The sequence below is a fragment of the Biostraticola tofi genome (assembly GCF_004343195.1).
Taxonomy (GTDB): Bacteria; Pseudomonadota; Gammaproteobacteria; order Enterobacterales; family Enterobacteriaceae; genus Biostraticola; species Biostraticola tofi.
On sequence record NZ_SMCR01000006.1, the window covers coordinates 173015 to 265234 of the forward strand.

64 protein-coding genes, 1 tRNA gene and 5 pseudogenes (1 of these 70 running past the window's edge) are annotated in these 92220 nt (G+C 51.3%); 39 read left to right on the forward strand and 31 right to left on the reverse strand.

The genetic code is table 11. The annotated features are described in order from the left end of the window. The 3 genes from EDC52_RS13685 to EDC52_RS13695 form a co-directional block, all read right to left on the reverse strand. A protein-coding gene (locus tag EDC52_RS13685; protein ID WP_131865898.1) for a glycoside hydrolase family 88 protein crosses the window boundary here: on the reverse strand, positions 1-34 show its start. The gene continues 1130 nt to the left of window position 1, outside the view; 34 of the gene's 1164 nt are visible here — the first part of the coding sequence; its start codon is at positions 32-34; its stop codon lies beyond the left edge, outside the window. Positions 35-277: 243 nt separating this feature from the next. Beyond that, the gene (locus EDC52_RS13690) at positions 278-1519 is read right to left on the reverse strand and encodes an oligosaccharide MFS transporter (protein ID WP_131865899.1); all 1242 of its coding nucleotides are present in this window, start codon (positions 1517-1519) and stop codon (positions 278-280) included. Positions 1520-1541: 22 nt separating this feature from the next. Continuing rightward, entirely contained in the window at positions 1542-3455 is a 1914-nt protein-coding gene (locus EDC52_RS13695) for a DUF2264 domain-containing protein (protein WP_131865900.1), read from the reverse strand. Positions 3456-3577: 122 nt separating this feature from the next. On the opposite strand from EDC52_RS13695, the gene EDC52_RS13700 reads away from it, so the two are divergent. From EDC52_RS13700 to EDC52_RS13730, 7 genes are all read left to right on the forward strand, one after another. Next, complete coding sequence (locus EDC52_RS13700) at positions 3578-4432, forward strand: AraC family transcriptional regulator (RefSeq protein WP_131865901.1); 855 nt, start codon at positions 3578-3580, stop codon at positions 4430-4432. A gap of 528 nt (positions 4433-4960) precedes the next feature. Further along, positions 4961-5614 carry a glycoside hydrolase family 25 protein gene (locus tag EDC52_RS13705; protein ID WP_131865902.1) on the forward strand — a complete coding sequence of 218 codons (654 nt, stop codon included), beginning with the start codon at positions 4961-4963 and terminating at the stop codon, positions 5612-5614. Between the two features lie 401 nt (positions 5615-6015). Continuing rightward, the gene (locus EDC52_RS13710) at positions 6016-8214 is read left to right on the forward strand and encodes an ATP-dependent helicase (RefSeq protein ID WP_165911719.1); all 2199 of its coding nucleotides are present in this window, start codon (positions 6016-6018) and stop codon (positions 8212-8214) included. Positions 8215-8497: 283 nt separating this feature from the next. Next, positions 8498-9880 carry a D-arabinono-1,4-lactone oxidase gene (locus EDC52_RS13715; RefSeq protein WP_131865904.1) on the forward strand — a complete coding sequence of 461 codons (1383 nt, stop codon included), beginning with the start codon at positions 8498-8500 and terminating at the stop codon, positions 9878-9880. Positions 9881-9942: 62 nt separating this feature from the next. Next, complete coding sequence (locus tag EDC52_RS13720) at positions 9943-10770, forward strand: glycosyltransferase family 8 protein (RefSeq protein WP_131865905.1); 828 nt, start codon at positions 9943-9945, stop codon at positions 10768-10770. Between the two features lie 486 nt (positions 10771-11256). Then, the gene (locus EDC52_RS13725) at positions 11257-13374 is read left to right on the forward strand and encodes a TonB-dependent siderophore receptor (RefSeq protein ID WP_131865906.1); all 2118 of its coding nucleotides are present in this window, start codon (positions 11257-11259) and stop codon (positions 13372-13374) included. Positions 13375-13750: 376 nt separating this feature from the next. Then, the gene (locus EDC52_RS13730; protein ID WP_131865907.1) at positions 13751-14959 is read left to right on the forward strand and encodes a sugar transporter; all 1209 of its coding nucleotides are present in this window, start codon (positions 13751-13753) and stop codon (positions 14957-14959) included. A gap of 117 nt (positions 14960-15076) precedes the next feature. On the opposite strand, the gene EDC52_RS13735 is transcribed toward EDC52_RS13730, so the two are convergent. Together EDC52_RS13735 and EDC52_RS13740 are read right to left on the reverse strand one after the other, a co-directional pair. After that, the gene (locus tag EDC52_RS13735; RefSeq protein WP_131865908.1) at positions 15077-16921 is read right to left on the reverse strand and encodes a hybrid sensor histidine kinase/response regulator; all 1845 of its coding nucleotides are present in this window, start codon (positions 16919-16921) and stop codon (positions 15077-15079) included. Then, positions 16921-17631, reverse strand: a complete 711-nt coding sequence (locus EDC52_RS13740) for a response regulator (RefSeq protein WP_230468050.1) — start codon at positions 17629-17631, stop codon at positions 16921-16923. Before EDC52_RS13740 ends, EDC52_RS13735 begins: the two co-directional genes overlap by 1 nt. A gap of 383 nt (positions 17632-18014) precedes the next feature. Here EDC52_RS13740 and EDC52_RS13745 point away from each other — a divergent pair, with 383 nt between their 5' ends. Beyond that, entirely contained in the window at positions 18015-21206 is a 3192-nt protein-coding gene (locus EDC52_RS13745; RefSeq protein WP_131865909.1) for an autotransporter domain-containing protein, read from the forward strand. 60 nt (positions 21207-21266) lie between these two features. Here EDC52_RS13745 and norR read toward each other — a convergent pair whose 3' ends face one another. Continuing rightward, positions 21267-22796 carry a nitric oxide reductase transcriptional regulator NorR gene (gene norR, locus EDC52_RS13750; RefSeq protein ID WP_131865910.1) on the reverse strand — a complete coding sequence of 510 codons (1530 nt, stop codon included), beginning with the start codon at positions 22794-22796 and terminating at the stop codon, positions 21267-21269. Positions 22797-22978: 182 nt separating this feature from the next. Between norR and hcp the strand changes: the two genes are divergently transcribed. Next, positions 22979-24628, forward strand: a complete 1650-nt coding sequence (gene hcp / locus EDC52_RS13755) for a hydroxylamine reductase (protein WP_131865911.1) — start codon at positions 22979-22981, stop codon at positions 24626-24628. 120 nt (positions 24629-24748) lie between these two features. After that, the gene (gene hcr / locus EDC52_RS13760; protein WP_131865912.1) at positions 24749-25765 is read left to right on the forward strand and encodes an NADH oxidoreductase; all 1017 of its coding nucleotides are present in this window, start codon (positions 24749-24751) and stop codon (positions 25763-25765) included. Between the two features lie 60 nt (positions 25766-25825). On the opposite strand, the gene tehB is transcribed toward hcr, so the two are convergent. Both tehB and uxuA read right to left on the reverse strand, forming a co-directional pair. Next, the gene (gene tehB, locus EDC52_RS13765; RefSeq protein WP_131865913.1) at positions 25826-26689 is read right to left on the reverse strand and encodes an SAM-dependent methyltransferase TehB; all 864 of its coding nucleotides are present in this window, start codon (positions 26687-26689) and stop codon (positions 25826-25828) included. A 242-nt stretch (positions 26690-26931) separates the two neighbouring features. After that, positions 26932-28113: a mannonate dehydratase gene (gene uxuA / locus EDC52_RS13770; RefSeq protein ID WP_131865914.1), complete on the reverse strand. Its 1182-nt coding sequence runs from the start codon at positions 28111-28113 to the stop codon at positions 26932-26934. A gap of 295 nt (positions 28114-28408) precedes the next feature. Between uxuA and EDC52_RS13775 the strand changes: the two genes are divergently transcribed. Next, positions 28409-29908: a mannitol dehydrogenase family protein gene (locus EDC52_RS13775; protein ID WP_131865915.1), complete on the forward strand. Its 1500-nt coding sequence runs from the start codon at positions 28409-28411 to the stop codon at positions 29906-29908. Positions 29909-29914: 6 nt separating this feature from the next. Here EDC52_RS13775 and EDC52_RS13780 read toward each other — a convergent pair whose 3' ends face one another. The 8 genes and pseudogenes from EDC52_RS13780 to EDC52_RS20455 form a co-directional block, all read right to left on the reverse strand. Then, positions 29915-30649 (reverse strand): FCD domain-containing protein, encoded by a 735-nt coding sequence (locus tag EDC52_RS13780; RefSeq protein ID WP_131865916.1) that lies wholly within the window; start codon positions 30647-30649, stop codon positions 29915-29917. Between the two features lie 167 nt (positions 30650-30816). Next, complete coding sequence (locus tag EDC52_RS13785) at positions 30817-32361, reverse strand: methyl-accepting chemotaxis protein (RefSeq protein WP_131865917.1); 1545 nt, start codon at positions 32359-32361, stop codon at positions 30817-30819. Positions 32362-32730: 369 nt separating this feature from the next. Then, positions 32731-34389 carry a kdo(2)-lipid A phosphoethanolamine 7''-transferase gene (gene eptB, locus EDC52_RS13790; protein WP_131865962.1) on the reverse strand — a complete coding sequence of 553 codons (1659 nt, stop codon included), beginning with the start codon at positions 34387-34389 and terminating at the stop codon, positions 32731-32733. Positions 34390-34730: 341 nt separating this feature from the next. After that, positions 34731-36065 (reverse strand): uracil-xanthine permease family protein, encoded by a 1335-nt coding sequence (locus EDC52_RS13795; RefSeq protein ID WP_131865918.1) that lies wholly within the window; start codon positions 36063-36065, stop codon positions 34731-34733. Between the two features lie 32 nt (positions 36066-36097). Then, positions 36098-37474, reverse strand: coding sequence for a guanine deaminase (guaD, locus tag EDC52_RS13800; RefSeq protein ID WP_131865919.1), 1377 nt, complete (start codon positions 37472-37474; stop codon positions 36098-36100). A gap of 156 nt (positions 37475-37630) precedes the next feature. Next, positions 37631-37765, reverse strand: a pseudogene (locus EDC52_RS20450) (iron-siderophore ABC transporter substrate-binding protein); the annotation flags it as partial. Positions 37766-38183: 418 nt separating this feature from the next. Further along, positions 38184-40259 (reverse strand): TonB-dependent copper receptor, encoded by a 2076-nt coding sequence (locus EDC52_RS13805; protein WP_230468051.1) that lies wholly within the window; start codon positions 40257-40259, stop codon positions 38184-38186. Between the two features lie 129 nt (positions 40260-40388). Continuing rightward, positions 40389-40967 carry a DUF2946 family protein gene (locus EDC52_RS20455; protein ID WP_131865920.1) on the reverse strand — a complete coding sequence of 193 codons (579 nt, stop codon included), beginning with the start codon at positions 40965-40967 and terminating at the stop codon, positions 40389-40391. 685 nt (positions 40968-41652) lie between these two features. Here EDC52_RS20455 and EDC52_RS13815 point away from each other — a divergent pair. From EDC52_RS13815 to EDC52_RS13825, 3 genes are all read left to right on the forward strand, one after another. Then, the gene (locus EDC52_RS13815; RefSeq protein WP_165911720.1) at positions 41653-42465 is read left to right on the forward strand and encodes a winged helix-turn-helix domain-containing protein; all 813 of its coding nucleotides are present in this window, start codon (positions 41653-41655) and stop codon (positions 42463-42465) included. Further along, the gene (locus EDC52_RS13820; RefSeq protein WP_131865922.1) at positions 42465-42932 is read left to right on the forward strand and encodes a FidL-like protein; all 468 of its coding nucleotides are present in this window, start codon (positions 42465-42467) and stop codon (positions 42930-42932) included. The genes EDC52_RS13815 and EDC52_RS13820 overlap by 1 nt, the downstream gene beginning before the upstream one ends. Positions 42933-43074: 142 nt before the next feature. Next, on the forward strand, positions 43075-44646 hold the full coding sequence (locus EDC52_RS13825; protein WP_131865923.1) for a sensor domain-containing diguanylate cyclase: 1572 nt from the start codon (positions 43075-43077) through the stop codon (positions 44644-44646). 84 nt (positions 44647-44730) lie between these two features. On the opposite strand, the gene acuI (EDC52_RS13830) is transcribed toward EDC52_RS13825, so the two are convergent. The 8 genes from acuI (EDC52_RS13830) to EDC52_RS13870 form a co-directional block, all read right to left on the reverse strand. After that, entirely contained in the window at positions 44731-45717 is a 987-nt protein-coding gene (gene acuI / locus EDC52_RS13830) for an acrylyl-CoA reductase (NADPH) (RefSeq protein ID WP_131865924.1), read from the reverse strand. Positions 45718-46145: 428 nt separating this feature from the next. Continuing rightward, complete coding sequence (locus tag EDC52_RS13835; protein ID WP_131865925.1) at positions 46146-50531, reverse strand: hypothetical protein; 4386 nt, start codon at positions 50529-50531, stop codon at positions 46146-46148. A 298-nt stretch (positions 50532-50829) separates the two neighbouring features. After that, complete coding sequence (locus EDC52_RS13845; RefSeq protein WP_131865926.1) at positions 50830-55176, reverse strand: hypothetical protein; 4347 nt, start codon at positions 55174-55176, stop codon at positions 50830-50832. Between the two features lie 236 nt (positions 55177-55412). Beyond that, entirely contained in the window at positions 55413-59738 is a 4326-nt protein-coding gene (locus EDC52_RS13850) for a hypothetical protein (RefSeq protein ID WP_131865927.1), read from the reverse strand. Positions 59739-59948: 210 nt separating this feature from the next. After that, positions 59949-60737: a heme ABC transporter ATP-binding protein gene (locus tag EDC52_RS13855; protein ID WP_131865928.1), complete on the reverse strand. Its 789-nt coding sequence runs from the start codon at positions 60735-60737 to the stop codon at positions 59949-59951. Next, a complete protein-coding gene (locus EDC52_RS13860) occupies positions 60730-61737 on the reverse strand; it encodes a FecCD family ABC transporter permease (protein WP_230468052.1) in 1008 nt (335 codons plus the stop codon). The genes EDC52_RS13855 and EDC52_RS13860 overlap by 8 nt, the downstream gene beginning before the upstream one ends. Next, complete coding sequence (locus EDC52_RS13865; protein WP_131865929.1) at positions 61734-62561, reverse strand: heme/hemin ABC transporter substrate-binding protein; 828 nt, start codon at positions 62559-62561, stop codon at positions 61734-61736. The genes EDC52_RS13860 and EDC52_RS13865 overlap by 4 nt, the downstream gene beginning before the upstream one ends. After that, the gene (locus EDC52_RS13870) at positions 62558-63607 is read right to left on the reverse strand and encodes a hemin-degrading factor (RefSeq protein WP_131865930.1); all 1050 of its coding nucleotides are present in this window, start codon (positions 63605-63607) and stop codon (positions 62558-62560) included. The genes EDC52_RS13865 and EDC52_RS13870 overlap by 4 nt, the downstream gene beginning before the upstream one ends. Positions 63608-64119: 512 nt before the next feature. On the opposite strand from EDC52_RS13870, the gene EDC52_RS13875 reads away from it, so the two are divergent. The 4 genes from EDC52_RS13875 (at position 64120) to EDC52_RS13890 (ending at position 69136) form a co-directional block, all read left to right on the forward strand. Then, entirely contained in the window at positions 64120-65838 is a 1719-nt protein-coding gene (locus EDC52_RS13875) for an ABC transporter ATP-binding protein (RefSeq protein WP_131865931.1), read from the forward strand. A 289-nt stretch (positions 65839-66127) separates the two neighbouring features. After that, complete coding sequence (locus EDC52_RS13880; RefSeq protein ID WP_131865932.1) at positions 66128-67468, forward strand: anaerobic C4-dicarboxylate transporter; 1341 nt, start codon at positions 66128-66130, stop codon at positions 67466-67468. Between the two features lie 159 nt (positions 67469-67627). Beyond that, positions 67628-67703, forward strand: a tRNA-Asn gene (locus EDC52_RS13885). A 161-nt stretch (positions 67704-67864) separates the two neighbouring features. After that, a complete protein-coding gene (locus EDC52_RS13890) occupies positions 67865-69136 on the forward strand; it encodes a tyrosine-type recombinase/integrase (protein ID WP_131865933.1) in 1272 nt (423 codons plus the stop codon). A 302-nt stretch (positions 69137-69438) separates the two neighbouring features. Here the strand turns inward: EDC52_RS13890 and EDC52_RS13895 are convergent, their stop codons facing one another. Together EDC52_RS13895 and EDC52_RS13900 are read right to left on the reverse strand one after the other, a co-directional pair. Next, complete coding sequence (locus EDC52_RS13895) at positions 69439-70701, reverse strand: MFS transporter (RefSeq protein WP_131865934.1); 1263 nt, start codon at positions 70699-70701, stop codon at positions 69439-69441. A 151-nt stretch (positions 70702-70852) separates the two neighbouring features. After that, a complete protein-coding gene (locus EDC52_RS13900) occupies positions 70853-71899 on the reverse strand; it encodes an aldo/keto reductase (protein ID WP_230468053.1) in 1047 nt (348 codons plus the stop codon). A 201-nt stretch (positions 71900-72100) separates the two neighbouring features. On the opposite strand from EDC52_RS13900, the gene EDC52_RS13905 reads away from it, so the two are divergent. The 5 genes and pseudogenes from EDC52_RS13905 to EDC52_RS20285 all read left to right on the forward strand — a co-directional run bounded on the left by EDC52_RS13905 (position 72101) and on the right by EDC52_RS20285 (position 75383). Next, positions 72101-72547, forward strand: coding sequence for a MarR family winged helix-turn-helix transcriptional regulator (locus EDC52_RS13905; RefSeq protein ID WP_131865935.1), 447 nt, complete (start codon positions 72101-72103; stop codon positions 72545-72547). A 152-nt stretch (positions 72548-72699) separates the two neighbouring features. Beyond that, positions 72700-73830 (forward strand): annotated as a pseudogene (locus EDC52_RS13910) (alkene reductase). A 311-nt stretch (positions 73831-74141) separates the two neighbouring features. Next, positions 74142-74321 (forward strand): aldehyde dehydrogenase family protein, encoded by a 180-nt coding sequence (locus EDC52_RS20275; protein WP_260509418.1) that lies wholly within the window; start codon positions 74142-74144, stop codon positions 74319-74321. Further along, on the forward strand, positions 74281-74571 hold the full coding sequence (locus tag EDC52_RS20280; protein WP_260509419.1) for an aldehyde dehydrogenase family protein: 291 nt from the start codon (positions 74281-74283) through the stop codon (positions 74569-74571). Before EDC52_RS20275 ends, EDC52_RS20280 begins: the two co-directional genes overlap by 41 nt. A 32-nt stretch (positions 74572-74603) precedes the next feature. Continuing rightward, complete coding sequence (locus tag EDC52_RS20285; RefSeq protein WP_268990363.1) at positions 74604-75383, forward strand: aldehyde dehydrogenase family protein; 780 nt, start codon at positions 74604-74606, stop codon at positions 75381-75383. A 213-nt stretch (positions 75384-75596) separates the two neighbouring features. Here EDC52_RS20285 and EDC52_RS13920 read toward each other — a convergent pair whose 3' ends face one another. Continuing rightward, the gene (locus tag EDC52_RS13920) at positions 75597-76199 is read right to left on the reverse strand and encodes a LysE family translocator (RefSeq protein ID WP_131865936.1); all 603 of its coding nucleotides are present in this window, start codon (positions 76197-76199) and stop codon (positions 75597-75599) included. 212 nt (positions 76200-76411) lie between these two features. Then, positions 76412-76996 carry a TetR/AcrR family transcriptional regulator gene (locus EDC52_RS13925; protein WP_131865966.1) on the reverse strand — a complete coding sequence of 195 codons (585 nt, stop codon included), beginning with the start codon at positions 76994-76996 and terminating at the stop codon, positions 76412-76414. Positions 76997-77402: 406 nt separating this feature from the next. Between EDC52_RS13925 and EDC52_RS13930 the strand changes: the two genes are divergently transcribed. The 14 genes and pseudogenes from EDC52_RS13930 (at position 77403) to EDC52_RS20095 (ending at position 87899) form a co-directional block, all read left to right on the forward strand. Then, positions 77403-78500: an alkene reductase gene (locus tag EDC52_RS13930; RefSeq protein WP_131865937.1), complete on the forward strand. Its 1098-nt coding sequence runs from the start codon at positions 77403-77405 to the stop codon at positions 78498-78500. Positions 78501-78570: 70 nt separating this feature from the next. After that, positions 78571-79359 carry an SDR family NAD(P)-dependent oxidoreductase gene (locus EDC52_RS13935; protein WP_131865938.1) on the forward strand — a complete coding sequence of 263 codons (789 nt, stop codon included), beginning with the start codon at positions 78571-78573 and terminating at the stop codon, positions 79357-79359. 46 nt (positions 79360-79405) lie between these two features. Further along, entirely contained in the window at positions 79406-80392 is a 987-nt protein-coding gene (acuI, locus tag EDC52_RS13940; RefSeq protein ID WP_131865939.1) for an acrylyl-CoA reductase (NADPH), read from the forward strand. Between the two features lie 42 nt (positions 80393-80434). Next, positions 80435-80728: a putative quinol monooxygenase gene (locus EDC52_RS13945; protein WP_165911721.1), complete on the forward strand. Its 294-nt coding sequence runs from the start codon at positions 80435-80437 to the stop codon at positions 80726-80728. 96 nt (positions 80729-80824) lie between these two features. Beyond that, entirely contained in the window at positions 80825-81289 is a 465-nt protein-coding gene (locus EDC52_RS13950; protein WP_230468054.1) for a DUF2000 domain-containing protein, read from the forward strand. Between the two features lie 115 nt (positions 81290-81404). Then, on the forward strand, positions 81405-82295 hold the full coding sequence (locus EDC52_RS13955) for an alpha/beta hydrolase (RefSeq protein WP_131865941.1): 891 nt from the start codon (positions 81405-81407) through the stop codon (positions 82293-82295). A 137-nt stretch (positions 82296-82432) separates the two neighbouring features. Next, positions 82433-83014 carry a TetR/AcrR family transcriptional regulator gene (locus EDC52_RS13960; RefSeq protein WP_131865942.1) on the forward strand — a complete coding sequence of 194 codons (582 nt, stop codon included), beginning with the start codon at positions 82433-82435 and terminating at the stop codon, positions 83012-83014. Positions 83015-83149: 135 nt separating this feature from the next. Further along, a complete protein-coding gene (locus EDC52_RS13965; protein WP_131865943.1) occupies positions 83150-83965 on the forward strand; it encodes an oxidoreductase in 816 nt (271 codons plus the stop codon). Between the two features lie 128 nt (positions 83966-84093). Beyond that, positions 84094-84492, forward strand: a complete 399-nt coding sequence (locus EDC52_RS13970; RefSeq protein WP_131865944.1) for a hypothetical protein — start codon at positions 84094-84096, stop codon at positions 84490-84492. Between the two features lie 205 nt (positions 84493-84697). After that, positions 84698-85709: pseudogene (locus tag EDC52_RS13975) on the forward strand (NADP-dependent oxidoreductase). A gap of 239 nt (positions 85710-85948) precedes the next feature. Beyond that, positions 85949-86874 (forward strand): annotated as a pseudogene (locus EDC52_RS13980) (hypothetical protein). A 139-nt stretch (positions 86875-87013) separates the two neighbouring features. Beyond that, positions 87014-87184, forward strand: coding sequence for an AlpA family phage regulatory protein (locus tag EDC52_RS13985; RefSeq protein WP_131865945.1), 171 nt, complete (start codon positions 87014-87016; stop codon positions 87182-87184). A gap of 93 nt (positions 87185-87277) precedes the next feature. After that, positions 87278-87526, forward strand: a pseudogene (locus tag EDC52_RS20460) (AraC family transcriptional regulator N-terminal domain-containing protein); the annotation flags it as partial. Between the two features lie 106 nt (positions 87527-87632). Continuing rightward, complete coding sequence (locus EDC52_RS20095; protein WP_268990366.1) at positions 87633-87899, forward strand: helix-turn-helix domain-containing protein; 267 nt, start codon at positions 87633-87635, stop codon at positions 87897-87899. Positions 87900-88000: 101 nt separating this feature from the next. Here EDC52_RS20095 and EDC52_RS13995 read toward each other — a convergent pair whose 3' ends face one another. Continuing rightward, positions 88001-88747: a sulfite exporter TauE/SafE family protein gene (locus tag EDC52_RS13995; protein WP_230468056.1), complete on the reverse strand. Its 747-nt coding sequence runs from the start codon at positions 88745-88747 to the stop codon at positions 88001-88003. Beyond that, positions 88734-89630, reverse strand: a complete 897-nt coding sequence (locus EDC52_RS14000; RefSeq protein WP_131865947.1) for an oxidoreductase — start codon at positions 89628-89630, stop codon at positions 88734-88736. The genes EDC52_RS13995 and EDC52_RS14000 overlap by 14 nt, the downstream gene beginning before the upstream one ends. Positions 89631-89706: 76 nt before the next feature. Between EDC52_RS14000 and EDC52_RS14005 the strand changes: the two genes are divergently transcribed. Together EDC52_RS14005 and EDC52_RS14010 are read left to right on the forward strand one after the other, a co-directional pair. Then, positions 89707-90591, forward strand: a complete 885-nt coding sequence (locus EDC52_RS14005) for a MurR/RpiR family transcriptional regulator (RefSeq protein ID WP_131865948.1) — start codon at positions 89707-89709, stop codon at positions 90589-90591. Continuing rightward, positions 90591-91448 (forward strand): DMT family transporter, encoded by an 858-nt coding sequence (locus EDC52_RS14010; RefSeq protein ID WP_131865949.1) that lies wholly within the window; start codon positions 90591-90593, stop codon positions 91446-91448. Before EDC52_RS14005 ends, EDC52_RS14010 begins: the two co-directional genes overlap by 1 nt. Positions 91449-91587: 139 nt before the next feature. Here the strand turns inward: EDC52_RS14010 and EDC52_RS14015 are convergent, their stop codons facing one another. Further along, positions 91588-92220: an IS3 family transposase gene (locus tag EDC52_RS14015; protein WP_268990365.1), complete on the reverse strand. Its 633-nt coding sequence runs from the start codon at positions 92218-92220 to the stop codon at positions 91588-91590.

The window sequence follows — 92220 nt, forward strand, 5'->3', positions numbered from 1 at the left end:
ACGACTTGTCGTTTGATCTAATATCAAATGTCATATATCTTTCTCTTTTATTGACAGCAGTTACTTGAAATTAATTTTAAATACCTCTAGCACATATACCTGCTTAAAATATATATGTTTCAATCTGGTGCTTAAGTTTAATAAGATACATCCAAGTACATGATTAGCATGCGTTCATTAACTGTTACGGTATTTAACTGAAGTGAAATCCTTCAATTAACCCTCTTGAAATATGAATCTATTTGCATGCCAACTGGATCGAGTTGATATTTCCGCCCTAGCTGTGCACCTGGACGGTATCCAGTTTAACTTCCACCTTTTCTTTGGAAAGGACGAATATCGACAGTAATGAGAAAAATATTATCACTCCGCCCATAATAAAATATGCATCGCCGAAACCGATTTTGTCATACAGCGCCCCAATCGGTGCAGACATAAAAATAGTCCCCACATAAATAAAGCACTGATAGCCAATCAGATACATGGTCGAGTTCACCTTTTTATCAAAGTGATTAGCAATATATTTGAACACTGCAATCAGCAGCAATGAGTTTTCCAGACCATACAGTGGTTTGATAAAGGCAATCATCAGCGGGCCGGTGGCAAAGCCAGACACGACCAGCCTGGCGCCAATCAGCAAGCCGGCAAATATAAGCGTCTTGCGTGCGCCAATCTTGTTTACCAGCAAAGGAACAGTCAGCATTGAGATAAACTCGACGATCGCCTGCACCGTACTTAGATAACCATACCAGGTGTTACCTATCGAACTGCCTTTGAAGAATGAGACAAAATAGCGCGGAAACTGTTGTTCGGCGATATGCATAATCCAGACTATCCCAGCCACATAAAAAACAAAGCGCCAGAATGTACCCTGCCTGAGCAGGTTGCCGACATCCGGAAGGCTGATTTTTTTAGCCGGCACCACTTCATTTTCTTTGTTATCTGCCGCTGGAATTTTGATGCTGATAAGCAATGCCAGCATGATGAGAGAGGTTATGCTGCTGATGGTAAAGTTAATCACCGGCGACATGTTGAACAGAATACCGGCAAATGAGGCGGTGACGGCAGCGCCACAGGAACCCCACATTCTGATGCGTCCGAATTCGAAGCCCTTGAGACGCCCGAACCTGTCGCAGTACGACTCGGAAACACCGATACCGGCATACCACGCCAGGCTGAGATATAACGCCCCCACCACCACGCCGATGGAAAAATGACTGATAAGCAGCGGATGATAAACGTAGACGAAAAAAGGCATCAGTAACGAGGACATTATTGCGACAAAATAAAGCAAATATTTCTTCATACCGAGTTTATCGGTGATGTAGCCATAGAATGGTTTTAGCACTACGGCAAACGCGCCATTCACCGCAAACACCGCACCTATTTCAGCACTGGTCAGGGTGGCATGTTGTCCCAGCCAAATTGCGTACAGGCTGAAACTCATGGTCCAGACGACAAAGTATAAAAACATGAAGGCACTGATTTTGATATAATCAATGCGATTATCAACGGCCATAATTAACTCCACTCATGGTAGATTAAATAAAGAGGTTAAATGTTTTATTTTCTACATTGATGCTTATTTTTTCTTTCTCCAATACGATTTCTGGTTTTAGGTTATGACGTTTAAATTCACCCTGCCCCGCATTGACCAGGCTTGCCAGAAGGGTTCTTCCGGGTAATAGATTTTTTCTCAATACCGGAACACCGCTGCTACAGGGAAAAATAATATTACTGCCCGGCGGTGACAGGACAAGGTCGCTATGCCGCGTCACATCGGGTGAGATATCCTTGATGCTGGAATAAAGCTGGAACTTATCGCTTATAACGCACCCTTCGGCCGGATCGAATCGGTGTTCGTTTGGCATTGAAACCGGCAGCGGAAAGCCTCCTTCGACCGACTCCAGCGCGCGGCCAGACTGGATAATATGGATACGCAGATGCCCTGCATCCAGAGGCATCAGCCAGGAGTTGACCTCAACATCCGGCCAGGGAAACCACTGCGTAAAGATGCGATCCGACGCCGTTTTGGTTCTCTGACTGTTTAGCCGTCCTCGGTAATAACCATCAAACTCCGAAAACAACAGCGAAGAATCACATGCGTTCAACTCAATGCCATATCGGCTGCGTTCCAGATTAAAACCCAGTAAAGAGGAGTAGGCAAATTTGCCGTATTTACTTTCGCTGTTATTGTAATTTTTGGCGGGGAATTGGCCGGCATTGAGCAAATAATGATGATGATTAATTTTATCATCATGCACAATATGGCCGGCGTGCGGCATAGACCGGGTTGTCTCCCGTTGCGGGAGCGGCTGCTCCTGACATAGCCAAAAAGGATGTTCCTCGCCTAACGCCAGGATCAAAAAAGCTTTACAAGCCCAATAAGGAGATCCGGGCGCATTATAATCTTCGGCAATCAGTGGATTGCTGTAGCTGTAGCCCACGGTCATAACACCGCGGCTATCGCACATATCCTGTTGCAGCCACCAACGCAGGTTTCTAAGGATTATTCCTTTGATAATCCCTAACGGCACACTATCCAGCCCGGCAAAGGCAGCGGCACTCCAGAATGCCGCTTGGGCAAACCGATAGGTCAGGCTGCGCCCAAAAGGAATGGCTGAACCACTCTGGTCAAACATATAGATAAAATCATGGGCAAATACCGTCGCCCGCTGGCGCAAAATGGCGCATCGTTCAGGATCTTTATCCCTCATGACGGTTGAATAAATCAGGCCGTAATAATGCAAGGCCATGGCGTTGTAATAATCACGGGGACGGTTTTCACCATCGCTGTACCAGCCATCGCCCAGATAATAACTGTCTAACAGAGTGAAATGCTGTTCAATAGTTTCTTTTGAATAGTTATCTCCAGCCAGACATAATCCGGTTTCGATCATAATGGGGAAAAATGACCAATTATTTTTTGGCAATTTGACTTCACGGATCTGGTTCAGCCAGGCAATCAATCGCTGCCGTTCAAGCGCCGATAAATGTTGCTTAAATTGTTGCGCCGACAGCATTAGCCCACAACCAAATACCGCCATTTCGACACTACGCTGGTCAAAATCAGTCACATCTCCCCAGTAAGCCGGGCTTGCCGGGTCTGTGCCTTGGGCAATTATTCTAAATATCGCCTTCACGTCTATCGGGTGATCTTCCCCCGATGAAATCACTGGAAATACTCCCCAAAGCAACCGGCAGAATGTTTCCATCGCGGCGATTTTTTCGCCATATAACGGAACCATGCCACCCAGCGTAATCCCGGCAGCATTCTCTTCCCGCTGGTTCCATACCGATTCGAACAAAGATTCAAACCAGTTTATAACCGCACCTCGTGATGATAAATCGCTAAAATTATTTGACTTTACATTCATAATCTTGGCACCGGTTTTTTTTGTGAAACATTGTTTTAGAGATTCATTTTCTGCAGCTAAAATATTGCCTAATACCAACTCATAGCGTTATGGTGATCACAAATTTCAGTCAAGAAATTGGCAGACATAAGAAATTATCTTTTTTTAGGATTTAATTTCACTATCATGAAGAAAAATTATACTTTAATGACATCTTAACTATGACCAACACCTCATTGCTTGATTTGATACAGTACGACGACTTTTACACCGAGTTCAGGCGGGTTAGCGGCAAAAGCGTCGACTATTACCATTGGCATCAGTGTCTCGAAGTTCTCTATATTGAAAGCGGCGTGGGGTTAGTGGTAGTCGATAATCAAAAATTTACCCTGAGGCCAGGGCGGTTATTTGTATTTCCCCAAGGAAAACTGCATAAAGTTAAAGTGGATAATTCAACTAACAATATTTACATCCGATCCATAGTCCATATGGACTCAGCGGTGGTTTCTTCCTACCTCAGGCCATTTAGCACGTCGCATAAAATATTTCTAGAAATTTCCTCGCCTGAAGAGAAAGTGTCAATTTATGATCTCAACGAGTACAAAGACTATATGAAAGGCATATTGGATCTATTTTCTCAAAGGTACAGCAACAGCACTAAAAAGTGTGACGCTATCGCTTTACTGTTGCTCAACATAATTGAAATTTTACCCAATGGGGTGCATATCAGTGCTGGCAAGTCAGGCACACTTTCATCCAAGATCATGAACTATATCGAGGAAAAATACTTATCTAAAATCAGCCTGGAAGACATTGCTGCTCATCTGAATGTTTCAGGCAGTTATGCATCAAGAACCTTCAAAAAAGAAACCGGCGGTACGATTCAGGAATATATCATCATTCGCCGTATTAGACACTCGTGCTTTTTACTTGAAGAAAGCGATGATTCCATTGCTGTCATTGCTGAGAAATCTGGTTTTAAGTACGTAACTTATTTTATAAAATGTTTCAGTGAAGTTACCGGCTTGACGCCACTGCGCTATAAAAACAGTATCACAAGGAAATTAACCCAATGAGATAATCATTTAATGACTGGCCCTCATGGTGCTATTTTTAGTCAAGGGTGCTACTGTTTAAATGCACTTTTAAAATGAGCCGGACGACGATCACAAGTATCTAACAAGCTTTTCCTTTTGCAGGATTCATTTGGATTATTCATTTGGATTATTCATTTGGATACTACAGTGGGAATGTCCTTGTAATGCGTCCCTGCGCGTTACAACCTTAAGTAATTTATTTCTGATATCGGCTAGAATGAATTTCATCAGTATGTTGAGCAGAATAAATTGCATCAGTATGTTGAGCAGAATGAATTTCATCAGTTTGTTGAACAAAGTGGCTTGTAGCCATCTGTTCTGCTGATCTCACGACCCAGCAAAAAATTATCAAGTAGCTGCTGAAGGGTGAAGGGCATGTTTTTTATGACGATAGAAATTTAAATAACCGCACAACAACTGTAAAAGTTTACTTCTACTCTCGATAAAACAATGACAATCTACTATCGCTAAAACCTCTCAGCCAAATATCGCCTTAAAGGGATTCATATGAACAATTCAATTATAGCTATATCCAGCCATCAGGGAAGTATCGAATGGAATACCGTATTTAACAAAGGTGGGGTCAGCCATGCTTTTTCAAGATTAGGCGAAGGTGCTGATTTTCTTGATCATAGCTTTGATGGAAATTTCAAATCATCAAAGGATGCTGGCCTCAAAGCCGGGGCCTGGCATATTTTCCGCGCCCGCTCAAGCACGCCGAATCAGCAGGCTAAAACGATTATTGAGAAATTGAAAGGTGTAGGCTTTACCAGTGAAGATAGTTTTGTATTTGAGGTTTATAATAAGAGAGGAGATAATAAGGATGCAAGTCGCGAAGAAATGGCTAATAATTTACATGCGTTAATAACGATAATTAATAGTTCGGAATTACCTATCAGCAATAGGCAACTTTATATTAAAACCAATATCGACACCTGGAAAAACAGCCTTGCCTGGGATAAGCACCCAGACACTTTCAGGCGCTGCAACCTGTGGGTCGAGCAGTGGCAAGATAGTTCCGGAAAACCAGACCAACCCCAACCTCTCCAGCCTTGGAGTGAGGGTAAGTGGACATTCTGGGAATATTCTCAAAAAGGCCGCGTCGACGGCATTAAAACCGACGTGCTTATCAGCAAAGCTAATGAGCATAGTTCCAGCTAATGCAGAAAGTTCGACCACCCGCGTTAAACTTCCGGGCAACCCAATGAAAAGCAAGGGTATCCGCATGAAAAGCACGGGCAACCCAATGACAAGTACGGGCAATTCCATGAAAAGTACGGGCAATCCCGAAAAGTACGGGTGCATGCACGAAAAGCATGGGCACGCGACTCTTTTAAACTAACCCACCCTTCACAAGGTTTACAGTGCAGATAGTGGCAAAGAGAGAAGTCTTCAGCAAGAGAGAGTCCTGAGAAAAAGAGCAGTCACCCGGTGGTGAGTAATGGGTACTAGCAATGGCTGTCTGCGCTAGAAAGCCCACGGTACAACGGTAAGTGGGCTCCGGCTGAATGCGGGTAGGCTTATCCAGCAATGCACGCAATTTCAGCGCTATACTAGACCCTATGAAAAATACACATTTACCGGATCATTCCGGCGGGCCGGCAGCAGCGACGCATGAGCACGATGGGCCTAATAGCGCACAGCAGGATGCCATAACCTCCACCGAAGGGGCGATACGCATCATTGCCGGAGCCGGTACCGGCAAAACCCGCACCCTGACCGATCGTTACTGCTATCTGGTCTCTATGCTGGGCGTTGCGCCAAGAAATATCATGTGCGTCACTTTTACCAATCGGGCGGCCAATGAAATGAAGCGGCGGGTGCGGCGCACGCTCGGCGATCTTGATTTGGGGATGATCTGTACCTTTCACGCCTTCTGTGTACAGTTGCTGAAAGAAGATATCCACCTACTCAATTTCCCACGCAACTTTATTATCCTGGATATGGAAGACCTTAAGCAGATGCTGCTGAAGATATTCAGTGATATGGGGCTGACCCTGCGCGACACCACGATCAAACGCACCTTGGATGAGGTGCTGGAAGCCCGTAAGCTCCAGGCTACCGGCTATATTGACGATATTTACCAGTTGAATAATGAGCAGCTTAAAGCCCGTTTTGTCACCGCCCGCGATCGAGACGAGGAGATATTTCTGCGCTATATCTATGAGCAGAAAAAATGCTTTGGCTGCGACTTCAATGACCTGATTAATTTTGCCACCTGGATCCTGGAGAAATTTCCTGACGTCAGGCACAAGTGGCAGGACCGCATGCAGTATGTGATGGTGGACGAATTTCAGGACGTCAGTAAGCGGCAGTACCAGCTGGCGAGGTTGCTGGCGGGCAAACACGGCAATCTGTTCATCGTGGGCGATCCGGATCAGACCATTTACTCCTGGCGCGGCGCCCATCTACGTCTGTTTCTCGATTTTGACAAGGTGTATCCGGCAGCGAAAACCATTGCGCTGACGATGAATTATCGCTCCAGCCCGCAGATTCTGGCAGCGTCCAACCACCTTATCGAACAAAACCAGGTGCGCGTTGAAAAAACGCTGCAGGCGCAGCAGACTGAGGGTCCAAAGCCCAGCTATTACCATGCCAAAAGCGAACGGCTCGAGGCCGAATGGATAGCGGAACGTGTCGCAGAGCTGCAGGCAAAAGGCATCAACAGCAATGATATCGCCGTCCTCTACCGCGCCCATTTTCTGACGCGGGCGCTGGAAGAATGTTTTATCAGCCGCGGGCTGCCCTATACCATCTTCAGCGGCGTGGCATTTTATGGTCGGCGTGAAATCAAAGACGTTATCTGCTACCTGCGAATGGTCACCGGTGCAGATGACCTGGCTTTGCTGCGTACCATTAACCTGCCATCCCGGCGAATAGGTAAAAAGAGGTTGGCAGCTCTCGCGGTACTGGCCGAAGAACGCGCGCTTTCTCTTTATCAGGCGCTGAAGGAAAATCTGGACCAACCCATGTTCAAAGGTACCGATGCCCGGCAATATGTGGCCGCCATCGAACAGGTCCGTCAGCAGCGCGCTGTCCTGACGTTGGGTAATCAGTTGCAGATGTTGCTGGATCTCAGCGGTTACGAAGGTCTGTTAAGGCTTTCCGGTGATCAGGAGCGGCTCGATAATTTGGCTGAACTCAAGCGCAGCGTGCAGCAGGCCGGCGATGAGGATGAGGAAGCTACGCTGGAAGAATTCCTTGAACGGGTCGCGCTGTTTACTTCCCTGGACCAGGAATCCGAGCATGCCACTCTCAAATTGATGACCATTCACAGCGCCAAAGGAATGGAATTTCGGTATGTTTTTATCTGCGGAATGAATGAAGGGGTGTTTCCCGGTCGTCGTATCAGCTCGATCGAAGAGATGGAGGAAGAGCGCCGGCTGGCCTATGTCGCGATGACCCGCGCCAGGGAGGGCCTTTATCTGAGCGATGCACAAGGGGTAGCCAACGACGGCCTGTTCAAATACCCGTCCAGGTTCATTTTTGATGCCGGTGCCCAGCATATTGATTTCCTGGTGCCCCTAGAGCCAGCCATGCATCCTGAGGGGCGATCCAATGATGCGACCAATGGCTTCATCTCCGCAGTCCAGGACCCGATGGACCGTTTTCGCCCCGGCGATCGGGTGATGCATCCCGTGTTCGGCAGCGGTACGGTAAATGCATCCCATCCGGATGAATTCGCTTATGCGGTAAAATTCGATGGACTGCCAACCGAACGCAGCATGCAGTTCAATGCCCCATTACAAAAAATCACCTAAGCCCGCCAACCCTTTATCCAGCGCCGTTAAACAGTTAAGGCGCACGATGGGTAATAAAAATCGCCTCATGATGATGTAACGTTTTACCTTATCAATGCACGATCATTCAGCACTCAGGCGAGTGAGTCAGCGCTGGAGTCGTGTCTTACGGCAGTTTAAGCTAGGCTATACGATGGCGTGCGCGTTACCCCCTACCATTAACGACGCGCCGATCGCTTTAGGCGGATAACAAGACCGATAACGGCCAGCAGGGTTTATTATTTTATACACAAGGAGATCATCGGTGAATAAAGACGACGACGTTTTCCCAACACGCCATCCCGACACAGACCAGGCGGACTCCCGGCTCTGGAATTGGGCCCAGAACAGCAGCCTGGGCCAACGTGAGGCGGTACGTCAGCCTGAAAACCAGTCCCAGCTGCAGGAAATCATTGCCGGCAGCCGGGGCCATATCAACATCCTGGGCAGCCGCTACTCCCCTGGACGCATGCTAAGAGTGCAGGACCCGGATGATATCCTGCTGGACGCCGGCCTACTGCGCGGTCTTATCGGTACTGCCGATGATACCGCCACTTTCGCCGGCGCCACACCGCTGCAGGATGTCTACGATACCTTGACCGGTCTCGGGCGCATGCTGCCCTCCTCCCCCGGCGTCATTGCCGCGCAGACTCTGGCGGGCGCCATGGCCACCGGCACCCATGGTCAAGGGCTGTATCAAAGTTCTATTGCCGACGAAGCCGTGAACATCCGTATCATGCTGGCGGATGGCAGCATTGAAGAATTTGCCGCTGATCACCCGTATTTCGGCGCTGTGCAGGTTTCGCTGGGCGCTCTTGGGGTCATTCTCGAAGTGACGCTGCGTACCGTACCGCTCGGTATTTACACCTGCTACAAAAATGCCTGCAGCGCTGACGATCTCTCCTCATCGCTGACCCAGTGGAACCAGGACTTTGCCCTCAGCAAAGCCTGGTGGTTTCCGGAAGATAATCAAGTACATGTCTGGAATGCCCGCCAGGCAACCCAGGAAGAAGTACAGCTGTGGCAAGATAATGGCCGCCAAATCGTCAATTACTCGGCAGGCAATGACACGCTCAATACCACCATCGACCAGACGCTGCAGCACATGCAGAACGACACCCGCATCAAAGATGAACACGGCAAGCCGTTCAAAACCGTCACGCGGTTCAAAGATTTTTCAGATGTGATAGGCGATGTATACCAGGTATTCTGCCGCGGCATCGCTACGCCGCAGATCAATATTGAAATCGGTATTCCCTTGAGCCGGGCGCCTGAGGTTATCGAGAAAATCAGGCAGTGGCATGCCCTGACACACCCCCATATGCATTACCCGATCATCCTGCGCTGCACCGGCGCCTCATCAGCCTGGCTCAGTCCGGCTTATGGCGAAGCGACCTGCTTTTTTGGCTTTGTGGTGTATTACGCTGAAGACGGCACGCTGTCGCCGGACGGCATGCATTTTCTCAGTGAAGTGGAAAAACTGCTAGCCAAAGAAGGGGGTCGACCGCACTGGGGTAAATACTATCGTCGCGGGCTTTACCAGTGGTCTGACATTTATCCCAAATGGGATTCCTTTCTTCAGGTCAGACATCATCTGGATCCGGAAGGAAAATTCAGCAATCGGTTTGTTGGCGATATCCTGAGCTGATAGCTGAGCCACAGACGCGTTGACTCGTGCCATAATAACCCGTCATTTCACAGGAGCCCCCGTTGGCCTGGATCACACTGCTTACCAAGCCCGCCTATCTGGCGGGCGTCAGAACCTTGCGTCGTTCACTGCAGGATAGCGGCAGCCGCTATCCGCTGGTGGTGATGGTCACCGACAATATAGCGCCCGACATCTGCCGCCAACTGGAAAACGAAGGCTGCCTAATCCGCCCGGTGCAGCCACTGCAGCCCAATAGCCAGGCCGGGCAACAATACGCCAATCCGCGTTTTGCCGAAGTCTGGACCAAGCTCTGTGCCTGGTCGCTGACCGAATTTCGCCGGCTGGTGTTTCTGGATGCCGATATGCTAGTGCTGCGAAACATGGATGAACTGTTCACCCAGGCCCTGCCGCTGGACAGCATTGCGGCTTGCCACGCCTGCCGCTGTAATCCGTATCGCATCCCTTCCTACCCGGCCAGTTGGGTACCGGAAAATTGCTTCTACACCCATTGCGCCACCGCCACGCAAACCCAGGTAGACGCGCCCATCAGCCGCTACTTCAACTCGGGCTTTATGGTCCTCACCCCGGACACGTCTCTCTATGACGCCCTGATTCAGCAATTGGCCGGCATCACCGACCTGTCTGAATATCTGTTCCCGGAACAGGACCTGCTTAACCAGTTCTTTGCCGACCGCTGGGTGACGCTCCCCTACACCTACAACGCGCTCAAAACCCTCTCGGTCCACCACACCGGCATCTGGCACATTGACCAGGTCAAGAATCTCCATTTTATCCTGGAAAAGCCCTGGGACATTGACATCACCGCCGCCGAATACCAGCATGACCCCTACCTTGGCCTCTACCGCCGCTGGTGGAATGCTCGCGCCTAAAGGCAAACCCACGCATTTGCCAATAGGGCCACCGGTTAAAGGGAAACCCTGCCCAACCGCCATCGCCGGTTACTGTTGGTAACCGCCGATGGCGGTTGATCCGCTATTCATTACCCCCCTGCTGATTGACTTCCCGCCAGCCATAACTGCTGCTGCAAAGGAACGTGTAAAACTGCAAATGCTGGCAAAATTGACCCGCCGTCAGTTCTCGCAGCGGTCTGGGGATCACTGCTACAGCTGTGTTCTGTTGTTAACCTTAATAATCATCATGTTATTCAGCCCACCGGTCGACTCTTTTCTCAGCCCATTTCGTCTGGCGAGGCATAATTTATGCTTGAATCAACAAACGAGAAAGATAATAATTATCATTAATAGTGTGATCATCGATTAATGACCGCACTTTTTTATGTGCTGATTAACCGCTTTCACCGGCGATGTTGTCGCCAGCACGTTGCTCAATCACTCCATAGACAAAGGGAATTAACCATGGGATTGCCTTTCACCCTAAAGCGCTCAGTTTTGCTGTGCTCACTCGCGCTCACCGCGCCGGCGCTAAGCTATGCCGAAGATACGCTGACCGTGACCGCTGCGCCGACTGAATCCTCCGAATCAGAAACATTTGGCTATGGGGTGAAAACCAGTACCGGCGCCACTAAAACCGATAAGCCGCTTATCGAAACCGGCCAGGCCATCAGCGTTGTCACCCGCCAGCAAATGGAAGATCAAGGGGTACTGAACGTTAACCAGGCGCTGAATTATACGCCCGGCGTTTTTACCAATTTTGCCGGCGGCGCCAGCCGCTATGAAACGATTTCCCTGCGTGGATTTCACGGCGGAGACGTAGATAATACCTTTCTGGATGGCCTCAGGGTAATGAGCGACGGCGGTAGCTATAACAGCCTGCAGGTGGACCCCTGGTTCCTGGAACGCCTGGACGTCATCAAAGGCCCTTCATCAGCGCTGTATGGACAAACGGTGCCGGGTGGCCTGGTCAATATGACGTCTAAACGTCCGCAGTTTATCGAACAAGGCCATTTCCGGCTGATGGGCGGCACCAATGACACCACCGGTGCGGCATTTGATTATGGCAATGCCATCAATGATCAATGGGCCTTCCGCCTGACCGGTATCACCCGCAACAGCGATACCCAGTATGATCACACCCGTGAAGAGCGCTATGCCGTTTCCCCTTCACTGCTGTGGCAACCGGATGAAGATACTTCATTGTTGATTAAAGCCTACCTGCAAAAGGATCCTTCCGGCGGCTATCACAGTTCAGTGCCCGGCGACGGCAGCTTGAACCCGCACAATGGCGACAAGCTGAGCCGTGGCTTCTATGATGGCGAAACGTCGCTCGACCAGTTCAAACGCAATGAGCAGATCTACAGCCTGGCGTTCTCACACCGGTTCGACGACACCTGGTCATTCCGTTCCAACGCCGGTTATACCCATTCCAATGTCAATCAGGATCAGGTTTATCAACTAGGCTGGGACAGCAGCAATCCGAATGTCATGAATCGCTATTATTCCGGTGAGCGCTCCTCACTGGACGCCTATTCGATCGATAACCAACTGCAGGCTGATTTCGCCACCGGCAACATTCAGCATCGGGTGGTACTCGGCGCCGAATATCACCGCTATAAAAACGAATTGCTGGATGCAGGCGGTATGGCCACTTCGCTTAATGCGCTGACCGGCCAGTCTATCGGCGCCCTGCCTGACTACAGCTGGGCCGGCTCTCAACGGCGTTATTACCAGACCGGCGTCTATTTACAGGACGAGTTGAAACTGGACCGGTGGCGCGTCGATTTATCCGGCCGTTATGATCGTATCGTTGCCCAAAAAAGCGATACCGATGGCACCAGCGGTTACCGCCGCCAGGATGACCACATCAGCGGCCGCGGCTCGGTGCTGTATGCGTTTGACAATGGCATTTCCCCTTATGTCAGCTACAGTACCGCCATCACCCCGGCCTCGATCGCCGGCCCGGACGGCGTGCTGCTCAAACCAACCACCGCCGAGCAATATGAGGCCGGTATCAAATACCAGCCGCCCGGCAGCGCCGACTTCTACTCGATTGCGGTCTATGACCTGACGCAAAAAGATGTAGCCAACCGGATTGTTACCCCACCTTCCTATGTCCCCGCCGGCAAAGTGCATTCCCGCGGCCTGGAGCTGGAAGCACGTAACCAGATAACGCCGCGTCTGAGCACCATCGCCGGCTATACGCTGAACCGGGTGCGCTACAAGGATTCTGTCGATGGTAATGAGGGCCACACGCCGGTAGTAACGCCTAACCAGATGGCGACACTGTGGGCACATTACCAGTTTGACTATGGCATCAGCGTCGGCACCGGTGTGCGCTATCTGGGCAAGCAATGGGCGGATAATGAGAACACCACCCGCATTCCTTCGGCGACCCTGTTTGACGCCTCCATACGGGCGGATATGGCGGCCTGGAACAGCAGCCTGAAAGGGGCGTTCGTTCAGGTAAACGCCAACAACCTGACCGATCGCAATTACGTGGCGGCCTGCTATACCACGGGTAACTGCTACTGGGGCGCCGAGCGGACCATTATCGCCACCGTTGGTTACGATTTTTAACCGGCAAACGCGGCTGCTGGATAAAGACGGCAACCTCAAAGCCAGTCGGTGCAAGCTGACTGGCTTGATTAATGGCCAATGTTCAGCTTACCCGCGAATAATGTTCAGCTTACCCGCGAATAATGAGAAAATGCGGGTTATCACCCGGTAGTCAGACACAATTGGGGTACTCAATACGCCTAAAGGCGGCATCATCTCACTGAGATTAACCACCGGCAACGGTACTCTTTGCCAGCGGGCGCAGGCGTGATACATAGCCGGATACCGTGACAGAACCCCCTGTTCAATTGCATCAATTTTGTGAATCAGATCGCATTTTTAGACTTTATTCACTAAAATAGCTTTTTGAAAGATTCACTATTCTGCAGAACCCCCTATGGAAACTACTTCAGTATCGCGCTCAACATCCTGGATGCGGGTCGTCTTTCTGGCTTTTGCCGCCTTTATCTTTAATACCACCGAATTTGCTCCGGTGGGGTTGCTCAGCGACATTGCCGCCAGTTTTGATATGGAAAATGCCCAGGTTGGCCTGATGATCACCATCTATGCCTGGTGTGTGGCGCTGGCCTCGCTGCCGTTGATGTCCCTGACCACCAATGTGGAACGGCGTCGATTGCTGATGGGGATTTTCGCGCTGTTTATCGTGTTCCATTTCCTGTCGGCGGTGGCCTGGAATTTCTGGATACTGATGGTATCGCGCATCGGCATTGCGCTGGCCCATGCCATTTTCTGGTCAATCACCGCCTCGATTGCCATCCGGCTGGCACCGCCCGGTAAAAAGTCTCAGGCGCTGAGCCTGCTGGCGACCGGTACTGCCCTGGCGATGGTGCTGGGCCTGCCTCTTGGCCGGATAGTCGGCCAGTATATGGGCTGGCGTACCACCTTTATGGGGATCGGCGTGCTGGCCATCGTCATCATGTTTTACCTGATGAAACTGCTGCCCCGGCTACCCAGCGAACACTCCGGCTCGCTCCGAGACGTGCCCAAGCTGATGCGGCGACCTACCTTGGTCTGCCTGTATCTGCTGACGGTCGCGGTGGTTACCGCCCACTTTACCGCCTATAGCTACATTGAGCCGTTTGTGCAGGGTATCGCCGGTTTTGCCGACGAATTTACCACCTTGCTGCTGTTGCTGTTCGGCGGCGCCGGTATTCTCGGCAGCCTGCTGTTCAGCCGTTATGGCAATAATTATGCTGATCGGGCATTGGTGCTGGCTATCGGTGCGCTGGTCATTTGCCTGCTGCTGCTGCTGCCCGCTGCTGCGTCTGAAGGGTATCTGGTCTGGCTGAGCCTGTTCTGGGGAACGGCCATGATGGTTATCGGTCTGGCGATGCAGGCGAAGGTACTGACGCTTGCCCCGGATGCGACCGATATCGCCATGGCGCTCTATTCAGGTATCTTTAACCTGGGTATTGGTGCCGGCGCACTGCTCGGCAACCAGGTCAGTATTCATGGCGGTATGTCAAACATCGGTTATGCCGGTGCGGCAATGGGCACATTGGCGCTGGCCTGGTGCGTCTATTCCCTGCGCCGCTACAGCCAACGCCTCTGCGATCTGCCGAGCCACCATCAGAGCCCGCTATAAATTATTCCCCCTTAGGTAAATCTTAAGCACGCTCAGGCATGCTGTATTCAGTCACAACGACTGAGAGCTCAACCTTTAGGGGAATCATGATGAAAAAGATACTGCTCGCCTCATTATTCACACTGGCTGCCGCTTCCGCCCTCGCTCAACCGACTCCTCGCCCGGCTGTAGCCATTGAGCCAGCAAGGCATGCAATTGCGCCGGCGGCAGCGGTTTTCTCAGCACCAGATAGCCGTTTTCCTCAGCTTCGTGCAGAATTTCCGATTTGAAATCGCCGCTGACCATCGCGCCGCTGGCATCAGGAAAACGGCTGAGCAGTTCTACCAGAATATCGAAGCCGCTTTCGCCGGAGCGCAGTCGCTGATCGCACAAGATCGCCTCGGGCACAAAACCACTGTCCAGCACCGCAAAGGTCTCCCTGGCCGAGGCGGCGCATCGCACGTCCACTCCCCATGAAGCAATCAGGCTTTCCCAAGCTTTGATCACCAGGGGGTCATCGTCAACCACCAGACAACTGCCGCTGAGCAGGCTAAAATGAACGCTGGCGTAATCATTGGAAGACGGTTCCAGCGTGACGTCCAGATCATTGTCTAGCGGTTCGGTACGCGGCAGACGCAGCCAGAACCGGGATCCCCGTCCTGCAATCGAGTTCATCCCATGGGTCACCGCCATCAGCGTGGCGCAGCGCGCCACTACCGCCAGGCCCAGGCCATGGCCGGCATTATCGATTCCCCAGGCGTATTCGTTGCGGTAAAAAGCGGAATAGATTTTTGTTCGTTCTCCATCGGCAATCCCTACGCCGGTGTCCCAGACATCCAGCTGCCAGTCGAAGCCACGTTTGCGGGCGCCGACCAGCACGCCACCGGTTTCGGTATAGCGCAGGCCATTATGAATCAGATTGACGATAGCCCGGCGAATCAGCGTTTCATCCCCCAGGGCATAGGCGTCTGACGGCGGACGGCGAATGCGCAGCGTCAGTCCGCGGTTATGGGTTTCTTCGCGAAACATCCGTTCTAAATCATCGAACAGCGGCAATAACCGGACCGGCATGCGTCGGGTCGCCACCACGCCGTTTTCAATGCGCGATAGGTCCATCAGCGAATCAAACATCGCCGTCGCCGATTGCACGCATTGCCGAAGATCGCGCATCAGACGCGTCAAATGCGCATCGCGAGAGCGACCGACAATCGCCTCGATAAGGAACCCCATGGCATGGATCGGCTGGCGAAGATCATGGCTGGCGGCGGCAAGAAAATGGTTTTTATCGCGCAAGGCTTTTTCCGCCTGCTCTTTGGCCAGCCGGAAGCTTTCGGCCAGGCGCTTTTCACGCTCTTCGAATTTGACCTGATTGATAAAAAAGCGATTAGACGACAGGCCGAAGCGGTACATCGCCACCCCATAGAGCAGAATAAGCGGCAGCACATAGCCCCATATGGGTCCAAATAGCCAGGGCGTTGCCAGTATCATGCTGCCCCAGCAACTAAAAAGGAAACGCTTGAAGGTGCCCAGGTTGGGTGTCAGATGGGTCGCGTTGGCCGCCAGTATCGCCGCAATACTGATGACCAGCAGCAGCACATATTCCTGCGGTGCCTTGCCGGCGGTTATCCAGACGCTGGAGGAAAGGGCCAATCCGTTAAGTAAAGCGATAAGGTGAACCCGCCCCCGCCACTTGCTCAGCATCAGGTGATCAGGCATGCTTTGCAAATCTTCACGCCAGCGACGAAATAGCAGGCGAAACAGCAGCGCCGCCACGGCGTAGAACACAAACCAGACCAGAAATGGTCTGATATCGCCGCCCAGGTGATACAGCCAAATAATAAAGGTAATGCCAACAAACGGAATGGCGGTAACGCTGAACAACGCCCGTTCCAGGGACATGCCCAGCAGCAATACCTGATTATGTTGGCTGATACCATCAGCCTGACGGTCATCATCTAATAAAAAACCGGTTGTTGTGCTCATCAGTTACCTAATTTGCGTCCGCGCAGCAGGGTAATGGCTTCAATACGATTGGATACACCCAGTCGGTTAAGAATACCGGTTACATGCTCCTTGACCGTGTATTCAGACACGCCGATATCCCGGGCAATACGCTTATTGGGGAAACCCCGCAGCATCATACCCAGAATCTCTCCCTGACGGACGGTAAGCCCCAGATCGCTGGCGCTCAGCGGCACATCGCGACGATGAGGCAAATCAAGCAGCCTGGCCGGCAACGGGGGAAAGTGCGGCTCGCCGCGTCTGACTGCCGCCACCACCTCAGAAAAAATGTCAGCCGCAGCCTGCTTATGGACAAAGCCATCAGCACCGGCTTCGCGGGCCTTCAGCATCACAGCGGCATCTTCATCGCCGCTGGTTGCCAGCAACCTGATCTGTGGGTTGATAGCGGCCAGTTGGCTTACCAGTTCGGCGGCGGTGCCGTCCGGCAACCAGAAATCGATAATAATCAATTCAGGTACTGTGCCTTCGGCAATCAGCGCCAGGCAATCCTGGGCCGAATGTGCAGTGCGAACCTGGCTCATCCCGCAGTGAGTCATCAGGAACTCAGCGATACCGCTGGCGACCAGGGGATGATCGTCCACCACTATCGCCATTGCTGAACCTGTACCGGCCGGAACCGGATCCGTAGAAACCACACCGGCTGCGTCCACAGCCGGTTTTATAATCGCCATCTTGCCACCTGTCGGACAGATACTCCCTAAGGCGCATCGGTAGTCGTCTGTTATCAAGCTCTGTTTGAGCCATCGCTTAAAAGCCCAAGCATAATAGCAAATTCAGTGATCAACCTTAATCAATATCACAACTAATAATATCTCAAATTTATTAAATTTAGGCCCCCCGCCCCCCCTTGAGTGGGGTGTTGACCCGTGTCGGGATGACATAGAGTAGGTTGCGCCATTGTAAAGAAATTGATAAAGCCCACGCGTGCCGCCGTTTTTAGCCTGATACCTTGTCTCGTTTGAACGGTGTGCCGGGTATTCGTGGGATTTTTGCGGCCGGAACATTTCACTGAAATGTGTCCACGCCCGGTAAACTTTTCTTATGAGTACACAAAATGACAATGACTCAGGATCGATCCTCTCGGGCAGATAATAACCGCCGCTCTGCGGCTGATTCTTTTCAACCCAGGCTGTCGCTGCTTTATCGCAGCCTGTTTATCCCCTCAATTGCACTTGGCCTGTCGGCAGGAATGAGCGTTCCGCTGCAGGCCGCGGTGTTCGATGAGGACAAGACCATCACTGAAAGTCTGGCTTACGATGAGGACCTGTACATCGGCTATGAAGGCACCGGCAACCTGTCCATCCAGCAGGGCGGGAAAGTCACCGCCGGCAATATCTACATAGGCAGACGTCCGGGTTCCATCGGTAATGTGACCGTCACCGGCCCGGGTTCACAGCTCAATACCCTGATCAACAACAGCGTTCTCCAGGGTGATGTAAGCATTGGCACCCACGGTGCCGGGAGACTGGACATTCTGGCTGGCGGCAGCGTTACCGCCAAACGGGTGCTGGTCGGCGATGGCCAAAGTATGGGGTCTGGTGTCCTGTCGATTAAGGGGGCAGGATCCGCACTCAACACCGGCATTCTGGATCTTTCCAGCCTGTCGGGCGGTTCTTTTCTGGAAGTGCGCGATGGGGCAACCCTGACCACGACCAATACCCGGGTTAACCGCGGATTCTGGAACTTCAGCACCGCAGAACTCTCCGGCAACGGCACTCGCTGGACTAATGCCGAATTACTGGAAATCGAAGGCGATGTCAGTATTACCGATGGGGCGGTGGTCACCACCAATGGATTGAAAGTGGCTGAAGATTTTTCCAGCCATGACACCAGTCTGGAAAATGCCTCCGATACCACCCAATTATATATTAGCGGCGCCGGATCTTCTCTTATCAGTGCCGGTAACATTGAACTGGCTCAGTTTAGTGGTCATGGCAATATTTCCCTGGCCAACGGCGGCTATCTGTCGGCCGGTAACAATACCCTGCTGATCGCCGACTCAAGGCTCGCCAGCCGGGGTTATGGTTCATTGACCATCGGCGGTAAAATCCACTATGACGGTGACGGCATTCCAACGCCTCAGCCGTTGGCAGCCGAGGCCGCTGGCCTGCTGGATCCTGAAACCGTCGTCAGCTTCGGTACCCGGACCGGCCAGGTCAACTTCAACCATACTGAAGACGACTATGTATTTACCAACCGCATCATCGGTGCACAAGGCGTTATCGCCAGTTATGCCGGCCAAACTACCCTGACCGGTGATCTGACTGACTTTCATGGCGGAGTCAATGTGGCCGGAGGCAAATTGATTCTCACAACCGATCTGAATACGGTTGATCCGGTTCGCGCGCTCTATACCGTCAGCAATGGCGGTACCCTTATCGTCAACAGTACCGTTGCCCATGGCGTAGTGCCATTTGACGGCAATAGTAACTCTATCACGGTATCTGACGGCGGTACGCTGGGTGGTTCCGGTACCGTCGGCGATGTTATTGCCAATGACGGCGCACGCCTGTCACCCGGTGATAACGGCATCGGCACCCTGAAAATCGATGGCAATCTGGTGTTCACCGATCACAGTGTCACCCAAGGTGGGGTATTTTACGATGCCGACATCAAGGGCGACGGCCAGAGCGATCTGCTGCAGGTTACCGGCAGCGCCCAACTCGCCGGCAATGGCCACGTGGTGGTCAATACCCTTGATCCCCAAGCCAGCTATCAGAATGGCCAGACTTATACCATCCTGACCGCCGATGGCGGCGTGAACGGCCAGTTTGCCGATGCAGTATCCAAATCGGCCTTTTTGGATCTTGCCCTCAACCAGACCGATAAACAGGTCGATCTGACCATCAGCCAGAAGGACAATGGCGGCGGCGGTGAGAACGGCGGCGGCGGCGAAAACGGCGGCGGCGGCGAAAACGGCGGCGGCGGCGAAAACGGCGGCGGCGGTGAAAATGGCGGCGGCGGTGAAAATGGCGGCGGCGGCGAAAATGGCGGCGGCGGCGAAAACGGCGGCGGCGGCGAAAACGGCGGCGGCGGCGAAAACGGCGGCGGCGGTGAAAACGGCGGCGGCGGTGAAAACGGCGGCGGCGGTGAAAATGCCGGCGGCGGCAATGAAACCGGTATTTTCCAGACGGTGGCGACCAGCGCCAACCAGTGGAATACTGCCGGGGCGCTCAGCACGCTGGCTCAGAGCGGTCCTTCGCTGGGGCTCTATAACTCCCTGCTGCTGCTCAGCGCCGAGGAAGCGCGTCATGCCTTTAATCAGCTGTCTGGCGAACAGCATGCCGCGGCTAAAACGGCGCTGGTCGGCAGCGGTCAACAGGTAACCGATACGGTAAACGGCCGCATGCTCAGCATGTTTGACAACCGTTCCCTGCCGATCCCGGCCGGAGCGATGAGCTTCCTGCCGGCTGGCAGCGCCGAGCAAAGCGGTGCCTGGGGTCAATTCTTTGGCTCTCGCAGCCGTATCGATGGCGATAACAACACCGGCAAGCTGGACAACCATACCGGTGGTTTCCTGGTTGGCGCGGATACCGAGGTTGCGCCTGATACCCGCATCGGCGCCTATGCCGGCTACAGCCGTTCAAGCTTTGATGTAGACAGCCGATTCTCTGAGGGTGACAGCGATAATTATCACCTGGGAATCTATGCCGGCAGCCAGTTGGATGCCTTCACCTTGCGCGGTGGATTGGGCTATAGCTGGTATAAGATCGAAACCGAACGCAATGTGGCTTTTGGCGGTTATTCCGACAAACTGAAAGGCGATTATGATGCAGGCGCTTTCCAGGCATTTACTGAGCTGGATTACCGTATCCAGGCCGGTGCTGCGGCTATCAGCCCATTTGTCAATCTGACCTACCAGCGTCTCAGCACCGATGGCTTCACTGAAAAAGGCGATGCTGCCCGGCTGAAGGTGAAATCCGATGAAATGGATTCGGTATTCTCGACCCTGGGCGTGCGCGGATCAGTCGACCTGCCCTGGTCGGCGGTAGATACCTCCCTGCGCGGCAGCCTGGGATGGCGTCATGCTTACGGTGACAAGACGCCGGTGAGCCATAACGCCTTTGCCACCGGTGACAGTTTCACCACCACCGGGACGTCGATCACCAAGGATGCAGCGGTCATTGAGGCCGGCGTTGATTTTCGCGTTACCAAATCCACCACTATCGGCCTGTCTTATCAAGGCCAGCATGGGTCGGATCTTAATGCCAACGCCCTTAATGCCAGTCTGAATATCAGCTTCTGATACTCCATCAACCGTTAAACGGCATAAAAGCATTGCGCTTTTATGCCGTTTTTTTTGAGCTTATTTAAGCCCCAGTCGTTTGGCCAGTCGATGCAGGTTGGCGGTATCGAGCCCCAGAGTGCGGGCGCTGGCCGACCAGTTTCCCTGATGGGCGGCAAGAGTTGCGCTGATGACGCGCCGCTGGAAGCCCCGGGTGGCGGCCTGCAAGTCGCCCTGCAGCTCCTCATGTCCAGCATCACGCGGTGCAGACGCCTGCGGCGGCCCGGGCGGTTCTTCAGGTAAATTGATAAATGACGGGGTAATAAACAGCGCCGACTGGGGATAAGCCGCTCTGACCATCACCGCCGCCCGATACAAGGTATGCTCGAGCTCGCGGATGTTTCCCGGCCATGAGTAGCCTTCAAGCTTGGCAATGGCGTCTGCGTTGAGCGCCAACTGTTTAATGCCCAGCCTGACGCGTGCCTGTTCAATGAAAAAGCCGGCCAGCAGCACTATGTCATCCACCCGCTGGCGCAGAGGCGGTACATGCATTGGAAACACGCTCAGTCGATGAAACAGATCGGCCCGAAAACCCCCCTGCTCAACCGCCTGTTTCAGGCAACGATTGGTGGCCGCCAGCACGCGGACATTGACCCGGCGGCTGCTGTCATCGCCGACCCGCTGTAGGTCGCCATACTGCAGTACTCTGAGTAATTTGGCCTGCAGACTGAGCGACAGCTCGCCGATTTCATCCAGGAACAGAGTGCCATTATCGGCCATTTCGAATTTACCGACCCGGTGATGAATTGCCCCGGTAAAAGCCCCTTTAACGTGGCCGAACAGCTCGCTTTCGGCCACATTTTCCGGCAACGCCGCACAGTTGAGATAGACCAGCGCCTTGTTCGCCTGCGGCGATAACCGGTGAATGCCCTGGGCGACCAATTCCTTGCCAACGCCGGTTTCGCCGGTAATCAATACGTTCAGCCCCGACCCGGCGACGATGGCAATCTCTTTTTTCAGCTGCTGCATGGCCGCAGAACGGCCGATCATTTCACTGGTCACGGGTGAAGCGGCCTGCCGCGCATTTTCCGGCAACGTCAGGGACTGGCGTTCGAGGCGGCTCAGCAGCAGCGCATTAGACAGCGCTGCTGACGCCAGCGCACTGATCAGCCGGAGTTCCTCGTCGCTGAAACCGTCAAATTTACCGGGCACCAAATCGTCAAAGGTCAGGGCGCCGATAAGTTCGTGCTGCGCAAACAGCGGCAGGCCGATACAGGCATGAACCTTGAGTTTGTCATGATGGGGAATAAGGCAGTCAAAAGGATCGGGCAGCTCGCTGTCAGCCGGAAATCTCACCACATCGCCGGCCCGGGCTATCGCTTCCAGCCGGGGGTGATCGGCCAGCTTGAACCGTCGGCCGGCGACATCCGATGCCAGTCCGGAGGTGGCCAGTGGATGAAAATGGCTGGCTTCATAGCGTAACAAGGCGGAGGCATCGCAACGCAGCAACTGGCGCAAACTGTTTACCAGGCGTTGAAACCGATCGTGCTGAGAAAGGCTGTTCTGCAGTTCTAAAGCGATGGTGGCGAGCAAATCAACGGACAATGTCATACCGGTCATTTTGATAGTGGGGTGTCAAAAAGACTTTACCTGCCCTTTGTCATTTTGACAAATATAAAATAAATATTTAGTTTTTTCAGCTAATTATATATTGGCACACTCTATGCAATGTTTTGTGAAAGCATTCTTTAATGCCTACCCTCCGCACTAACTTCAAGGACAAGGGGCTGATTATGTATTGCGTTCAATGTGAACAAACCGTTCGTACACCCACCGGTAATGGCTGCTCATGGGCACAGGGCATGTGCGGCAAAACCGCTGAAACGTCAGATTTGCAGGATTTGCTGGTTACCGCTCTGCAAGGCCTGTCGGCCTGGGCGGTCAAGGGCCGCGAATACGGCATCATTGAGCCGGGTATCGACAGTTTCGTACCACGGGCCTTTTTCTCCACCCTGACCAACGTGAATTTTGATTCAGACAGGATTATCGGCTATGCCCGCGAGGCTGTAGCCCTTCGAGAAGCGTTGATTGCCCGTATCCAGACGCAGCATAGCGGCGCTTCAGTGATCCATCCCGCCGGCCGCCTGCAGCTTGAAGATGATATGCCCTCGCTGCTGCGTCAGGCCGGTGAATATGCCCTGAATGATGATAAACACCTGACCGGCGATGATGTCCACGGCCTGCGGATGCTCAATCTGTATGGTCTAAAGGGCGCTGCGGCCTATATGGAGCATGCGTTGGTGCTGGGACAATCCAGTCCGGTAATCTATGCCCAGTTCCATGGATTTATGGCCTGGCTTGGCACCCACCCAACCGACATCGCCGCGCTGCTTGAAAATGCCATGGGCATCGGGCAAATGAACTTTGCGGTGATGGCGCTGCTTGATAGCGGCGAAACGTCCCTGTACGGCAATCCGGTGCCTACCCAGGTGAATACCCGGCCGATTGCCGGTAAATCGATACTCATCTCCGGCCATGATCTGAAAGATCTGCAACTGCTGCTGGCCCAGACCGAAGGCACCGGCATCAATATCTATACTCATGGCGAAATGCTGCCTGCCCATGGCTATCCGGAACTGAAAAAATACCCGCATCTGGCGGGCAATTATGGCAGCGGCTGGCAGAATCAACAGACCGAATTTGCCCGTTTCCCGGGACCGGTGGTGATGACCTCGAACTGCATTATCGATCCTGGTGCCGGAAATTATACCGATCGTATCTGGACCCGCAGCATTGTCGGCTGGCCCGGCGCCAAGCATCTGACCGGCGAGGACTTCGCCCCGGTGATTGCTCAGGCATTGGCGATGGAAGGATTTCGCTATAGCGAAATCGCCCATCCGATAACCGTCGGTTTCGGTCGTCAAACGCTGCTTGACGCCACTGATACGCTGATCGACATGGTGGCGGCAAAACAATTGCGCCATATTTTTCTTATCGGCGGCTGCGACGGCAGCCGCGACGAGCGCAGCTATTTCACCGATATGGCCCGGGAAGTGCCTGACGATTGCATGATACTGACGCTTGCCTGTGGCAAATATCGCTTCAATAAACTTGAATTCGGCACCCTGGCCGGCTTACCACGGCTGATGGATGTAGGTCAGTGCAACGATGCCTATGGCGCTATCATGCTGGCGGTCAAGCTCGCTGAAAAACTGGGCTGCGGAGTCAATGACCTGCCGCTGACACTGGTGCTTTCCTGGTTTGAGCAGAAAGCGATAGTGATCTTGCTGACCCTGTTATCGCTAGGGGTGAACAACATTTACACCGGTCCCACCGCGCCGGCATTTCTGACTGATAACCTGCTGCAAATCCTGAATGATAAATTCGGCATGCGCGGCATCAGCACGGTAGGCGCTGATATGGCCGCAATCCTCAGCCACTGAGCATGTTGTTCTATAAGGCGGCATCCACCCATGCCGCCTGTTGGGCTATCTCACCGTCGGCGCTGCAGCGATAAAGCACTGTCCACGCCGCCTTTACATAATTACCGGAGGATTCAGGTTATGACGATGCCCACACCGGCTTGTCCTCACCGGATGCAGGTGCATTCCCTGATACAGGAAACGCCTGAGGTTTACACTCTGAGACTGATTTGCCACGACGTCTATCATTACCAGCCGGGCATGTATGCCTTGGTGAGTATCGGTGGCAGCGACACCGTCTTGCGCGCCTACACCCTGTCTTCTTCGCCGGGTCACAGCCGTTTTATCTGCCTGACTGTGCGACGGCTCCCGGCCGGGAAAGGATCACCATGGCTGACCGGCAGCCTGAAACCGGGCAATGCGCTCTGGCTTTCCCCGGCAATGGGTGATTTTACCTGTATCCGCCATGCTGCCGATCGCTATCTGATGCTGGCCGCTGGCTGCGGCATTACGCCGATCATGTCGATGACGCGCTGGCTGCTGTCTGAACGTCGCCAATCGACTATCCAGGTAATTTACAGCGTCAGAACACCTGAAGAGATAATTTTTGCCCGCGAATGGCAGCAGTTGGCGCGGGATTATTCGCAGTTGCAATTGACGATAATTGCCGAAAAAAGAGCCGGTGAAGGCCAGTATTCCGGCCGGCTTTCTTTGAGTCGACTGCAGCAGTGGGCACCTGATATCAGGCAACGGATGGTGATGATCTGCGGTCCCCTGCCCTATATGGAGCAGGCCCGCCAGTTCGCACTGGCCCTGGATGTGCCCGCCTCACACCTGCAACAGGAAAGCTTCGGTTGGCCGGCAGAATTGGCTACTGCGGGATCGGCCCCGGTTGCCGGCAGCCTGCGCCTGTCCACCCGCCGACCCCTGGCGGATTATCACAGCCCCGTCGGCACCCGTCTGCTTTTTGCCATGGAACAGCACGGTATTCCGGTCAATGCTGCCTGTCGGGCCGGTGTCTGCGGCAGTTGCAAAACCCGAATTCACCGCGGCGATTACAGTGTCAGCAGCCGTATGACCCTTAGCGATGAAGAGGTTGCCGCTGGCTATGTCCTGGCCTGCAGCTGCAGGCTGGAAGGCGATGTGATACTGGCCTGATCGATAACCGGCCGCGCGTGCACCGCCCTATATTCAGGTGCGGTGTATGGCGCGAGTTTGCTAAACCGCTTTGCGGGCAATCAGTGTGGCAAAGCGCAGAGAAATCCTGTTTCCCTCGGCATCGGTCTTGTGCAACTGGCCCAGGTCCTCATTATATTTAATGATATCCCAGCCGCGGTAATATTCCCGCAGCTGACCGCTGGTCAGCAGGAAGGGGAACGGCAGCGGGCAAGGGTAATCCTGGCTATCCATCGCGCTGACGATCAGATTCAAGCCACCCGGTCGGGTGCAGTCCTGCATATTGCGGATAATACGCGGCACCTGCTGTGGATCGAGGAACATCATCACGACCGTGGAGAAAACCACATCATATTCCCCGCTGAAAGGTTCCAGATTCAAGTCTTTCACCGCAGTTTGAATCTGGTTCAGTTGCTCCTTATCAATAATGTCGTTCAGCGAGGCGACGCTTTGGGGATTTTTATCCCAGGCAGTGACATCATGCCCCGCCAATTGCAGATAAAGGGCATTGCGGCCGCCGCCACAGCCGACATCCAGCGCCTGACCGGGCGTGGTCAGCCGGTTGACGCCCACCACGTCGGAATGGGGTCGGGTCAGGCCATATTTCTGGTGATAATAATCTTCCGGACTGCAGTAAAACGCCAGTTGGCAGCGCATATCCGCTGAACAGGACACGATCCGGTGCCAGCGCTGGGGTTCAATCAGCGGCGGCGGATCGATCGGGGTAAAGTGATGGGTGGTGACGGTTTCACCTTCGGCGGTCAGGAAAGCAAAATCCACGCTCCCGGACAGCAGCGTCAGTTTCGCCCAACTGCCTGGTTGGGTATTGTGCTGCCTGGTGAAGGCTTCAGGCAGGGTCGCGGCATGCCATTCCGGCATCGTTTTATAACAAAGTAGCTCGGCCATAGGGGTCTCTTAAAGGATGTTAGTTGAATGATAAAGTGTAATAAGAGAATGAGATGCACCATCCGTGCCAACGATTACCGCTCTGTTTTGACTGATATTAAAATTTATCCGGGTTAAATTAACCTGGCCGATCAGTGTCATATTGACCCAACACTATCAAAATGACTATCCGTTTATGCCTGGCCTGAGCCCGGCAAACACAGCCGGCCTTGAACCGGCTTGAAGGCCAGGCATGCTTCAGCTCAGGCAAACAGAGTCTGCTTCAGCGCCAACTCGACCCCGCGCAATTCAGCCAGCCCTTTCAGCCGACCGATAGCCGAGTAACCTGGATTGGTTTTCTTATGCAGGTCATCCAGCATCTGATGGCCGTGGTCCGGGCGCATAGGGATAGGACGCGGATTGCCGGCCCGTCGGCGTTTTTGCTCCTCGGCCAGCAAAGCCCGAATGACGGCGACCATATCGACGTCACCGTGCAGATGGGTTGCTTCATGAAAACTCAATGGGTTTGCTTCCCTGACCGTCGAGCGCAGATGGATAAAATGAATACGATCGCCGAACGTCTCAATCATCTTGACCAAATCATTGTCAGCCCGCACGCCGTAAGAACCGGTACACAGGGTGAAGCCGCAGTTTTTGCTGGCGATACGGTGTTCAAGCCATTGCATATCGTCAAAAGTCGACATCACCCGTGGCAGGCCCAGAATCGGCCGGGGCGGATCATCCGGATGGATCGCCAGGCAAAGGCCCTCTTCTTCGGCCACTGGCGTTATCTCTTGCAAAAACGCCGCCAGGTTTTCACGCAGCTGGGCGTGATCGATACCCTGATATTCCGCTAACCGTGCTCGGAATTTTTCCAGGGTATAGCCCTCCTCTGCCCCCGGCAGGCCGGCGATGATATTGGCCGTCAGTTGCTGCTGCTGCGCCTGGCTCATGCGGTTGAAATACGCCAGCGCCTGACGCTGCTCGTCCTCGGTATAGCTCTGCTCTGCGCCCGCCCGCTTGAGTATATGCAGCTCAAAGGCAGCGAACGCGATATGGTCGAAACGCAGCGCTTTAGCGCCTTCCGGCAGCAGGTACTCAAGATCGGTACGGGTCCAGTCCAGCACCGGCATAAAGTTGTAGCAGACGATATCGACACCGGCCCGGGCCAGATTACGCAGGCTTTGCTGATAGTTGGCGATATATCGCTGATACTGGCCGGTACGGGTTTTTATTGCTTCATGTACCGGTACGCTCTCTACCACCGACCAGACCAGTCCTTTGGCCGCCAGTTCAGCCTTGCGCCGTTCAATTTCCTCTGGCGGCCATACCTCGCCATTGGCAATATGATGTAAAGCAGTCACCACGCCGGTCGCTCCGGCCTGTCGAACGTCATCGAGGGATACCGGATCCGCGGGACCATACCAACGCCAGGTTTGTTCCATAGTTATTACCTTCGCTATAGTAAAAAAGGGGAATGGAATGCGTAAAACCGCCAGCATGCCCAGGGAAGCTTTGACCCATATTCAATATTGGCCTGACCAATATCAGCAATATTAGCAAAGCCATCCGCTCAGTCCAGTATCGAGTCTGTTTTTCATGACCTGGATCGGGAAATCGAGACAAATATACCGCATTACACAGACTCAGGGGTTATATTGGTCTGGTCAATTTAAAAAGCTATATGATAGCTTTGCCGCCACCCCACGCCGCCGGTAACATCTTTAGGGAGTATGTAATATGCATGATTCGTTAGACGCCGCCCGTGCCTCAGCCACCATCGCCAACCAGGCTTTGCCCGCGGGAGTAAGCATGCCGTGCTATCCACGTGAGATCTTGCAAAGCCGCATCGTCCACCTGGGCTTCGGCGCCTTCCATCGCGCTCATCAGGCGTTGCTGACCGATAGGGTACTGAATGCCTGCGGCGGTGACTGGGGCATCTGCGAGACCAGTATGTTCAGCGGTGAAGCACTGATGGCAGCCCTGCGCCGGCAGGACCATCTGTACACCGTGATGGAGAAAAGTGCGCAAGGCAATAGCCTGACGGTGGTAGGTTCGGTTAGCGAATCCCTGCACGCACGCCTGGACGGCATGGAAGCGATCATTGAAAAACTGGCCGAACCCCAGGTGGCGATCGTCTCCCTGACTATCACTGAAAAGGGCTATTGTCTCGATCGCAGCACCGGTGCGCCGGATCTGCAGCACCCGCTGATTGCCGGCGATTTGGCCACGCCAGCACAGCCGCAGTCGGCTCCCGGCGTGCTGGTTGAGGCGCTGCGCCGCCGCCGGGACCGTGGCTTGTCGCCGTTTACCGTGCTTTCCTGCGACAACATGCCGGAAAACGGCGAAAAGATCCAGGCGGCGGTGCTGGGGATAGCCGGCCTGCTATCGACCGATTTAGCGGCATGGATTGCCGACCAGGTCGGTTTTCCCAATACCATGGTGGACCGAATCGTACCCGCGGCGACCGAACAGAGCCTGGACGAAATCGCTGCTGCCCTCGGGGTGGCCGATCCCTGCGCTATCTCGTGCGAACCGTTTATCCAGTGGGTGGTTGAAGACCGCTTTGTCGCCGGTCGACCGGCATGGGAACAGGCCGGGGTACAGTTTGTCAACGATGTTCGCCCCTATGAGGAAATGAAGCTGCGGATGCTGAACGGCAGCCACTCGTTTCTGGCCTGGCTCGGCTATCTGGCGGGTTTTGCCCATATCAGTGACTGCATGCAGGACAGCGATTTCCAGGCGGCGGCATTTCGGCTGATGATGTCGGAACAAGCGCCGACGTTGCGGGTACAGGAGGTCAATCTCGACGATTATGCCGCTGAACTGCTGCATCGGTTTGCCAATCCGGCGCTGTTGCATCGTACCTGGCAGATAGCGATGGACGGCACGCAAAAACTGCCCCAGCGCCTGCTGGATTCGGTGCGCTGGCACATCGCCCGCGACAGCGACTATCCCTGCCTAACGCTGGGTATTGCCGGCTGGATGCGCTATGTCAGCGCCGTTGATGACGCTGGCGCCCCCATTGAGATTAAGGATCCGCTGGTCGACACCTTACGGAATATCGTGCAAAACAGCGCCGACGGTGAGCCCAGGGTCAAAGCCCTGCTGGCCGTCAAAAGTGTATTCGGTGAGGATCTGCCGGCCAATGAACAGTTTGTCGACCGGGTAACGGCCGCTTATCTACTGATAAAGCAGCGAGGGGCAAAAGCGGCGGTGGGCAAACTGCACAGGCCGTAGCCTGCTTTAGTCACCGACCGCCGGAAAAGGGATCGACTCAAACAGATAACCGTCAAACTCCGGATCGTCCATATTGGAGATCTCGAGCAGCTTTTGCTTGACGTTTTCCAGATGCTGCCACATTTCCCGCCTGGCGGTGGGCGCATCGCGGCGCATCACCGCCCGCAGAATGCTTTCATGGTCCGATAACCATTCCCGGTGATAGCTGAAATCATCGGTATGGGCATGGATAGCCCGCCACATCGGGCTCTGTTTACGTATCTGCCAGAGATCCTGGACCATATTGGCCAGCATGCTGTTCTGGGTAGACTGCGCCAGCAGACAGTGGAACTGCTCATCGGCCGACTCATCGCTATTGCCGTTAGCCAGCGAAATACGCTGCTGCTCAATTGCCTGACGCATCTTGACGATATCGCTTTTGGTGGCCTGTATCGCGGCAAAGGCGGCTATCTCACTTTCCAGCAATTGACGCGCCTGCAGCAGCTCAAACGGACCATAGCCGCTGTCGACAACCGGTTGGGTCGATTCCGCCGGCAGCGCAACCACATAGACGCCGGCCCCTTTGCGCACTTCCACCAGCCGTTCCAGCTCAAGCATGATCAGCGCCTCCCGGACTACGCTGCGGCTGACGCCGAACAGCAGTGCAATATCCCGCTCTGGCGGCAGCCGCTCGCCGACACGGTATTTACCGGTCTGCATATCACTACGTAATTTCCCACCGATTTGCTGATATAAGCGCATCTACCGCTGTCCTTACCGCATTGATTGGAACACCCTGGATATTGGCCTGACCAGGAATCAAAATTGGCCGCCAGATGCAGTATATCACGTGTCGCAAAAAGCGCTGCAAAAGCATCGACCCAGCCCTCCAGGCGGGTCGCTATGTGGATTTTCGTCTGGCGGATGCCTCACATCTTGAAGGTTTCTACCATGCTTTTCAGCGCGCGCACCTGTTGGGAAAGAGCGAGCGACGCCGAAGAAGATTCCTGAACCATAGCCGCATTATTCTGTGTGACACTGTCCATTTGGTTCACCGCGACACTGACCTGAGAAATGCCCATCATCTGTTCAGCAGAAGCGATGGAGATGCCATCCATGGCCTGGGCCAACTCGCCGACCAGACTGGCAATTTTGATGATGCTTTGCCCGGTTCCATCGGCCACCACTACCCCATTGCCGACCTGCTCTACAGCCTGCTCGATCAGGGCCTTGATTTCTTTGGCCGCCGTGTCGCTGCGCTGTGCAAGCGTTCGGACTTCAGCGGCGACCACCGCAAAACCCCGGCCGCGTTCGCCGGCGCCCGCTGCTTCTATTGCGGCATTCAGCGCCAGAATATTGGTTTGGAACGCAATCCCCTCGATAACCCCGATGATGTCGCGTATTTCCCCAGCACTGACCGATATCTCATTCATACTGGTGGACATGCGGCGAACGTTTTCCTCGCCGCCGCGTGCCAGCGCAGCGGCTTCCCGCGCCGCGCCGGCCGTATGTTGCGCACCGGCAGCGTTACTCGTCACCGTGGCGCTTATCTGCTCGATACTGGCTGCCGTTTGCTGCAATGATGCAGCCTGCTGTTCAGTACGGGACGATAGCTCGGTATTGCCCTGAGCGATCTCCTCAGCGGCTTGCGCCACACAGACGGCCGAGTCCTTTATCTTTGCCACTAGGCTGCGCAAGTTCGTTTGCATACCGTCCAGCGACACCAGCAGGCTGCTGTCATCGTTTTGTCGCAATATCACCGGTGAGCTCAAATCACCGCTGGCAATGGCCGTTGCCAGCGCCTGAGCCACCCCGGGCTCACCGCCCAGTTGTCGCATCAGCTGGCGAATGTTAAAAAAGCAGACTATGACGCCCAACACGATAAAAATCAGGCTTAGTAGAGCGGATAGGGTCATTATCCGCAGCCCTGACGCATTGTTTTTGGCTGCGCTTATGTTGGCTTGGGTGGCCTGGATGGCCGTCAGTTCATTCAGGCTGCCAATCAGGATCTGCTGGGGCGGCCGGACAATCATGGTCAAATAATCAGCAAGTCCATCCAATTGCCTGTGCCTGCCCTTATTGGCGGCATTCTCTATTAACGACAGCGCCGTATTCTCATGTTCCTTAACGATGGTCAGCAGTTTTGTCTCATCCTCATTGTTCTGGGCATCGATCATCACGCCAAGCGCTTCTCGATGTTGAAAATACACGGCCTTGCTCTGCTGAAAACGTTGCCACTCATTTTCGATTGCCTTCTCATCAGAAAAAAGAGCCATATTTCTGATCTGAACCAGCATGTTCCGCAAGGCAGTGCCAGACTCATTTGCCAGTTCGACTTTTTTCAGTCTCAGGCTGACGATTTCATTCATGTCATGGCGTGAACGGTTCAAACTCGTAAAGTTAACGGCTGAACTGATGATAAAAAGTAAAATAAAAAAAAGATAACCAGCGGTGAGACGGGTAGAAATTTTCACAAGCGCATCCGATAGAAGTAGGAGGACTTAACCTATATCGGCATCGCTTTATTGCGTCTTAACGTCAGTAGTCGACAAGTTGCTTAGGCAAGTACCCGATCATGGCTGTCCGCCAAGGATGACTTACCTGGCGGCACCGGGTCGCAAGATGACCGACAGAGAGGATAATAAGTCGTACTCAACCGAATCAATGTGATGCCACGCCGCACCGGCGCGGCATGCTGATGAAGTTTGCGGTGAATAACGCGCGTAACATTCGTTTGTAAAGTTAGGTTAAGGGCAGCAATGGCAGCGTGTGGCTGCTTCCCCGCCCTGAGAATGATACATCACGGTCCTCCAATAATACCTGTCAGTAGCGTACACCGCCGTTCAGAAAGGTTTCACCCGGCACCAGTTATGTTCCTGCACGATACCGCCATCCGGAGATTGATAACCGATGCAGCCTAATAGGCTGTCGAACAGTTTTTCATGGTATACCGGCGTTTTGTCGGCCGCTAAACGGCGCAATTGATCAAAGGCCTGGGCATGTTCCGGTCTGGCGAGAAAACGGTCAGATGCCCAGACCATGATCGGGATGCTGCGCTGTTCAATGGGTGCATGATCTCTGGGCGTACCATGAAAATGCATATTATCGGCAATAGACTCGCCATGATCCGAGGCATAGAACACAATGGCATTGCGACCGCGCAACTGATTGAATACGTGCTCCAGCATACTATCGGTGTAGAACAGGCTGTTATCGTAAGAGTTGATCATTTCGGTAGTTGAACAGCTATCGTCAATACCCTGGCACTCAGGTTGATAGCGGGCAAAACTTCTGGGGTAGCGCTCGGTATACATATAGTGCGAGCCTTTGGTATGCAGCACCACTAAATGCTTACCGCCTGGATGCCGTGCCAGCGAATCCCGCAATTCATTAATCAGCGTCATATCATCAACCGGCTTACCGGCGTTGCGCTTCTCAGCCTGGATACCTTCGCGCAGGGCGTAGTCATCAGCCATGACCTTGTTGTAGAACCAGGCCTCACTCTGCATGGCAAACAGTTCAGAACTGAAGCCCTGCTTTTTAAGCACTGAAAACACATTCATCTCTTTGAGGGTTCGCTGGGGTGACTCAGCAGCCCCCCCTTCACGCACAAACATGCAGCGTAATGAGAGCTTGGTTGACGTATCGCAGGAATAACCTTGCAACGCAACCAGGTTGGCTTCTTTAGCCAGATTAGGCGTATTATCACGATAATAGCCATAGAGGCCCATATGATCACGGCGGGCGCTTTCACCGATAACAAACACCACCACCATATCATTGATATCCGCTGGCGGCAGGTAGGTGAAATGCAGCGCCGGATCATAAAGCTTACGGCTATCTTCAGCCTGGCTCCAGGCGCTGTAAGTCACCAGTCCGAGCGCCGACAGCCAGTTGGAGGGCGAGTAACTTCCGGCAACCACGCCGCCATAGCTGGCCATCATGCGGTTACTTTCTTTATCATGCTGATGCTGTACCTGGCCCATCAGATTAAGCGGCAACCAGCAAAGCAGCCCGGTGGTCAGCAACAGGCCGGTCTTTTTCAACCAGGCATGGCCATTACCCCTGGCGAGCGCGGCGTCGGGCATCGGCGTCAGCCACAGCGCCAGCAGCGGCGGCGCACTGACCAATATCATCCAGACCAGAAAGGTCCAGCCGATTGACTCGCGCGAAAGATCGATATCGGTGGTCATCACGGCGGCCAGGATGCCGTAGCCAATGTCCACATTAAACATGATCATATAATAGCTGGCGGCAACCGAACACAGTACCAGCAGGCTGGACAGCAGTCGGAACACACTGCGACCGGCCAACGACAGCAGCAGCATGATAAAACTGACCAGACAGAAGGCGGCAAAAATCTCAGCGCCGATGAAGGGGATATTGTCATACTGCAAGTGGAGAAATCGTCGATAGAACACCGGGATATTCAGGACAATACCGACGTAAAAAGCGATTAAAAAGCAGATTCTCAGTTGAGGACTGAGCCAATGGGGATGAATTTTCACTTGTATCTCTTACGGACTGCGCCTGGGTAACCTTCAGACCGGGCTGGGGGGCAACAGTTTCATGCCCGATCTGGTCAGGAGTCGTTATATTGTAACAAAATAAGGACTTTTCTGCCGACCGGCTACCACCATCAGCCGGCAATCGCTGCGAATAACGCGATAATGGCGGTGATTCGAGGACGCAAAAAAACCCGGTCAAACCTGTTCCCCCTCACATGGAGAAACATGCTCAACCGGGTTCCAGCGAAATGACACTGTATTTCTGCCCAGCAGCTTATTTTCTAACCTATATAACCTCGTAGCTCAACTACGCTGCTTCCACTTTGTGACCATGATCACTTTGATGTGTTGGGAATCAGTTGGTTAAGTACAATGGCTGCCATCGCCCCCACGGCCACTGACGAGCCCAGTACATACTGCACCATGACCGGCAAAGTCTGGATATATTCAGGCGGCGCCAGATTGGCGAAAAAGGCGAAAATGATCGGTAAACCGGCTATCAGCATGTTTCGTTCGGTAAACGGGGAATGACGGATCACCCGGATACCGTTCATGGCGATTGAAGTACAAAGAATGGCGAACACGCCGCCTATCACCGCTGCCGGTATGGAAGCGATAATCGCCGACAGTTTACCTATAAGCCCGAACAGCACCAGAATCAGACCTGCGGCGATAAATGCCGACCGGCTGGCGATACCGGTGATGGCGATGACGCCGGCGTTGGATGAGTAGCCGGTCACCGGCGTACTGCCCACCAGGGCGCTGACCACACAGCCCAAACCTTCGCCGACCGTGCCCCGGTCCAGTTGCCGATCGGTGATCGGTTGGTCAATCACCGCCCCTACCGCAAACCAGGTGCCGGTGGTTTCAGCCATCAGCACGATATAAATCACGACAAAAGTGAGCATTGCCTGCCATGAAAAGGTCAGCGAATAGTCCAGCAGCGCGATACGGGGCAACGTCAGCCACGAGGCCTGGGCCACAGCGTCAAGAGAAAACAGCCCTAAGATTGAAGCCACCGCGCAGCCGCCGGCCAGCGCGATCAATACCGAACACAAACGCAGCCAGACGCCCCGCCCGGCAAGCCTGACCCCCAGCATCATGCTGGTCACCAGCAGCACCGCCGATACCGAAGCCAGCAGCACATTGGTATTGATTGAACCGGTGCCGTATACGGTGAACACATTGGACTTCAGCGCGATTGGCAGCAAGGCGATACCCACCACTAATATAATAGTACCCCCCACCAGCGGCGGAACCAACTGCCTGATAATACGATGAAACACGCCCAGCGAGCCAAGCAACACCATCAGCACCGCACCCGGCAGCAGCGCGCCGAACAACGTAGATAGTCCGCTGATGCCGCCGCCGGCGGTGAAGGCGATTGCCAGCACTGCACCCAGCGGGATATACGACGGCCCCTGGGCTATCGGCAGCTTCATGCAAAAGCGGGTCTGGATAAGCGTGGCGATGCCGCTGGCGATAAATGCCGACTGGATAAGCGAGGCCGAATCCGCCACCGACAGCGTTAATACTGAAGCAATAATAAACGGCACAACATAGACATCCATAGCCAATACATGCTGCAACCCGAGCACGGCGGCCTTGCCTGTAGTCAGCCGATCATCCGGCCGGGCAATCAGTGTGCCTTCAAACGATGATTTTTCCATTCCAGTTTCCCTGACGCAAATGACACCAAACATTAGCGACTGAACACCAACTCACCCTGAACCCACGTGCGGATGATATTGCTGCGTGCCGCGTTATAAATGATTTTTTGTAGAATGTCCGGACTGCTGTCCAGCTCAGGCCAGATAACCACATTTCCTTCTGTTGCGCGGCAATCAAGCATCAACGCATCGAACGCATAGCCGGTTTTTATCTGGCCGATCGGCAAATCCAGCGCTTCGCCGCCACCGCCGGTCGCCAGCCAAAATGCCTGGCGAAAGTCTATTTTCGCCGATCCATTACCTCGGCTAGCCGCCTGAATGGCAGGATCTACGCCGTCATGAAGCGCATTGGAAGCGGTAATGGCATGGCGACAGCTGTCAAACATCGAAGGCGAATGGCCGCCGGAAAGATCGCTGCCCAGTCCAACATGCAGATGGCGTTCCAATGCCTTGCGCAACGGGAATACCGCATTGGAAAAATAGAAATTAGACAGTGGACAATGGGCTACTCCGGCCCCCGCCGCTTTCAGGGTATCCATATCCTCATCGTTGAGGAAATTGGCATGGGCCAGGACAGTTTTACGGGTAATCAAGCCAAAGTCGTTCAGCGCCTGGGTATCGTTTTTATGATGCCGCTGCTGGACATACTGATGCTCCCAGTCGCTTTCCGAACAATGAGTCTGGACATGGCAACCGCTGCGTCGTGCCAGCGCGCCCAAGCCAGTGAGCAGTTCATCTGTACAACTGGGAATAAAGCGCGGCGTGATAACCGGTCTGACCCGGCGCAGGGTGTTGCCTGGCAATTGATAGACGTCATCGATAAAACGCGCGGTCGCCTCAATAGCCGCCGTCGCGGACTCATCCCGATAATAGTCCGGACATTGATCGGGATTATCCATTGCCACACGCCCGACCAGCGCACGCTGGCCTTTCTCCAGGCAAATACGCGCCAGTTCCAGGCTGGATCGGTCGTGCAGGGTTGCAAAATACATGGCGGTAGTGGTGCCGTTAGCCAACAGGGTGTCCACCAGGGACAGATAAACCTGGCGGGCAAAATCGATATCAGCATAACGGGCTTCCAGGGGAAAAGTATTGTCCTGCAGCCACTCATTTAACGGCAGATCCAGCGCTTTACCGGTCTGCGGCCACTGAGGAGCATGCACGTGCAGATCGACAAAACCCGGCAGCACATATTGTCCCGGTTCCAGCACTGTCAGTTGACCTTGCAGCTGATAGTGCTGGCAGGCCTGACTGTAGCCGGTATCATCCTGATGGAGTACGGCAGTGATAACGCCATTCTCATCGACGCAGACCAGTGCATTTTCAATACAGTGCAACTGATGGGCGTTACTGGCGGTAAAAACGGTTCCCCGAAGGGCAAATGGCGAGATAGCGCGCTTTGGTGACATCGCGAAAAACACATCCTGAAAGGGTAAAGAAATTTATCATAGGTTATCGTTTTGTAAATGCAATCGTTTACCTTGTTTTAATACCGGCTTTCTTTCCCGGTCGCTGCAGCGGACAGGTTGAACATTATTCTGCCGGTTCGCTGGCCTGATGGTTAGTTTTTCGCTCCAGGAATCCACTACCCCGATCGGGGTAATGCCCAGCGCAACGGCCGTGTCGGTCGCGCCCTGAAACAAGGTCACCACCCGCAACGGCGTTCCGCTAACCCGGGTGCTGCCCAGAGCATGGGGCACGTCGCTGCACGCTGAGGTAATGGTTTTCTCCTTTAATTTGATAACGGTTTACGCTCAGCTGAATACGCTGGTGTCGATCTCAGCAGGCGATGCGGCAGATACGCAGGGCGAAATAAGCCATGACGCAAGACAGCACGCCGCTTGGGTCTTGTAGAACACGGTCATCTCCATTCCCGGGAACAAAAAGCGCAGATAAGTCGCTCAGCAAATCTGCTATGTCCGGTAGTGAATGCTAACCGTGGGACATTATTCAACTTCTTATAGTTAATTAGAATTAATATTATTCGCACTACGTATTCACCCGTATTTTCTTTTCTTACTGTTTATCAACTCAAAAAAAAGGCATCTTTTCAGATGCCTTTATAAATGCCTACACGCTCACCGGTTTTTAGTGTTCAGTGATACCCTGTCGCTATGCTTAGAACGCGACGCTGACTCTTCCCCACCAGGTTCGGCCGGGCTCATTAACCGGCATTCCGGCGGAATAGCCAAAACTGCTGTTGCCAGCCAGGTTGAGGTGCTCGTGATATTCTTTGTTGAAGATATTGTCGATACCCCCACTGAATTTGACATCCGGCGTTGCCTTCCAGGTAAGATTGGCCGATAGGATGCCAAACCCGGTAGAGCTGTCGAAATCCTTGCCGACCACATTGCCCTCATGCAGCGCAATCCGTTGCTGCTGGCTTACCAGGCGCCAAAGCGCAGTGCTGCTCCAATCGCCTTTTTCCCACGTCAGTCCCAGGCGGGCTTCCAGCGGCGGCATTTGCGGCAGAGGACGCCCATCGCGGCGATTTTTTCCCCAGCTATAGGCCAGGCTGCTTTCAGCAGTCCACTGTTCGCTCAGTGACCATGCCAGGCCAGCTTCGCCACCGAGGGTAACGGCATTGACGTTATCTGCACGGCTGCCGCGAGATCCATCGGCCGCATATTGGAATACTATGAAGTCATCCACCTGAGCCACCCAGCCGGATACCCAGCCCTTGATCCCGCCCTGCACATAGTTGGCGCCGATATCCAGCTGATGGGTCTTTTCGCTTTTAAGCCCATCAAAGGCGCTGGCATTGCCGGGCCCCATGGTTGGGGAGAACAGTTCCCAATAGTCGGGAAAGCGTTCGGTATACCCCAGCCCGGCATACAGCATTACCGGCATCGACTCGAGGGTATGTTCATAACGGATGAATCCGGCCGGCAAAACTGCGGATCGCCGTTGTGATTGAGTGGCGCGAAAGTTATCCACTGACTGATAGTCGGCGCGCACGCCGCCGACCACTTTGTGATAATCATCCTCAGACCAGGTAAGTTCACTGAATAAACCGGTCTGGCCAAAGGCGGCATCTTTTTGATAGGCTTTTTGCACCATTTTACGATGCACGCTGACCTGGGTGTCTATCCCGCTTTGCAACTGATAGTTATCCCAATGCCAGCTGGCCACTGCCCTGCCGCCGACCGTTCGTCGGTCAACGTTCATGACCATCGGCATCATCCCATGGCGGGATATAACGCAATGAGTGCATCCACTCATCATCGGCGACGCCGCACCTGAGCGATCAATATTGTCCATCTGATGATCGGCATAACGATAGAACAGCTGGGCTTCGACGCTTTCAAACAGCGTACCGATGTTATTTTTTTCATAGCGCAGTCCGATACTGTCACGCTTGAAATGGGCGCCATCCATGCCACGCCCGGCATAGCGAGCGTCGCCATCCCCTTTGCCCATCGACAGTTCCAGCAGCGTATCACTGTCCGGCGTCAGTCCCAGCGCCAGATCGCCGTTCCATTTATTCCACTTTGATGGAACCCGCCTGCCGCCGCCATCCTGATAGTCTGCTGCGGTTGATTTAGTGCCCGACAATCTGAGAAAACCCGTTTCGCTGCCCATCACCGTGTCGATGTTTTGATCAAAGCGGCGATTGGAACCCACCTGGGCACTGGCATTGAGGTGAATATCCGGTTGGTCAAAGTGAGGGCGCTCTCTCTCAAAGCGAACCACCCCAGCCGATGCCCCCGGCCCCCATAGCACGGTTTGCGGTCCCTTGATGACGGTGAGCAAATCATAGCTCTCCGGTGAAATATAGGAGGTCGGCGCATCCATCCTGGAAGGACAGGCGCCCGGCATTTCTGCGCCGTCGGTCAGAATGCGTAATCGTGATCCAAACATTCCTCGCAGCACCGGATCGCCATTGGTGCCGCCGTTACGTATCTGACTGAAACCCGGAATGGTCTTCAGGTAATCGGCCCCATCGCTGGCCGGCACCGGCTGGCGAGGGATTTTGGGCGAAGTGACGGTCACTAGCGGGGAATCCCCTGGCGCCGTGACAATCATGACATCAGCCTTGGACAGCGCAGCAGCATCCCCTTGTCCTGTGTTATCCGTTATCTGACCTGACGGGTAATCCTGCGCATGACTTGATGTTGAAACCATGAGGGAAAGCAGCGTGACAATGGAAAATCCCGCCCGCAGCGGTAGCCTCACCAATGTATGAAACAACATTTAATTTCCTTATAACAAACCTGCTGGGTAAATAGACACAGCGTATTTTGAATAACCTTCAGGCGTCATCCATCCTTGCCTGAGGCTTGCAGAATAAAAAGAGCACCGTTATTTATTGTTGATAGCAATTTACGGGCTTATCAGTGGCGGGGCTCTCGGCAACGGCTCAGGGAAAATATGACGTGGGAAAAGCCAGCGAGAGTAATAATATGCTGTCCGTAAAGAGATTCGATGGGTGGCAATTAGGGTTTCCCCATGATCGAATATCAGAGGCAGATGAAGCAGCAGAGAACAATATTCGCAGGCGCCACCATGCCAGGAGGCAGGCTCTGGAGCACAGGTTCCCGCCTGGCCGCGATAGACAACCCGGGAGGCATCAAAGCCTGAGGTCTCCGTATTGCCAGTCGGAGGCCGCTGGCCGGCAGTAGCAGTAGCAGTAGCAGTAGCAGTATGGTAGAAAACCGTTTTGTTAAATGTGTGGGGGGCGGGGTCAGTTTCGAGTAGCGGCTTGGCAGATCCAACATTTCCTGTTGCACGTTCACTCTCCGTTCGGTCCTGACTGTATATGCCTTCATAAGTCAATGACGCCGCACGCGTATGATGCGCAACCAGAGAGGTGGATATCACCGGTGCGATATACAATAGGAGTAATGAAAATACTGCTAACCATGCAGGCCAGGAGTATTTATTGCTGATATAAATAAGCAATGCCTTTTCACTATCAGGAAACTAAAACACAATTGTACGTGATAGAAACAGCCGAGCGTTAGAGAAAAATTAAGAAAATACACCATAGAAGGGAACCATTAAACTGCAGTGTGATTCATTCGGTTCAACAAAGGGATAATATGCCCGATATCATATTTCACACCACTTACATCATTTATTAAATAATTTATTCTTTGTTTATAATCGGCAATTAGATAGCTACCTACCAAACGATATCGCTCGATATTTTCCCTGAGGGACAAAAGTGAAGCAGATTGGCCTGTGCACACAAACAGCATAAAATATCGTACACAATAGTAAGCACGAAAACATCACTAGAAATAATACAGTAAATACAACAACAAAGACCTGATGGCAAGAAAACTGAAAAGTTGATTTCGCCAGTATCACAGTATAAAAAACTCTTTTTTAGTTAAAATTATGCTTTAAAATCTTTTTTATCAGTTCTATTCACAAAGCATCGATTTTATTTGGGCAACAGCTATATAATGATAACTAATGAGATATAGCTTCACTGGTCACCCCGTATCAAACAGGTTGATTATTTTTAATGTCGACTGACGACTTTTTTGTTGACGGATATATTCATTGCACTTACCCATTATAACCATTAAGAAAAGGTGATTTATATTGGCCTGAGCTGCGGGTTGATATGGAGAAGAAGATGAAATATTTAGTCAATGAAACCGTGGTGTTCGATACTGCAGAATTCACGCTTTGTTCTGAAGACAGTGAACCCAACTGCATAAAGTTATCCAACTCAGCCGGCAAAGTGCTGGAACAGCTGATCCTTCATCATGGCAACGGGCAGGTTGTCACCCGCGATCATTTTTTCGAACAGGTATGGACGATTAATGGACTTCAGCCCTCCAATGGCAACCTTAACCAGCAGGTCAGCCTGATAAGAAAAGCCTTATCCAATGTAGGCCTTGGCTCAAGCGTCATTATTACCGTCCCGAAACGCGGACTTAAACTCAGCGACAAACTGCGTATTACCGCACTTGAAGCGGAACTGTCACGCCCGGTGGATAAGGTTCATTTGACTGACAGCTTCACCGGTCCGTCCGGGTCAGCATCTGGTTCACTCAGCCTGCAGCAGAGTACTCGTCTTATACCCTATATTGTCATGCTGCTGCTGGCTATTTTTGCAGCGATAATAATTTATATCTATAGCTACCAAAATAATAATCAACCAACCTATTACTTCGGCAAAATTGACAGCTGTGAAGTGTATACCCTCCGTCCGGTAGATGATGACGAACGGGACGATTTGACAAATGATGTACGCGCGGTGATGAAAGATAACATTGATCGATGCCAGCCCAACTCGGCGTTGCTGTTTTCAAAAACGCAGGCAGCTGATAAATGGGTTCAGGATAATATTAACATTCGCATCTTCATGGCTAAATGCCAGAAAGATCGGAATGGTGATCTTACTCGGTGTCTAAATTATTTCCTTTATAACTGGACGGTCTGATGATCAAAGCGATGATAATCCTGTTTCTTTGTCTGGTTTCCGGGACTTTTTTTTTCCTTAACTATGAAAAAACCAGTCTCAACGGACGTCACTGCTCTGGTATCATGGTGTTAAAAGCCCATGTACCCAAAGGGTCAATCAATTATTTTGCCGAAGTTAAAATGCTTTTTACCAGCCAGAACGAAGGTTTTTATGCCCTCAGCGGCACATTGACGCTGGATGATAAATACTATGAGTTGCGGCGAAATAAGTATTTCACCTACTCTCGTATAGATAACTACGGCCTCTATGAAATGGAAATTACTCGGGAGACCCGTTCAGAAGAAGATACCGTGCCTGATGACATCGCTAAAATGGTGTTTCTACCAATGGGGACGACCTACATGCCAAGCTTCAGAGTGCTTGACGACCGCGCCTTACTGATAAGCTTTCTTTACTCGCCGTTTTTTGTCTGTACCGCTGATTGATGCATCATCACCTCATTTGGCACCGCTTTAGGGTGTAACGTTGACTAACCCGGGTAATGACACAATACTTAACCTTAAGTTGGGTCTTATTATACACCGCCCTCAGGGATCAAGGGGTCAACGCCACTATGCCGCTTAGCTGATGAACACCTCACGGTCCCGCCAGCACCCAATTTCTGCCGCCAACGGCCCTGGCCGGGGACAGCGGCGCCAATTAAACCTGCTGTTTCAGATGGGAGCCTCAGCACTGGTTATCGCATTTACCCTGATAACACTGACCGGCTGGTATTTGTGGCACTCCTATAACCTTGCCGTGACCCGCTCTCAGATAAATACCCAGAACCTGACTCAGGCGCTGAGCCAGCATGCCAATGATACCTTTGTACAATCAGAGGCGATATTGACTGAACTTGTCGCATTGGTTGAAACATCACCCACCGATCCTGCCGGACTGGCTGTGCTGCAACAGGTATTCAGACAAAAAACCAGCGAACAGCCCCAGATACACAGCCTATCTTTGTACGACGCCGCGGGCAAAATGATCGTCACTGCCAATCAAAATCTGCCGGCCAACACCGATTATGCTGACCGGGAGTATTACCTGTATCATCGAGACAATACCAGCACGGCTATTCATATCGGTAAAGTGATCCGCAGCAGGATTACCGGCGAATTAATACTGCCGATATCGCTACGCGTAGAGCACCCTGACGGTCGTTTTGCCGGGGTTTTGCTTGAAAGCGTGGTTATCGATTACTTTAAAAATTTTTATACCCGGTTTGTTATCAGTGATGACTCAACATTGATGATGATGCTTAACAACGGAACTGTCCTCTATCACCAGCCCTATAATGAAAAACTGATAGGCACCAACATTTCCAATACGCCCTTGTATAAAAACAATATCCGGTCCCGGTCCTCAGGCATAGTGACCACCAGCATGAGCAGCGAAAAAGAAGAAAAAGTATACAGCTACGTCCACCTGCCTTCATTTCCTGTCGTCGTGACGGCGGGATTATCGTTGGATCAGGCATTTATCGACTGGAAGCGGGATGCGCTGAGCCATATTGCCATGGTGCTGATTATTCTGACGGTAATCGGCCTGTTGGGGGTCGTGCTCACCCGCCAGGTGCGCGCCCGTATGCAGGTAGAGGAAACGCTGCGATTAACCCAGAGTGAATTACGCAAAACCAATGCAACCCTTGAGCAGATGGCCAGGCGAGACAGCCTGACCGGACTGTATAATCGCAGGCACTTTGATCTGCAGCTGTTGAGCGAATTTACGCGCGGCGCACAGGAATCCTGCCCATTAGGACTCATTTTGATAGATATCGACTTCTTTAAGCAGTTTAACGATATCTATGGCCATGTCGCCGGCGATGAATGCCTGCGACGAGTTGGCAAAGCCCTGGGCAGCGTTCCCTTACGGCTGCGTGACGTGGTGGCCCGCTATGGTGGTGAGGAATTCATCATCCTGCTGCCCAATACCGATGCTGAAGGCGCGATGGTCGTTGCCGAGCGGGCAATGGCGGAGGTCGCTCAGTTGGCCATCCCCCATCAAGCCAGCCCTGGAGGAAGACTTACAATGAGCATTGGGGTGTTCGTCGGCTTGCCGGGGACACAATGGGAGACGCCGTCCAAAATGATTACCCGGGCCGATATGGCCTTATATCAGGCCAAGCATGCGGGACGAGATCGGATCTGCGTGGCCTGAGATAATGAGTCTTGAAGAGGATGATCATTAATACCGTAGAATCAGACCTGCATCAGGTAGAGCCGACGGTTATCTTTTCATCCATTACGTCCGGTTGACATCGACAATGATGCGGCCGCGTATGTGACCTTTTATCAGCGCCTCGGCGGTGACTATCACCTCCCCCAAGCCAATTTCCCGACTGATGCTGTCCAGCAGCGGGTCATCGATAAGGGGCTCGATACGGCGCCAGGCTTCAACGCGGTCGACAATGGGACGCATCACGCTGTCAATGCCTGCCAGCGTAATACCGCGCAGGATAAAGGGGGCGACACTTGCTGGAAAATCCATGCCCTGAGCCAATCCGCAGGCGGCAACGGTGCCGCCGTACTGAATACCGGCGCAGACATTGGCCAGGGTATGGCTGCCGATGGTATCGACGGCGGCGGCCCACTGTTCCTTGCCAAGCGGCCGTCCGGGTTCAGACAGGCTGTGGCGGTCAATCACCTCTGCCGCCCCCAGCTGGCGCAGATGAGAGGCTTCTTCCAGCCGGCCGGTAGAGGCGACCACCTGATAGCCGAGGCGCGACAGAAAAGCGATGGCGAAATGACCCACCCCACCATTGGCGCCGGTGACCAGTATCGGACCTTGCCCCGGCGTAACGCCATTTTTTTCCAGTGCAATAACCGACAACATGGCGGTGTAGCCGGCAGTACCGATAGCCATAGCCTGGCGTGCAGTAAGCTCATCAGGCAGTTTAATCAGCCAGTCGCCATTAAGTCGGGTTTTCTGTGCCAACCCTCCCCAGTGTTTTTCCCCTACTCCCCAGCCATTAAGAATCACGCGATCGCCGGTCCTGAAGGCGGGATGATCGCTGTGCTCCACCGTTCCGGCCAGGTCGATACCCGGGATCATGGGAAAGGTGCGTACCACCGGCCCTTTACCGGTAATGGCCAACCCGTCTTTGTAATTAAGCGTCGAATAGTCCACCTTCACGGTGACATTTCCGTCAGGAAGCTCGGCTTCATTTATTTGACGAAGGCCTGACCGGTAACCCTCAGCGTCTTTTTCGATAACGATTGCATTAAACATGATAATTCCTTGGTAAGAGTAAACAGTCCCCTTATGCCAAAGGGAGAAAATCGAGAGAGACACTTGGCGGCAGCTATCAGCAAACCTCCAGGCAATGCCGGGGCCAGCAAAAGTGTCGATGCATGGATTTTGCCACAGCCAGCAGCCTGAGTGAAGTTGCAGAGGACATTGAGTGTCCAGTTGCCAACAAGCTGAAACTGACATTAATATTGACATCTACCGCGCTGATATTGCTAGGCCCACATAATGCATATTGCCCCGCCTCACATTGATAATACATATTGCCCCGCCTCACCTTGATAATGCATATTGCCCCACTTGCTTTGCCTTGCCCATAGGAATTTTGCCTTTACTGAAAAACTGGCCCAATAGCATAAAGGGCTTTAGTCCGAAGCTATACGGAACTTCAGTGTATGCAAGCAGGAATATCAGCGCGAGATCTCAATATTTATCATTTGCCGGGTGAACGCTAATTTGTAGAGATCTCTGGTTATTTGAGCTATCCCATCCGCTGTATTAAGGAGCAGATGAGCCAGATATCCCGGGTCATTCTCAGCAATATAGGCAAGCTGCGCGTTTTCAAAAACACTTTTCTTTAACGATCTGTATACCGATATGCTGGTAAAATAATCTTGGTTTAGTTTATTGAAATCCTGCTTGTTGATAATTCGCCCCTCTGCGATTTTTTGAACCATATCATCGATTGAACTTAGAACAGGAATTATCTCTCCGTTTTCTCTTGGGAAGTAGACGATATCTGTGGTTATTCCACCAATGTGGGATGCCTCATGCAATAAAGTCGTTATCACATCGGTGGCGGTCTTTTTACGCAGCGTGACATCCGGATGGGTGGGATCGACATAGTAAAGTTTATCGAGATTGATAAATATTCTTTTGCTGCGATCGGTAAGCGCAATCGCCACATTCCCGCGGCCCCTCTGTTCTGGAGTGAGTATCGGTTCATAGTAGAGTACCTCTTTATGCGCTGGAGAATGATATCCCGCTATAGGATTTTTGATCAAATCAGTGAGATAGATGGAATCGGCATTAAGATTGTTAGTGATTGTGATTAACCGCTTACGTAACGCCGAAGCGAACTGAACCAGAAAATCAATATTATTGGTTTTCAGGATACTAGAAAGGTAAGTTTCGTAATCGGCATTGATGTTTTCGAGGTTATAGATAGTCTCAGGTATGATATTATCTTTGATGAAATTAATATACTCATCAATCTCCTGAGATCCCTTCCTTAAATAGAGGGGGTGATGTTCGTTTATCATATTCAGTTTAAAGAATACCACCCTGTTAGAAGCGGCATTGATCACGCTATTTGGATAAAGTTTATTCACCACTAATGAATGAATTTGGGATTCTGAAATTTCGGGTGAATAAAATCGCGTCATTTTACTTAAATAAAACTTCTTTGAAAGAATAACTTCATTTACGGCACTAGAAATTGTCTTAAAATCAGAAACATGCTTATATTTTAGCATAAATATAAGCTTCTTGGAAAATTCATTTTTGATGTGCAGTTTTTCTGAAAGATAATCCCTAACTGTTTTTATCTCGAACTTTAGTTGATTTTTTTCAGAGACGATCAGCGCGATTTCTTTTTTAAGCCTGAAAGCAAAGTTTTTTATGAATAGCCGAAGCACCGGGATGCCCAGTGGGTTATTTCTATCTCCTTCAGATACCCACTCAGCATTGAAATAGTGACCATCATGAAGAAAATACAGATTCCCAGTTTCTGTAGAAATATACAATTGAGGAAACTTATTATCATCATAAGATATAACGGATTTATTCAAAATATTTTTCCTGCTGATAACATTCCTTGCAATATTTTTTTTGAACAGCGAGTCTAACTCTTTTGTCATAAATATGGGGATACAGCCTGTGCTTGATGATTCAACCGCACGGCGATTGTGGCAATTCACTATTTCACTGTAGTTTTCCGGACTGTATTCATAATTATCACGAACTCTATAAAAGACGTCATTGAGCAAATATAGACTGATTGCCGGCTGATTTGCCTCAAACTGGTCACATTCAATATCAAGGCCGTTGCCGTCGTAGTGAGAAACTTCAAAAAATAGCCCATTGGCCGAAAATATTTTTCTATGCACAGCATCTATATATATTCCCGGGCCAATTTGCGCCACGGGGATAGTGTCGATGCGCTTACCTTGTGATGTCAGATACTGATAGGCTTCACTCTCTATTGCCAAGTGGGATACAGATTCGAGAGATTCAACCCCCACCGAAACCGTTTGCTGGCTGAATATAACGTCATAGGCACTTACTAAGGTGAATGAGTTATCCTTTTGTTCAATAAAGGTATCAACACTGCTATCTAACACATATTTGTCATTGGCAATCCAATGAATGGCATGATACCTATCTTTAAATTTTAAATAACTATGGCCCTGTGCATCATAGCATAACCCATCATCCTGGATAACGGATAACACTTTATCGGCAGAATATGTTATTTCATCTCTTTTTATATTCAATATTATCGCTAGGTTATCATCTACCTTGGCAGACTCTTCTTCAAACATCCAGCCAGATTCTCTCAGTAATAACACTTTCCTTCTGGCAGAATCTTTGGCCGCCGTTAGAGTAAGCTTCTTATTACCATTAGGGCCGGCCTTAATTTGCTCAACCGGAACGATGAAACCCTCCATCATAACCGCTTTGAATGACTCTCCAGACGCTTTTGAAAATATAAGAATTTGACTATCAGATTCATCTATAATAAGATCATATTTACTATTTTCAAGAAATTCCCCCAACGGCTTGCCATATATTTTTTTTATTTCTTGTTCAGTAATACTTCGACTATCTTTTACCTTGGGGCCGGCAAAATCCCAGACCCCAGATCTGGTATTAAAAAAAACTATCTGTTCAGTTCCACCTTGCAAGACGAAGGGATTGCCATTGATATCTTTTTGTAAGGGATATTCGTTCCCTTTGACGTTGATGCCAATTCTTTTGTCTTTATAGCTGAATTTTCTATTATTAAATGACCGGGATAGGGGTCCAGTTATGTCTTTATCGGCTTTACTCTTATCATATAATATTGAAATTTCATCGGCTGAATAGGTCTTTATTATCTGCTTGGTCATAAACATTATCTGCTGGTCAATGCCTTCGATCTTCTGCAAATCCAACGGCTTACCCTCTAGCCCATCTGAAAAGACTTCCAGTGCCGGACCGACGATCAACTGAAGGACCGCCAGGGGCTGAGAGTGAGGAAGTAAAGTCAAAACCTGAACCAGAATTGAACCGGCCTTGTCTAACATATCGGCCAGATTCTGACTCTGTCGATGGGGCGGGCAACCCCTGCCCTGAATATTATGATGATGGATTATCTGTGATTCTGTTCCTAACTGTTTGAGTGGATTGCTCAGCGTTCGCCCTATCTGCCTGACGATATCAATTGAGGACATATCACTTCGCTCATCTATGCATGAAAAGTCGTACATTTTCTCAATTTTGACATCATCAGTAGGCGAAATATTGCGTGCAATAGAGAGCCTTGGCTGATAGCCAACATCAAAGCGGGGGGAAAAAATGAGTTTTTTCCTTACCCCCGGCCAAATATTTTCTGCCGGGGTCTTTCCCGCTGCCATGCCGGTGATCGGCATTAACGGCTGCGCCGTTGCGTCATGAGTTCCTGGGGCAGCGGTTATGACAGAGGCAAATAGATGGCGTGTCGAAGGTTTTGTGTGTGTTTTATCCAGTGAGGGCTGTAGGGGGTGAGGTGGAACAATGGTTACCCTGGCCCCTTCAGGGGGGGGGCACAGGCAGGTAAAGCTGTCAATCTTCAGTACCATTTGTGTCGCTATTGTATCTTTATGACTTTTTTTAACGTCTGCATGGGCTATTTTGCAACGTTCTTTAATACGGTCCGTTAAGCATTTCTCCGGTTGAACGCCGGTATAGCTATAGCGCCACGGAACCCGTAAAGACTGCCTGCTCACTTTTTGGTGATATTCCTCTGGCTGTGCGCAGGGGATTTCCCGTTGATAACCTCCCCGCCCCTTACCAAAATAGGTATAGCATTTTTTCAGCGATCTTTTCGTTACGCCAGCGGACCGCTTTTTGGGGATGGATGTCGCTTTTGGAAAATCAATGTGCCGGCTGTACCGACGTTGATGAAAAGCATGACTGCGGCGAGGCACTTGAGGACTTTGGTAAACCTGAGTTTGTTCTTGGTTGTCTTGCGCCTGATGCCATAGTAAATCAGCACCGTTGTCAACCAGTGAACATGGGCACATATCACGACCTGCAAGACAATATCTTGCCCAATGCGCGACCACACTAAAGACCATGACGACACACCAGCCAAGTCCTCGCGAATACAGCTGTTTCTGGACCATAGGCAGCGCTTCTTGCCGCTGAACGCGGCAGCGCACCCGCTGCGCAGCCTGATATAACTGCTTGCCTGCCGCTAATATCTCATTCAGCTGACGGTCTTCTGTAGACGAATGATTAACCTGCCATGGCAAAACGGCTAACCGTTCAGCATACTGGGGTTTAGCCGGTCGCGTGCCATGGGTGCCGGTCGCGCCATAACCGCTGTGCGTCAGTTTCAGATCATTATTTTTCACCGACACAGGCAGCGTGGGCTGCCCAGCCGATAGCATATGGCGATGGGAAAAACCAGAGCAATTGGCACCCCTATCATCAGAGCGGTGTCTTTGAGCCGGGAATAGCGGAATTTGCGTTTGCACAGTGCTGTATCTCACATCATTACCTGTTGAGATGTCAGTATAATTAGCACCAGTCTTAAAGAGATAATATCCCATATGCTTTGCTCATGGAGACATCGTCATGGTGTCAAAACGAGCAAGCAGCTGTCATTCGCCAGTAAGGGTTAACCTCGGGTGTGCGCATTGATTCACTGGTGCCAGCCAGTTCATCGCCCACGCAGTGGTTGTATACGTAGTAGTGACAGCGGCAGTATCAGTATCAGTATCAGTATCAGTATCAGTATCAGTATCAGTATCAGTATCAGTATCAGTATCAGTATCAGTATCAATACTACAATCACTTCCGATACCTGATGCCAGACTGGATTATCCCGATAGCGTCATCAATGGCCTGTTATCCGCCCGTCTCCATGACAGCTGTTTTTATCTTTGCGCCCATATTATTATAAAGATCTCTGGTCAATACTGCCAAGCCATCTGCCGTATTCAGCAACAGGTGAGCCAGATAGCCGGGGTCGTGCGAGGCAATATATTCGAATTGATCATTGTCTTTAATCATATGTTTTAAATCACGATAGACCGATAGGCTGCTGAAATAGTCCTCGTTGAGTCGGGTGAAATCATGTTTATTGATAATTCTACCACTGCCAATTTTTTCCAGCATATCTTCGATAGAACTCAGCACCGGCACGATATCACCAAACTTTCTGGGAAAATAGACAATATCGGTTGTCATACCACCAATATGGGATGCCTCATGAATCAGGGTTGTAATAATATCTGTAGCGGGTACTTGTCGTAAGGTGACATCAGGATGAGTGGGGTCGGCAAAATATAACTTATCAAGATTGATAAAAATCTTTTTACTGCGATCGGTAAGGGCCAGCGCCACGTTACCGGTGCTTCTTTCTTGAGGAGTGAGAACCGGTTGATAATAAAGGACTTCCCGCTGGTCTGCCGATATATGGTCTGTCAGCGGCAGTTTAAACACATCCGTAAAATAGATATATTCGGGATTCAGGTTGTCGCTGATTTTTTTCAAACGCTTACATAATGCCGCTGAGAACTGGGCAAGAAATTGGATATTGCCGGTTTCAAGTACAGTGGACAAATAGAGTAGGTAATCAGGATTAATTTTATTTAGCCCGTTAATCGTTTCGGGTATAATATTCTCTCTTAGCAATTTTATATTGTCATAAATCTGTTCAGCGCCTTTACGAATATAAAATGGGTGATAATCGTTAATCATATTTAGCTTGAATATTCGCACCTCTTTGGCGGGACTTTGGGTAATTGTTTCTGGATAAAGGTGATTAACGACCAATGAGTATAGGCTATCTTCAGGTATTACAGGGGTAAAGTCTACCACCAATTTTTTCGAGTAAAAAATATTGGATAAAGTCGCCTGACTGACTGCGCTGGATAAAGCTCTAAAGTTGGAAATATAACGGTATTTGATCATGGTGATCAGTTTTTTACTGAACTCATTTTTGACATGCAGTTTCTCAGACAGAAAATCATCTACTGTTTTTATTTCTAATCTTAATTGTTTTTTTTCACAAACCACTAACGCTATTTCTTCTTTAATTCGTAAAATATAACTTTTACTGAATATGCGCAGTACCGGCATACTCAGAGGATTTCGTTTATCGTTTATGCCCAGCCACTCCGCATGCAAGTAATGGCCATCATGAAGAAAATACAACTTCCCCGTATCTGAAGAAATATACAAGTGTGGAAACAAATCATCATTATAGTAAGTTATGGACTTATCTAATATGGTTTTATTACTGACCAAACCCCTTTCGATGTTTTTCTTGAAAAGAAAATCCAGCGTTTTGGTCATCAAGATCGGCCGACAACGTGAGGCCGGAGGATCAACCGATCGTCTTGATTCGCAGCCTGTAATCTTGCAGTAATTCTCAGGATCGTATTGATAATCATCTCTCACTTTGTAATAAACATCTTTATTCAGAAATAATTTCATTTCCGGTTGATGACACTTGAGAGGATCCCCCCTTACTGTCAACGTTTCTTGCGTATCATCGGCAATCTCATAGGTTTTGCCCTGCACGGAAATGACCTTCTTATGCGACGCAGTACTAAAAACAGCTGGGCCAATTCGGTTTAACAATGCGGTGTCGGAACATGTAGCTTGAGATATCAGATACTGATATGCTTCGCTTTCTAAAAAAAGGGTTGATGAGCCATCAATCGACAGTTCCATCGTATCAATAACATCATGGATGAACACGACTTCCGAAGACATACGCAATGAAAAATAATCACTATTTTTCTCAATGTAGATATCCGAAAAATTATCCAGCACATATTTATTATTTACGATCCAGTGCAGTCGATGATAACTGTTTCTAAATTTGAGATAAGCCTTTCCCTGGGCATCATAACATAATCCATCCTCATTGATGGCTGACAAAACCTCTTCCACAGAAGAGATAATTTCATCAATGCTGGCATTTAGAAATATATCTAAATGTGTATCCGTTTTTGCCGATTCAGGCTCAAATATCCAACCTGTTTCGGTAGGCAATAGCAATTTCTTTTTTAGTCCCTTACCAGAAGCCGTCAGAATGAGCAACTGATTTTTATAAGGACCCGAATGAAATTGCATGACAGGAATAATATACCCATCCATGTTTACTGCCTTAAATGACTCACCACTGTCTTTCTCAAAATAGAGAAGTCGACTATCTGAATCATCTTTTCGGATATCGTATCGATTACTCTTAAAAAGGACCAAGAGCGGCGTGCCATACTGGTGTTTTAATATCTGTTCCGCTTTCCCTCGATTTGCTATGACGTCGGGACCGGCAAACATCCATCCATAGTTGACATTATTATAAGCAACCATTTTATCTAACCCGTCATCTATAACATAAGGATTTTCATTTACATCATTATGTAATCTATATTCCTTTCCTTGCAGATCGAGGAAAAGGTTTTTTGCTTTAATGATAAACTTTCTTCTGGAGAATATTGCACTGTCGACATGTTCAGGCTGTGTTAAAACATCTTCTTTTTTAGCTGTATTATATAATAAGTCGAATTCTTCAGCAGTAAACGTGGGAATCATCTGCTTGGCCATAAACATCAATTGCTGATCAATGTTTTCTACCTGCTGCCAATCGATAGATTTTCCGTCCAGTCCATCAGACAGCAGCTCTAATGCCGGGCCAACAATCAGCTGCAGCGCAGCCAGAGGCTGAGAGTTTGGCAGCACACCCAGCACCTGGACCAGTATGCCATCGGCTTTCCCCAGTATTTCCGACAAATGCTGCCTTACGAGGCCGACTGGGCAGCCCTTTTGCAGTGTCTGATGATGGTGGATTATCTGTGATTCTATTCCCACTTGCTTTACCGGGTTGCTGAGCGTCCGGCCTACCTGACGAATGATATCGGCCAATGTCATATTATTTCGCTGATCAAGGCATGAAAAATCATACAGTTGCTCTATTTTCACTTCTTCAGCAACCGAGTGCATTGGGTTATTTTTCAATGGCCCGGCGAGCACACCGTCAGCCTTGGGAGCCAAATGAAACCGTTTATTGATAAGCCAGCCACCATGGGCAATAGCCTTCTCAGGTAACTGCCCGGTCAGCGATTTTACCGGCTGAACACTGCTGTCGCTGCCGGGAGGCAGAGCGGTTGGCGTGGCAAGCGTTATGCTCCTGCTGTTTAATGGGGTGCCTGTGGGATTTATCTGTTGCTGGCTATGACGGATATACGGTGGTGGTATAATCATGACCCGCGCCCCATCAGGGGGCGGACACAGACACGAGCTTTTACCTATTTTCAATATCATTTTGGTCGATGTCTGGTGGGTATTTTTTTTTCTGAATGCGTTATGGGCAATCTGACACCGATTGGTCACGCTTTGGGTTAGGCAATGGGCCGGTTGTCGCTGTGTGTAGTAGTATTCAACCGCGGCAGCCTGCGTTTTTTCCCCTTGCCCACGCAGGCTGTTCTGGTCCACCGGGCAAATCACTTCTTTTCGATAGCTCGCGCGGCCCCTGCCGGCATACTGGTAGCACCTCCTGTGCGTCTGGCTTGCTGACTTAGCAGACAGGTTGTCAGGCATTGGGGTTGACTGCGGGCCTGACACTTGCCGCTTGGGCCGCGGCTGCTGCTTGAAATCCCTGGCACCGGAGGGATCATGAATCAGCGATAACGCATCCGGTCCCCAGACAGCCAGCTTCTGGTCATTGCCACTATAGCGTCCGGCATGGCGCTGTGCGTAGCCGTTAACGCCATAATTTGGCCCGAAGCTGCCGAGAAAACCACCCAGTCCTACCCCGACACTGGCGAGCACCGCTGCTACTGCTGATAAATGTCCGGTGCCGGATATGGGAGACAGGGAAGGTATTAGCGGCGCCTCATGCTGATGAAGCAAGAAGGCCCTCCTCGCACCCTGTTGATATAAAATCTTACCGCGAGCCAGCAGATGGGTGAGTTCAACGTCTTGTTGCACGCGTGCGGGCGACAACCAGGACAGCCAATAGCGCCAATGACCGGCTTGGTTATCCGCGCTGTTATCAGCTTGGCCAGCAACGGGCCGGCTAAAAATGACGGCATTTGCTTCAAGCCGGTTATGTGCGGCTCTCAGCTCAGTGGCCAGTACGGGCGGCTTATGAGCGTCGGCATGCAACGCAGGAACCGCCCTTAAATCAGCAGCTTGAGAAGCGGTATTTCCAGTAGAAATGTTAAAAGGAGTTATCGGCACGAAGGGGGTATCCCTCATTTCAGATAGGCAACGCCTGACTCTTTTTGGCGCGGCTATAACGCATTAAGGCTTATGGAGCTGAGCCAACATCGGCGACCAGATCGACTGCAAGTCTTGTGCTGCACGGTAAAGCAGGCAACCATCAGGGTCAGGGTAAGAGGCTACCGATCGCCGTAGGCACATGACGGCAGGTGCCGTCTTAAGCACCGGTTTGCCACTTTCCAGTGGCCTTTGGTTTACACTACCGGAACCTGCGCCCCTGCTTGGTCAATAGTTCCCGCCAGCGGATTATCTTTGACGCCTTTATTATAAAAAAGATCTCTTGCTAAGACCGCCAAGCCATCTGCGGTATTGAGCAGCAAGTGAGCCAGATAGCCGGGATCGCAGGATGCAACATAATCGTACTGATTATTTTCAGAGAGGGCGATTTTGTAATTTCGGTATATCGGTATTCCGCCAAAGTATTCTTCATTCAGTTTAGTAAAGTCATGTTTATTAACAATCTGACCGTGACTTATTTTTTCAATCATATCATCTATTGAGCTTAATACTGGAATAATCTCGCCCTCCTTTCGCGGAAAATAGACAATATCGGTCGTCATGGTGCCGATGTGAGAGGCCTCATGAATTAAGGTGGTAATGATATCTGTCGCGGGCTTTTGGCGCATAGAGATATCTGGATGGGTCGGATCCACATCGTAAAGCTTATCAAGATTAATATAGATCCTCTTGCTTCGATCGGTCAAGGCCAAAGCTACATGGCCGCTACTCCTTTCTTCAGGTGTCAATACCGCTTGATGATAACGCACTTCTTTTGGCTCCGGCGCCTCATAACCTTCAAGCGGCTGTTTAACCAAATCTGTTATATAAATATATTCAAGATTGAGGTTTTGGCTTATCTTATCCAGACGCTTACTTAGCTCTACAGAAAATTGTGACAAAAACTGTATATTATTTGTCTCCAACACCAATGACAGATAATTTTCATAGTCGGCATTATAATCAGCAAGCCCACTGATCACTTCTGGTAACATGACTTCTCTGATAAATCGTATGCAAGCAGATATGTGTTGACTGCCTTTCCTTAGATATAACGGGTGTTGATCGTTGATTAATCTGAGCTTATGAAACTTTATAGTGTTAGATGGGTTAGTGATAATGTCATCCGGATACAGATATTTCAACACAATCGAGCGCAGCCACTCATCGGGCACGCCTGGCGTAAAATACAATGTTAATTTCTTCGAAAATAAATTGTGGGATAAAGCCACCTGGTTCACCGCATTGGATAAATCTTTAAAATTGGCAATATAGCGATATTTTATCATAGTGCCAATTTTTTCCGCAATATGTGGCTTAACCTGCAACTTTTCGGCTATATGGTCATTTACGGTTTTTATTTCAAACTTAGATTCACTTTTATCACACACCACCAACGCTATGTCTTGTTTCAAACGAAACGCAAATCTTTTGTGAAATAGTCGTAGCACTGGCTTTTCCAGGGGGTTGTTTTTATCCCCTTTAGACACCCATTCTGCGTCGATATAATTCCCATCATGAAGGAAATAGTAATTACCGGTCTCGGGTGAATAGTACAATTGTGGAAATTCATCATTGTCATAACTAAATATGGATTTGTCGAATATATTTTTCTTGCTTACCTGATGACGGGCAATATGCTTTTTTAACACATCATCCAGCGTTTTTGTCATGTATATTGGCAAGCATCCGGGATCTGCAAAATCCGCCGCTCGCCTCACTTTACAATAACCAATGCGGTAATACCGATCCGGGTCATAGTGGTAATTATCTCTGACCTTGTAATATACATTATCATTCAAGTACAATTTGATTTCCGGCTGATTACCTTTGATCGGGTCAGCTACCAGAGTAACAACATCATTTTCATAGGCGGAAGCCAAAAAAGTTTCTCCGTTGACGAAAAATACCTTCCGGTGCATGTTGTCTATATAAACTGCGGAACCCAGTTTTGACAGCGATGTTGTATCGATACCCTGTGCCTCAGATTGCAAGAGCGTATAAGCTTCGCGCTCAAGATAGATATCAGATTTACCGTCAAGGGATTTTTCTGCAGTGTCAACGGCGTCAGGTATAAAGGTCACTTCAGAAGCACTGCGTAAAGTAAAGACATCTTCGACTTTCTCAACGAACACTTCATCGGCCTCGTCCAGAACGTACATATTGTTGGCAATCCAATCAACATGATAATATCGGTGATTATATTTTATGTAAGATTTTCCTGCCGGATCATAGCACAGTCCATTATTCCTGATTGTCGACATTATTTTTTCAGCCGGGTACGAATTTTCTTCGCTGCTTGACCTGAGGAATATCTCAAGTTCTGTATTGAAGTTACTTGATTTTGTTTCAAACACCCAGCCCGATTTTGTCGGCAAAATAACTTTGCTACCAACAACGCCATCACCATAAGTTAATATGACTCTTCTATTTTTAAACGGGCCTGAGATGAACTGGTGTACCGGGATAATAAATCCATCCATATTCACCGCATGGAATGACTGTCCATTTTCATTTTCTAAGAACAGTAATTTTTGGTCGACGCTATCGCTAGCCACTCTGTATCGGCTTTTGCCAAAAAACTCTGAAAGAGGCATGCCACAGGCTTCCTTGGTGATTTGTTCGTCTTTACCTCTGTTTGCAACGATGTCCGTTCCAGCAAGTTCCCATTCTTGCTGATGGTTGTTGTAAGCAATCATTCTTGCAACACCCTCATTCATAATATAGGGGTTTTCGTAGGAATCATTGTGCAGTTGATGTTCTTTATCGTTAACGGCGACGAATAATTTTTTATTTTTTATAATAAACTTGCGTTTCTCGAATACCTCTTTGGCTGGACTGCCGTTGTCGGAGGGGGGCCTGTTTTTATTATAGAGCATCGACAATTCTTCTGCGGTATAGGTGAAAATTACCTGTCTGGCCATAAATAATATTTGCTGGTCAATATTTTCCATCAGCTGAAGGTTTGCCGATTTGCCGTCCAGTCCGTCTGAAAATATTTCCAGTGCCGGCCCCACAATCATTTGCAGTACCGCAAGCGGCTGAGCGTGCGGCAGCAAGGCCATAACCTGAGCCAGTATGGCGTCGGTTTTCCCCAAAACCTCGGCCAGATTCTGGCTTTCAGGTCCTATAGGGCACCCTTTCTCCAAGGTCTTATGGTGATGTATTATCTGGGATTCGATGCCCACCTGTTTAAGGGGATTACTGAGCGTACGTCCTACCTGGCGGATAATATCCGCCGGCGACAGTTTTTTCCTCTCATCAATACAGGAGAAGTCGAACAGCTTTTCTATTTTGACCTGATCAGCACTGTCGGGGTCTTCCTTACCGTCTGCTGCCCCTGCTGAGACCTCATCGGTCCGAGGAGCCAGATTGAGTCTCTTCGTCAGTTGCCGGCCCTCTTGAGCGGTCTGACTTGCCGTTAACAGCGCAGTAACCGGCACTATCGGTGACGTCATGGCGGCAGCCATTGTCGGGTTGGTGATCGGCTGGGCGATAATCGGCGGGATTGCGGTCACTGTTTTATTATGCCGCGGTTGATGCAGGTAGCCGGGGGGCACAATGGTTATCCTTGCTCCGGCCGGTGGGGGACACAGGCATGAGGTATTGCCGATCTTTAACACCAGCTGCTTTGCTCTTCTGCGCTGCTTGGTTCTCAAATCGTGGTGTGCAGTCTGGCAACGTTGCTTGAAACGCTTCGTTTTACACTCAGCCGGTTGCCTGTCGGTATAGCTATAGAGCCGCGAAGCGGATGCCGGCCGTTGTTCGGCTAACGGCTGCTTTTTATCCACCGCCCCAGACAGCCCTTCAGCGCGATAGTCAGTTTGTCCTTGACCCGGGAGCTCACTGGCTGCCTTTCGCGTTTGGCGATCTGCGCCAGCCATGAGGCTGTCCCGTGTTAAAGCAGGCTGGAGAAAATCACTGTGACGCTTGGCGTGCCGATGATGCTTGATATCGCAAGGGTAATGGTGTGCGTAACTTGAGGAAAAAGCCTCCGCTCCACGCGCCGTTTGCCGATTGAATGACCCAGCATAATGAACAGCAGCGGGCTGAGAGGCGCTCTCGGACTGCTGAGGCTGGAAAAAACCTTTTGCATACCTTCCCGCTCCGGTACCGGCCAACAGTCCCACGACTCCCATAAAGAGTCCAGCCTTGGCTGTTATCGCCGATGGCGGCGAGTGCGGTCTGCTCTGCTGATATACCTGAGTGCGGATCATTTCTCCTCTTTGGTATAATACCTTGCCTTGAGCCAGTATTTTTTTCAGTTCACGCTCTTCAGGGGTCCGGCAGGCGTTAAACCAGGGCAACCATGGCGGGTACTTATCCGCCAGACTATCGGCATGGCGCGCCACCGGGCCGTTAAACGTAGAGGGGATGTGAGCGGGGGTGTTCATGGTGCAGTTAAGTTGAGCTTGCAGATAAGGCGACGTCTCAGCGCCCGGGGATCGATTATTGGCAGCAGTGGCCTGTGAACACGGCAGCGGCGGGGATTGAGCAGGGACTTTGAGATTTTTTATCGGCACGATACTGTTCCTCCCATCATTGGCTATGCAGGGCATCAGTATAATTTGCCCATGTCAGAAAGAGATAATTCTGGTTAGTACCGAACGGTTGCCGCACCGTTGCTACCCGCGCCCACGCGCTCAGCAAAGCGCCGACAGCGGGTGACAAAAACACTCAGCCCCTGGATGAGCGCGGCAGGCGCAGTCTGGTGGTCATCAGCGCTTACCTTTTCACTGCCGAAGAAATATCTGCGGCAGCGGCAGCTCGGGATGAATGCCTACGCCCATATCAGCCTGATACCAGCGCCTCAGCACCGATGCCTCCAGCACCCGGGCCGGCGTACCGGCGGCCACCAGCCGGCCTTGGTGCAGCAGCAGGATCCGGTCGGCATACAGGGCTGCCAGATTGAGATCGTGTAGAATACAGCAAACCCCCAGCGGCTCCTGGCGCGTCAACTTACGCAACAGACGCAGCATATGCTGCTGGTGATAGAGATCCAGCGCCGAGGTCGGCTCATCCAGCAGCAACCAGCGTGGAGTGGGATCGGGTTGCCAGAGCTGGGCCAGCGCTCTGGCCAATTGAACTCGCTGCTGTTCCCCACCGGACAAGCGCCGATAGTCTCTGGTCGCCAACGGCAGGCAATCGGTCTGGGCCATCACCTGCTCTACCGCTTCCCGGCGGTGACTATTGCCATGGGGTGCTCGCCCCATGCTGACCACCTCGGCTACGCTGAAATCAAAGGCCAGGCTGCTTTGCTGACGCATGACGGCGCGGGTACGGGCAAGGGACTCTGGCGACCAGGCCGTCAGGGGCTTGCCCATCAGTCGGCATTCTCCTTTATGTGGCGGCAGAAAACCGCTCAGCAGGCGCATCAAGGTCGATTTACCGGCACCATTGGGGCCGATAACCGCCACCAGTTCGCCGGTGGTTATCCGCAGCGAAATATCGTCAATCAGCCGCCGGTTGCCGGCGCGCCACTGCAGCCCTCTGGCCTCAAGATGCCGGGAGAAATCAGACATCAGCCCGCTCCCGCCGGCGCATCACCAGCCAGAGAAAATAGGGTCCGCCCATCAGCGAGGTCAATAGTCCCACCGGCATTTCCGCCGGCACCACCAGGGTCCTTGCCAGCGTATCGGCTGCCAGCAGCAGGCAAGCGCCGCCCAATGCGGCGCCCGGCAATAGCCATCGATGATCCCCTCCCAGCCTCATCCGCACCAGATGGGGGATAACCAGACCAATAAAGCCGATCACCCCGCTGACGGCGACCGCGGCCCCGGTCAGCAGCGCACAGAGCACCAGTAATATCAGTTTTACCCGCGGCACGTTTACCCCCAGGTAATGGGCTTCTTCATCGCCCAGCTGCAGCAGATTAAGCGCGGAGGCGCGGTACAACACCAACAACGCCGCCGGAATAATCAGCGAGGCGCACACCGCCAGCGTCGGCCATTGTGCCTGTCCCAGGCTGCCCATCATCCAGAGAGAAAACTGCCTGAGCTGCTGGTCGTTACTGACCCAGGACAGCACCCCTATCGCCGCCATGCAAAGGGCGTTGATCGCGATACCGGCCAACAGCAGCCTGGACAGATTGCCCTGACCGCCGCGGCTGATGCTGAAAATAAGCAGTGAAATGAACAGGCTGCCGACAAAGGCGGCCATCATATGACCGTAAAGCACCATGACCGGTGGCAGGCTGAACGGCAGCACGATAAGCATCGCCACCATCAGCGCCCCGCCGCTGCTGATACCCAGCAAGCCCGGGTCAGCGAGCGGATTGCGAAACAGTCCCTGCATCACTGCCCCGGCGGTCGCCAGGCCACCGCCGACCACTACCGCCAGCACTACTCTGGGCAGGCGGATATTGAGCCAGATATTCCATTGGATATCCTCAAACGGGGTATGCCAAAGGATACGATAAGAAAGCGGCAGCGCGCCCATATTGGCTGCAATCAGTATCAGTGCTGCCAGCAGCACGGTTAACCCGCCGACTGTCAGCCGCACCGACCGCTTGCTGACCGTCACCGGGCGCCTGCTGCCTGGCGGATTTTTTCGAGTACCGCAGGCGTTTGCAGGCCAAAACCGAGCAGCGCCATATCATCCAGCACCAGCAGTCGCCGCTGCTTGCCTGCCGGTGTCTGGGCCAGTCCGGGCAGCGACCAGATTTTATCCATGCCCCCCAGCGAGCTGACGCCATCGGCCGTCACCAACAACAAATCCGGTGCGGCGGCAATCACCCCTTCTTGGGATAAAGGGCGATAATGACGGGATCCCTGCATGGCGTTTTTCAGTCCGGCCGCGCCGATCATACTGTCGGCGGCGGTCTGCTGACCCGCCGCCATCGGGGTCATACCGCCATGACTCATGATAAACAGTACGGCAACCGGCAGCGGTGTTTTGGGCACCGCCGCCAGCTGCCGCTGATATTGGCCGGCTAGCCTGTCGCCATTGGCGCTCAGATTGAGTGCGTTGGCGATGGTGCTGATTTTTTCCGGTATTGCCTCAACAGTCGTATCACCCGGCACCGTTAAGACCTTGACGCCACTGTCGGTCAGTTGCTTAAACACCAGCGAGGGCTGGGCCAGTGCGCTTGCCAGCACCATTGAAGGCTTTAACGACAGGATGCCTTCGGCATTTAACTGCCGCATATAACCCACATCGGGCAGCCGCTGGGCAGCCTCTGGCCGCAGGCTGGTACTGTCCCTGGCGACCAAACGGTCGCCGGCTCCCAGAGCGTAAACGATTTCGGTGACATCGCCGCCGATAGCTACAATCCTTTCTGCCGCCAGCGTCAGGCCAGGCAACAGCGCCAGCCATAACGCCACGGCTCGGGTAACAGTCACTTTCATGCTGGCTGCATCCTTAACGTCGGCAGGTGAGCAATCTGCTCACGCCATTGGGTCTGCTCAGGCTGCCCTTCGCTACGCTTGCCGAACAGCTGTGCTATCTGCGTACCATCAGCAGCAAACAGCTCCAGGCTGGTGACAAAGCCGTCTTTGGTCGGTTTACGCGTCACCCAGCTTTCAGCAATGGCATCTTCAACCAGGTGAAGAGTAAACTCAGGGTTAAATACATTTAGCCATTGCTTCATCGGCACCACTTTTTCGATAATGCCGGTAAAGATCTGCACGCAACCGCGGTTACCGACAAAAATCATGATTTCGTTACCGGCCGCGTTGGCCTGCTTCAATATCATCCGCAATGCACTGTTTGCTACTTTAACCGCCAAATCATCCGCCACCCGTGCAAATGCCTGTTGGCGGGTAAGCTGGTGCCGACTGAGCAGGTGAAAAAACTGATGGACATCGGTCATGGCGCGCCATTCAGCTTCAACAACCCGATCATTTGTGACCACGTCGCTAACCCGGGTTTTGGCCTTGGACTCCACAGGTTGAATGATGAGGTCTGGATTCTCCGGGGACAGGAAGTCTTCGACCAGCCCCTGCCAGGCCTGCATATCGGTGTCCGTTGTGGCATAAACCTTATGCAGCGCATCGCCCTGGCCATCAAAAAACTGAATACTGTGGCGTTCACTGTGTGGGGTATTTTCCGTCAGGGTAAACGCCGTGGTCCACTGTCCAAGAAACAGACGTAAGTCCAGCGCGCCGGGATTCAAAATCAGCCCGGCATGGCCGGTAAGCTGCTGATTGAGATATTGGCCCATTTGCTCATGCACCGCGTAACGATTGCGGGTTATCGACTTGGTCACTCCCACCTGCGAAAGCCCGGCCAGCAGACCGCGCGCATCCCCGCGCAGTCGCCTGGCATCGTGACCCACTCGGCAGTGCACCAGCTCCGCTTCGCTGATGCCAATGATCTGGGCCAGGTCGCGGGCACACTTATCTGGGAAATCTATTTTGGACTGCTGATAGCGCTGAAAAAGCGTAATCGTCATGGTTTATCCTTATTACCGTTAATCTCTGCCCGGCATTCCGGCATTCCACCCATCCTGCAGGGCTCCCTGAGGCAGGCTGTGTTGCTGAATGCAGTGTGCCAAACGCCTGACATTTAGCAAACCCCTGCAATGGGTTGTTGCTCCGACGATGGGGAAAGGGAGCATCCTGGTCTTCGCTGAGCGAGCCTTTTCATCAAATGATAATTATTATCATGTGTATTTCTTTGCACAGCAAGCAAAATTGTGCGGCACTGCTTATAACTTTCAATACCTTACGGTGTGTAATGTTAATAATGTTTAATTTGTGTTATGAAAATAAATTGGTGATCCTGATCATATTTGGACATTATGTCCTCCTCGCCTCCGGTCATGGGAATACGGTATTCTCCAGGCCCGGTGGGAGACGGGGGCCTGGCATGAACGTCTCACTGTAAGCCTGTAAGCCTGTAAGCCTGCCATCCTGCGATTGGCCCGTATCACTTAATCTACCCTTTTTCATGAAGGAAGCCCGGATGCTCCGCCGTTTTTTTGATTATTATGCTCCTTATAAATCTCTGTTTTTACTTGATTTCGGTTGCGCCATCGTCGGTGGGTTGCTGGAACTGGGTTTTCCGATGGCGGTTAAACTGTTTATTGACCGATTGCTGCCGGCCCAGGACTGGCTGCTTATTATCGCCGCAGCCGGCGGGTTGCTGGCGGTCTATCTGCTCAATACCCTGCTGATGGCTATCGTCAACTACTGGGGACATGCGCTCGGTGTAGGCATAGAAACCGATATGCGTCGGCAAGCGTTCAATCATCTTCAGAAGCTGTCCTTCCGTTATTACGACAATACTAAAACCGGCCACATCATTACCCATGTGACCAAGGATTTGGAGGAAGTCGGTGAAATCGCCCATCACGGCCCCGAAGACCTTTTTATTGCGGTTATGACGTTCATCGGCGCTTTTATACTGATGGCGACCGTTCATCTGCCGCTGGCCTTACTGACGATTGTCATCGTGCCGACCATGACCCTGCTGGTCAGCCGTCAGGGATCGCAGATGACCGAAACCTGGCGCAGATTATTTGGCCAGGTCGGCAACTTCAACGCCCGCATAGAAGAAAGTATCGGCGGAATCCGGGTGGTCAAAGCCTTTGCCAACGAACAGCGCGAAGAAACGCTGTTTGCCAAAGACAATGACAATTACCGTTCCACCAAACTGCGCGCCTATCGCATCATGACCACCAGCCTGACGTTAAGCTATCTCAGCACCCGCCTGGTGCAGTTGGTGATCATGGTGGCCGGGACCTGGTACGTGATCAAAGGCGAACTGAGCTATGGCGGTTTTATCGGCTTTCTGCTGCTGGTAGAGGTCTTCTTCCGGCCGGTGGCCAAGATTTCTGCGGTGATGGAAAGCTATCCCAAAGGCATTGCCGGCTTCAAGCGCTTTGCCCAGCTGATAGATACCGCGCCGGATATCGTTGACAGCCCCACGGCTACCGACGTCAGCCACCTGCAGGGAGATATCGTTTTCAAGGACGTCACCTTTGGCTATACCGCGGATAAGCCGATTTTGGATAAACTGAACCTCAGTATCCGTGCCGGGGAAACGGTGGCGTTTGTCGGCCCTTCCGGGGCCGGTAAAACCACCCTCTGCTCGCTGCTGCCGCGCTTTTATGAAGTGGACAGCGGCAGCATTACTGTCGATGGCCTTGATATCCGCGCGATGACTCAGTCATCACTGCGCCATAATATCGGCATCGTCCAGCAGGATGTGTTCCTGTTTGGCGGCACCATCCGTGAAAATATCGCCTATGGCAAGCTGAACGCCAGTGATGAAGACATTCTTATCGCCGCCCGGCAAGCCCGGCTTGATGAGATGATTGCCGCCCTGCCTGAAGGGCTGGACACGGTGGTCGGTGAACGCGGCGTCAAACTGTCCGGTGGCCAGAAGCAGCGATTGTCGATTGCCCGGATCTTTTTGAAAAATCCGCCGATCCTGATACTGGACGAGGCGACCTCGGCACTGGATACCGCCACCGAGCAGGCCATCCAGCAGTCCCTGTCCGAACTTGCCGATGGACGCACTACGCTCGTTATCGCCCATCGGCTGGCAACCATCAAAAATGCGGACCGGATTATCGTGGTCGACAACGAAGGCATCCTGGAACAGGGCAGCCATCAGCAGCTGATGACCCGCCAGGGGACCTATGCCAGACTGCATCAGGCACAGTTCGGCAACCCCTGATGGCCGGCGTTCGGGCATCGCCGGCCCGAACGCAACCCGCTGGTGCAGGTTATGAAATTATTTCCGTTCCGTTACTATCTATCTTGCTCTTTGTAAGCATCCAGAGTTAAAAAGGCTGCGCATTAAGCACAGCCTTTCTGGGTAATGTGAGCCGCCTCAATTATTCAACAACTTTCCGTTAAATCGCTGCACTCATGGATTCAGCGCAATGAAATGGCCATTTATCAGGCAGAGGGTAGACGCCAGAGCAACGTCGTAAACCTTTTATTGCGCTTTGAGCGAGGGAACTATGGAATTTATGATTCAGTTGGCGGTGATTCTGGCGTGTCTGTTATACGGAGCACGCAAAGGGGGCATTGCGCTGGGGCTGCTCGGCGGCATCGGGCTGGTGATCCTGGTATTTGTCTTTCATTTGGAACCAGGAAAACCCCCCATCGATGTGATGCTGGTGATAATCTCGGTGGTGGCCGCCTCCGCCACGCTGCAAGCATCAGGCGGTCTGGATGTCATGCTGCAAATCGCCGAACGACTGCTGCGCCGCAATCCTAAATACGTATCGATAGTCGCGCCGTTTGTCACCTGTATCTTGACCATCCTGTGCGGCACCGGGCATGTGGTCTACACCATCCTGCCGATCATTTATGACGTGGCGATCAAGAACAATATCCGTCCTGAACGGCCGATGGCGGCCAGCTCAATCGGTGCACAAATGGGCATCATCGCCAGCCCGGTCTCGGTGGCGGTGGTCTCGTTGGTGGCGATGCTGGGCAACTATACCTTCAACGGTCGCCATCTGGAATTTCTCGACCTGCTCGCCATTACCATCCCCTCAACCCTGCTGGGGATATTGGCTATCGGCATATTCAGCTGGTTTCGCGGTAAGGACCTGGACAAGGATCCGGTCTTTCAACAATTTATTTCCGTCCCTGAGAATTATCATTATGTCTATGGCGACACCGCCACGTTGCTGGATAAAAAACTGCCCAAAAGCAACTGGCTGGCGATGTGGATCTTCCTGGCGACTATCGCCGCGGTAGCGATCCTCGGTGCGGTCAGCGCCCTGAGACCGGTTTTCGACGGTAAACCGCTCTCCATGGTGCTGGTGATTCAGATGTTTATGCTGGTGTCCGGGGCATTGATTATCATCGCCACCAAAACCAACCCGGCATCGATTTCAAAAAATGAAGTCTTCCGCTCCGGCATGATTGCCATTGTTGCGGTATACGGCATTGCCTGGATGGCGGAAACCATGTTCGGCGCCCATCTGGAGGAAATCAAAGCCACCTTGGGCCAGTTGGTCAGCCAATATCCGTGGGCCTATGCGCTGGTGCTGCTGATAGTGTCCAAATTCGTCAATTCCCAGGCGGCAGCCTTGGCAGCATTGGTGCCGCTGGCGCTGGCCATCGGTGTCGACCCGGCGTATATCATCGCCTCCGCGCCGGCCTGTTACGGCTACTATATCCTGCCGACCTATCCCAGCGACCTGGCGGCAATTCAGTTCGACCGCTCAGGCACCACCCATATCGGCCGGTTTGTCATCAACCACAGCTTTATCGCCGTCGGCCTGATTGGCGTCAGCGTTTCCTGCCTGTTCGGTTGGATATTGGCGGCGGCGTACGGCTTTCTGTGATCGTGAAAGGGTAGTTAACCGGTGAAACCGGCCTGGAAACCGGCTTCACGGGCAGTTTTTCGCCAAGCCGCATAAAGTATGAGCAATCAGCGGGATTTAATGGATTCCCCCTTTGACATGGGCCGACACCCCCGCTATCATCCACACCGTTCTCGCGATTCCTCTGTAGTTCAGTCGGTAGAACGGCGGACTGTTAATCCGTATGTCACTGGTTCGAGTCCAGTCAGAGGAGCCAAATTCTTGTTTTCATGCCGCTTTGCGAATCCTTATGTGATTCGGATTCAATGGGTTAGCGTGAAAAGTCTTCCCGATGCATTTTCAGTTTTCCCTCCGCATCGGGAGAATTTGGTGGTCAGATTTGGGGTCAAGTTGGTTCGATGACGGAGTGACCCCCAAATGTCTCTTAACGACTCAAAAATCCGCAACTTAAAACCATCCGCTAAACCCTTCAAAGTTTCCGATTCTCATGGTCTGTATCTGCTGGTTAATCCAGGCGGTTCACGTCTCTGGTATCTCAAATATCGTATCAATAGAAAAGAATCCCGCCTTGGCTTAGGTGCTTATCCTGAAGTCTCTCTGGCTGATGCTCGTCAACAGCGTGACGGTATCCGTAAGTTGCTGGCGCAGAATATTAATCCAGCACAACAGCGCTCTGCTGAAAGAACCACTTCCTTACCCGAAAAAACCTTCAAAACCGTGGCATTGAGCTGGCATAAAAGCAACCGAACATGGTCAGAGAACCATGCTGTCCGTCTGCTCGCTAGCATGAACAATCATATCTTCCCGATAATTGGACACTTACCAGTCACAGAACTGAAGACTCGCCACTTCATCGATCTGCTGAAAGGGATTGAGAAAAAAGGTCTGTTGGAAGTGGCGGCCCGTACCCGGCAGCATATGTGCAACATCATGCGTCATGCCGTGCATCAGGAATTAATAGAGCACAATCCGGCGGCAAATTTGGATGACATTATCGCCCCTCCTGTTAAACGCCACTACCCTGCCCTTCCACTGGAGCGGCTGCCGGAGCTTTTGAATCGCATTGAGGACTACCGGCAAGGACGAGAATTAACCCGCCTGGCAGTCTCACTCACTCTGCACCTGTTCATCCGTTCCAGCGAACTGCGCTTTGCCCGTTGGTCTGAGGTCGATTTCAAAAACAAAATCTGGACTATTCCTGCCAATCGCGAGGCTATCCCCGGTGTTCGCTATTCCGGGCGTGGCGCTAAAATGCGCATACCGCATATCGTTCCCCTTTCCAGTCAATCCATCGCTATTCTGAAACAGATACGGGAAATATCCGGGCATAAGGAATTGGTATTTCCGGGTGACCATAATCCGTATAAGCCGATGTGCGAAAATACGGTCAACAAGGCGTTGCGTCTGATGGGCTATGACACGAAAGATGAAATCTGCGGCCACGGATTCCGGGCAATGGCTTGTAGTGCCCTGATGGAGTCTGGCCTGTGGTCACAGGATGCCGTTGAGCGTCAAATGAGCCATCAGGAGCGCAATAGCGTGAGAGCCGCTTATATCCATAAAGCAGAATATCTCGATGCTCGCAAAGCGATGATGCAATGGTGGTCGGATTATCTGGATACCAACCGAGAAGGATATGTTGCACCATACATTTATGTGCAACAACATAAGGTGGCTGGAGCTGCCTAATTGGTAATTCTCTTAAAAGCAGATCTTGGTAAAAAGGATCTGCTTTCTTTGGTCGTATACACAGGCTGGATAAACTGTTATTACAATGTTTTTCGGACCCATACAAACACTGGTGGCGTATCCCCATGCTTGTATGAAGAACGGCAGAAACAGGCTTTCCCAGTATGCTGATTCTGTGATCCACTACAACTTGCCATATAAGGTTACCAAGAAGACAAAATGCATCTAATGGGAATTCAATAGTAGTAGAACCCTCTCGAAAAAATACGTTATTCAATCGAGAATATTTAATATGTACAAACTCATTTCCCTGCCATTTTCATATGAGGCGTTAACCGTAGCTCGTGAACAGGCAGGTTGATCAATGCAGCGGCGACGGCCAGCGCAATATCTAAATACCACATCCAATTGTAGCTGCCGGTTAACTGGACCACCCGCCCGCCCAGGTAGGCTCCGAAAAATCCCCCTATCTGATGGATCATCATCAACACACCAAACAACATTGCCAAGTTTTTTGGACCGAACATTTTTGCGACCAGGCCTATTGTTGGGGGCACTGTCGACAGGAAGGTCACTCCCATGGTGGCAGAAAAAATAAGAACCACTGTGGGAGTCATGGGTGACAGCACAAATACCAGAACAGCCAATCCGCGGATGCTGTAAAGCAGCACGAGTAACGACTTCATTCTCCAGCGCCCCACTGCCCACCCCATAAATAAGCTTCCAACAATGTTGAACAAGCCGATGAGTGCCAGAGACCAGCCACCAATGGACGGCGACATGCCGCACATTGCAATAATGCCGGGCATATGTGTAACCAGAAAAGAAACGTGGAAACCACACACCATAAAACCTGCGGCCACAAAACAATAACCTGGCGTCTTAAACGCCACAATCAGGGCCTGAATTGTCGTCAACTCATCTCTGGTTGAGTCCATTTCCGTCGTTACAGTCAGATCCCGCGCATTTCCTTTTAGTACCCACGCTGCAGGTAGCGCAAGCAGAACAAGCACGCCCAGCCACTGCATTGAGGTTACCCAGCCGTACGTCATCGTCATCCAGATAGCCAGAGGGGCCATAACAACCTGACCGGTGGAACCACCGGCATTAACGATACCCGTCGCCATGCCACGTTTACTGGCAGGTAGCAACCGCGCACTGCATGCCATCATCACTGAAGGGCCGGCCATTCCACAACCGCCTGCCGCCATCACAGCCATGGTAAATATCAGGCCAGAGGTCGATGTCATGTAAGGGGTAAGTACTGTACCGGTAACCACTAAGATAACAGCGGCGAAAATCACGCGTCCTGCCCCGATGCGGTCGGCAACTGCGCCCGCAAAAGGCTGCGTCAGCCCCCAACAAAGTTGCGCAAAAGCAAAAGCTAGGCTGATATCTGCAATACTCAGGCGTGTGGCAGTACTTAATGATGAAAGATACACCCCCATCGATAAACGTATGCCATTCGTGAATGCCAGTCCGCCTGCACCCGCCATCAGCACCAGCCAAATCACAGGACCTGAAAGGCTAAAACGCCTCCGGGCTGACCGTTTGCTATTGTTCATTAATAGAGTCCAGCCGAACCCGCCGCACGGCTGGCCAGCAATGTATCATCGTCATATATCGACCACTTGTACTCTGAAAAAGCCATCAATTTCGTGATGGCTCCATACGCTACCTGTTAATGCGAAAAGTCATTGAGCGGGTATCAGACACTCAGGCAACAATACGAGGGGTATTACCGCTTGCCCAGTCAATGACTTTTCTCTCAGGAGCCTTGAGGTTTAGGGTGCTGACAGTGTCCAGTCGGTTTATTTGCTCAGTAGACAGTTCCACAGAGAGAGCACCAAGGTTATCGTTAAGTTGATCAAGTGTACGCGGACCAATGATAGGGACCGCCCCGTGAGTGCCAGCCCAGGCGATGGCCACCTGACCTGCGCTGACACCGATCTCAGCGGCTATATCAAGTACAGTGTCAAGGATCTGTGTACGGTTGATCGAGTCTTCTGGCTGGAATACCCTTCCACCAAATCCTTCAGCGCGGCCTTGCTCGCCTTGCCGGTATTTTCCCGTCAACATCCCCCCGCCCAGTGGAGACCATGTCACGATGCCAAGTCCCAGCGCGTGCGACGCAGGAAATAGATCACCCTCAGGTTCACGGTGCACCAGGCTATGCTCAAACTGGACAGCAGCGAGTAGAACCGCGCGAGTTAGCTCCGCGAGAGTCACCGCCCGGGCGAGTCGCCAGGCGGAGAAATTCGACAGGCCCGCATAAAGAATCTTACCCGCGCGCGCGAGATCCTCAAAACCACGGATGATTTCCTCCATAGGGGTGACACCATCAGGATGATGCGCCCAGTAGATATCGATCCTGTCCGTTTTAAGTCGTTTGAGGCTGGCCTCAACCGATGCCACCATGGCTTTCCGACTGTTACCTGTGACCAGCCGGTCTGGACTGGGAACTGCACCATTCGTGAACTTAGTTGCCAGGACGAAATCCTCGCGACGTCCTTGCAGTAAATTTCCCACTTGCTCTTCCGACTGCCCAAACTGATAGACATCCGCAGTATCAATGAAGTTGCCACCCGCTTCAGCATAAGCCTCAAAGACAGCTTTACTGCCATCTGCATCAGACCCATATCCCCAGCCGGTACCAAAGTTGCCGGTGCCAAGCGCCACCTGTGATACGCGAAGACCCGTGTTACCAAATACGGCGTATTTCATCATTTGCTCCATACATTGAGTTAAAGCAGAAGTGGACATCCTCTCCTGTCATACAACAATCCAGAAGCAGATTCAGGTTGACGCACAAAGCATTAACTTTGTCGTCATACCGAACCTACGCCCTGACCCCAGTTTTCATCGCACTAACTGACATTCGCTGATGAAAACACCCGATAATTGCTATCTGACAGGCATTACTATAGAGTTGCATATACAACAGTTGCAGGTACAATATATTATATGAAGCAGTTCATCAAGCCAGAGGGATGCACCAACCTGAAGCTTCGCCAGCTTAATCGTATGGTGACGCGGCATTACGATCATTTTGTCGCTCAGGTTGGCTTAAAAAACACACAGTATGCGTTGCTGTCACACGTGGTCAGATTAGGGCCGATAAGACCAGCCGACCTGGCAAAGCATATGCAGTTAGATGCCTCAACGTTGACACGCAACCTGCAATCCCTCACCGCTCAGGGGTGGGTGACAATAAACGCGGGGGAAAATGCTCGCAGCCGGTTAGTGAAAGCAACAGAGTCTGGACATGAAAAACGCATCGAGGGGCAGCGCGCCTGGCTGGCTGCGCAGGAAGCACTGAATGAACGACTGGGTATTGAGCGGGTCGCCGCGTTACATACCCTACTGGATTCTTGCATTCAGGGCCTTGATGACGAACCCTGTCTGACCTGAAGTTTTGAGTTAACTTAAATTCTGATTGTGCCATAACACAGTACGCATGCGATCACATACGCTCTGACTGACGGGGTTTAAGGTGAGTTGCAGATGCTGTTTCTACTGATGCCTGTCGATATCCATCAGCGTGGCCGAACTTTGCTAAACGGATGTGGAGTGTTCGAATGACCCAACGCCTTTTTTCCCCTCTAAATATCGGAGCCCTCAAATTGTCCCATCGCGTAGTGATGGCTCCGTTGACACGTATGCGTGCTGCTCAGCCGGGCAATATCCCCCATTCACTCAATACAGAGTATTACCGGCAACGTGCTTCCCGGGGCGGGCTCATCATTACCGAAGGCACCCAAATTTCGCCTACCGCTCAGGGTATGCCAGCAACGCCGGGCATCCATAGCGCAGAGCAAATACAAGGGTGGAAGGCAATAACTCAAGCAGTCCACGCCAAAGGCGCTCTTATTGTACTGCAATTGTGGCACGTTGGTCGCATTTCTCACTCCAGTTTACTGGGTGGGCAACGGCCAGTGGCTCCGTCGGCTATTCCTGCTCCGGGCGACGCCTTTACTGCCACATTTTCCCGGGCGCCTTTCGAGACGCCGAATGCTTTGAGCACAACAGATATCCCCTTAATTATCGAGGATTACGCTCAGGCCGCACGCAATGCATTGCTGGCGGGCTTTGATGGGGTGGAAATTCACGCAGCAAACGGCTATCTCCTGGAGCAGTTCTTGCAAAGCCGTAGCAACCATCGCACCGATAATTATGGTGGGTCGATAGACAATCGCTGCCGTCTTGTGCTGGAAGTGGCCGCCGCAGTGTCACGCGTGTTTGGGCCCGATCGGACGGGTATCCGATTGTCACCTTTTGGTATCGCCAACGGCAGTGGAGAAGATAACCCCTTTCCGCTTTACTCTTACCTCATTGAACAACTGGCCACGTTAGATCTGGCGTTTCTGCATCTGATCGAACCACGCGCCAGCGGTGCCGGACAGGCGGAAGTGGACCACCAAAATGTACCCTTTGCTTCTGAACTTTTCCGCCCACTCTGGCCCAATGCATTGATTGCAGCTGGCAATTATTCGCCTGAGACAGCATAAGCCGCAATTGGAGCCGGCCGAACCGATGCAGTGGCATTTGGTCGGCTTTTCATTGCCAATCCCGATCTCCCCGAGCGTATAAAAATCGGAGGAAGTCTTAACTCTTATGATCGGACAACATTTTATGGTGGTGGAGCAAGTGGGTATACCGACTATCCTGAACTTGGTACATGTGACGCCGGTTAACCAACCCGATAACACTTAATGCTTTCATAGCGTGTCCATTAATACCCAACTCATGCTGAATAACGCTTTCTGGCAAAGTAATTAGTATTTTGTCTGAATCGCTCCCTGACAGATTCAACGTTCACAAGTCAGAGGCGCATTCATTTAACCGAGGAATAAAAATGGCTTACGCAACGACCAATCCCTATACGGGTGAAACGCTGAAGACTTTTCCCAACGCGACAGATGAAGGTGTTTCTCTTGCACTCAACTAGGCAGATACTGCTTTTCATCAGTGGAAACTCACGTCAATATCCGATCTTGTCAAAGTCCTGAAAAAAACGGCTGACTTGCTCCGCGCCAGACATACGGAATATGCAAAATTTCTTACACTGGAAATGGGTAAGCTCCTTAGTGAAGCCGAGGCTGAAGTGGAATTGTCTGCCGCAATATTCGAGTATTATGTCGAACATGCCGAACAACAGCTTGCCCCCAGAAAAACTCCCTTCTAAAGACCCGGCCGTAACCAAGGCGTGGCTGGTGCATGAACCTTTAGGGATCATTCTTGCAATTGAACCCTGGAATTTTCCGTACTTCCAGATCGCCCGTATCATCGCACCACAACTGGCTGCCGGTAACGTGTTGGTACTAAAGCATGCATCCAATGTACCGCAATCCGCTGACCCTTTTGAGAAGCTCATGCTGGAGGCGGGATTACCTGTGGGGGGTTCAGAAATATTTACGCGACCCGCAAGCAAATAGAGGCAATTATTAACGATCCCCGTATACATGGTGTGGCACTGACGGGGTCGGAAGGTGCGGGTGTCGTGGTAGCTTCACAGGCAGGAAAGGCATTGAAGAAGTCCACGATGGAACTGGGGGGAGCCGATGCTTTTCTGGTGCTGGAAGATGCTGATCTGGATAAAGCTGCCAGGTGGGCCGTATTTGGTCGTCACTGGAATGCCGGCCAGTTATGCTGCTCGTCCAAACGTCTCATCGTCACCGAAGCAATCTATGACGCTTTTATTGAACGCTATATTGCCGGCGTCGCAGCACTCAAGGCAGGCGATCCACTAGATCCCGAAACGTCGCTGGCTCCACTGTCTTCACCGGGGGCCGCTGATGATGTTCGCAGACAAGTAGAAGAAGCTGTAGCGCATGGCGCGTCCGCTACCGTCATTGCTTCTGAAGTACCTGCTCGCGGTGCCTTCGAACGTCCGGTTATGCTCACGAATCTGACTAAAGAAAATCCGGCTTACTACCAGGAATTTTTTGGCCCGATATCACTTGTCTTTAAAGCTCAAGACGAAGCAGAAGCTATCCAGATAGCCAACGATTCTCCTTTCGGACTTGGTGGCTCTGTATTCACTCAGGATATAGAACGAGGTAAGAAAGTTGCCAGACAAATATCGACAGGAATGGCCTATATCAATCACCCCACTGCGGTGAAAGCCGACCTGCCATTTGGAGGCATTCGTCGCTCAGGTTATGGTCGCGAATTAATCGGTCTTGGCCTGAAAGAATTTTTCAATTACAAGCTGATCGGCGTAACTGATATTGATGGCAATTTTTAAGATGTGAAATACCGGCCCGGGAGATGTTCTCCGGGTCGGTAAATCATCTCATTTACTGTTTCACCTCAGGCGACCAAAATTAATTATGAAAAACCTGGTACTAATACCCTGCCGGGGACAATCAAAGTTTGATATTACTAAGTCCAACAGTCGACAGGAAAATGCTCATTAAAAAATTTATTGAATCACTGACTTAGCATCAATGCTGAAAATTCATTGTAATACCAGATAAACATGTTCATAGAGGATCATTATCCCACTATAAAGTAGCATCACTCCCATAATACCGTTAACAATGGATTGCGATTTTCGGTCAGAGAATCTTCTGGAAAAATATCTGCCCGCAATATTATAAACTATTGATGAGCCACCGCAAATCAGGGCTAAAACTGTTGAAATAAATAAAAGATACCATCCTGTTATATCATTCTGTGGATAGTAGATAAATACCAGCGGAAAGGCTGCCAGCCATGCTTTCGGATTGAACAGGTGAATAACGAAGCCACTAATGAAACCGACATCCTGAGACTGACCTGATAATGGTTTATTGACAAAAGAAGTGAGGATAACTTTTATACCCAGATAAATAATGTAAATCCCGCCAATAATGCTTATCCACGGTAGCCAGCGATTGTTCAACAGTCCCTGCCCGGAATAACCCAGGACAAGTAATAATATATACATTGCAACTGCGACCCCAACCGCAAAAGCCGTGCGAAACGGTGCTTTTGGGTCCATCCCGGCGCTAAATGCTATCGTTGTCACAGGACCGGGGGTGTACATGATGCTGAAAACATAAATGAACAGTGCAATCATTTTTGACTCTGCCTGATAGTAATTTTATTAATCAAAGAATTGCCAGTACCCAAAGCATCCGCGCATTGCAACCCAACAATCCGAATACCTCAGGTCATTAAAAGTCGCACCGACCATAGCCGCCAGTGAATAAAGAGAGTCGCTTACTCAACATGCCTCCTCTCTTCATAAACTGGAAATTGCCGTTTTACCCTTAACAGGGATGCCTTCTGTCAGCAATCGGTTGGATCAGAATGATGTGATTTGAGTAGTTCGGCACGGCAGATATTGAGGATTTCATCAGCCAGAGGTGAGTCATCCGGGCAGGCACGTGAAAGCACAACAGCGCCAACCATATGAGCAAGCATATCGAGAGTGACAAGGCGAGCCTCCTGACGCTGGGGATCAACAGCCTTGCTGGTACCCTGCCCCAACCCTACGAGTAATTGTTCAATCCCCTCAGCAAACGTGACCTTAACCTCTTCCGGCTGGCGTGCCACATCTCCGCACAAAGCAGCAAAGGTGCAACCGTCACCGCGTTGATCACGATGTTTTCGGGAAAGATAATGGTTAATAAATGCCGGCATATCCGTTTCGGCACTCAATTCCGATGATCGAGCCAGAGAACATGCCGCTGACTCTGCCATTAGATCTACCTTCGAGCGGAAGTGTTTGTAAAAACCGCCATGGGTAAAACCTGCCGCAGCCATCAAATCGGCCACCCCCACACCGTCATAACCACGCTCACGAAACAGAACCGAAGCTGTTTCGACTATGTGCGCCCGATTGGCCTGTGCCTGAGCTTTGGTGACCCTCATTTCAAATGCCCCTATCCGTTTATGACAATACTCGCTAACAATATACATTGATGTTAATCGTCATCAAAGCCCTTGACGACAAAGATTATGATCATCATCATAATGATTCGCACTTTTAAGAAGGGCTTTACGTTATGAGCGATTACCACCAGACCGCCACCACACGTTTCGCTTGCCACCGTTGGGTTAACACTTCCAGTACTGAAGCGCCCCTGCTCCCGGCCCCATCAATGATCGCCTGGCATCGGGCGCAAAAAATATCTGACACTCAGCTTTTATTTTCCCCGATGCCGTGCATGGTGCGCAATTTCAGTTTCCGGAACGATTTCTCCGGCATGCCATCCAGTTCTTTGCTGAGTAAACCGCGTTCCCCTCTTTCCTCAATGTATTAAACGGAGATATAAACATGGCCGACAAAACGTTATTTGAACCCTATACCCTTGGCTCACTGCTGCTCTCTAACCGCATCGTCATGGCTCCGCTTACCCGTAACCGCGCTGGTGCCGGGCTAGTCCCTGGTGAACTGGCTGCAACTTACTACAGCCAACGTGCGACAGCAGGTCTGATTATCACAGAAGCAACCCAAATTTCTGCCGGGGCCCAGGGTTATCAGGACACTCCCGGGATCTACTCATTTGAGCAGATCACCGGTTGGCGCAAGGTAACAGAAGCTGTGCATTTGAGAGGAGGCAGAATATTTCTGCAAATCTGGCATGTCGGCCGCATCTCCCATGTTGATTTACGCCCGGATGGCTCCGCACCCGTCGCACCTTCAGCCATTCGCGCCGACGCTAAAACATTTGTCAACAATGGATTCGCTGATGTTTCCGAGCCTCGGGCGCTTGAACCCGATGAAATCACGGGGATCGTTGAAGACTTTCGAAATGCAGCTGCCAACGCCATCGCAGCGGGTTTTGATGGCGTGGAGATTCATGCGGCCAACGGTTACCTGCTTGATCAGTTCCTGAAAGAAACCGCTAACGCACGCACAGATGCTTATGGTGGTTCGGTAGAGAATCGAGCACGCCTGGTCCTGGAGGTTGCGGCGGCTGTCTCAGATGAAATTGGCGCTGAACGCACCGCTATCCGCATTTCGCCAGTAGGCCCTCTGAATGGCATCGTGGTGAATACCTCACAGCAGGCACAGTACAATTATCTCGTCGAAAAACTGGACGCGCTGGGCCTGGTTTATCTGCACGTCGTTGAAGGTGCGCCTGGCGGTCCCCGCGACATCGCCCCTTTCGATTATGACGCGCTGCGTGAACGCTTCAGTAATACCTATATCGGTAACAACGGCTACAACCTGGAACTGGCTACTTCACGTCTCAGTGCAAACCAGACCGATCTAGTCGCTTTTGGCCATACCTTCATCGCCAATCCCGACCTGGTTGAGCGCCTGAGGACGGGTGCTGAGCTGGCTCAACTGGATCCAACCACGCTTTATGGTGGCGGAGCGAAAGGCTATATCGATTATCCAGCACTGTCTGAGACCCCAGCGAATTAATCCCACAAGGGCATATCAGGTGCTCCATACACCCTCGCCGGTCATCCCGGTGAGTCTTAGAGGTAACAACATGGCTATCCTTCCTGCCGTCCTTATCACCGGTGCATCCACGGGTATTGGAGCCACCTATGCCGATCGTTTCGCACACCGTGGGCACGACCTCATTTTGGTCGCCAGAGACAAAAATCGCATGGAAGATCTCGCTGCCCTTCTGCGATCTGAAACAGGCGTCACCATTGATATTCTCCCGGCCGACCTGACACAACCAGATGACCTGGCAGTAGTTGAAGCGGCGTTACACAGCAACGAGAAAGTGGGGATCCTAATTAATAACGCAGGCATCGCGCAGTCCGGTGGCTTTATCGGGCAAACTGTCAACAGTATTGAACGGCTGATCACGCTCAACACCACAGCGCTGACCCGACTTGCCAGCGCCATTGCCCCACGGCTTGCACAGACCGGCGAGGGTGCAATCGTCAATATCGGTTCGGTTGTCGGGCTGGCACCTGAGTTTGGTATGTCGATATATGGCGCGACCAAAGCCTTTGTACTGGCACTCTCACAGGGACTTAGCCTCGAACTCACACCTAAGGGCGTCTACGTTCAGGTCGTGCTACCGGCAGGAACCCGTACCGAAATTTGGGAACGTGCCGGCATTGATGTCAATGCATTGCCTGACCTGATGGATGTCGGCGAACTGGTGGACGCCGCTATGGTGGGTTTTGACCGCCGAGAAACCGTCACCATTCCGCCACTGCATGTTGCCGAACGCTGGGAAACTCTGGAGTCCGCACGCCAGGGACTCTTGTCCGATTTGCGTCAGGCACACGCCGCAGACCGTTATCGCTCAGGCAGTTAACAGATAATAATCCTTGTATCACTGCCCCTCGAATGAGGCCTCAAACATGACATTTAAAGCACTGCTGGCAACCAAAGAAAACGGAAAATTTTCGGTGGATTCGGTCGATATTAATGAGCAGGACCTGATGCCCGGAGACGTGACTATTGCGGTTGATTATTCCACCGTAAACTATAAGGATGGCCTGGCGATTAACAATCGTTTTGACATCATCGAACGATTCCCGCTGATCCCCGGTGCCGATCTCGCCGGTACGGTAGAAACATCATCCTGGCCAGGCATCAAGCCTGGTGACAAGGTGGTCGTCAACTGCTGGGGGCTTGGACAGACCCATCATGGTGGTTTTGCGCAGAAGGCACGCGTGCCGGGTGCATGGGTAGTCAAGTTACCCGATACGTTTACAACAAAAGACGCCATGGCCCTCGGTACTGCCGGCTACACAGCTATGCTCAGTGTGCTTGCTCTGGAGCATGGCGGACTTAACCCTGACAGCGGCGACATTCTGGTGACCGGAGCCAGCGGTGGAGCCGGATCAATCGCCATCATGTTGCTGTCATCCCTTGGTTACCGGGTCGTCGCATCAACCGGGCGTCCCGAAGAGGCCAACTATCTACGCAGCTTGGGTGCGGCGGAAATTATAGATCGTCGCACCCTGTCCGAACCAGGCCAGCCGATTGCCGTGGAGCGCTGGGCAGGGGCTATTGATACCGTCGGAAGCCATACGCTGGCCAACGTTCTGACTCAGATCCGCTATCGCGGCGTGGTGGCCGCATTTGGTATGGTCCAGGGGATAGATCTGCCCGCCTCGGTACTGCCTTTCATTCTGCGCAATGTAACCCTGGCAGGTATTGATGCGGTTAACGCCCCCTATGACATCCGTGTTCAGGCATGGGCACGTCTGGCACGTGACCTGGATTTAAACAAGCTGGCAAAAACAATTCAGGTCATTGGGTTGAATGACGTGGTGGCGGCCGCCAGTGATATTCTCGAAGGCAAAGTCCGGGGACGGACGATAGTCGACGTCAATGCCTGAATGCCAGTCCAAGCCTGTTAATCTGCATCAATGGAGGAAGTCATGTCTGATCCCTATGCACTGTGTGTGATCCTGAAGGTAAAACCTGAGCATGTTGCTGAGTTTTCTGCTCTGGTTGAAGAAAACGTAACCGGTACTCGTAAAGATAAAGGTGTGATTACTTTTAATTACCATCAAGTCGTGGGAGAGCCCACCTGGGTGCTTTATGAAATCTGGGAAAGCAAAGCTGACTCTGATGCCCATCAGCAAAAACCCGATGTTCAGGCATTCTTCGCTAAAGCTCCCTCGTTACTGGCGGGCGAGCCGACGATCCTACAACTCGGGGCCGTGATTTAGCCCATCATCAAGACCCGTATCACAGAGCGCATGTAAGTTCACTGACCACTGCGCTCTATTCCATTTTATTTCGAGCCCATCGACCTGGAGGAGCTAATGACAACCGAAGCAGAAACCCAGCAGGCCGTCATGACGGAGAGTGAATCTCAGCCTGCCCTGCCGCGCATGAGAATTACGGTCGTACTGAGGGAAGATCTCGAACCGTGGCAACGGTTGAATGTCACCGCGTTCACCATCAGTGGCGTCGCTATTAATGAAGAGGCTCTCGGCGAGACTTACCATGATGCTTCAGGGAAACAATATCTCCCGATGTTCAGAGATCCTGTGCTGGTCTTTGGTGCCAGTGCTGAGACCATCAAACGTACGGCCGAACGCGCCCGCAGCCGGGGTGTTGCGTTCTCGGTGTTTACCCGGGAACTTTTCGATACCTTCAATGATGATGATAACCGGGCTGCGGTGGCTGCAGTAGCAACTGAGGATCTTGACATTGTCGGGCTGGCATTCCGGGCCGGGCGCAATACCGCAGATAAAGTCCTAAAGGGACTCAAGCTGCTGCAATAACCTGTTCACAAATAAAAAGCACATCCTTACTGACAATCAATGTAACGGGATAAATCGGTAATGTTATTCGCCTCTATCCCAGCCAGACTGCCGCATCTTTGAGGCTCATATCATCATGTTTGAAGATTTTACAGCTCATCGTATCAATACCGGCTCGCTGAACATCGCCTGTGTCACCTCAGGCACGGGCGAACCGGTTCTGCTTTTACACGGTTTCCCACAGACCATGGCAATCTGGGCACGGATCGCACCCGCCCTGGTAGCCCGTGGTTATTGTGTCGTTTGTGCCGATCTACGTGGCTATGGTGCATCGGATAAGCCGCCAGCAGAAACCGGGTTGATGAATTATGGATTTCGCGCCATGGCCAGAGATCAAGTCATGTTAATGCAGGCATTAGGGCACTCTCACTTCCATGTGATCGGTCATGATCGCGGGGCACGTACCGCCCATCGAATGGCTCTCGACTATCCGGATACAGTGAAAAGCGTGACACTTATGGACATCGTGCCGACGGTGGTGATGTTGAAGGATTTACGTCATGAAGTTGCGAAAAATTATTGGCATTGGTTCTTCCTGTCCCAGCCAGCCCCTTTTCCGGAGCGGGTTATTCAGACCGATGCTGATTTTTTCTTTGAGAATTGCCTGTTCGGTTGGGGAGCGGCTGGACCGGAAGATTTTGATCCCATCCAGTTGGAAGCCTATCGAGCCGCCTGGCGTGATCCGGAGACAATCTCAGGATTTTGTAATGACTATCGCGCCACCCTGACGGTCGATCTGGTCGATGATCTGGCGGATGAGGGGCGACTAATTGAGGCTCCGGTACTGGTTCTCTATGGTGACAGCGGTGTGATGGCCAGACTCTATGATTTGCCCGCTACCTGGAACGCTCGCTGCAGCCGGTTGACGTCTTCCCCAATATCCGGCGGGCATTTCTTCCCGGACTCACAACCAGACGAAGTCATAGAACACGTGACACGTTTTTTATTAAACTACCCGTTCGCATGACTCAGAATCTTGAGTATTTAAAATTGTTTCGATACCTGACAGGGAAATACCCACTCAGGCTTCCCACCCCCGAATTGTAGAAGGTTAGAAGAGTTTATCTTGCCGTTTACTTAAATTTAGATTATGGTCATAATCATATGAAGAAACACACCACCCATACAAAAGAAGCAACACATGACAGGATCGTTGAAGCGGCAGCGCGCGCTATCCGACGTACTGGTTATAACGGTACTGGTGTTGCAGACATTATGAAAGACGCTGGCCTGACGCATGGAGGTTTTTACGCCCACTTTGCATCCAGGGATGCCATGCTTGCTGAAGCAGCCGATCGCGCCGGTGCCCAGGCGGTGATCTCAGCCTCAAAAGCGGCCTCATCAGCTCCTCATGGACAGTCGTTGGAGTACATGGTTCGAGCCTATCTTTCACCACAGCACCAGGAAGACATCGAATCTGGCTGTCCTATTGCTGCGCTGGGCTCAGAAATGCCACGGCAGGCACCTGAAGTTCGCCATGCAGCGACTTGTCGAATCAAAGAAATGATTGAAGTCATTGCCGGGCAAATACCAGATCCTGACCTGATTAATAAGAACAGACGGGCTCTGATGACCATTTCCAACATCGTAGGTGCACTGATATTAGCCCGTGCCGTTGATGATCCTCAGCTTGCCGAATCAATAAGTCATGCTGTGATCGAACAACTTACCGCCGGGGGATCATAATTTTTTTTCGCCCAGTCATATGATGATCATCATATTCGTTATCTGTAGGCGGCGTATTGAAGTCCGTAATGTGCAGTACGGCAGTTAATCGCACCATCCTGATCGAAGTTTATGGATCACATTTAAGGAGTTTTCATGACAAGCATTAAACCTGTCGCGCTGATCACTGGCGCGTCTTCCGGTATTGGTGAGGCTGCTGCTATCAGACTGCTCGCAGCTGGCTATATCGTATACGGTACCAGCAGACGTGGTGAACAAGCAGGACAACGGCAATTTCCTTTGATTGCACTCGATGTCACTGATGACAATTCTGTCACAGCGGCAGTGAGCGAATTGCTACAACGAGAGGGGCGTATCGACCTTCTCATTAACAATGCAGGTTTTGGCGTCGCGCCAGCTGCTGCGGAAGAGAGTTCGATCGAACAGGCTAAGGCTATTCTGGACACTAACTTCCTCGGTATCGTGCGCATGACCCGCGCTGTAGTGCCCCATATGCGTCAGCAAGGCAGCGGTCGGATTATCAACATCAGTTCAATTTTGGGCGTGGTGCCGATGCCATTTGTCGCGCTCTACGCTGCCAGTAAGCATGCTGTTGAAGGTTACTCTGAGGCGCTCGACCATGAACTTCGTACTCGTGGGATCCGCGTCTCAGTCATTGAACCGGCTTACACCAAAACACAGTTCGAGGCCAATAACATGGAGCCCGATGCGAAGCTGGAAGAATACGACCAGGTACGGAATAAACTGGCAAAGGTCGTTGCTCAGGCAATGGAGAAAGCAGATGCCCCTACGGTGGTGGCAGAAGTGGTGCTGAAAGCGGCACGGGCAAAGCAACCAAAGTTGCGTTACACCGCAGGCAAGGCAGCCAGACAATTGCAGTTTCTACGTCGTTTTGCACCTGCCAGTGTACTGGATGCGGGCATCCGCAAAAGCCTCAAACTGGATGCATAATTTAACCGACAGACAAATAAAAAAATGCGGATCGAGGCAATGCTAACTGGCATGAAGAGCAAATTAATTTCAGATTTTGCGATGGGTACAGTAAAGAATATTTACCGCTATATCGCAAGGAAGTCACAATGACAAACGCGGCAACTCCACTTTTCTGTCGTCTGGCGACGATAACTGCTTTACTATTTTATTTACTGTCAGTCTCATGGATGTTTATTCCCGAACAAATGCTGTCTGCCTGGGGTGTCATTTATTCCTCCGGTGCTGGGTTGATGAGTCGCCGCGTCGCAGCAATGTGTGCCGGTATCGGTACGATGTTCTGGCTGACCAGATACGCTGGGCTCTCCCCTGCCCGCTCGGCGCTTATTCTGGGTTTTTCTGTTGCATGTCTGCTGCTTGCATTTCTGGGCATATTTGAACTAAAAGTCAATCACGTCAGCCCGGGGATTTTGGTGTCCGTCGGGATTGAAATTACGTTATCGCTGGCGTTTTTGTATGTTGCATGGGTTGATGCAAAACAGTCATGAAAGAAGAATTGTTAACTCCAGTTTTAATTCTGAATTATTATATCAGCTTTGTCTGTTGTGAATAAAACCATGGCCCATAGATTTATCCAAAGGACACCAGCCAAGAATGAAATCATATAAAGCCAGCTGACAATATTCAAAATTTAAACCGTGCCCCTCTGTGAAAATTGATCATTAAACCTGTGGTAATAATGAAATGAAAACAATGAAAGCTCTGACCTTCTCGCGATACGGCAAATCACCCGATATCAAAATCACTGATGTCCCACGCCCAACGTTAAAACCTGATGAACTCCTGGTTGAAATATATGCAGCAGGGTTAAATCCCATAGATAATATGATCTTAAAAGGTACCTTCAAACCTATTTTAAAGTTTAAACTTCCGGCTACGATAGGAAGCGATTTATCCGGGATCGTAACAGAGGTGGGGAGACACGTTACGCGCTTCAAACCTGGAGATGCCATTTTCGCAAGTATTTTCGACCTTGACACAGGCTCAATAGCTGACTTTGCAGTCGTTCCCGAGCATGCGGCCGCACTCAAACCTGAGAATCTGGATTTTGTGCAAGCTGCTTCTATTCCCATGGTGGGACTAACCTCATGGCAGTCAATTGTCGAGCGTGCAAATCTTCAACCGGGTCAGCGGTTGTTTATTCCGGCAGGCTCCGGTGGTATTGGTACATTTGCCATTCAACTGGCCAGACATCTGGGGATAAAAGTCGCCACAACAACCAGCACTGGCAATCTTAAATGGGTCAAAGACCTTGGTGCCGAGAAGGTCATTGATTACCGGAAAGAGGAATTTGATGAATTACTTAAAAAACTATGACATGGTACTTGGCACAGTTAGAGGGAACTTTATAGAAAAATCGATTAAAATCGTGAAACGCGGCGGAATTATCGTTTCTCTTATTGGCCCATTGGACGAAGCGTTCGCGCTTGCAAGAGGTTTAAATTTTGGTCTGAGGATTATATTTAGGTTAATGAGTTTTAAAATCAAGCGCCTTGCAGCGAAACATGATATAGCGTACTCCTTTCTGTTTGTACGACCCGATGGAATGCAACTCACCGAAATAAAAAAACTTATTGAGGAAAAGCATATCAATCCTGTCATAGATAAAGTATTTACTTTCGGACAGGCTCAGGATGCGCTCAACTATCTTGCTGAGGGACATTCAAAAGGGAAAGTCATTATTACAATCAAGGACATAAAGTAAAAAGAATTATTAAATTTAAAAACGAGCCTTTATCTATAAACATTCCTTTACTAGCCATAGATAACATAAGAAAAAATTGGTTAGTAGAGGAAAGCTCTTTTTAATTTTATTTTTTTCAACAAAAATCATTTACCATCTTCTTTAATAATTATTCACTGCAAATATATTTCGGCATTCAATTTCCGCTCTCATATAAATGATAAACAAATAAAAATATATTAAACGGAAGGAGGTGTACCATGCAAAACAAACAATCATCATCAAACATAACCCATAATTCTCCTGACTGGTTCACTATAAGCGAAGCAATCAAACTAGCGAACAAGAAAAAGACTTAGATTTAAAAGAAAGCGATATATATAGGCATGCTCTGTATGGGGAAATATCTCTTTCAATATACTTTCAATCCCCGTTCGCACTTCGCAAAATTAATAAAAAAGAATACAAGGTAAAGCTCAAGTCGATAGGTCAATCACTTATTGATAGATTATGCTTTCTTGAGAAAAACTGTTTCCTTAATGAGAGAGACTTGATTGTAAGCACTGATGGTAAATAAATCACCCCCCGACAGCGAGTGATTGATACAACATTATTTGGCTATGAGTATGTTCTCATACAAAGATTACTTGCCCGCTCCTTAAAAATACCATTACCTGTAACAGGTGCAACTGAGACTAATTATGGTATCACTGTCAGTTATCATGGGGAAGTTTTTCTTGTTTTCGATAGAATCACATGGAAAAAACGAATAAAACAAAAGATCACGGAACTACCAAAAAACATCGCACAAAATGTCAATAACGATATCTCTTTACAAAGTATGAATAATCACCGAGAAAAGGCATATTTCCCGGTTCATGATTTACCGCAAGATGCCTGGTTTGTGATTAGATACTCTGAACTTGATAAACTACTCAACTTGGCGATTAATAAAAGAAAGAATCCATTGTCGTCAACACGTATTTCAACACCTCTATCTCGTCTGTTCTGGCTTGCCTGCCAGCATAATGAAACCATCAGCCCCTTGATTAAGCAACCTTATAAGCTCTTATCTATTTTTGAACAATGGGCAAGAACTGATGGTATCACCGATCATTTGAGTGGCGATACGTTGAAAACAGCACTAGAGCGGGGTTCTCCCACTTTCATTTCATCAACTAGTTAAATAACCGTAATTCATTATGTTAAAAGCCCGTATTAAGCACCATGTAATCCTTAATACGGACTTACTAACTTTATTTAGCTGCATTTTAGTGTTTTATTGTCATCTCCGGGCACATTCCATTTCTGCACTGGAGGTATCAATGACATCCCATCAGTTATTACGCCTGAAACAAGTGGAAGTAAAAACCGGGCTGAAACGCTCACAAATCTACCTGTATATGAAAGAAGGTATCTTCCCCTCTTCAATCAAGACAGGACCTGCCAGTGTAGCTCTCACTGGACGCTTACTTTTCAATTGCGTAATCGACTAATAAGAATGATTGCGCTCCCAAATCTCGCATTATTCTTACTTTCAAATATAAAACCATCGAAATACCCTCAGTGGGGCAGGTTTTGAGGCCGGTCGGGATGTCCCGTTTCTTGCCGTGGTCGTGGAATTTTCTCCCGTAGTGCTACGAAAAGTGCTGGAACAATTAACGTTGCTACCAGCGACAAAGAATAAACCCGACCGTGGCGGCGCTGCCGTCATCAAGATAGCCCCGCTGGTAACGGATTGTGAACTGCGCATAGTGCGACTGCTTGATCGGCCCCAAGCCATTCCGATTCTCACTCCACTGCTGACTCGGGAACTGAGCTATTGGCTGCTTGTTGGTCCTATGGGAGGCAGGATTATCGCCATGACCGCTGGGACCAGATCACACTCACGAAAGGCCAACTGCGAGAACAGTTCGCCAAACCGCTCCGGATTACCGACCTGGCCTGAGCCCTTCCGCCTTTCATCGCCAGTTCAAAGCAGTAACTTCGATGACGCCCCTTCAATATCAGAAGAAACTTCGGTTGCTGGAAGCGCGGCGCATGATCCCGGCCCAAGGGATGAAAGTCGGATCCGCCGCGTATGCAACAGACTACGAGAGCCCTTCGCAGTTCAGTAGGGAGTACGCACGAATGTTTGGACTGCCACCGAAGCAGGATGCAACCACCGGTTCCCTGGCACTCGAGGATGATGTGGTAAAACCACGCGGCTAAGTAAGCGTTCTGCACCTCCGCAGAGAACGGGATTTGTCGACCCGCCTTGATTGTCGACAGCAGAAGCGGTCTGGTAGCGCAGTCAGCACTGGCTTGCCATTTTAATTAAGAGCGAGGAGCATTCCTGCTGCCCCAGCGACAAGAACAGCATCAATGAGAAGCTCGAACGTGTGCATCTGGAGCCGCTGGACGAGACGTTTCGCAATCATAGAACCTGCGAACAATGCGATGCCGATGGCAAGTCCACGTGTGATGACGGACGGCGCAAGTACGCCCGATACACCGAACGTAACGAGCTTGCCTGCGTAGAGCAGGATAGCGCTTGCCGCCTCCGATCCGAGAAATGCACCGCCACTCATTCCGTACCCGGTGAATACCGGCATGCTAAGCGGCCCGGTGGATAGCACGAATCCGGTCAGGAACCCGACAATGGCTCCAGCAAATCCCATGTGCCAGATGTTCAGGTGGATATTCGATCGTCTGATGAGACGGCGCAGCGGGATCATCGCAAGGAAGAAAGCGGCCAGGAACACGTCCACAGTGGCAGGAGTGATCGTCAGCAGCGTGTGCGCCCCGAGCACAGCCGCAGGGACTCCCGCCAACGAGTAGGCAAACACCGGCCGCCAACAGATCTCGTGCCACCAGGCAATCACCCGTCCGATATTGCCGAACAGGGACGCAATCGCCATAACAGGTACCGCGATCCGTGGCCCGTACAGAGTGACTAGGACGGGCAGCATGATTAGCGACGAACCAGTACCGACGACGCCGCTGAGCACGCCAGCACCGAAGGCGAGGAAGAAGAGAAGTAATAGCGCAATCATCGGCTTGGGGTCAACCTGGGCCATCGCTCGCAGCCGCAAGAAGCGGCACCAGGATGTCGCTGATCGGCGTCGGAATGCTATGAACCCGACCGCGACGCGCAATGACGCCGTTGCGGATATCCCATTCGAGCGGTCGGCCAGCTTCTCGATCCGTGAGGATGGAGGTGCTCATATCTTTGGGAGCCGCCCGGAACTTATCGAGGATCTCTTGCGGCACTTCGTCGCCGAGTTCAGCGCCCTCTGCACGTGCCACGGCCAGGCATTCCTGCAGATAAGCCAGCGTAAGCCTGGCGATATCAGCGCGGCCGAACATACCTGAGCGGCGGTGCGTGAGTGCCATGAGTCCAGCCACCGCGTTCTGCATCAGCTTGCGCCAGGCCAGCGAGCTGAAGTTTGCGGCCAACTCGACGGAACACAGTGTACCTAGCAGAGCGTCGGCCACTATGCGGGAAGCTGACGTGTCTGGCAGGCTGAGGCGCGCGTCGCCACGCAAGCGTACCGAGCCGTCGGATTGCGCCTGCGCAGGGAACCACACGACAGCGGGAACGATCTGTCCGGGCAGAGAGTACGTAGCGAGCCTGTCCAACTGTTCGACCCCGTTTTGGAGCACGCATACAACCGTCTCCGGGCCGGTCAACGCCTTGAGCCATTCTGCTGCCGCGTCGATTTGTGTGGACTTGACTGCCAGAAAGACAAGATCAGCCGTGCAAGTGTTTTGTGCCGGATTCGTCTGAATCGGGCCGGGTACGGTGATAAGGCGGTCGCCGTCTTGCAGGGTCAGGTGATCGCGGGGAGTACGTCCACACAGCAATGGTGTACGGCCGACTTCGTGTAACGCCGCCGCGACTGTGGTGCCGATGGCACCTGGACCAACAACAGTGACAACCGTATTGATTTCAGTGTTCATGAATGTGGACTCCTTGTAACAGCATCTACTTACGTGGTGGTTGTGCCCTTCACAAAGGACATGTAATATATTACACATGAACAAAGATATTGGTAATAGAATTTCAGAAGGCGCGCAGCGATTACAGCAATGGCTTGGCAGCATTCACGCCCGAAGCGGCGATCTCGCTGCAAGTGAGGCTAAAGTTGTCGATCTCCTGCTTGTCGATCCTTTGTTTGTCGGTACCAGCACGACAGCACAGGTTGCCACCCGTGCTGGAGTATCACCGCCGACAGTAATACGCGCTGCGCGAGCGATCGGGTTCACCGGGTTCACTGAACTTAAGATAGAGATTGCCCGGGCTCGTGGTACTGCCCGGTTCTTTGCACCGCCTGAAGTTCTAACAGCGGATGCAACGTTGGCATCCGTGCTGGAAACATCAGTTCGTGCTGGTGCAGACGCACTGACTGCGCTCAGCGGTGCTATCGAAATATCCGCCCTTGATGAGGCGGTCGATTTAATCCAGAGCGCTCGTCAGGTATTTGCATTTGGTGCTGGCCCCTCTGCTACGGTTGCCGCTGATGCTGTCTTTCGTCTGCGGACGGCTGGTGTGATCACCATCAGTATCCAGGATTATTTATCAGCGATGATTGCTGCTCGTCTCCTCGATCCAGGCGACGTGATGATTGTCGTCAGTTCGACAGGTCGTACATCATCCACACTCGCCATTGCTGATGCCGCATCCTCGGCAGGAGCATCGCTTATCGCAATAACTAACCAGTACGATACCCCACTGGCGACACTCGCCAACGTTTCACTCGTTGTTGGCGGAGCGCCACTACCGGCACAGATGGCCGCTGCAGGCAGTCGACTGGCCCAGCTCGTCGTTATTGATACGCTGGTCGCTGCTCTCACTCTGCGGGATAAAGAACAAAGCCGCCGGGCTGAACGGGCTGGTATTGATTTGCCGGATATGTCCTGATGCAGTTCAGCACGGTTGCGATGATTCTTACTGCTGCCGTAGCCCATGCAGTATGGAATATAGCCTCAAAATACAAGAGGGAAGACACACTTGTGTTCGTCTGGGCGTATAGCTGTGCCTCAGCATTGCTGTGGCTCCCGTTCAGCCTCATTCTGATAGTTGAGGGACAACAGGAGCTCGACTGGCGACTCGCAGTCGGCGCAGTTATCTCGTCTGCACTTCATATCGTTTATTCTTTAATCTTGCAGGCTGGCTACGAGCGCGCCGAACTTGGTGTTGTTTATCCGATTGCCCGGGGAAGTGGACCGGTTCTGACGATACTGTTTGCAACCCTTCTCATGGGGGAACGGCTTTCACCAAGCGCTTTACTCGGCGCTCTTATCGTTATCGCTGGTATTTTCGTTGTCACCGGCAATCCGCTCAGGAGCGGAAACCGACCACTACAGGGAATGCTTTGGGGCGCTGCGACAGGTACCGCCATCGCTGGCTATACCCTCTGGGACGGTTATTCGGTAATCTCTCTGCGCCTGGATCCAGTGAGTTACTACGCCAGCACACTCCTGCTACAGAGTCTCATTCTGACCCCTGGTGTGATGCGACGACGGTATCGAATTCCAACGGCTGTGCGTGTGGATATAGTTCCGATCCTTATCATCGCTGTATGTTCTCCACTTGCCTACATCCTTGTACTGACAGCCATGCAGAGCATGCCACTGGCACTCGTCGCTCCTCTTAGGGAATCTTCCATCATTGTCGGCTCTCTTCTCTCGTACTGGCTGTTTCGTGAAAATCATCTGGCACGCCGCATTGCCGGTGCAGTGGTGGTGCTAGCCGGAATCGCAGTGATTAGCCTTTGATCGCTTTGTTGGATGTCAATACTATGAGTGGATTGTTATCGTAGTTAAAGGCAATAACGCAGGAGAATATACCCTCGCAGAAAATGCCTGTGACAAGGAATCAATATACTGTAATGGTCAACTAAAACCGGACACGGATTTAGGCACATTGTTGTAATCGGCGTTCATATTCATCCGGCGATATATTTCCCAGCCGATAATGCCGCCTTTTCAGATTATAAAAGCTGTCGATATAATCGATAACATCAGCGATACCCTGACTTCGGGTTTCATAACGACGATAGTTAACCCTCTCTGCTTTCAGGCTGCGGAAAAATCTTTCCGTAACAGCATTATCCAGGCAGTTACCTTTTCGACTCATACTACTTGTAACATCCAGTTCTTGCTGGCAGGACTGGAACTGAGCACTGGTATATTGCGCCCCCTGATCGCTATGGAACACCACAGAGCCTGCTGGTCGTCGTTTATTGATTGCCAGCCTTAAAGCCCGGACGGTCAAGTCGCTGTCCGGTTTGTCTGAGAAGGCCCAACTCACTATTTTTCTTGAACATAAGTCCATCACGATAGCCAGATATAACCAGCCCTGAGCGGTACGCAGATAGGTAATGTCACCTGACCACCAGGTATTCAATGTCCCTGGATTAAATTGCCGATTCAATAGATTAGCTGCCACGACAGCGGGTTTTCCGCCGCGTGGATAACGATGACGTCCGGGGCGTTTAGCCACCAGTAATAAGGTTTTCATTATCTGCCGAACGCGGTATCTGCCCAC

What these genes read in the sequence shown, in the direction of transcription:
- EDC52_RS13725 (WP_131865906.1), top strand. Translation starts at nt 11,257, where the DNA reads ATGGGATTGCCTTTCACCCTAAAGCGCTCAGTTTTGCTGTGCTCACTC.
- EDC52_RS13875 (WP_131865931.1), top strand. Translation starts at nt 64,120, where the DNA reads ATGCTCCGCCGTTTTTTTGATTATTATGCTCCTTATAAATCTCTGTTT.
- EDC52_RS13925 (WP_131865966.1), bottom strand. Translation starts at nt 76,996, where the DNA reads ATGAGGGTCACCAAAGCTCAGGCACAGGCCAATCGGGCGCACATAGTC.
- EDC52_RS13730 (WP_131865907.1), top strand. Translation starts at nt 13,751, where the DNA reads ATGGAAACTACTTCAGTATCGCGCTCAACATCCTGGATGCGGGTCGTC.
- EDC52_RS13795 (WP_131865918.1), bottom strand. Translation starts at nt 36,065, where the DNA reads ATGGAAAAATCATCGTTTGAAGGCACACTGATTGCCCGGCCGGATGAT.
- acuI (WP_131865939.1), top strand. Translation starts at nt 79,406, where the DNA reads ATGACATTTAAAGCACTGCTGGCAACCAAAGAAAACGGAAAATTTTCG.
- EDC52_RS13970 (WP_131865944.1), top strand. Translation starts at nt 84,094, where the DNA reads ATGACAAACGCGGCAACTCCACTTTTCTGTCGTCTGGCGACGATAACT.
- EDC52_RS13995 (WP_230468056.1), bottom strand. Translation starts at nt 88,747, where the DNA reads ATGGCCCAGGTTGACCCCAAGCCGATGATTGCGCTATTACTTCTCTTC.
- hcr (WP_131865912.1), top strand. Translation starts at nt 24,749, where the DNA reads ATGACGATGCCCACACCGGCTTGTCCTCACCGGATGCAGGTGCATTCC.
- EDC52_RS13920 (WP_131865936.1), bottom strand. Translation starts at nt 76,199, where the DNA reads ATGATTGCACTGTTCATTTATGTTTTCAGCATCATGTACACCCCCGGT.
- EDC52_RS13895 (WP_131865934.1), bottom strand. Translation starts at nt 70,701, where the DNA reads ATGAACAATAGCAAACGGTCAGCCCGGAGGCGTTTTAGCCTTTCAGGT.
- EDC52_RS13815 (WP_165911720.1), top strand. Translation starts at nt 41,653, where the DNA reads ATGAAATATTTAGTCAATGAAACCGTGGTGTTCGATACTGCAGAATTC.
- EDC52_RS13865 (WP_131865929.1), bottom strand. Translation starts at nt 62,561, where the DNA reads ATGAAAGTGACTGTTACCCGAGCCGTGGCGTTATGGCTGGCGCTGTTG.
- EDC52_RS13780 (WP_131865916.1), bottom strand. Translation starts at nt 30,649, where the DNA reads ATGCGCTTATATCAGCAAATCGGTGGGAAATTACGTAGTGATATGCAG.
- EDC52_RS13745 (WP_131865909.1), top strand. Translation starts at nt 18,015, where the DNA reads ATGACAATGACTCAGGATCGATCCTCTCGGGCAGATAATAACCGCCGC.
- EDC52_RS13820 (WP_131865922.1), top strand. Translation starts at nt 42,465, where the DNA reads ATGATCAAAGCGATGATAATCCTGTTTCTTTGTCTGGTTTCCGGGACT.
- EDC52_RS20280 (WP_260509419.1), top strand. Translation starts at nt 74,281, where the DNA reads ATGCCGAACAACAGCTTGCCCCCAGAAAAACTCCCTTCTAAAGACCCG.
- EDC52_RS13735 (WP_131865908.1), bottom strand. Translation starts at nt 16,921, where the DNA reads ATGAGCACAACAACCGGTTTTTTATTAGATGATGACCGTCAGGCTGAT.
- EDC52_RS13880 (WP_131865932.1), top strand. Translation starts at nt 66,128, where the DNA reads ATGGAATTTATGATTCAGTTGGCGGTGATTCTGGCGTGTCTGTTATAC.
- EDC52_RS13775 (WP_131865915.1), top strand. Translation starts at nt 28,409, where the DNA reads ATGCATGATTCGTTAGACGCCGCCCGTGCCTCAGCCACCATCGCCAAC.
- guaD (WP_131865919.1), bottom strand. Translation starts at nt 37,474, where the DNA reads ATGTCACCAAAGCGCGCTATCTCGCCATTTGCCCTTCGGGGAACCGTT.
- EDC52_RS13965 (WP_131865943.1), top strand. Translation starts at nt 83,150, where the DNA reads ATGACAAGCATTAAACCTGTCGCGCTGATCACTGGCGCGTCTTCCGGT.
- EDC52_RS13890 (WP_131865933.1), top strand. Translation starts at nt 67,865, where the DNA reads ATGTCTCTTAACGACTCAAAAATCCGCAACTTAAAACCATCCGCTAAA.
- EDC52_RS13835 (WP_131865925.1), bottom strand. Translation starts at nt 50,531, where the DNA reads ATGGGATATTATCTCTTTAAGACTGGTGCTAATTATACTGACATCTCA.
- EDC52_RS13855 (WP_131865928.1), bottom strand. Translation starts at nt 60,737, where the DNA reads ATGTCTGATTTCTCCCGGCATCTTGAGGCCAGAGGGCTGCAGTGGCGC.
- EDC52_RS13805 (WP_230468051.1), bottom strand. Translation starts at nt 40,259, where the DNA reads ATGTTGTTTCATACATTGGTGAGGCTACCGCTGCGGGCGGGATTTTCC.
- EDC52_RS13950 (WP_230468054.1), top strand. Translation starts at nt 80,825, where the DNA reads ATGACAACCGAAGCAGAAACCCAGCAGGCCGTCATGACGGAGAGTGAA.
- EDC52_RS13740 (WP_230468050.1), bottom strand. Translation starts at nt 17,631, where the DNA reads ATGGCGATTATAAAACCGGCTGTGGACGCAGCCGGTGTGGTTTCTACG.
- EDC52_RS13945 (WP_165911721.1), top strand. Translation starts at nt 80,435, where the DNA reads ATGTCTGATCCCTATGCACTGTGTGTGATCCTGAAGGTAAAACCTGAG.
- norR (WP_131865910.1), bottom strand. Translation starts at nt 22,796, where the DNA reads ATGACATTGTCCGTTGATTTGCTCGCCACCATCGCTTTAGAACTGCAG.
- EDC52_RS13900 (WP_230468053.1), bottom strand. Translation starts at nt 71,899, where the DNA reads ATGTCCACTTCTGCTTTAACTCAATGTATGGAGCAAATGATGAAATAC.
- EDC52_RS13710 (WP_165911719.1), top strand. Translation starts at nt 6,016, where the DNA reads ATGAAAAATACACATTTACCGGATCATTCCGGCGGGCCGGCAGCAGCG.
- tehB (WP_131865913.1), bottom strand. Translation starts at nt 26,689, where the DNA reads ATGGCCGAGCTACTTTGTTATAAAACGATGCCGGAATGGCATGCCGCG.
- EDC52_RS13930 (WP_131865937.1), top strand. Translation starts at nt 77,403, where the DNA reads ATGGCCGACAAAACGTTATTTGAACCCTATACCCTTGGCTCACTGCTG.
- EDC52_RS14005 (WP_131865948.1), top strand. Translation starts at nt 89,707, where the DNA reads ATGAACAAAGATATTGGTAATAGAATTTCAGAAGGCGCGCAGCGATTA.
- EDC52_RS13700 (WP_131865901.1), top strand. Translation starts at nt 3,578, where the DNA reads ATGACCAACACCTCATTGCTTGATTTGATACAGTACGACGACTTTTAC.
- EDC52_RS13825 (WP_131865923.1), top strand. Translation starts at nt 43,075, where the DNA reads ATGAACACCTCACGGTCCCGCCAGCACCCAATTTCTGCCGCCAACGGC.
- acuI (WP_131865924.1), bottom strand. Translation starts at nt 45,717, where the DNA reads ATGTTTAATGCAATCGTTATCGAAAAAGACGCTGAGGGTTACCGGTCA.
- EDC52_RS13935 (WP_131865938.1), top strand. Translation starts at nt 78,571, where the DNA reads ATGGCTATCCTTCCTGCCGTCCTTATCACCGGTGCATCCACGGGTATT.
- EDC52_RS13905 (WP_131865935.1), top strand. Translation starts at nt 72,101, where the DNA reads ATGAAGCAGTTCATCAAGCCAGAGGGATGCACCAACCTGAAGCTTCGC.
- EDC52_RS13690 (WP_131865899.1), bottom strand. Translation starts at nt 1,519, where the DNA reads ATGGCCGTTGATAATCGCATTGATTATATCAAAATCAGTGCCTTCATG.
- EDC52_RS13705 (WP_131865902.1), top strand. Translation starts at nt 4,961, where the DNA reads ATGAACAATTCAATTATAGCTATATCCAGCCATCAGGGAAGTATCGAA.
- EDC52_RS13960 (WP_131865942.1), top strand. Translation starts at nt 82,433, where the DNA reads ATGAAGAAACACACCACCCATACAAAAGAAGCAACACATGACAGGATC.
- EDC52_RS13870 (WP_131865930.1), bottom strand. Translation starts at nt 63,607, where the DNA reads ATGACGATTACGCTTTTTCAGCGCTATCAGCAGTCCAAAATAGATTTC.
- EDC52_RS13985 (WP_131865945.1), top strand. Translation starts at nt 87,014, where the DNA reads ATGACATCCCATCAGTTATTACGCCTGAAACAAGTGGAAGTAAAAACC.
- EDC52_RS13955 (WP_131865941.1), top strand. Translation starts at nt 81,405, where the DNA reads ATGTTTGAAGATTTTACAGCTCATCGTATCAATACCGGCTCGCTGAAC.
- EDC52_RS14000 (WP_131865947.1), bottom strand. Translation starts at nt 89,630, where the DNA reads ATGAACACTGAAATCAATACGGTTGTCACTGTTGTTGGTCCAGGTGCC.
- EDC52_RS14010 (WP_131865949.1), top strand. Translation starts at nt 90,591, where the DNA reads ATGCAGTTCAGCACGGTTGCGATGATTCTTACTGCTGCCGTAGCCCAT.
- uxuA (WP_131865914.1), bottom strand. Translation starts at nt 28,113, where the DNA reads ATGGAACAAACCTGGCGTTGGTATGGTCCCGCGGATCCGGTATCCCTC.
- hcp (WP_131865911.1), top strand. Translation starts at nt 22,979, where the DNA reads ATGTATTGCGTTCAATGTGAACAAACCGTTCGTACACCCACCGGTAAT.